The following is a 91,090-nucleotide window of genomic DNA, read 5'->3' as shown; positions in this document are numbered from 1 at the left end:
CTGGCCATCCTCACCACCATCGGCCTCATTTATAAGCTCGGTGCTGAGCTGGCGACTGCCGGTATCGGTTATGTGATCGTCGGCCTGCTGATCGGCGGCACCGCCGGTTCGATCATGGCCAAGCGCGTCGAAATGACCAAAATGCCGGAACTGGTCGCGTTCATGCACAGCATGATCGGCCTGGCGGCAGTGTTCATCGCCATTGCGGCGGTGGTCGAGCCGCAATCGCTGGGCATCGTTAAACACCTGGGCGACGCCATTCCAGCGGGCAACCGTCTGGAGCTGTTCCTCGGCGCGGCGATCGGTGCAATCACCTTCTCCGGTTCGGTGATTGCGTTCGGCAAGCTCTCGGGCAAGTACAAGTTCCGCCTGTTTCAGGGCGCACCGGTACAGTTTGCCGGTCAGCACAAGCTGAACGCGGTACTCGGTCTGGCGACACTGGTGCTGGGCGTGACCTTCATGCTCACCGGCAACCTCGCCGCGTTCGCGCTGATGCTGGCGTTGGCGTTCGTGATGGGCGTGCTGATCATCATCCCGATCGGCGGCGCGGACATGCCGGTGGTGGTGTCGATGCTCAACAGTTACTCGGGCTGGGCGGCGGCGGGTATCGGCTTCTCGCTGAACAACTCGATGCTGATCATCGCCGGCTCGCTGGTGGGTTCGAGCGGCGCGATCCTCTCGTACATCATGTGCAAGGCGATGAACCGTTCCTTCTTTAATGTACTGCTCGGCGGTTTCGGCAACACGGCCGACGCAGGACCTGCCGGTGCGAAAGAAGCCCGTCCGGTGAAATCCGGTTCGGCTGACGACGCAACCTTCCTGCTGACCAACGCCGACACCGTGATCATCGTCCCGGGTTACGGTCTGGCAGTGGCCCGCGCGCAGCACGCCTTGAAAGAACTGACCGAGAAACTGACCCACCGTGGCGTGACCGTGAAGTACGCGATTCACCCGGTGGCCGGTCGTATGCCGGGCCACATGAACGTCCTGCTCGCCGAGGCCGAAGTGCCTTACGACCAGGTATTCGAGATGGAAGACATCAACTCCGAGTTCGGCCAGGCCGACGTGGTGCTGGTGCTCGGCGCCAACGACGTGGTCAACCCGGCCGCAAAGAACGATCCGAAATCGCCGATTGCCGGCATGCCGATTCTCGAAGCGTTCAAGGCCAAGACCATCATCGTCAACAAGCGCTCGATGGCCAGCGGTTATGCCGGTCTGGACAACGAACTGTTCTACCTGGACAAGACCATGATGGTGTTCGGCGACGCCAAGAAAGTCATCGAAGATATGGTCAAGGCGGTCGAGTAAGTCGAGCATCACGAAGCACCACACGTGCCGATTGATAAGAAAAGGCTATCGTCGCCAATCATAAATCGGGATTTGACCCTATCAGAAGGGTAGGGGAATATCTAAATCATGTACGGGCTAGACACGGTCTATTGAGTACTCATAAGTACTTGTCGTTTTGCAGAATGCTTTCAATGGTTGCTGGACTTGAACTTTAGTTCGCGGTGCTGGCGATATTATTAATGGCGAGGTTGATGACATGAATAATTATAATGGTCGCGTAGTGATTGTAACTGGTGGTGGCTCCGGGATGGGCCGTGCCATGGTGCACGAATTTACAGCTCGCGGTGCCAACGTGGCAGTGCTGGATATCAACCCGAAACGCGCAGTGGAAACCATTTCCGAACTGGCTCAACCTGAGCTCGCCTTTGCCCACGAAGTTGATGTGAGTGACCCCAAAAGTGTCCAGTCAGCGGTTGATGCTGTTATCCAGCGCTGGGGCCATATTGATTTGCTGTGCAACAACGCGGGCATTCTGGATGGTCATGCGACTGCGCATGAAGTCAGCTTGGAAGAATGGAACAAAGTAATTGCCGTCAATTTGACTGGCCCGTTTCTGATGGCGCGGGCCGTTATCCCGCAAATGCTTAAGCAAGGCAAAGGGGCCATTATCAACACCTCGTCGACATCTGGCTTCAGTGCGGCTGGCGGCGGTACTGCGTACACCGCCTCCAAGCACGGCGTTATCGGTCTGACTCGTCAACTGACGTTCGAGTACGGGGCGCGTGGCATTCGCGTTAACACGATCTGTCCGGGTGCTACTGCGACTCCCCTGGCCTTGGCGGACCCGGTTACCGCAGGCTCTCCAGATATGGAGGCAGCCATCAAGAAATTCCCGGCCCAACGTTGGTGCCAGCCAAGCGAAATAGCCAAACTTGCTGCCTTCCTCGGCGGTGATGAAGCCGACTTCGTCCATGGCAGCGAATACGTGATGGATGGTGGTTGGCTGGCCGCGGCGCGCGATCCCTTCTGATCACGGCTGTGTAGCCATTAACTTCAATCTTTCTGTGCAAAGGTAACGGAAAAATGTTTAGTGCTCGTGAGTGGCCGGACAGTGGTGTTGAAGGATTCAAGCGGGGTTTTGAAACAGTGGACGGCACCCGTATTCATTATGTGAGCGGTGGTGTCGAGAACGGTCAAGTGATGGTACTGGTGTGTGGTTTTCCGCAAAGCTGGTATGCCTGGCGCAAGGTGCTGCCTCTGCTGGGCAAGCACTACCGGGTAATTGCGCCGGATCTTCCAGGTCAGGGTGATTCGGATCGACCGTCCAGTTGTGATACCGGCAACGTGTCGCGCCTGCTGAGAAAATTTCTGACTCAGGTGGGTGTCGAAAAGCACTCGTTGGTGGTTCACGACATTGGTGCCTGGGTGGGTTACCCGTATTGTGCTCAATTCGGTGACAGTGTCACTGGACTGGCCATTCTGGACACGGGCATTCCCGGAATCAGTTTGCCAGACAATCTTCCGTGGGCATCCGACGCTGCCTGGCGGACTTGGCATGTTGCGTTCCACAATATTCCGGACCTCCCGGAAGAGTTGCTGGAAGGCCGTGAACACATCTACTTGAGGTGGTATCTGCAACGTAAAGCGGCAAATCCTCAGATCTTCACCGAGGAAGATTTTGCCGAGTATCTACGTGCGTTCCGACTGAATGGATGGAAGGGCGGTCTCGCGTATTATCGCGCTACCACGCAGTCGGCTGAACAAAATCGTGAGTTTGCCAAAACTTTACTGAAGATGCCTGTGCTGGCCGTTCGCGCAGACCAAGGGTCGATGCCTGATCTTGTCAGCGAGCTAAAGAAAGTTGCGGCCAATGTATCGGGCACCATGGTGAAAAGCGGTCATTACATTCCAGAGGAACAACCCAACGGTCTAGTTGATGAACTGCTGAAGTTTTTTTCCAATGTGAAGTGATATCGATGGTATGACCTGCAACGCCCGGGCCTGTTCTCGGGCGTTGTTGTCTTGATGCCCGGTTTACAGCGCGTAGAACAAAGAGAGCCGTCATGTCGGAATTGAATCCGCTTAATGTTACGTATGCAGATGACCCTCGTGTGTTGATTGAGCAATCAGCAGAAGATTATTCGAGGCATGTGGTGCCGTTGTCGGCGAGAACAAATCGCTGGAGCCTGGCGATGGCCTCCTGGTCTGTGCTCAGCGCGATGTTCTACTTGTACATCAGTGTGGCAGTCGCTCAGTCCGTGGGTAGCAAGAACGCGATTGTGGGGATCGTGCTCTCGGCACTGTTCTATGGCGGCATTAACTATGTGATATCGCAACGCTCGATCAAAAATGGACTGACCGTCGCATTGCTGTCGCGCGGGATTTTCGGTGGCGCAGGTGCAATCATTTCTTCGTTGTTGTTTGCGGTGACGGCGACGTATTACGCGGTGTTTGAGGGGTCAATCATCGCGGTCGCGTTCCAGCAGTATTTCGCACCCGAGAGCGACATGCGATGGTGGTACCTGCTAGCGGTGCTGTATGCATTGCCTTTGGTGATGGGCAGTGTCCAGGTTTGGCTCGACAAGCTCAACGGTGCACTGCTGCCCCTGTATATCGTTGGCCTGGTGCTGGTTATTTTCATGGCCGGCAACAAATATGGGTTCACCACCTCGTTCCTGTCCATTCCAGCCTCTAGCGATTCGGTGGTTCCCGGATGGATGTGGGCGTTCATTGTGTACATGGGCATTTGCGTCAACATGATGGTCACGGCCGAGTTTTCGCGGTTCGGAAAGCCGGCTGATGCAAAGTTTCATGGCCTGATTACCTTTGGCCCGGTGTTCTACCTTGCGCTATTCGTAATGAATGGGTTAGCGGGCGTATTCATCATGGATACTGTTTTCCCTGGCCTGAAAGCCAGTGAGCGCGGTATCGCTGAAGCCATTTTGAATGCCTCCGGTTTTTTGGGCCTGATCTTCATTCTGATCAGTCAGACGCGCATCAATACGGCTAACTACTATGTGGCCTCGCTGAACTTCGCTGGGTTTGCTGCTCGTGGCTTGCGACTTTACTGGCCACGCTGGGTGTGGGTGCTGTTTGTGGGTTGCTGCGTTTATCTGCTGATGCTCACCAACGTGTTCAGCTATTTGCTCAAAGCCTTGGCATGGCAGGGCGTCGCGGTTACTGCTTGGGTTGCGATTCTTATGACTCACTACGCACTCAACCGTGATGCGAAACATGGTCTGGAGTTTCGTCCGGGTAGGGTCAAGGCTGTCATGCCTGGCGCATGGGCGATGGTCATTTCAACGGTCGTGGGTATCACAATCGTTGAAGGCGGGACCAAAGGTAGTTGGTATGTGGAAACCGCGCCCATTCTGATTTCGGGTCTGGCTGCGTTCAGCTACTGGATAATTACCAAATTTGTCGACGGTGGATTGATTTCCCGTTCCTCCGATCCGCGGGACGAAGTTTTCGATGTGTGGCGAGCACACATCGAGTGTCATGTGTGTAATCGATCGTACAGCGCTATTGAGATGGACCGCGATCCCTCGGCCGGACAACAGGCGATATGCGCAGGTTGCGCCGAGGGTAACTATGTCTTCCTCCAATCGGCGCGCCAGGAGGGCAGCAGTGTGCGTGCTTCTCCTGCGCAGGCCAACTAAAGGCGGGGGAGCCGTGGAGGCGCAGAGGATGCTGGGAATACCTTGACCGAACAATGCGTGCTTTGCACTCAACATGAATGAACATGTTGAGTGCTTTTTTTGCTTAACATGAGGTAATTAGTTTGGTTTTTTTTCGAAACAAGCGCTTCCTCGTTGAGTTCGCCTTGATCGTAGGTGTTTTCTCGTTCTGCACTGGCGAGTTTGCAATGATGGGTCTTATTTCAACGTTGTCGTCCGCTTTTCAGAAGCCAGAAACGAGCGTAGCCCATCTGATCAGTGCATACGCGATTGGGGTCGTTGTGGGTGCCCCTTTCATGGTGTTTGTAGGGGTTTATCTAAAAAAGCGAAAACTTATTCTGGTTTTATTGGGGTTATATGTCTGTGCAAATGCCTTGAGTTTAATGGCTCCAAACTATGAGACGCTTTTATTGTCCAGGCTATTGGCCGGCTTCCCGCATGCAGCCTATTTTGGTGTCGCCGCAATGGTGGCGGCTTCTATGGCACCATTCAATAAGCGAGGCAAGGCGGTTAGTAGGATACTACTGGGAGTAACGGCAGCAATATTGATTGGTGCACCGGGCGCGACTTACCTAGGTCAAGTTTTCGGCTGGCGTTCGGTTTTTGCCGGCATCACTATTTTCAGTTTGACGAGTTTGATTCTTCTTTATCACAATGCACCTGAAGTTGAGGATGAGCGGCGACTAAATGTCAAGGATGAATTGATGCCTTTCACTCGCCTGCAGATATGGCTTGCCCTTGCAATTGGTGCGTTTGGTTTCTGCGGGATGTTTGGTGCCTACAGTTACCTTGCTCCAATTATCTTGAATGTTACCAAGCTGGACGCTAGTTGGATCGCGCCCATGCTGGTTTTGTTTGGTGTCGGTACGATGATTGGAAATTTTGCAGGTGGCTGGCTTTATGATCGTATCAAGTTTGCCGCTGTAAAATATATTATGTTATTTAGTTTTGTTGCCTTGTTCGCGTTTCCAGTTCTGTCCCAGACGCTAATGGGAATCTCACTTGCCACCGTGTCACTTGGATGCATGGTCGCATTGGCGCCTGCACTACAGATGCGACTGATGGATATCAGTAAGCATGGACAGTCACTCGTTGCAGCTTCCAACCATGCCGCGTTAAACCTTGCAAACGCGCTCGGCCCTTGGTTGGGGGGACTCGCGATTAATGCTGGCTTGGGGTGGACATCGACAGGTTATGTAGGCGCCAGCATGGCGTTTGTAGGATGTTTAATCTACTGGCTGTCTGAGCGCTTAGAAAGCAAGGCAGAATAAAATTTGGTTGACGGATGCTCTGCTTTTTCTGAGCAATGCCCTAGATGATCGATGTGGATGTAGAGATAAATATTTCATCTCTTTTATGGGGGGCGATATTTCCGGAGAACTCTGTCGCAATCAATCCTGTACTGCGAGCGACGATATTGACAATTTGCCGATCGGTGAGGCTGTTAGTAGGTTCGGAAGTATATGAAGTCAACCGAACCCATCTGGCATCCTCGATTTCCACGGTATCTAATATGTTGATCGCTTGCGTCAGCGCTTTCATTTTACAGATGAAATGCAGATTGGATTTTCCGAGCTGATGAGTATGCATTGTAGTGAATCCAACTATGGATAAGAATACCGATTCTATTCCGGTTTCTTCCAGTACCTCACGCTGGATCGAGTGCTGAATGTGTTCACCCGATTCTACATAGCCGCCCGGCAATTTGAATCCAGTTGTTCCTCGCTCTTTTACCAGGAGTATTTCGTTCGCTTCATTCAGAACAATAGCGGCTGCACCAATTGTGTGGGTCGGAATGAAGGGTACAAAAGTACTTTTTGAAGATTGACGAATCAACGTCAACTCTTGATGAAGGCAACTGTGAAAGGTGAAACCGGCGCTGACAAATAACGGGATTATCTCAGACTGCAGAATAGGAAGTGAGATCCAGCAAAGGGACTTTTTGTGAGCGTCGAGATACATTAACAGATCTGCAATCTCAGCTTTTAGTTCCTCCGCGGAGGGGGGTAATGAAGAAGGATCAATGGTCACGCCATTGAAATTATCCAGCTCAAATTTCATAATTGGCTTCCATGAGCAAACTAACGGAACCTCAAAAAATGTCTGTCAAGCTATATGAGTGTTCGTCGCTGTGTTTGGCTGTGATGGGTAGAAATTAATGTTTTTCAATGTATGTTCATTTTGTTCGCTTGTAAAGGTCGTTTTATGATTTTTGTCCAACGCTTTGCTGAGGTGTAAGGGTTGATACAAACTTGATTGTAGGCGTTGGAGGTGTAATTGATAATGACGAAAACAGATCCGTAGCGTCGTAGTGTTGATGTTCCATGGTTGGTGTGGTTTTTGCATTTAATGTCGAAACCGCTAACGCTAGAATAGAGGCTATTATGCATTCACTCAATTCGATGGCAGGTATCAGGAAATATCGTATCCATGACGAAATCCCGATCACTTTGAGCAGCGAGGATGCGTCATTAGAGGTTGTTTCAGTGAGGGGGGAGGAGGGCGAAAAGTTAAACGAAAAAAGGACTTTATTGTCTTTTTTTGTGAGAGTTCGCGCTATTTTGATACGTGTCGTGTCTCATTTTTTTAGTTGATTGCGATCGTGCGACAGCCAAGACGTAAAAAATAATGCTTAGTGTTTCAACGATCAACTTCAAGCCACTGAGTGATATCAAGAAATTGATACTATCCAGCTTGGAGGACTAACGATCCTGCTGGATTCGCTGGATTCTAACGATAATTCGTTAAGGTAACCCATTGGCGTATTTGGATCTTTCGCACGCCACCACTCTTAAGTCCTAGCGCTGCTGCTTGGCAATCTCCTGGTTGCGCAGGATGAACCGTTGCAGCTTGCCGCTGGGTGTCTTCGGCAGCTCATTGACGAACTCGATTTCGCGTGGATAGGCATGAGCCGCGAGACGCTGGCGGACGTGTAGCCGCAGTGTTTCGGCCAGTTTCGGGCCAGGTAGATATTGCTTGTTCAGTACTACGAAAGCCTTGATCACCTCTGTCCGCTGCGGGTTAGGCTTGCCGATCACGGCGGCCTCAATCACAGCAGGATGCTCCACCAGCGCGCTTTCAACGTCAAACGGCCCTACCCGATAACCGGAGGTGGTGATCACGTCGTCGTTACGACCTACGAAGCTAATGCTCCCATCGTCATTGAGTTCTGCAGTATCCCCGCTCAAGTAATAACGACCCACGAAGGCCTTCGTCGGCATGCCGAAGTAACCAGCGAACCAGTACTGCGGCGAGCGCTCGCGATCAACTGCCAATGCACCAGGCTGGCCAGCCGGCAATTCCTGCTGCTGCTCATCAAGCACTACAATTCGGTGACCAAGAATGGCGTAGCCAGCAGAGCCTTCACGTACAGGGTGGCTCAGACCATGATGGTTGCAAAGCACCATGCCCAGCTCGGTCTGTCCATAGTGGTCGTGGATGACTACGCCTAAGTGCTCGGCGAACCAGCGGATGACTTGGGGATTGAGTGGCTCTCCGGCGCTGCTGATTACGCGCAACCGACCCCTGATGCTATCGGCGAATTGCGTACCCGTCGAGATAAGTGACGTGAAGGCCGTCGGGGAGCCGGCGAGGTTAGTGATTGCATATTTGTTGATTACCCAACAGGTGCTATCGACCGAAAATGGGCCATCGTAGAACAACGTCGCGTGACCTAAAGCCAGTGGCCCGGTGACCGAGTAATAGAGGCCATAGGCCCAGCCGGGATCAGCGAGGTTCCAAAAGCGATCGTCCGCCCGCAACTCTACTGCATCATGCATGTATCCCTTGAAAGCCAAAATGGCCCGCAATGGAACCTCTAGGGGCTTGGCTGGCCCGGTGGTCCCGGAAGTGCACATGAGAAGAAATGGGGGCTTGGCCGTCCTGAAGCAGCGGCTCGCAGTCGTTGCTCTGGCGTTGGAGGGTACTCCAAAAATCATAATCGCCGAGGTCCTGTTGAGCGGCTTCCACTGTGATCACAATGGGGCAGTTGGTGACTTCGTTCAGTTTGGGCCGGTTGTGCGCATCGGTAACAACCCAGCGCGCACCAGAGCAGTCCAGCCGCTGCTCAATCGCCTTAGGGCCGAACGCGATAAATAGCGGTTGGTACACCGCTCCTACCCGCCAGGTTCCCAAGATCGTGATCAGTAGCTCGAATGTTCGCGGTAAAAGCCCGGCGACCCGGTCACCCGGTTGCACGCCTTGCTCACGGAGGAAATTGCCAAATCGGGCAGCCTGATCCTGTAGTTCGCGAAAGGTATGGTGCGAGGCTCGGCCATCCTGTGCTTCATAGTACAAGGCCACATCTTGGCCATCGGCATGTCGGTCACAGCACTCCACACAGGCGTTTAAACCGTCCAGACTACCGTGCAGGTCTTGCTCGGCGGTTTGCAGGTAATTGAATTCGCTTGCGGCGATATGATAGTGACGCATCCCGACATCCTATAGTTGGTTATTGGAGTCATCTGGAACCGATGATCGCTCTGATTTTCTTGCGCAGCAATGTTCTGAACGCTCAGTGCGCGTGAATAGTTTGGCGAGTAACGCTAAACACGGATCATGGCCATTCAAACTTGCAGTGGGATTAAACTTCTGGATGAGCACTCTTCAAGTGCGAGTGTGCGCTGAATGATCAACCAGGAACAGATTTCCACCGCGGGTGGGTTTCGTGTTGCCGTAGGCGATGTCGTAAGTCGGCTTCATGTCGTGCGCATTTTTAATGCGGTAGGCACCTTAATCGGCTTTTCCATAGAGTCGGCCTGTAGCGTGCTTCATTAGTTCCTACCATCCATAAAATCAATTCAAGTTATACAGCTAACCGGGAAGTTTAAAATTACGCGACTCGATAATCTCAGAGAACATTCATTGATCTGGCTTTAGCCACAGCTTGAGCTCTTCGCCTTACTCCCAGCTTGCCGCAGATCCGCTGTATATGACTTTTCACCGTAAACACCGAGATGTACAACCGTTGCCCAATTTCTGCATTCGATAGACACGCTTCGACCAAACGTAAGACTTCTATTTCTCGATCCGAAAGCACGCCGTACTGTTTATCCCTCTCCACCGAGGAGCAGAGGTCTGGACAAGTTCGCTCAAGGTTTTCCATTGGCAATCGGTGTTGCATTGGCTTGGAGGCTTCAAGCCCTTTTAGAAGCCATAACTTCGCTTCCTCTTTATCGCCGGCTTTATAGATGATAAGTGCAAGTTTAAATGTCAAGTCTGTGGCGCTGGTGAGATACCCCTGAGAATAGGCTCTCGTGATGACAGCTTGAAGTTTACTGATGGCCTTTGGGTAGTCGGACACTCCTGCTTCAGCTGCCAGTCCTTCACATTCAAGCAGTAGCTCCATGGTGGACAATGGCTGGGTACATTGCCCCGACGCATGATGTTGCTGGATGCGCTCAAGCAAAGGTATCGCTCGGCCGGGCTCGCCGCGACGGATCAGAACTTTGGCTTGTGCTAATTCCAAACAGGCCAAGTAGCTTGGGGGGGCCATTTTCCTTTCGCTCAATAATCTGGCTGCTTTATCAACCAGGCTAGATGCCTTGCCGACCTCATCGTCCAGCAACGCCAGGTCTGCTAACGCCAGAAGAGCTTGATAGGCGGCCGGTTCCAATGCGTTATTCATTACGCGAAAGCTGATCCAGAACTGTTCCTCTGCCAACGCTATTTTTCCAAGGCGCATCTGTATCTGGCCAAGCTTGAGATGAGTACGGCCAACCCACCCCCGCTCAGAGAAAATGGTATTGGAGATGAGCAGGAGATTACGTTCGAGCATCGACTCTGCTTGAGTCAACTGTCCTCGTACCATCATTACGTCAGCTTGGTAGTTATCCACGATCACGGCGGGCAGATCGCTATCTAGCAGCTTCAAGAACTGCCGTGCAGACGCTAGAAGGTTGTCAGCAACCTCGAGCTGACCCGCAAACAATGCATGGTTTATTAGAGTGGAGCGACAAAGTAACTGTAGCGCCCAGTCTTGGACTGGAAGGACTTCAATGGCTTCTCGGCAGTGTAGCTGAGCGTTCGAAAGATCTCCCGATGCATGGGCTAGAAGCCCTAGCAGCGCTTGGGTCCGACTGAATGTGCGTAGTTGCAGCTCAGCGCTTGCAGCCGGTAGAAATTTGCTGAGGCTCTCCAGGCAAACCGTGGCTTTCTCTACTTGAAAGGTTGCGCCAAATGCAAAAGCACTGAGCAGCACCAGATCACTGCTGCTGTGGGTAAGGCTCGCGGGCAAATCGTTGAACCATTCAAAAACTTGTGTGGACTGGAATCCGTGTAGCAGGCGTCTATCGGCTAGCCGTTCGAGCAATTTGGTCGCTCGATGATGTACGCCAGCGGCCAGGGCATGGTCGATCGCGAAGCGGTATTGCTCTTGATCTTCCAGCCAGTTACAGGCTTGCAAGTGAATGAGCCGGGCGTCTCCTGCACTCAACTCTCTCGCCAAAATGGAGGCTGCGGTAGGCATTAGCCGAAACCAGCCTGGATGTTCGGCGATCGGGTAGAGGAAAGCGCCTTGGCTTTCTAACTCCCTAAACCATGCATGGCTGTCATCAAGTTCGAGGAGGTGCGAGCAAAGTGCGTCATTGAAAGCTGAAGCGACGGCCAGAATAGTCAACTGCCTCCGAAGTTTGTCGGGCAGTGTTTCGAGCAGCTCTATCTCAATGTAATCGCGTAGTAACGACTCGAACTGGTAATTATTGCTCAGATGGGTACGCTGGCTTGGCTGTGCGGCGAGCCAGATCGACGCTGCAGCAAACCAGCCCTGGGTGTCGCGGAAGGTACTTTCGAAAGCTTTGGTATCGCTTTCTTCGCCCAGCAGAATGCTCAGTTCACCTTGGGTAATGGTGAGATCAAGACCGGTTATTTCAAGTAGCTCATCAGCAATTAGCAATTTCGCCAAGTTGATACCAATCCGCCGCCTGGTTGCGACCCACCATTGAACAGCATTGTTGGGCAAATTCAGCAGTCGTCCTAACAAGGCGTCCAGCTCTGGTGTGGGCCGATGCGGATAGTCATCGAGCATGATCCATACAGAACTTGAAACCTCCATCAAGGTTTTGGTCACGAGCGCTTCGCTGGCTGTCTCGGGTGCACTCTCGGTAAAGGCCGCAAGGATGTTCTGAAGGAAACCTTCGTTACTCAGCGCTGCCCCGTGCATGGAAATCCAGATAGTTCGCCCAGTGGTCCTGGCCCGTGCACAGTCCGCCATCAAGGTGGTTTTGCCGCTACCGGCAGCGGCACAGAGCAAGCGCAGTCTGACATCCCGAGAGAGCACCTTGTTCATTAGTGATGTGCGGAGGATGTGGCTTCTTGGTTTTCGTGGCAGTTGGGGAAGACTGAAGTCTGGGGGAGGGGATGCTGGAATCATGGGTTTGCTCATCTCATAGGAGTGAAGCCTGTCTGCTTTTTCGGCTTTTAGTATGGGGCCAGTCCTCCTGGTGCGTCACTAGCCACAAAGCACTAACGAGAATCTAAAAAGAACTACGGTAACGCTTATATCTCCTAAGAAGTAGAAAAAAACAATATTTATCAGTTGGTTAATAGTCGCAAATTAATTTGGTCCTTTGGGGGTAATGCGATCAAGTATACCTGAGACTTAGTGTTTAACCTGATCGTGAGTCCGATCAGCGCTGTAGGCTCACGCTGTTGAATCGCGTCTGCAATAACTATTCCTGCCGCCCGCAAGCAGGTATGGGTTGCGCTCAATAATAAAAACAAGTGAGACATAGGATGCAAAACACACCCAAGTTAAGCCGAGCCGTTCGTGCGACGGTTCCTGAGATCTCCCCGCCCAGCCTGACTCTTGGTGCATTGGCTCTATGCCTGGCTCCATGTGGATCAGTATTCGCTTTTCAATTTGACGGCGAAACAGTGTCTGGCTCGCTCGACACCACTGTCTCTTACGGCACCACTTACCGAATGCAGGCTCCTTCAAAGAAGCTGATTGCTCGTTCCAATGGCGGAAGTGTCGATAATGGCCCCCTCGTTTATGACGACGGCAATCTGAACTTTCGAAAGGGAGACCTTGTATCCGAGGTGGCCAAGGTTGTGTCTGATTTGGATCTGCGATTTCAGGAGGATTACGGTGTCTTTTTACGTGGTCGCGCATTCTATGATTTCGAACTGAAAGATGACTCGCGTCGTCAACGTGAACTTAGTGATGATGGCGAAGATCTTGCCGGCTCGAGTGCCGAACTGCTTGATGCGTTCGTGTATGGCTCTTGGAAGCTTGGGGATCGCCTGTTTTCGGCTCGCTTGGGCCGACAAGTGATCAACTGGGGAGAGTCGATATTCGCCCAAGGCGGTATTTCAGCGACCAATCCCTATGATGTCGGGGCCCTTCGTGCACCTGGGTCTGAAATCAAGGAGGCCTTTCTGCCGACCCTTATGGGATCGTTTTCCTTTGAGTTGAACGAGAGCATGACTGTTGAGGGCTACTGGCAGCCGGGCTCCTCTTGGAAAGCTTCGAAGCTGGACGCTTGCGGAACCTTTTTTTCAACCACTGATGTGATCGGGGATGATGATTGCGATTATCTGCCCGTCGCGGCTATCCAGGAGTCGGTTACCGGTTTGCTGGGACGCCCCACGGCGTTCGACAGCCCAGACGAAGTGCGAGCCTATCTCAATGGCGTACCTTCCGGTATGAGGCCTCTCGCAGAGTCCCTGCTGATGAGTACCTTTGTTCCGCGCTCGCACGATGTCAAGCCAGACGGTGATGCTCAATATGGTTTAGGCCTGCGCTGGACGGCTCAAGAGCTGAACCAAACGGACTTCGGTCTTTATTACCTTCGCTATAGCACGCAGACGCCGGTAGTCAGTGCCAAAGCGGGCGCCATCCTAGCCGTACCCGGTGTCGGCCCCATCCCGTTTGCCAATCGAGCAACCTACTTCGCCGAGTACATTGGCAAGCGTGATCTCTATGGCTTCAGCTTCAATACGACAATTAATGGTGGCCCGCTGGAGGGCTTGGCGGTCGCCGGAGAACTGAGTTATCGCCCCGATTCGATTGTCAGCAAGTACACCTCGCGAGCTGTGATCTCTCCGGCTGTTGTGGGTGGCTTATCCCAAGGGACCTACATCCCCGGCTATGTCGAAAGGGGCCGGGCGCAAGTAACACTCTCCGCGATCTATCTGCTGCCGAGTGGCGTATTGCGAGCGGACTCAGGAAGCATCGTTGCCGAAGTAAGTGCCAACCGAATTTATGGAAGTTTGCCCGCGCAGACGTTCGATAACCCTGACCTTCCAGGTGGTATGACCAACAGCTCCTGGGGCACGACTACCACAGGCTCCCTGACCTACGACGATATTTTCGGCCAATTCACCGTTTCTCCTGGTGTGAGCGTTTACGCCGGCATCAACGGGCGTAACGGCGCCAATAACAAAGGCGAGCGTGCCTACACCGCGAAAGTAGATGCCACCTACAAAGAAGTCATTGGTGCTGGCATCAGCTACACGGCGTTCAATGGCGGTGGTCGTTACAACCGCGACCGTGATTTTCTGAGTTTCAATGTTAAGTACAGTTTCTGAGGTGCAGTTATGAATGCGTTCTATAAGACTCAAGTTGTTGCTGCACTCGCGTTGATCTTCTGTGGCCATGTGTTTGCGGCTTCAGATGTTGCACGCTTGGGCCGGGATCTCACACCGATCGGTGCAGAAAAAGCTGGTAATGCCGATGGCTCGATTCCTGCCTGGAATGGTGGTCTGACAATGAACAAAAATGCCTTCGATTTGGCGAAGGGCTACAAAGACCCCTATGAGGCGGACAAGCCACTACTGACGATCACCGCAGCCAACTCGGCGAGCTACAAGGACAAAATCAGTGACGGACAGTTGGCCATGCTGCGCCGACACCCCGATACCTGGAAGATGAACGTCTATCCTACCCGTAGGTCCGCATCCTTCCCGCAATTCGTGTACGACGCAGTGAAGGTGAATGCCGAACACACCAAGCTGACAACGGATGGCAACGGCGTATCGGAAGTAAAGGTGGCTACGCCTTTCCCGCTACCGAAGTCCGGCCTGGAAGTGATTTGGAACCATTTGCTGCGCTACCGTGGAAATGCGGTACAGCGAACCAATGCCGGGGCCAACATTCAGGCGGGGGGGAGCTATACCCTCAACAAAAACCGCGATCTCTATCTCTACAATCGGGACTTTCGTGACGACGGCTCAACTGAAGGGAATATGCTCTTTTATTACCTTCAGGAGACGCTGGCCCCACCGCGCGATGCCGGTGTAGTACGGCTGATTCAAGATACCGTGAACCAAACTGTCTCCCCGCGGCAGTCCTGGGTGTACACACCGGGCCAGCGTCGCGTTCGGCGATCTCCTACTGTCGGCTATGACACTCCCACCGCAGGCGGTCTGATGACGGTGGATGACGTAGACATGTTCAACGGTGCTCCGGATCGTTTCACTTGGGAGATCGTGGGCAAGAAAGAGATGTATGTCCCATACAACAGCTACCGGTTTGCCTCTCGCACCAACACATACAAGGACATTATCCAGACGGCACACGTCAATCCGGATCTGACTCGCTATGAGTTGCACCGCGTGTGGCACGTGCGGGCCAAGTTGAAGCCGGGGATGCGCCACGTTTACTCCCAGCGCGACTTTTACTTCGATGAAGACTCCTACCAGATACTGGTAGCTGAAAGCCGCGATAGCCGAGGTGAGCTGTGGCGTCTCGCCGAGACCTACACCATAAATTATTACGACCATCAAATTGTGTGGTCCGCAGGTGAAGCGCAGTACGACCTCATCTCTGGACGCTACACGATCAATGCCCTTGCGCAGGAAGAAACGCCCGTCAACTTCGACGTAAAGCCCGATCTGAATGAGTTTACTCCGGCCCGTCTGAGGCAGGCCGGTGTGCGTTGACGCACTTCTTTGTCACTCAACTTCAATAGTACCGGGGGAATTCAATAATGCTTCGTCGGCAGTTACTGACAAACACATGCGTTTTACTGGGAGGGATTACCGCCAGCGGGTTGGTAAGTGCGTTGACGGGAGGTGATAAGCCACTCCTCACTTTCCCGCTCACGTCGCACCAGGCCCAGCTTTGCCTGGTGTTATCAGACCTCGTCATTCCCCGCACCGACACACCCGGTGCAGTGGATGCGGGCGTTCCCAATTTCATCGAGAGTCTGGTGTCCGATTGGTACACCCATCGAGAGCGAACGATCTTCCTTGATGGGCTCACTGAGCTCGATAAGTACTGTCTGAAAGAGTTTGGTAGCGACTTCCTGAACTCCACGTCGGCGCAACAGGCGGTCAGCCTGCAAGACGCCGAAACCATCGCGCAGGCATACGCGAAGGCGCATCCGAAACCGGTTACCCCCGCCACTTTGATGGGTAAGGGAGATATCGATCAAGAGGCACCCTTCTTCACCAAGCTTAAGGAGTTAGTAGTGGTTGGCTACTACACCTCCGAAACTGCTTCCAGCACGGAAATGCAGTACTTGCCTGTTCCAGGCAGATACGACGGTGAGGCAACCCTGCAAGCGAGTGGTGGGCGCCAGTACATCTGGTGATTTCCCAGCCGCAGCGCGTAATGCGCTGCGCTCGGCAGCTATTTAATGGTGAGTTATGCAGACTGATTTTGATGCAATTGTCATAGGCTCAGGGATCACTGGCGGCTGGGCCGCAAAGGAACTCTGCGAGAAAGGTTTAAAAGTTCTTGTGCTGGAGCGCGGGAGGGAAATCAAGCATGACATCGACTACAAGGGCATGTTTCAACCGCCATGGAAGATCCCTTTCGGCGGCAAGCCCCTACGTGACCTTTACGACTCTGAATATCCTGTCCAAAGTAAAATTTACGCTTTTGACGAAACCACCCGCCACTTCTTCAATAACGACAAAGCCAATCCTTACGCGTTTAACCCAGAGAAGCCGTTTGTATGGATTCGTGGCGGTGTGCTAGGTGGCAAGTCGTTGGTATGGGGGAGGCATGTCTATCGTTACAGCGATCTGGATTTTGGAGCCAACAAGAAAGATGGGCATGGCTGCGATTGGCCCATTCGCTATGCCGATATCAAGGACTGGTACAGCTACGTAGAAAAGTTCATCGGTGTGAGCGGGCAGAAGGAAGGTTTGCCGCAGCTTCCGGATGGGGAGTTCCAACCCCCGATGGAAATGAACCATGTCGAGAAAGTTTTCGCAAACAAGGTTAGGGAAACCTTCGGCGATTCGCGCTGTGTGACCATGGGGCGAATGGCCATTCAGACCCAACCGCAAAACAATCGAGGTGCTTGTACCTACTGCTACAAATGTGAGCGTGGCTGCACCTTCAAGGCATATTTTAATAGCATTGTCTCGACGTTGCCGGCGGCCAAGGCCACGGGCAACCTGACGCTACGTTGCGATAGCGTAGTCGAGAGTATCGACTACGATCCCACAACCAATCGTGCTTCAGCTGTACGAGTGATTGATGCCAATACTCGTCAAAAGCTGAGGTTCACATCAAAGATGGTATTCCTCTGCGGCTCGACTATCGGCAGTACGCAGATCCTGCTCAACTCCAAGAGTGAGTCTTTCCCCAATGGCCTGGGTAACACCAGCGGGGTATTGGGACGTTACTTGATGGATCACACCTACGGTAATGGCGCACTCGGGGTGATGCCTGGCTATTTGGACAAGTACCCCTACGGCTATCGTCCCAACCAGATCTACATCCCGCGCTTCAAAAATCTCAGGGAAAACGATCAGCCCTATCTACGTGGCTATGGTTACCAGGCAGCGGCTCAACGTCTGGGCTGGAACTCCAAGTTCTCGATGGTTCCGGGGATCGGAGCGAAGTTTAAGGAGGCCATGAAAGGACCGGGCCCTTGGATTATGTATGTAGCGGGATTTGGTGAGGTTCTTCCGAACCATGAAAACCACATGTTCCTGCATCCGACGAAAAAAGATTCGTACGGCATTCCATTGGCGTGCTTCGACTACGTCTATAGAGAAAACGAGAAGGCGATGATTACGGATATCGTTTCCGAGGCGCACCAGATGCTGGCAGCGGCGGGGGCGGTGATGATCCAGGATTTCTCCGGCACGCCTCCTGGCGCAAGCGTCCATGAAATGGGGACGGCACGTATGGGGCACAACCGCGAGGACTCGTTCCTCAATCGATGGAATCAGAGTCACGAGGTGCCAAACCTGTTCGTGACGGACGGTTCCTGCATGACCTCTGCCTCATGCGTGAATCCTTCGCTCACTTTGATGGCGCTCACCGTCAGGGCCGTGGATCACGCCGTCACCGAATATCAGTCAGGTCGCATCTAACCAGGAAGCTCGGTGTACATATGAAAATGATTCGTCGCTTGTCGCTCATCCTGCTTCTTTTCGTGATATGCCTTGGCGCCTTTGTCTATTTCTTCCTGCGTTCGCAGGGGATGTTTCGCGAGCCGGAATATGATCAAGATCGTCCTACTGATGTGAAGGTCAAGATGCCAGCAGTCCTGGTGTTCGACAAAACCAATGGCTTCATTCACAAGGATGCGATACCTGCTGCAAATGAGATGCTCAGCCAGTTGGCGAAGAAGAATGGCTGGTCTCTCTACCACACCGATAATGCAGCTGTGCACAATCCGGACGACCTGAGCAAATTTCAGACAGTGATCTGGAACAACGTATCCGGGGACGTACTGACCGAGCCGCAACGTCAAGCTTTAAAAACCTACCTGAGCAATGGTGGGGGGTTTGTAGCATTGCATGCCTCAGGTGGAGATCCCAAGTACGCTTGGGATTGGTATGTAAAGGATCTCATTAAGGCTCAGTTTAAAGGGCATCCGCTGTTCCCGCAGAAGCAATCCGGCACGCTGGTTGTCGACTCTCCTGACGACCCGATAGTTGCCCACCTGCCATCCAGATGGGTGATGGATGATGAGTGGTATTCGTTCGACACAAGTCCACGTCCAAGGGTGGAGGTGCTGCTAAGCATCGACGAAACAAGTTATTCGCCGAAGATGGCCGGTACCGATATCAGTATGGGTATCGACCATCCGATGATTTGGAAGCACTGTCTCGGAAACGGGCGAGCGTTTTACTCTGCGTTGGGGCACTACGCTGAAACATATCGAGACGTGAATTATTCACGTTTGGTAGAGCAGGCGATCATTTGGGCAAGCGGCAAGAGTGGCGCTCCTTGCAAAGCATCAGTTGCAAATTAACGAACACTCTGACATTGGGTTGGGTTTTTGATGGTCGATAAAGTCAAAGTTGAAAAGCGGGGCCGTGTTTTGTGCATCGGGTTCAATCGCCCTGAAAAAATGAACGCGATGGACATTGATCTCTACATCGAGCTGGCTGTGGCTTACGGCATCCTGAATACTGACCCAACACTGCGCTGCGGCGTGCTGTATGGCGAAGGGAAAAACTTCACCGCTGGCTTGGAACTGAAGCAGTGGGCCGGTCAGTTCGCTAAGGGGGGCTTTCCCGAGCTTCCAGCAGGCGCCTGTGATCCTTTTGGCCTGAATCAGTCACGCCGGGTAAGCAAGCCGATTGTCGTGGCCGCCCATGGAATCTGCTACACACTTGCGCTGGAGTTGATGCTGGCTGCTGATATCAGGGTTGCTGCTGACAATTGTCGCTTCGGCCAGATCGAAGTGCAGAGAGGTCTCTATGCCGTAGGCGGCGCAACGGTTCGATTCGTCCAGAACATCGGCTGGGGGAATACGATGCGTTACCTACTGACCGGCGACGAATTTGACGCAAATGAAGCCCATCGTATGGGGTTGGTGCAGGCTGTATGCCCTGCTGGCCAGCAATTCGAAGCGGCGATGCAAATTGCAGAACGAATAGCCCGGCAGGCTCCACTGGGCGTCGCGGCGACCCTCGGAAGTGCCCGTTTAGCGATTAATCAAGGTGAGCAAGTTGCGATGGATCAGTTGATTCCGGATCTATTGCCGATCCTTGCGAGCGGCGATTTCAAAGAGGGAGTCAATTCCTTCCTGGAACGTAGGGCTGCGAATTTCACTGGATTCTGAAAACCCTGACCTCAGAGTGGGGGCGTCAAGTGTAAGCGGTCGTGAGTAGTGTTTCTCGCCTGTAACTAAGAAAGCTAACTTGAAGGGTAATGGAAACGTTGTGTCAGAAGTCTGAGTCGGGGAGGTTAGTTCCTCTTTTTTGGGCACACCTCGATAGCGTCAGGTGGACGCGCTATCGAGGTGTGGCAACGAGGTTGTATTTTCCCCCGGCGCGACTGGCTAGCTCTCGGTCGCCGCTAGGGACGCAGACCGTGGTCTGAACAATGCTGAAAAGTAGCCAAAAGCGAACATGCCGACAATAATTAGTTGCAGCCATATACCTGAACCCGGCTCGCCTCCAGTTAGGTAGTGGAAGTTAACCGTGGTCAGAAGTGTAAAGCTTAGAATTCCGGCGACGGCCAGTAACGGGCAAACAGTGGTCCTGAAGCTGAATTCTTTGCGGCGAAGGAAAAAATATAGAACCGCGATGCTTGTCAGCGACATCAGGATTAGCATGGCATACGTGCCAACTCCGCCGACCTGGGCGTAGAGGAGGCTGGGGTCTGATTTGATGAAAGCCAGGGTTGCCAGCGCCCAGCCTAAGGTACAACTGAGACTGGCGACATAAGGTGACATGTGTTTAGGATGGATTTTACCGAACTTATGCGAGATCGCTCCATTGCGGCTCAGCGAGTAAATATATCTCGCCAGCGCATTATGCGCCGAGAGCAGGCACGCGATGGCGGAAATGATTAGAATCCCTCTGGTTATGTCGACGCTGGTTTTACCCATGTAGGTCGCCATAGCGTTCATAAACAGGTTAGCCGTGTCCTTGTTGGCGGCTTCCATAACATTGTCTACGCCATAAGCCGTTATGGTCATCCACGCACTGAATGCGTAGAAACAACCGATGAAAAGGACGGCTGCATAGGTTACGAATGGAATGGTTTTTTTCGGATTTTTTACTTCGTCCCGATAAACTGCGGTAGATTCAAAGCCGATGAAGATAATGATCGAATACAGAAAGGCAACTGTGAAGTTGCCGTCGAGGAAGTGGCTGGGCGAGAGTGGTTCTACAGAAAAGTTCTGGCCATTGTTAGAGAATGGCACGATTAAATTAAAAATCAGTACGACGGCAATCTCTGCGAACATAGTAAGAGTCAATATCTTTGCCGAAAGGTCAATGCGCAGGTAGGACAAAAAGCCGGTTATCATAAATGAAAGCATGCTGCCTACGTACCAGGGAACACCGCTGATGCCAAAGACTTCGGATAGAAAGCTGGAAAACACTGGCCCTATCAACGCAACGGTGCAGAACCCCAGCGTGAAATAAGCAAAGACCGCAACAAATGCCGTACCATTGCCTATTTTTATGCCACAAGCTTCGGCCACATAAGCGTAGAACGCGCCAGGCTTAGTCACATGCTCTGACATGGCCACGAAACCAATACTGAAGCTCAGCATCAATACGGTTGCTGCCAAAATCAATAGCGGTGCGCCAATCCCTCCTCCTTGAATAACGAATGGAATCAAGCTGCTTACCGAAGTTACGGGAGCTGCGAATGCCAGAACGGAGCAGAGTAATTCCCAGCCGGATATTTTACCTTTGAGAGCTTGTGTGCCCGGAGCATAAGTGAGCTCAGGGGAGATTATATATGTCGCACGCGAGGGCTTAAATGCCCCGTCTAAGTCGTTCATTGACATCACCTGGTTATAGACGTTGAGCGGCAGTGTCGGCATGCGAGAGATAATTCGCTAAATAATAATAGTTGTATAAGCGCTCCACCATGCCGTCCTACGACTATCCATGATCTATCAGTGATGCACATCAACCTAAGGTATGAGGCAGTGCGAAATCAGATCTGTAGCGTCCTGTACTTAAAGGGGGGGGCGGTGGCGCACACACGACCTCCTCAACCCTTAGCTAACGTACACCCATTAACAATGAAATTACCTTGCCCCTGCTATCGACCTGGAGCTTTTCGAAAATGTGCAGGACGTGGGTTTTAGTGGTCGGTAGCTCCATGCCGAGCCGCGTTGCGATAGACTTGTTGGATTCTCCCGACACTATGAGCTCCACCACCGCCCGTTCTTTAGGCGTTAGTTTGTAGCGAGACTCAAGCTCCGCGTTCATGTTAATAAGTCTGACCGAGGGTAGAATAGAAAATGCATATTGCAGGTATTTGTGCACTTCCTTTAAATCGCAAGCCCCCATGTTGTTTTCTCTACTGCTTTCTTGGTGCAGCAGTGCGGCCGAAGCCACAGGAATTCCGCCTGCACAGAAAAGCAGATCCATTTCTTCTCGAATTTTATATTTACGGAGAAAAGGATAATACTGTTCTAGCAAATTTTCGTCGTGTTTCTCTCGGGCATTCGATAGGGTCGCAAAGTGTGTTGCTGTTTCGATCAGTAGGTCGGCACGAAGCGGATCGGCGTGATAGTAGCGGTCATAATATTCAGTGATCATTTCCTCATCTGCGCCCAATTGAAAATGAGGTGGTTTGCTTCGGCTGTCGTGATACCACGTGAACACAACGGCCGAGCATCCCGTGGTTTTTTTCAAGAATTTGACCGTGTTTTGCGCGTACTCTCGGCATCGTGTACTAAGCTCGGCGTTATGCATCAGGGGTACCTCGTATTGCATTGCACGAAATTAAAGCGCCAGGGGGTATATCTGCCATCTGATGGTGCAGTGCCTGCCCATTGAAGCGATTCTTACAGCGCTATAACGCTACTCAGCATGATGCGTGCCGTCTTTGTACCGAATGATGTGGTGCGAACTCATCCTTAAGATGGATGTGCATTTTGTTATGTTGCGATAGCTTGATTGGAAGTCTTCTATCTGACTTTATGAATCCCTAAGTTTTAATCTGGAGGATATATGTCTCTTATTCACCTGCCTTCCAATTGCTCGATTGATGAAGTTATCGCCTGCTTGGATGCTGAAGGTTACTGCATTATCGATAACGCTGTGAGTGACGCGGTTATAGATGCCGTCAACGATCAAATTCAACCATACCTGGATCGCACTCCTGAAGGTGAGAACAATGCCGTAGGTACGCTTACTCGCCGTTGCGGTGCGGTACCTGCCCGCTCTACTGCATCTCACGCTATGGTTATGCACCCAACCGTGCTAGGAGCGACTAGAAAGTTCTTGGGTAGAAATGCATCTGCGGTGCAGCTTAACCTGACCCAAGTCATATGCATTGATCCGGGTCAGAAAGCTCAGTTTCTTCATCGTGATGAAGGGGCCTGGGATTGGTATGATCATTTTCCTGTAAACTTCCATATTGAAGTAAGTACCATCTGGGCGATGGATGATTTCACCGAGGAAAATGGCGCAACACGCGTTATCCCCGGGAGTCATAAACATAACTTGCTTCCTCTGACTTTTTCTCAGGCTGACACTTTCGCAGCTGAGATGAAAAAGGGATCAGTGCTCGTTTATACCGGCAAAACCATTCATGGCGGCGGTGAGAACAAGTCGCAAGCTAGCCGCCGTGCTCTGAATATTGATTACTGTGTGGGTTGGGTCAGGCAGGAAGAAAATCAGTACCTGTCAATTCCCTTGGAGGTGGCGAAAAACTTCACGCCGGAACTCCAGCGTCTTATCGGTTATGAAATGGGTGGGGCAAGCGTCGGCTATGTCCGGGAGTACGAGGATCCCCGTGTGGCGCTCTACCCCGAGCAGCCGTTTGGTCAAAAATTCTTTATGGAGTTACTGGAGAAAAGCTCACATTTCTCCAACATTGGACGTAGTGTTTACGATTATGTGAAAAAGTAGTTGATTGCCGGTATTAACTAGCTAGGCCCGGATACATAGGGCCTGGACGGCTTAATTTTCAGGGACGCTGCCTCACACTGTTTGTGCGCCTGTGGCTGAAATACGGACACAGTCAAAAGATTAGTCTTCGGCAAAGCGGTGAGCGTCCCTTATGAGTGCGCTGAGCTTGGGCTGCAGGTTCCGAGATTGCCTGACGGTCCGGGCGGCCCACTTGCCAAATTTCCGCATTTATACTGCCCTCATTGCCAGCTCTGGCGGTGTAACATACAAATTATCCGAACGATCGTTTGGTAGTGTAATAGCGATCAACTGTCGTTCGACTAACCCCATTTGAATCCTCTCATGCTGGCAAGGCGCAATGTAACGATGCCCTTTCCGGACTTTATCGTAATGGCCGCAATTCAATGTTGAGGCCGCTAGGGCTGTGACGTGATATGTTAAAAACGATTGTTAGCAAGAGGGTTTTAGTTGAATTGGCTTTGATGGCTGGGGTCTTTTCCCTCTGCACTGGTGAATTTGCCATGATGGGACTTCTCTCAAGCTTTTCAGCGGCTTTCTCCATACCTGAAACTCAAGCAGCCAATCTTATTAGTGCCTATGCCATCGGTGTGGTGATCGGCGCTCCCATCATGGTGTTTGTCGGGGTGTATCTGAGCAAGCGGAACCTTATAGTGTTCCTGTTGGGCGTATACACGGTCGCAAATGCACTCAGTTTTTTCTCTACGAACTATGAACTGCTTCTATTTTCCCGTGTAATGGCGGGCTTTCCGCATGCTGCGTACTTTGGAGTGGCCGCTGTGTTGGCTGCCTCGAACGCGCCGTTCAATAAAAGGGGCAAGGCGGTAAGCCGAGTTTTAATGGGCGTCACCGCAGCAATTCTTCTGGGCGCGCCAGGTGCAACCTACATTGGTCAGGAGCTGGGCTGGCGGTGGATTTTTGCCGGGATCAGCTTTGCCAGTCTAATTGGTCTTTTCTTATTACATCGTTATGCGCCAGATATGAGCAAGGAGCCGCCCCTTAATGTAAAGCACGAACTGGCTTCTTTTGCTAATCCGCAAGTGTGGTTGACACTGGGTATTGCAGCAATTGGGTTTTCGGGCATGTTTGGAGTGTACAGCTATCTAGCACCCATCATATTGAATGTTACGCGGCTTGAAGATTATTGGATCGCACCAATGCTGATTTTTTTTGGTGTGGGTACGCTGGTAGGGAATTACGCCGGTGGATGGCTATACGACCGCTTCAAGTTCGCTTCTGTTAAGATAATTTTAACTTTCAGTCTCATAACTTTATTGGTATTCCCGCTGCTTGCCGGCTCAAAGATTGGTGTGGCTGTTGCGACTATGGCGCTCGGATGTATGATAGGTCTATGTCCGGCGCTGCAGATGCGGCTTATGGATGTCTCCAAACATGGCCAACAATTAGTCGCAGCAAGCAACCATGCTGCGCTGAATGCTGCTAACGCACTTGGGCCTTGGCTAGGTGGTATGGCTATCACTGCCGGATTTGGCTGGACCTCTCCAGCGATAATCGGAGCTGCTATGGCGTTATGCGCAAGCTTTTTATACTGGACTGCCAAGCGCTTGAGTTGACAGTTTGCCTGGCGCTCCAGCGGCTCAATCAGCCCCTTCAGATGGGGCTGATAGAGTATGGGGTTATTACGTGCCCCGCCCGGTGCTTTCAAACGGTAACTAATGCGCGCAGGCGCCCTAAAGTCCACGCTCATCAGAGTAGGGGCCCTCGATGGCCAACGGTATGAATTTCCCGGCGCAGTCTGGGATTTGGCTGGAAAGCTCTTCAGTGAGTCTGGCGTAATGGACGCCCACGTGCAGATGATTGGCCGGTGGTCAACGCTGTATCAGCGCTTTAGTGATTGGTGCAATCTCGGGTATTCGGCCAGAGGCTGAAGCGACTTCATATCGGATTGAGCGCGCAAGGGTTAATCGATCTGGGAGCCTGGCTGACTGGCTCCACAGCGGTGCGCGCAATTCGGAGCTCTTCTGGCGCTGGAAAAAGGGCGCTGATGAGTCACCACGCGTTCGGACTTATCTGAAGCGTCCTGACGACCAAGATCCACATCCGCTGTTATGCCAATGGCATATCGCTAAGCTTTCTATTGTCAGGAGGGCAAGCCAGCGGTATCGCCTATGCGCAGCCGGTGCGGGATAAGGCTTACATCGTTAGTGTGCGCGGTCATCCCGCAAATGCTTCGATGGTTGCTGTCTGACTAGGGCTGTGACGCCGAGGTCCAGGGTTATTACTGTGACCCTTACCGAATGCAGTCGGTGATCCCGCTGCGTGGCATGAAGCGCAAACCGAAACCGGGTCTGCCCAGGCTGTTTGATCATACCAAGTACCGGTAACAGCACATGTTTGGCCGGTTGAAGGAAGATCGCTGCATCGTTACGCGCTTCGACAAACTCGCGAAAAATTATGCGCGGATGGTTTCACTGGATTGTGCCATGCGGTGTTTTAAACAGTACTTTTCGTACCAAACCTAGGCTTTGTGATATACGGTTTTGGGTGTTGTCAGGATGTGCGTTGTCAGAACGAGCGCATAGTCAATGGCCTGATTAAGGTGAGCTTCTGAACCATCCCAGTGCCACCAACTTCCAATGCTGTCCAGCGTCTTTCGAACTACTCGCGCGTCCTGAGTACAGTTAGCGTGTCCTAAGTCGCGTGCGACAGCACAGTACATCTGATCGCAAAACTCTTCCCAGTCATTAACTTCTCGTCGTAATTCCGGATCCAGTGAGCTATTTACTTTGTCAGTAGCAATCAGTATGTCCCAAAGATCGTTCTCAGGTTGAGACAGCTGTTGCGTGACATGAAATGCAACTAGGGATGCCCAGTACTCCTCAGCGCATGTGCAGCCATGCAGTGCCTGGCGTAGACTTTTTGAGAAGTTGTTGTAGTGTCGATGAAGTGCCGCGGATACTATTTCATCCCGGCCGCCTGGGAAGTGAGAATATATTGTAGGAGGTTTGACGCCCGCTGCTGATGCGAGTGTGCGCATCGACACATTAGCGATGCCTTCACTCGTCGCAACTCGCAGGAAAGAGTTCAGAATGATCTGCTTACTTTTAGTTAGGCTGCCCCAATCGAATGTGCCGATGTATTTGTCAAGCATGGAAATCATGCTATTAACATTGTCAAGCTTGGTCATGGCGGCTGCTACCTGTTTCAGCGATGGGCCGAATGGTACACAAGGGGAGTATATGATTCCACCAAAACCTGATTGACTAGCCCTGAGTTAACCAGGAGAGCCTGAGGCGACTCCCTGGTAAACCTAAGTCAGTGATGAGTGCGCCCAAGTCGCTCATACGTGCCTGGACGTGCAAGTTTATAATAGAATGCCAACGCAATACCCAAGATCATAATTGCCCCCAGGCTGTATAGCATCCATGTACGTTGTCCGGGTTCACCGCCAACCAACAGTTCAAAGTTTTTCTCAACGAGGTAAACAAGGCCCGTAAAAAAGATAGTTGAAATGGTCGGGGCAACCAGAGACTTTAATACACTGGCGTTTTGGCTACGGCCTCTCTTGAAGTACCAGGAGAGCGCAGATAAGTTGACAAGCGTGAGTAGGATTATTATGCCGGCGGTGCCAACCCCAGACAGTTGGCCGTACAGCAGGTCAGGTTTAACCTGCAATACAATAAAAGGTAGCATCACGGATAATACTAGTAGCGACACGGCTAGCGAAGCGATGTAAGGTGAAGAGTGATTGGCATGTACTTTGCGAAGCACGGAAGGCAGCGCACCGTCTGTGCCCAAGTTATAGAGATATCGGGAAAGTACGTTATGTATGGACAGGATGCATGCAAACGAGGAGGTCAATATCAATGCTGAAATAAAAACATGAAATTTTCCGCTTACGTATTTACCGAATGCATCATTAAACATATTGGCTGGGGAGTTAGCTGCTACCTCTTGGATGCTAGTCCCATAAGCTATGATCATTGCATATGCGCAGAATGTGTAAATTACGCCAATAAAGATAATTGCGCCGTAGGTGGCCATTGGAATCGTTTTGTCTGGCATTCGCACTTCGTCTCTGAACAGCGCAGTCGCCTCAAACCCCATGAAAAACGAAACTACGAACAGCATGGCAAACGGCAGGTTTACCGAATCCTTTGTCAGCTCTGAGGGCGACAAGGGGGAGGCCGCGGTCACCGAGCTGTCGCCACTGTTGGACAGTACTCCCAAAGCGAAAATAATGCATATTATGATTTCCGCGACCATGACCCAAGTTAGAATCTTGGCGGAAAGCTCTATATGGAGATAACCCATGATGGCGACGGCAAACCAGCAAAGTAGAGCGTAGACGTACCAAGGATATGAGGTTCCGGAAATCTCTTTATGTAGATCTGCCCCGGATACACCGAAGTATGCGGCCACGCCGGTTAGAATCAGAAAGTACGATACAGCGGCCATCAGTCCTGAGCCAAGACCTGCAGGCTTTCCAAGTCCATAGCTTATGAAGGAATAAAAATCTCCCGGGCGTTTGACTTCAGCGTTGAGTGTCACATATCCAATCCCGAAGATTAGAATCATTGCTGTAACGAAAATGAACGCGAGCGGACTGCCCACCCCCCCGAACATGAGTGCGACAGGAATGTATCCTGATACCGTGGTCAAGGGGGCTGAAAAAGCCAGAACTGTGAGAGCTAAGCTGAATGCTCCCATCTCACCGGCGAGCTTTTTGTGTTTGGAAGGTGCATCGATTTGCAAAGCCTTTGCCTGCGCTGTTGTCGTCATTGCTATCTCCTGGGATATCTATTGATTCGATTCTGTTTGGCGGGCAGAGATATACAATTAAAGATATTTTTATAATAAGTTTTGGTGAATTTCGTTATACAGGTACTTCGTAATTATTTTCAGTTTGGCGAAAGTGGTCCTAACCCCATTAAGGAAAAACGCCTTCCGAAAACCATAGTTCTCTCTTTATTCAGGTTGTATCAGTCGCGAATTCAGGGGTTAGGGGGAGGGGCACCCTTATTTGAAGATGAGTGGCAGCGTAATGTAGTTACGGATTCGGTCGTCGTTCATCGTGACTGGTTCTTCGGCCAATTCGATCCGTTTGAATCGCTGGGCGATTACGTCCAGAGAGGCCTGGACCTCGGCACGGCTGATCACCTGCCCAGCGCAAGCGTGTACGCCCACGCCGAACGAGACGTGCTGGCTCGCTTCTTGCGGTCGGGTATGATCGAATTGGTTAGGACGTTTGAATACAGTCTCGTCTCTGTTTGCGGCTGCGGTCATGAAGCGTATGCAGGAGCCCGCCGGAATCGTGACGCCCCGGATCTCGATATCCTCTGTCGGATAACGAGTGAACGACTGCTCCGGTGGGTTCAGACGTATGAATTCGTTGATCATGGCTTGGCGAACCTCCGGATTTTCCCGGTAAAGTTCAAATAAGTGCGGCTCGCGAGCAAAGTGTTCAAGAATAGACGCAAGCAGGTACGCCGGGTTCGGTGCGCCCGAGAAGTAAAAAAGTACCAGCGTCTGCAGGACCTCATTATATGTCATGTCGCCACTGGCCTCGAGAGTCAACATGGCATCAAGCAGACCATTACCTGGATTTTCGCGCTTTTCGTTGATCATTGCCTTGCATTTAGCGAATAACCATTCAAAGCCGTCCCGAGCGCGGTCTTTGTCGGCCTGAGTTGCTGCTGGGGTTTGCATGCCAACGATTTTCAAAGAGTTCAGCGTCGCGAGCTCGATTTCATCTTCGATAACGCCGAGTACACGGCACATAGTTATATGAGTGGGGACGACACAAATATGGTGGTGCGCTTCAATATAGCCATCGGGCTCTATCCGGTTTAGAGCTTCTTCGGTCACGCTGATAGTGTGTTTGACCCACTCTGCCACCAGTTTGGGTGTGAACCATTTGTTGGTGTGTCGCCGAGTAGTCGTGTGCTTGGGAGGATCATAAAACAAGATCGTATCCAAAAACACATGCCAGTTATGAGGTTTCACCCAGTCAGGTTCAACCATGCTCATAGCAGGGTGTTTTACGTACTTTATGTAGTCTTCATACCGCGAAATGATGTAGGTGTGTTCGTTTTCCTGGTACAGCGGGTAATCTCGCTGCAGTCGGGCGTACCAAGGATAGGGGTTTCGGCGAAAGTCGGGATGCGACCACGGTAGAATGTCATGTGTAATATTCATGCTTTATGCCCACTTACACTGTTGGATGTAATTGTGTCAATCCATGTGGTTGCTGCTAGAGTCAGCGACTTACCCATGGCGGCATCGTGCATACCGGTTTCACCCAATTGGGTGGCGCCAAGCGCTATCAACTTTCGCGACACAATGTTGATCGCATTATTGAAGTTGTTATAAGTGCTGTCACCGAGGCCAAATGCCGAAAACGTGATACCACTTAAATTTGGAGCATTTGAGTCAAGTTCGGAATAGAACGGCGCCGTAGTCTCCGGTAACTCACCTTCGCCATAGGTAGAGGTTACAATTACCAGGTGCGGAATTTTAGAAAGCTCCGTCACGTTCAGATTTTCAAGCGATTTAACATCTGTCTTAATCCCGCGAGCGTCAAGATTCGCTGCTATATCATCCGCAGCCATCTCTGCGTTCCCGCTCTCAGTGCCATAGGCAACGAGTACATCAAACATGGTCTCACCTTTCCTGTTAGTTAATTGGTTGAGTCAGGATATTTGCTTTTTTGTTAACTCATGGCGTGCTGGCCATGTGCGATTCTGAGCATCATCAAAAGATCCGGCACCTTTTGTCGGCAACGCGAAGATTTGGCTGAAGCTTGCTCGTAATGATCAATGCGCTTCCATCCTTCATAAGTTACGTGGTTAACGGGTAGATCACGTACTACGGATGCAAGACCGAGTTTCACTGCTTTGATTTTTCCGCTTTCAAAGTCTTCGATGATCTGAGTTGTTACTGCTTTTGCGTCTTTACGATTTTCCGCCACGGTGCCGTTGGCGCCTCTGCGGAGCCACCCAACTCTATAAATCGAGTCACCTTCAAAATTTTCCTGGGGAATTATTTGATTAGATTCAGCACTGTTAGTAAAACCAATCGCCGTAATGATTGAGTCGAAAATCCGGGATGATTCTGAATCGGTGTTTTTACTGTGACTGATCAGTTCCGTGCCGAAGCCCTCTACGTAAGAAATCGACTGAGGTACTTCGTTGAAGATAAATTTCAGGCTGACCTGCGCTTCGGTCTCAGCTTTGTCTGCGGCTTGCGCCTTTCTCAGCATTTGGGCGATGGTACCCACGTCGGTCTCTCGTAGCCCCTTCACGCTGACATTCACGTTAGGTAGAGCAATCAATTCGGCCATCATTGAGTCGTCGCACTTCGCTTCGTCTGCACTTGAGCGACTGATGAGCGTGATGTTGCTGACGCCCGCGGTATCTATTTTTGTTCGAATCTCATCAGAAATGTCTGATCCCGCCAATGCATCATCGGTTTTCGCGATCATCCGTAACGCGTCGATGGCTACGTTCCCGCTGCCAATCACTGCGATATGTTTTCCTAAGCGCCTGATTTCGCCATTCGCGTCCACTGGCAGGTTCGCTTCAGGATGTCCGTTAAGCGCTTTTAAAAGCGCGCCGGCACCAATTATTTGAGCCGCAGGAGCCAAGGGTATGCTCAGGGTGGCGTCATAATTGAGCCCAGTTGCCAACACCACTACATCGTAAGCGTCGGTTAGCTTCACGAAGGAGATATCCCTACCGACAGCTACGTTGCCGCGAAACTCGATGGTTTCTTTTTCTAACAAGCGCTCGAATTGTTGTGTAACAGCCTTGCTACCCTGGTGATCTGCTGCCACTCCGTAGCGGACAAGCCCATACGGAACCGGAAGTGCTTCAAAAATTGTGATCTGCGACTCGGGCCATTTCTTGTTAAGGAATTGGGTGACGTAGCAGCCAGAGGGGCCGCTTCCCACGATTGCTATGGTTGGAAATTTGGTAGGCATCAGCATTCTCGTTCGGGCTGCAGGGTGCGGTGGTACCGAGGCTCAGCAATTGGTTTTGGCTATCCGTACGAACGGTCGTTCGGTTTTATCAGTCAAGCAATGTGTATGCCAACTTGTGGAGAGCCTTTTTACGGGGGCTGCGCGATAAAATGTCTGGATTAGTGCACCGTAAGAAAGCATCGCGCTGCCATGCGCTCTTCTAACGTGCCTGTCTCAATTACGGAAACTTCAAGTGTTCGCACTTCGCCTGTTGGGTTTCCCTGAGTTTTGCCCAGCATCGACCCTGACTGGAGCGTTTCCTTGGTTGCTGACGCGACGGGATCGGAGATTGGCTGGAGGGCGCGAACACCTCCGGCAGCTTCCTTTACCTGCGAACTCGGCCCGCGATGCGATCGCCGGGGCTGATTGGCGGGATATTACGGACGCGGGGGTGAGGCGTTGATGTAGAAAGGATTGATGCCGGGGGGGAGGGGGGATGCCAGCCAGGCACCTGCGTGGGCGTGGTGATGACCGGGATTACGCGGGGTATTGCCGTGCTCACCTGGGAGCTGTCACCCATCCAGTTCCAGGCCGATATGGAAATCCTGCTTGGGTTCATGTTCATCTGGAATATGGTGGGCGTGCGGGTGATTGTTCCGGCGCTGGGGCATTTTCTGCTCAGGCTCAAGTCACTGCTGAGGAATGCATGAGGCCGGGTTGGCTGGGTCCGGAGCAACGTGACGGCTACGGCGACGGTCTTTGCTGCAGAGCGGCGACCCTGGATCAGGTCGGATCGCTCGCTCGGAGGTTTGCTGCGTTTGATCAGCCTGCCGATTGCAGCTTTCGTTGCGGCTTACCCAACACTGTGGCCCGGGTCATGCCTATTTTGATTGCTGCGTTGGCGGCTTCGCGGCCTTTTTCCAGGAAATGCGCACTGAAGATCGCACGATGGTGATCGGTCTCCTGAAAGTGATGCGGGGTCAGCGACACGGAAAGAATCGGCACGCGGGTATCCAGGCCAACGCGCATCAAACCATCAATGACTGTCTGCGCGACGTAGTCGTGTCGATAGATACCGCCATCCACCACGAGGGCTGCTGCGATCACCGCCGCGTACCGGCCGGTCAATGCAAGCTCTTGAGCCATCAGTGGCAGTTCGAAAGCGCCAGGCACCTCGAACACATCGATTTGATCCGGACAGATGTTTTCGTAGAACCCCTCCAGCGCCCGGTTCACGATATCGCTGTGCCAGCCCGCTTTGATGAATGCGTATCGATTGGCGACCATGTTGTTACCTCATCTTGTTTTTCTGGTTTCCCCTGCGCGTAATGGCCAAGGTCAAATCATGTTGTCAGGCGCTGTTCTCAGGTCGTGATGCCTTATCGAATCAGTCACTTGTTGGTTCACAGTGTGAAGCGTTGATCAGGCGATCTCTGCACAGGTGCGGTAACGGCGCTGGTGCCAGACCAGGCATTCCGATGGAGTCTCTGGCGTTATCACGATATCGGCGATGGAGCCGATGAGAATGGTGTGGGAGAAACCATCGATGGAGCGCTCCAGCCTGCAATCGAACGCGATTAGCGCGCTGCCCAGCAGGGGCGCGCCGGTGACGCGTTGTATCCATTCGGAACTGGCGAAGCGATCTACGCCGCGCTGTGTGAACAGTGTGGCGAAGTCGGCTTGATCAGGTTTGAGTACGTTAACGCCGAAGGTGCCCCGTGACAGCAGTTCATCATGGGCACTGGCGTTTTTATTCACGCATACGATCAGCGACGGCGGCTCAGCCGAGAGACTGCACAGCGCCGAAACGGTAAGACCCATGCGGTTTTCCCCTTCACCTGTCGTTACCAGCGAAACCGGGCCTGGCAGAATCGACATGGCATGCAGGAACAGGGTTTTATCGACCCCTGAGTTGGAATGGCTAGCACTTTGTATCTCTGACATTTCTCTATCTCCGCAGGCTTGGCACGGGTGTGCATTTTGTTCGCGCCGAGGCGCTGTCTAGCTGTCATGAAAATCACATGATCAAAACTGGCGGCGCGTTGTTGTATGGCCGCCAGCGGGTCCAGGGTTCGGGATTCATCTCTGCCCCTCTCGACCCAATGGTTCATCGTTACCAGGGGGCCGCGTTGCCTCTGATCTCAGGTTCTCTCACAAACGGATAGTCAAACTGTCCCAACTTGAGCCAACGAGGGTTGTAGCGCGCGGGGAGTATTTAGTGACTCAAGATGGGACAGTTTTGCGCTGTCGTGATCCCCGAGACTTGGCTGAGCACGTTATTACGCTGCCATGTTCCTGGAGGTTTGCCCGGGGATGACGGGCCTTTGGGCGCAGAAGCATCTGGCAGCGTTGCAAGTGCGTCCAGACAAAAAAACAAGACGGAATCAAATGCCATGAAGAATGCGGTTTATGCATTTATCAAAGCGGGCGCACGCGAGGAATTTGTTCAGCGGGCCTTCGATGGGTTCAGCGAGAAAGTTCCCATGGAACGGATTGATTCATTTGTCGTGTCCGACCTGTTCGCAGTTCCCAATGTGGCGATGGACCTGGCCAGAACGGGCGATTACAAGGTGGTTGTCGCCGCAGGTTACGTCGAGGAAGACCCCGCGTGGCAACACAGCCATTTTCTTTCTCAGTCCGTGACCAACGGCTTGATGAGGGTAGGGCTGGATACCGGCGTGCTGGTGTTATCGATACTCGCGTGTCCCAAGGTTGCTCCCGAGAATGCGCAACAGCATCAGGTCATGCTCGAACATTTCCATGCTAAGGGGCGGCAAGCGGCTGATGCAGTGCTGCAAATCAGCAAGTTGAAGGCTTCTCTACCCGCTCTCAGACAGTTTCTTGAACGGTTGTGGCCTGTCTAGAAAGGTCTTTGAGGTGGTTGCTCATCAATCCGTCCGGCTGTCGTCATCGGGAAAAACATGTCTCTCAATACTGGCTCTATTCGCGTCAAAATTGTTGTATTGGCCGGCTTGTGCCTGCTCGGCATAGTTGCTGTGGTGGTGGCCATGAATATCCACTTTTCCAGCGTGAATAATTCGCTGGTTGCCCAAGCCAGCGAGCGGACGATGATCCACGCCGCCAAGACCTTGCTTCAGGCCAAGGCGTCTGAACAGACGGCCATGTTGGGCAGTTATTTTCGTCAGAGCCAGATACTGTTGACGTCGCTCGCCGATCAAGTCACCGCCCAGAGTGAAGGGTGGAAGCGACACGGCGGTAATCCCGCAGTATTGCGTGAGTTGCTCAACGATAGCGTGAAAAAGCTGTATGAACGCAACACTGCACTCGGCTTGCAAGGGCTGTGGATCGTCTTCGAGCCAGATTCACTGGATGGTCAGGATGCTGTTTTCGTGGGAGATGCAACTCACAGCGGAAACGACAGCGGGCGCTTCACCGCTCAATGGAGTCGCTACGGCGGGAGTTCGGTGAATTCGACTATTGCAGAAGCGGATCTGGTGAAAACCGACCTGAATGCCAGTGGTGTTCCCTACAACAACTGGTTCGTTTGTCCGAAAACGACGCGGCAGCTATGCGTGCAATCGCCCTATAACGATACCGTCAACGGTGAAAAGGCACTGCTGACGTCGATATCGATGCCCGTCATCGTCAATGGCGTTGTGGTGGCCGTCGTCGGGGTCGACCTATCGCTGGCGGCGCTGCAAGCCGGGGTACATAAGAGTGCTGCGAGTCTGTTTGGGGGGCAGAGCTACATCATTGTGACATCCGCCGATGGCGTCGTTGCGGCGGACAGCGTCGATCCCGCGGCCATTGGTGCACATTTGCCGCCCGAGATGGGCGGCATGGTGCAGGATCTGGCAAAAGATGGCGCCGCGGTGCTCGAGAGCGAGGATGAGATTCGTGCGACGATCCCTTTGAATGTGGCAGAAGGTGTAATGCCTTGGAATGTGCTCCTGGGCGTGCCCCGACAGGTGCTGCTCGAAGACACGCTCGCGGTGCAGCGGCAACTGAACGACGCGCAGGCTCGGGGGGTGACCAATACGGTACTGGTTGGCTTCGTTGCGGCTTTGATTGGACTGACGCTGATGTGGTTGATGGCCTCTGGTGTGATTCGTCCAATCAACTCGGTGGCACAGATGCTTCAGGAAATTGCCACCGGTGATGGCGATCTGACGCGTCGCCTGAATTACGTCAAGCGAGATGAGCTCGGTGAGCTGGCGAGCGGGTTCAATCGTTTTCTGGACAAATTGCAACCCACCGTCGCCCGGATCAAGCAAAGCATTGTTGAGATCCGAACTGCCGCCGACCAGTCTTCGACAGTCGCCCGTGAAACAAGCGAAGGCATGCAAGTCCAGTTTCGGGAAATCGACCAGGTCGCTACCGCATCGAATGAAATGAGCGCCACCGCGCTGGACGTTGCCACCAATGCGTCAAGTGCAGCGACTGCCGCCCAGGTCGCGGATAATGAGGCTCAGGATGGGATGGCGATCATCCGTCACAGTACGTCTGAGGTTACCAACCTGTGTGAAGAGATAAGCCGCGTGGTGGTCCAGGTTGAGGCACTGGCGGTCAGCAGCGAGCAGATTGGCTCGGTGCTGGATGTCATCCGGGGCATTGCGGAGCAGACAAATTTGCTGGCATTGAACGCAGCCATCGAAGCGGCGAGGGCAGGTGACAGTGGGCGTGGGTTCGCTGTGGTGGCCGATGAGGTGAGGGCTCTCGCACGACGTACTCAGGACTCAGTCGAAGAAATCCGTCACGTCGTTGAGCAGATCCAGGACCGTACTCGTGGCGTCGTTACCCTGATGCACAACAGTCACAGCAAGACCCAGGACAATGCGCAAAGTATTCACAAGGCACTCAAGGCCCTGGATCGTATCGGTGAAGCAGTCTCTGTCATCACTAGCATGAACCTGCAAATTGCGAGCGCCGCCGAAGAGCAGGGCGCGGTTGCTGAAGAGGTCAACCGCAACGTCGCCAACATCCGCGGTGTGACGGAATCCTTGACCCGTCAGGCGAGCCAGTCGGCGCAGATCACCGGTCAGTTGAATGTGTTGACGGTCGAGCAGATGCGGTTGATGGATCACTTCAAGGTCTGAGTGCAGCCAACGCTTGCCGCTGGGCATAGACGTCTGTACCTAAATGACACAGTCGGCATTCTCGACAGGGCGCTAAGGTGGCGCAAGTAACACTGCTGGGGCGTGAGCCCATTAATAACAACGGAGAGCGTCATGAATAGAGTTTTGGGCAAAGTGACAATTATTACCGGTGCAGCGCGTGGTCAAGGCGAAGCTCACACGCGGTTGTTCGCTTCCGAAGGCGCAAAGGTATTGATGACCGATGTGCTCGATGCCCCCGGTTCGGCGGTGGCGCAAGAACTGCGTGATGCCGGCTACGATGTTCATTATCTCCACATGGATGTGACGTCCGAGGCTGACTGGATCGCTGTCGTCAAAGAGGCCGAAGCGCGTTGGGGACGGGTAGATATTCTGCTGAACAATGCCGGCATCGTTGGTTCCATGAAAGGAGCCCACGAAGAAGAACTCAGCGCCTGGACCAAACTGACGGCGATCAATCAGCAGGGGGTTTTCCTCGGCATCAAGCACGCTGTGCCGGCCATGCAACGTGCCGGTGGCGGCTCCATCGTCAACGTTTGCTCCATCAACGGCCAGGTGGGCGGAGCGGGCTCTTTTTCCTATCAGGCCTCCAAGGGCGCCGTGCGCATGATGACTAAAGCGGCTGCAATGCAATATGTGAAGGACAACATTCGCGTCAATTCGATTTGCCCGGGTCTGGTGATGACTCCGATGGCAGAAGAAGAGGGTGTCGAATCCAATGATGCCTTCGCAGCCGCTACGCCTATGGGCCGAGGTGCGCGTCCAGAGGAAGTCAGTTACGGCGTGCTGTACCTGGCCTGTGATGAAGCGAGCTACGTGACGGGTACCGAGCTGTACATCGACGGCGGCTATACCGCTCAGTAATAGAGACAAACCGGCCTTGGGTGGTCTGGCATCACAATTGCTCATGGATCACTTCACCCGCTTCTCGGGTTCAGCGTCCGCCAACAGCCACTCGTTTCATCCCCAACGGATACTTGCGAAGGGTTCTGACGAATAGCGCCAGCGGACGTTTAACTCAACCGAGACAGAGGAGTATTCATCAGGAACTTGAGGGGGGGCGGTGCACCCTTGAGGTCTGCACCAAGCGTAAAGCCAGTCTGCACTGCCTTGCTTGCCTCTCAAGGGCGGAGAATTGACATGAACCCTAAAATGACTAACAAGCGGCACGAAGTTGCCGCAGGTTCACTTACTAAATCTGCCATCATCACGCTCAGAGAAAAATTCCTGTGTGACCCCCTGCATACCGATTTGTCCACGCTGCGCCCGGTCATCGCAAGATCGTGGCAACGCAGCGCGCTATGTCAGGTCAGCCCTGCTCAAAAAACCATGGAACTGGTCGCCAAGCCGCACCTGGATGACAGGATTTTACAAACGGCGCGGCCGATTTTAGACGAACTTGAACGCTTGTGTGTGGAATCACAAGGCATCGTGACCCTGACCGATTCAATGGGGACTATCGCTGATTTTCGCGGCGATCCGATGATGGTCAAGCGTGCCGAGAAGTCTTTCCCGATTCTGGGGGGCTGCATGTCTGAAGATCAGATCGGCACGAACTCGGAGGGCACGGCGATCGAGGAGGGTGGTGCCGTCCAGGTTTGGGGCGCCGAGCACTTCAATGACGCACTGCAGGATATGTATTGCACCTCGGTTCCGATCCGCGACCCGCTGCGGCGCTCTATTCGCGGCGTCCTGAGCCTTGCGTTTCCCGAGCGACTCGTGATCGGCATGGACCCACGTTCGATTCTGCTGATCCTTCAGGGGGCAGCATCCCAGATCAACAGTGCATTGGCCGCCAGCCTGGCTGCGCGTGAACAGTTGCTGTTGTCTGAATATCTGCGTGAAGTGCGCAAGCGGGGCACCGATGCGGTGATCGCCATGGACGGCAAGACCACCATCGCCAGCCGCAGTGCGATGCAGATGCTCGATCAGAGTGACTATGCAGTGTTGGCAGGTTATGCCCAGGAGATTCAGCATTGCAGCGAGCCTATCGAGCGCGAGATCAGTTGCGGTCCGGAAAAAACGCTGCACCTGCAAGCCCGGCCTGTCGACCGTGGTGACGGAGAGGCGGGTGCCGTCATGCGTTTGCGCAAGTCTGAAGCGTGCATCTCCCGCACTCAGACTCTTCGGATCACGGGGCGCAAGGATCAATTCGAGCAACTGATTGGTAACAGTTCACCCTTCAAGCGGGCCATCGAGGGCGCCGCGACCGCCGCGGCCAGGGGGATCTCGGCCTACATCGTCGGTGAGGCCGGTACCGGCAAGCTGTTGTTGGCCGATGCCTTGGCCGGTCGAGTGGGAGGGCCTACCCGTACACATCAATGCGCTGCATTGTCCTTGGGCAATCCGCTGGACATCCAGCAAGTTTCCGATGACCTGGCTAACGGTGGCACGGTGGTTTTTCATCGCGTAGACAGTTTGCCGACGCTGTTCAGGGACCAACTGACGTTATTGCTTTCGGGGCTGGATCAACCCAGGGTGTTCATGACGTTTGCCACCGTGACTGACGATATGCTCCCGTTGATTTCCAGTATGCAGGGCATTGAAATTCAGATGCCTTCATTGCGTATTCGCCGCGATGACATCCCGTTGCTGGTCGACCATTTCCTCAATGCGTTGCCTCAACCACGTCGTGTTTCGTCACGCCTGCTTGAGGTACTGGCGGGGGCCGAGTGGCCCGGTAACGTTCGGCAACTCAAGGAGGTCGTCGAGGCAGCGGCACTCAGAGCGACAGGGGCTGAGGTCAGGCTGGACGATCTGGCAGAAGTGCATCGTCGCGCGCTGGCGCGGATCCGGCTCAGTCGCTTGCAAAGAGCAGAGCTGGAGCAAATTCGAGAGGCACTGATCGAGGCGGGCGGGAATCGGCTACGGGCTGCCGCGATACTTCGGATAGGGCGTTCGACACTGTATCGCAAGATAGACTCATACACCGTACGAGGCTTTGAGATCGAAGTACGTTGCTGAAGGTTTCATCAACACAATGCAAAGAGCCCCGGCGCAAGTCCGGGGCTCTTTTCATCAAGCATTAGCGTACTACGTTGAGCAGACGCCCCACTTCGCTGATCTCTACCTCAACCACGTCGCCGGCCTTCAGCCAGAATGGCGGAGTGCGTTTGCTACCGATGCCTTCAGGTGTGCCCGTCGCAATGATGTCGCCAGGGGATAGTTCGAGAAAGCTTGAAATAAACGAAACCACGTCAGCGACCGAGAAGATCTGATAGCTGGTGTTGGAGGATTGCATCACCTTGCCGTTGACTCGAGTCTGAATATCCAGCGCTTGCGGGTTGCTGATTTCGTTCAGGGTCACCAGGGCCGGGCCACAAGGTGTCGAACCGTCGATCGCCTTGCCTGGCGTCCATTGCGTGCCGCGCAGCTGCAGGTCGCGAGCGGAGGTGTCGTTCAGCACGGTCAAGCCGGCCACATAATCAAGTGCCTCTTCCGGTTTTACATGGCGGCATGGCTTACCGATCACCACGGCCAGTTCACCTTCGAAGTCCAGGTTCGGGGTGAGGCTTGTGCAGGCGATATCATCTGTAGCGCCGATCAGCGAGGTATTGAATTTGCAAAAAATGTCGGGCGCGGTCGGTAGTTTTCGACCGGTTTCAGCCACGTGATCGCGGTAGTTCAGGCCTACACACAAGACTTTGCTCGAATCATGAATAGGTGGGCCCAGGCGCAGCTTGCCGATTTGGCCAACCGCAGCTTCCGGGGTGGCCCTGGCCGATTTGACAATGCGCTCTTCCAGAACCGCCAGCTTGCCCTGCCACTGGGTCAACAGTTGGCGGTTGGTAAGCTGTGCGGGGGCGTCTTCGCCCATGGCGGTGAGCAATCGTTTGGTGTCAAACACGTGCTCGTCAATCAGGATGCCAGGCTGCAGCTTGCCTTGGCTTTCGTAATTTACCAGCTTCATTTTTTTACCTTGATAAGTGAAGTGCTGTGGCGAGGTTCGTGCTCGGAGCATTGGCGTGATTTGCCTGCGTACCGAGCAAAAGGGGAGTGATACAGGCAACGAGGAGTGCAAGCACCCCTCGACGCGGTTATCAGTCGTTGATGCCTGCGGGGCGCTTCAAGTCCGCAAGCTTCTCGGTTTTGTGCACGATGCCCTTGATGCGAGGCAGTACTTCGGTGCCCAGCAGTTCGAAGTGACGACGGTATTTTTCACGCTGATCGAGGTAGTCGAACGAGAAGTGGATCAGGGTGCCGAAGCCACCGGATGCATCCAGATCACGTTGCAGTTTTTTCACGATGGTGTCCGGAGAACCGACAAGCCACTTCTCGCGCGCCAGGTATTCAATGTCGATGTCATTCGCTGTCACTTTACCTAGCTCTGGAACCATCACTGGCAGGAACCCGCCGCGCTCGTAGCCTGGCAGCAGCCATTCGCGATATGCCTGCCCCATCGCACCGTTGACGGCCATGTCGATCGCTTCTTCGTCGGTGTCGGCTACCAGAATGTTATGGGCGATTCGCCATTGGTTTCGGTCAGCGACCTTGCCGGCCGCTTCCGCACCTTGCATGTAGCGGTACCAGTGGCCGGCCAGGTATTCGCGGCCCACGTTAAAGCTCATCGGCAGATAGCCGTTGCGGCCAGCCTCGGTCAGCGTCTTCGAATTCGGGCTCAGGCCTGCCATCGCCAGTGGTGGGTGCGGTTTCTGAAAGGGTTCAAAGAATGGCCCCTGCTGAATTTCGTCGTACTCGGGAACTTCGAATTGCCAGTATTTGCCTTCGTACTTGAATGGCCCTTTTTTCTCCCAAATTGCACGCATGATATCTACGGCTTCAGCCATTTTCTCGGGCGGGTTGGTGTTGCCGTGTATCTTGTGGTCGGAAGGGTAAGCGCCCGCGCCCAGACCGACGATCAGACGGCCCTGGGACATGTGGTCCAATTGCATCAGCCGGTGAGCCAGGGCAACCGGGTTGTGGTGCGCCGGCACGTTGGCGCCGGTGGCGAGCTTGATCTGCTTGGTTTGCGCCAGCGCTGCCGCAAGGTAAAGCTCAGGCGAACAGACGGGCTCCCAGCGCATGGTGCTGTGCTCGGCTACCCACACTTCGGATAAACCAAACTCATCTGCCCAACGAATGACTTGCATGTCCCATTCGTAGCCATCTTTCAGGCTGGTCTGTGGTGCGCGAAATGGCACCATGAAGAGACCGATATCCATAAAAACCTCCAGCTTATCGTGAGTTACAACGTGATTGAGCTTGCGCGGGCACCCGCTCGACGTTGAACGAGGCGCAGGTCGCCCGGGCCTTTTTTGCGGGCTCAGGTGTTATCGAGGATTAGTTATTGGCGACGAAGCTGATGGCATCCGTCAGGCGATCCGCCAGGTCTCTCACCACCGCTTGAGTCATCGGTGAAGAAAGCGAGATCAGGTTGGCCGTGGAGAGCAGCACGCCACGGTCGTACGCTGCCCACCACAGTTTGTGTTGTAGCTCGGTCGTATACGCGATTCCCGTCTTGGGGAATGGGCGGAACAACGAGCCTTTACCGCGAACCTCCCAACCCAGTGCGTCTACGCGATCCGCAATGGCCAGACGGGCTTCATCGCCCAATGCGTTCATTGAGTCGATGACGTCGGATGTCAGCAGACGCAGTGACTCTGCGCCGGCCGCCATGCTCACTGGATTCCCGGAAAAGGTCCCGGCCTGTGGAAGCGGGCTCGGGCCGGTCGGGTCAAGGTGGCGCATCAACTCTTCGCGGCCGGCGAATGCACCTACCGGGAAGCCACCACCAATCAGCTTGCCGGTGGTGAGCAGGTCGGGGGTAATGCCATATTCGGTACAGGCGCCGTTAAAGCCAAGGCGCAAGCTGATGACTTCATCGATGATCAATACCACGCCGTAGCGCGAGGCCAGGGCGCGGGCACCCTTGATGAACTCCGGTGTGGCGGCGATCAATCCGGCGCGGTTGGGGAGTACGTCGATGATGATTGCCGCGAAGTAATCCGGTCTTGCAGCCACGGCGTCTTCGAGGGCTGCAAGGTCGTTGAAAGCGACCAGCGTGACATCGTTGGAAACGCCCGCCGGAACGCCTCGGCGACTTTGCGGGCCGCCTGTGCACAGTGCCAGTTCGGAGGAACCGTGGTACCCGTTCTGCATCATGATGACGCCATCACGCCCGGTTACACCACGTGCCACACGCACGGCAGTCATGACCGCTTCAGTGCCGGAGTTGGTGTAGCGAACTTGATCCAGGCCCGGCAGACGCGCCAGCAATAACTCCGCGTGTTCCCATTCCTGCTTGTTCGGAATACCCCAGCAACTGCCGTTCTTGATCACCCGGCTGGCCGCCTCGACCAGCGCGGGGTGGGCGTTGCCGTGGATCAGGGTTGTGAAGTTGTTGTTGGCATCGATTAGTTCGCGACCACGATCATCCCATACCTTGTACCCATCGCCGCGAACGGCGTAGGGGGTGGGGGCACCCAGATAGTAGGTGGAGCGGCCAAAGCCGCCGGGCAGAAGGGGGAAACCCTTTGAGCCATGACGAAGTTGTGGATCCTGGTTGAGGCTGTGGTTGTCGTTATTGCTTGCCATGATAGTCCGCCCGTCTCCTGAGAAGAATGACCTAAGTGGTCGACATCGTGGGGCTAGACTAACTTCGGCTTAAAACGTCTAACTGTGCCGACTTGGGACAAGGTGCGATCAGTGGCGAGGCGGTGTGCGTCGTTTGGTATTCATTAAAGAATGACAGTTGCGGTTATCTCTTTGCAGTGATGTTCAATAGGCAGGAAGACTTGAACAAGCATGCTGCAAGAGGGGATTTGGAAAAAATATATATTTAACAAATGGTTATGCTTGTGTCTCAGGTTGGGACAGTTGAGGCGGGGCTTTGTGGGTAGCCTTGATTGCCAAGTGAACACTCGACCGAGTGTCCATTCCTTTGGTACGAGGATGATGATGACTACCGCCAACCATGAATTTTTCGCCAACGCCGTTGCGGCTCAACGCGCCAAGCCGCCTACGATAGTTCCGCATGTGATCGCGGGTAAAAAGTACTTCGACGGTGCGCTGCTCAAGCGTGAAGACCCAAGCTTTCCCTCAGTGATTGTTTCCGGTTGCCATGACGCCCCGGCCGAGCTGGTTCACTTGGCAGTCGAGAAGAGCCGCGAAGCGCAACGCGAATGGGTCAAGGTTCCGCTGAAGGAGCGTATTGCACGCGTCACCAAGGCGCTGGATTACGTTGCTGGCAAGATCGACGATTGGACTGTTCGCGTAGCGGTGGAAATCGGTAAAACCCGCGCCGGCGCCCGTGCCGAAGCCACGGAAGTGCTGGAAATTCTAAAATTCTATACTGAATACGCGGGCCGTCCGGGTGCCTTTGAGGATGAGCGGGAGGCAGATCCCTCGGGGTTCGCTAATGCCTCCGTGCTTCGTCCATACGGTGTGTTTGGGTTTATTACGCCGTTCAACTATCCGATCGTGCAGGCGTCCGGGCCTACTATTGCCGCTATCATCGCCGGCAATGGCATGGTGATCAAAGCGACCCATGATGGCCCGTGGTCTTGTCACGCCGTCTATGAAATGTGTGAGGCGATGGACCTGCCCGTAGGCCTGGTCAATATCATCCACGGCGCCGACGAACCGGGGCGTGTGCTGGTTGCGAGCAATGTCGATGGCATGTCCTTCACGGGTTCCGTGGCTGTGGGCCAGGAGATCATTCGACAGTTCAACAGCGGCCCTTATCCACGCCCGGTAATCGCCGAAATGGGCGGCAAGAATCCTGTGATTGTCACTGACACCGCTGATCTGGAAATGGCGGCTGACGGCATCGTGTTCTCGGCCTTCGACCTGGTAGGGCAAAAGTGCAGTGCACTTTCCCGTGTAATTGCGACACCCAAGGCCTACGAGCGCCTGGTTGAACTGGTCGCCGAGCGACGTCAGAAAGTGGTGATTGCCGAGCCAGCTGTAAAAGACAGTTTCGGCGGTCCACTGGTCAACCCGCGCGCCGTCCAGCGTTTCAAGCGGGTTGTCGAGCAGGCTAAAGCTGGCGGCTATCGCGTTGACGGTGGCCAGGTGCTGGAACAAGAAGGTTACTTTGTAGAGGCCACGGTAATCTCGGGCATGCCCGCTGAACATGAACTGGCGGTTACCGAGTACTTCCTGCCGCTGGTTTCTATCAGCAAAGTCGACAGTTTCGAGGATGCTTTGATCGCGGCAAACGCGACGTCGATGGGCCTTACCGCGGGCATCTATACCGGTGATGTGGAAGAGGCGCGTACGTTCCTGCGCGAAATCGAAGCGGGTTGCGTGGACGTTAATGTGCCAGGACACGCGACCACAGGATGGTGGCCAGGTCCGCAAACGTTCGGCGGTTGGAAAGCCAGTGGCTCCACAGGTAAACAGGCGCTTGGCAAATGGTATGTGCAGCAATTTGCACGCCAGCAAAGCCGTAAAACGGTGAAAGACCTGGCAAGTTTGCTCTCAGAGTGAAAACCGAGCCTTAAATCTGATGCTGTGCGTGCTTTCAAAGTTTCAGGTTTGACACGTCATGAGCCGCCAATTGCGGCTCATGACGTAAAACAAAAATCAGCCATATCTTGGAATGTTCCACGAAGTCTTGCCCGTATTTCTCCTGCCTATAAATTTTTTACATTATAAAAATGCCAACAGGAAAATCAAAAATGAACGCTGTACAAGACCGTTTGAAAGTCGCTTCAGGCGACGCACAAGAAGCTGCATCCGGTTACAAACTCAAGGGCAACATGGGAACACTCGATCTCATGTTCACCGTACTCGCTTTTTCGGCACCGCTGGGTGTTGTTTGCGGGTTTCTATCGTTCAACATCAGTTTTGGTATCGGTGTACCTATCGCGTTCCTGGGTGTCACGGTATTGATGATCATGTTTGCGACGGGCTTCACCAACATGACCCGGAGGGTCCCACGGCCGGGGGCTTTTTATACTTACATAACTGAAGGCCTGGGACGTCCCTTGGGGCTGGGTGGCTCTTTCCTCGCACTTGTGACCTATGGCTTCAACATTATCGCTGCACTGGTATTCGCTGGCGTTGCCGTAAACAACCTGATTGCCAGCTTCGTTCCCACCGCTGCGATCTCCTGGTGGGTATGGTCGATGGCCATGTTGTTGGTCGTCTGGGCTATGAGTTACTTCAACGTGGAGTTTTCCGCCAAAGTGCTGTCGGCACTTCTAGTCCTTGAAATCATTGCAATCGTTATCTTCGACGTCGCCGTGATTTCCAACGGCGGACCTGAAGGCTATGCATTGGAACCGTGGAATCCGGCGAGCCTGGTGACACCCAAGCTGGGTTTGCTGCTGTTATTCAGCGTTGGTCTGTTCAACGGTTTTGAAGCCACGGCCATCTATCGGGACGAGGTTCGGGACCCGCTCAAAACCATCCCGCGCGCGACCTATCTGGCGATCATTTTTCTAGGCGTTTTCTATGCCATTTCGTCCTACGGACTGATCCTGGCGTCTGGGGTCAGTAATGCTGTCGCGGCAGCTCAGGCCAATCCAGCGGCGATGATGCCTGATGCAGTCTTGAAGTACGTAGGCGTGTTTGCCAATCAGGTTGTCAACGTACTAATCGTCACCAGTATGTTTGCCTCCACCCTCGCGTTGCAGAACATTCTTTCGCGCTACACCCACTCGCTGAGTGTGGACGGGGTTCTGCCGCAATATTTTGCCTCTGTTCACCCTAAACACGGTTCTCCCTATCGTTCGGCAATGGCCGTTGGGGCTGCGGGGCTGCTGGCATTGCTGGCGTTGATCGCGACGGGGGGCAAGGACCTTGCGCTGTATGGCGCGGCCGCGGGAATCGCGTTCTACGGAATGTTGTTGCTGCTGTTCATGACGTCGATTGCTGTCTTGGTATTTTTCAAAAGGGACCCTCAGGGGGGGACAAAGTGGAAGATCTTCTATGCCCCCTTGATAGCTGCTATCGGTGTAGGCGTCGTTCTGGTCACTGCGTCGATGAACATTGAACTGTTGATCGATGCTCCGCCAGCTGTGATGTGGGGGCTGGTCGGTTTGACCTATCTGTCCATCATCGTCGGCATTGCGCTTGCCTTTTATCTCAAACGTCGCGGCTCTGTCATTTATGACCGTATAGGCCGTCGAATCGACTGACTTAAACGGGCCTTGTCCGCGTAACGGCGAGGCTCCTTTCGAACTCTGAAAAACAAGGATTAGAGCGATGCATTCTGCTATTTCCAACGGGACTCTTTTGATTGCTCCGCACCAGTTTCCGCACCTTGAGCGTGAGCAGGCATTAGCTGACCAATTCGGTCTTGAACTGGTGGCTGCCGCTGACCAACAAGCGTTCACCGACGGGATGACGAACGCCGTTATCGTCATGGTGACGCCTTATGGCAAGGTGAACGAAACCGAGTTTTCGCGCATGACGCGATGCAAGGCGGTCGTTCGCTACGGCATGGGTTACGACAACATCGACGTCAAGACTGCAAAAAACCTCAACATTCCGGTGTCGATCGTTCCGGACGCCTCTTCTGAGGAAGTGGCCGCGCATGCGCTTGCGATGGGCATCGCACTGGCTCGCCGTTTGCCTCAAGGCCAGGCCTCGATCGAGAGAGGTGGTTGGGCGGGCACGATTGCCTATGACACGCCCAAGTTTGCCAACATGGACGTGGGTATTGTCGGCATGGGCCGGATTGGTCGTCTGACGGCCGGCTGGTGGGCGGCGCTGGGGACTCGTGTGAAAGCCTACGATCCTTTCGCCACATTCGACAACGTGACTCAAGCTTCGCTCGACGAAGTGCTCGAGCAGTCGGACGTGGTTTCACTGCACCTTCCCCTTAACGCCGACACCCGTAACATGATCAACGCTGCTGTGCTCAAGCGCATGCGCAAAGGCTCGGTGATCGTAAATGTATCCCGAGGTGGGCTGATCGACGAGCCAGCGCTCGCCGAAGCGCTGCATGAGGGCCACATCGCCGGTGCGGCTCTGGACGTGTTCGCCAAGGAACCGTTACCGGCGGATAACGCCTTACGCAATGCTCCCAATGTGATTCTGACCCCGCATATCGCCTGGCGCTCGAACACTTCCCTAGGCGCGCTGCAAGACGGTGCAGTAGAGCGTGCCCGCCGCGCGTTGGCCGGCGAAGCGCTGCCTGATGTAGTGAGTTAATCGACTGTCTGGGGTAGGCGTGACTCAGCGCAAACTCTGGTGAAGGTACGTAAAGACTGCGAGCCTCAAGTAGCCGGGGCGCGTCGGGTGCCCGGGTGACGTATCTGAGGTGGCAGCTTTTTACTGTCAGGATCGTGGCGTCTAGTCAGGCAACGGTGAAAGGCTGTTTTATCGCGGGGGGCCAGCTAGTGATGTGAGTGAACCCCACCCTGCAATGCTTGGATTTATCGCATATATCTGTGACTCACCTTTTGCATAGGTAAACTTTCGTAGCTGCATCTATGAAGGTTGCCTATGCTTTTTTTTGCGGTGGCTGTGCGAGGGCAGGGTTGGAAAGACCACTCATTCGGGACTGACTGAATCGCCCCTGCTTTCGAAGCTAGATACAAGTGACAGGATTTCGATTCTGTTAATCACGGCGGACGGGAATCGACTCAGATGTAACGCTCAGCAATGCCTACGCATCGATGAGTCCGGCCTATGAAGACGGCAGTGATCAGATGGCAGCGATCCACGTCTCGCATACTCAGCATGCCTGGTGGTTACTTTTTTTTGCTACCAGATAAGCCTCGGCCATCTTTTTGACGGCGGGTTCGATATCGTTCGTCCTGACTCCTCCATAACCCAGAACATAACCTTTAATTGAATGCGGCAGTTGGTGATAGAGACTTATGTCGCGCAGATATATGCCTCTCGTTCTGGCTTCTGCTGTCATTTTGGCAAGGTCGATGTTGGAGGTGAACTGTATGGTCAGGTGCAGTCCGGTGTGACCGGTTGAAACCGTTATGGTGTCACCAAAGTGTTCGTTCAACGCACGTTTCAGTTCGCGCTGACGCTCAGCGTAAATGCCCCGCATTCTTCTGATATGGGTCGCGAAATAGCCCTCGCCGATGAAGTCGGCCATGGCGGCCTGAAGTCCAAGCTGGCCTGGGCGGTACAGCTGAGTCAGACCACTGGCGAAGGCGTCGGCGAGTGCTTCGGGCACCACCAGATAACTCATTCGCAATCCTGGGTACATCACCTTGCTAAAGGTGCCCAGATAGATGACCCGCTCATGCTCATCCAGTCCCTGCAGAGAGGGTAGAGGGCTGGAGTCATAACGGAACTCGCTGTCGTAGTCGTCTTCAATAATCCAGAAGTTATGTTCCCTGGCCAACTCAATCAACAGTCGGCGCCGATGCAAGCCCATCGAGCCCCCCATCGGGTATTGGTGTGACGGTGTCGTGAAGAGTAATTTTGGCAGGTCTTCAGGCTTGGTTTTCTGAAAAGGAAAGAGCTGAGCAGCGACACCATCCTCATCGATCGGAACAGGCACTACTCTCAGGCTTGCCGCTTTCCAAATAAGTGCCGTGCTCCAGTTGCAGGGCTCCTCGATCAGTGCGACGTCGCCCGTGTCGGCCAGCATATGCGCGCACAAGTCCAGGGACTGATTCGTTCCCATCGTGATCAGGATCTGGTGCGGGCTGCATTTTACTGAACGCGATATCTGCAAGTACTCCGCCAGGGCCTGACGCAAAGGCAGATACCCCCCGTCGCTGCTGTAGCCGGTCAGCGCCGAGAAGGGCTTCTTGGCGTATCGATTCTGCATGCGTTGCCAGATATGGAAGGGGAAGTTGGTGGTGTCGGCAACGCCCGGGACGAATGCCCCTTCATGCTCTGTCGCCCCGTGAGTCCCACCCACCAGTTCGACCGCCCGGCGTGACAGTCCTGGTCTGTCATCAGGCGCTGAAAGCTGCGTTGCCATCTGTGCCCGGCTGACGGCGGGGTGAATATTGGCCACGAAACTACCGCTGCCATGAGTGCTGACGATGTATCCCTCGGCGCCCAGTTTGTCGTAGGCCAGGGTGACGGTCATGCGTGAGACCTTCAACTCCTTGGCCAGCGCGCGGGTGGCAGGCAGGCGATGACCCGGGGCCAGCCGCGCGTCAAGGATCGCTTGCTGTACCACTTTGTAGATTTGCCGTTGCAGCGATATTCCGCTGCTTTCTTTGAGCGTGGCGAGAATCAGGTCAGACAGTAGATTGGGGTCAAAAGTGGACATAACAACTAGTTCCGATTGGACATAGGGGCTCAGTCCATACTGTCATAGTTTGTCTGTAACGAGGAGCGCAGCCGGGTCGTGACGCGCTGGTTGCCCTGCCACAGTTTTTACAGACGAGCGTGAGAGTAACTATGAGCACTACACAAGAGTTCGTGATTGATCTGTTGATCGACGGCAAGCTGGTTCGCGGCGAAGGCCACGCAGAAACGCTGCTGAACCCGGCCACTGGTCGAGTTCTGGGAGAAGTGCCGGAAGCCAGCCTTGAACAGATTGATCAAGCGGTGGCAGCCGCTCGCAAGGCGTTCCCGGCCTGGTCGCAGTTGCCCCCAGGAAAACGCTCGGCGCTGTTGCTGAAAATTGCCGATCGAATCGAACAGGAAGGCGCCGCTTTTGCCCAAATCGAATCGTTGAACGTGGGCAAGCCCTACGAGCGCATGCTTGAGGATGAGATCCCGGGCGTGGTCGACAACATTCGCTTTTTTGCTGGCGCGGCGCGTTGCCTGACCGGGCTGGCGGCCGGTGAATACGCAGCCAACCATACGAGCATCATTCGTCGTGACCCGGTTGGCGTGGTCGGGGCCATTGCTCCCTGGAACTTCCCATTGGCCATGGCCACCTGGAAGATTTTCGCGCCGATTGCCGTGGGTAATACCGTGGTGATGAAGCCGTCGGAAAACACCCCGCTCACCGCATTGAAACTGGGCAGTATCCTTGCCGAGATGCTGCCACCTGGTGTGGTCAATATCGTCACCGGACGCGGGCAAACGGTCGGTCAGGCCCTGGGTGAGCACCCGGACATCAACATGATGTCCATCACTGGTGATGTCACCACCGGCCAGAAAGTCCTGCAAGCGGCGACCGGCAATCTCAAACGCACCCATCTCGAGCTGGGCGGCAAGGCACCGGTGATCGTGATGGCCGACGCGGACCTGGAGGCGGTGGTTTCCACCGTACGCTCGGCTGGCTTCTACAACGCCGGTCAGGATTGCTGCGCCGCTTGCCGAATCTACGTGCATGAAAGCGTCCACGACACCCTCGTCGCGGCCCTCAAGGAGGCCGTGTGCTCAATCAAGCTCGGGCCCACCGACCAGGCCGGTACAGAGCTCGGTCCGCTGATCAGCGCCCGACAGCGTGAACGCGTTGCGGGTTTTGTCGACCGTGCGAAGGATCAGTCGCATATCCAGGTCATCACGGGTGGCAAGCATGTGGCGGGTGATGGTTTCTACTACGAGCCGACCCTCGTTGTCGGAGCCTTGCAAACCGACGAAATCGTCCAGCGTGAAGTGTTTGGCCCCGTGGTTTCGGTGACCTCCTTCCAGGACGTCGATCAGGTCATCGGCTGGGCAAATGATAGCCGCTATGGCTTGGCTTCATCAGTCTGGACCCGTGATGCCAAGACCGCTGCCAAGGTCAGCGCTCGCCTGCAATACGGCACCACTTGGGTCAATCAACACTTCACCCTCCTGAGCGAAATGCCTCATGGCGGTATGAAGATGTCCGGTTATGGCAAGGATCAGTCGATCTACTGCCTGGAAGACTACACGGTCGTTCGTCACGTCATGATGAACTTCGAATGATATGACGCCCCGCTCCGGCGGGGGTACTCCCGGTATTCGAGATTCGGGACTCTTGTGGACGCACTGCAGAGCGATCTGTTTATCAGGTCGCGGCTTGAGAGTGCTTCGAAAACGGGTCCTGAATAGCATTAGGCAGCATATCCAATGACGATTAACGGTCTTTCGCTATCACTGAGCAATATGACGACCGCTGTCGAAGAGACGCCTTTGGCGGAAGTCGAAGCGCTTGTTCTGGGCCGGTATGGCATGAGTGTCCGATGCACGCGAATCAGTTGTGAGCGTGACGAGCTGTTCCATGTTTTTTCAGTCGACGGCTTGCAGTACATCCTGCGGATGTCGAACCCTGCAGATGATCACGCGACCATCGATATGCAGATTCAAGCGCTGGCCTGGCTTGCCGAACGCGCACCGCATATTCCGGTTCCACTGTTGATTGCGTCGCTCAACGGTGAAACGTCCTTTGCGGTGAAAGTGGGTGACAACCCGAGACGAATTATCTGGATGACTTCGTTTCTGGAAGGCTTGGCGTTGCCAAAAAGTGTCAGCTCGCAAGCCCAGTTGCGCAACATCGGCATCAGTCTGGCCGAGCTTGGGTTAGCGCTACGTGGCTTCAACCACCCAGGGGCTGATCGAGCCCTGGCGTGGGACATTCAGCAAGCGGCAGCTTGCCGGGAGATGCTGCCATCAACGCAGCATGCCGATGGCGATAAACCCTGGAACCTGGTTCGAGCAGGCTTCGATTATTTCGACGACGTCGTCTACCACCGACTCATTGAAATGCGCAGCCAGGTGGTTCATGCCGACTTCAATCCACACAACATCCTGATGGATGAGGGGCGCCATGATGAAGTCTCGGGCATCCTCGATTTTGGCGACATGGTGGCGACCCAGCTGATCAACGACATCGCCATTGCCGCCAGTTATCACACCGACGGCGACCGCCCGTTGAGCAAGGTGGCCGAGATGCTCGGGGCGTATCACCGGGTGTTGCCGCTGCTGGTGGCGGAAGTGGACCTGCTTTACGACCTGATTATCACGCGTCTGTGTACGGCGATCACGATCACCGAGTTTCGGGCACGTCTATATCCCACAAACCGTCATTACATCCTCAAGAACACGGGCGTTGCCTGGGACGGGCTCCAGCGATTGGCGCAAGTCAGTCGAGCGGATGCCCAATCCATTCTTCGTAAAGCATGCAACCTGGAGTGAAATAATGAATCGCCCATTGATGATCAACTCGTTCGATCCTGCTCAGGCTCATGGCCTGGATCCGGTGATCGAACAATTGCTCAAACGCCGCGCAAAAGTACTGGGCCCGTCCTACAAGTTGTTCTATGAAAAGCCTGTGCACTTCGTCCGCGCGGAAGGCGTGTGGATGTACGACTCGCATGACACGCCTTACCTGGATGTGTACAACAACGTGCCTTCGGTAGGGCACTGCCATCCGCATGTCGTGGAGGCGGTTTCCAAACAGATGGCACTGCTCAATACCCATACCCGCTATCTGTACGACACTGTACTGACCTACGCCGAAAAGCTGATCGCTACCTTTCCCAAGGAATTGGCGAACGTCATGTTTACGTGCACCGGCAGTGAGTCATCGGACCTTGCGGTACGAATCGCGCGTTGCCATACCGGTAACACCGGCATCATCGTCACTGAAAATGCCTACCACGGCATCACCGCCGCGATTGCCGAGATGTCTCCGTCTTTGGGTGAAGGTGTGGCGTTGGGCAGCATGGTGCGCCTGGTTCCTGCACCGGACGCGTATCGTGCGGGGGATAAGGATGTCGGCGACGCATTTGCCGAGTCGGTTGAAGCGGCGATTGCTGACATGCTGCGTCACGGCATCCGCCCGGCGGCGCTGGTGACGGATACCATCTTCTCCAGTGATGGCGTCTTCTCTGACCCGCGTGGTTTTCTGGTCAAGGCCGTCGAGGCGGTTCGTCGTGCTGGAGGCCTGTTTATCGCTGACGAAGTTCAGCCTGGTTTCGCGCGTACCGGCGATGAGTTCTGGGGCTTCCAGCGTCACGGCGTCGTACCTGACCTGGTGATCATGGGCAAGCCCATGGGCAATGGCCTTCCCATCGGTGGGGTAGTGGCGAAACCGGAGTTGCTGACGCGTTTTGCTACGACCGCACGTTACTTCAATACCTTTGGCGGCAACCCGGTTTCTACCGCTGCGGCGATGGCGGTGCTGGAAGTGATCGAGGGCGAAAACCTGCAAAAAAACTCTCTGGTGGTCGGTGATCTGTTGCGCGCCGGCCTGCGTGAGCTGGCCAAGGAATATCCGGTGATCGGTGATGTTCGGGGGGCGGGTCTGTTCATCGGTGCCGAGTTCGTCAAGGACCCGCTTACCAAAGAACCGCACGAGGAACTGGCCATGCAAGTGGTCAACAAGTTACGTGACCATAACGTGTTGATCAGCGCTTCCAGTCCGTTGGGCAATGTGCTGAAGATCCGCCCTCCGTTGCCATTCACCGCTGACAACGCCGCCTACTTCCTCGACATTCTGGCCGACGTCATGGCTGAACTGGGCAAAACCACCGGTGTGAGAGGTTGATGATGAAAACCTATTCCATGCTGATCTACTTCACTGGCAAGGCCGAAGCCATCGGCCACGCCACCGGTGTCGTACGGTCCCGTGCCCAGGGTCTGATTCTTGCGCTTGATCCACTGTCGGATGTGCAGGGCGAAGGGGCGTTGCAGGTGCCGACCGGGGTCGCGCACTTCGATACGGTGGTGACCGTGCGGGGTGAGCAAAGTTGGGAAACCGGTCGCGTCGACTTCCCCGGAATCGACAGCTACCTGGATGTCGAAACGGTCATGCCAGGCCAGTTCAGTGTGCAGGCAAGCGGCTACAGCACCGGTTCGATCGCCTGGCGCGTGATTCGCGGTGGTGGCCGATTCGAAGGCGCGACCGGCATTGTGACGGGTAATTTTGTCGGTCACCCGGATGACACCTTCACTGATCACCAGTTGTTCAAGTTGGTGCTGCCGGCCTGAGTCGCTGGCCGTGCAGGCGGCCTGTTCACCGTGCAGGTGGGCAGGCATTCGATTTCACATTCAGATGGAATGACGCCGTGAGTAAGCATAACGATCTTGATGCCCTGATCATCGGTGCCGGCCATAACGGGCTGGTGTGTGCAAATTATCTCGCCAGGGCAGGCCTCAAGGTATTGGTGTTGGAGGCCAGGCCGATTGTGGGTGGCGCCTGTACCAGTGAAGAACTGATACCGGGCGCTATTTTCTCTTCTTGTTCGTACATTCAGATGATGTTTCGACAGGAAGTGGTCGACGATCTGGAACTGAAAAAATACGGCCTGGAGTCGGTGGCTCCGGGCTTGCAGGAAATGGCGCTATGGGACGACGGCGATCGTGTGATGTTCTGGCAGGAGATCGACAAGACCCTGCGTTCGATCGAAGATCACAATAAGGCCGATGGCGCCAACTTCATGCGTTTCGCGACGCGGCTCAAGCGTTTCGGCGAGCTGACGCATGAGATCCAGCTCGGCGACCCGCCGACCCGGCAACGCTTGAAAGCGATCTTTGACGACGCCGGTGAAAGCGCGCTGTACGACGCGTTCATGACGGCTTCGGCCGAGGATCTGCTGAAGGACTACATAGAATCCGATCGTCTTCGTGGCTTCATGATGTTCATGGGGCTGGTCTCCACGTGGGGAAGTCCAACCACGCCAGGCACGGCTTATGTCTATGGCTATCACGCGTTGGGAGAGTTTGAAGGTCAGTTCGGTCGTTATGGCCTGCCGAAAGGCGGGATGGGCATGATCAGCGAATCACTGGTCAGTGCCTTGCAAGCATTTGGTGGCAGGGTTGAAACGAGTGCGCCCATCCAACAGGTGTTGATTGAAGAGGGGAAGGCAGTGGGGGTTTTGCTGGCCTCGGGCGAGCAGCTTCGCGCGCCGCTGGTCATTTCCGGTGCAGACCCAACTCGCTCTTTGGTGGGGTTGTTACCCGAAGGGACGTTGCCAGAGGCGGTGGCAGCCGATGCCAAAGCGATTGATCAGCGCGGCTCCATGGCGCGTATTCACCTGTTGGTGGACGCGCTGCCGGATTATGTCGGCTTTCCGGCCGGCAAGCTGGGCCCCCAACATCAGGGTTTGAACATTCTCGGCCCGTCTCCCGCCCTGTATGAAATGGCCTGGCAAGCACAGCAGCGTGGGGAGTTTCCGGATGACATGGTGGTCGAGGCGCTGATTCCCTCTGTGACCCACCCGGGGCTGGTGAGCCAGCCAGGTACTCATACGCTCTCGTTGGGGGTGCAGCAATTGCCCTTTGACCTGGCCCATGGAGATTGGGACACACGCAAGGACGAGTGGGCTGACAAGGTGCTGGAGATCTATTTCCGCTATGCACCGAACATGCGCAATCACATCCTCGCTCGCCACGTGATCACCCCACTGGATCTGCATCGCGACTATCACATCACCCGTGGAAACATCTTTCACCAGTCCATGATCGGCCTGGACAACCTCTTCGACAATCGCCCCATCAAAGCGGCGGCGCATTACCGGACGCCGATTCCCGGTTATTACCTTTGTGGTTCCGGCAGCCATCCCGGCGGCGGTGTCAGTGGCATGCCCGGGCACAACGCGGCGCAACGCATCCTTGCCGACCTGGCTGGGCAAACCGATACGGCAGCGGGGCGCAAGGTGCTCAAGGTGGATAACGGGCTGATCGGCAGTTTGTTGAAAACGGATGTCGGGCAACGCCTCGGTTATCAGGTCGCCAGGTCGCGCATCTTTCGAAGTCTGACCGAACGCCTGAGCAAGTGACAGCGATTGCGTACGAGGTGCCTTTTTCTTGATGGAAAGGCAGGCATGACCGAATAGGTGGATCACTCATGAAACTTCCAATCTTTACGCCAGGCTCCAACGCTGGCGGTCGTCGCAAGATGTTCGTCAATGGTCAATGGATCAGCGCCTTTGCCTGGTTCCCGGTGCGTTCTCCCGCGACCGGGGAAATCATCGCCGAGCTTCCGAGCGCCGGTATTGAAGAGGCGATGTTGGCTGCCGATGCCGCCAGTGCCGCATTCCAGACCTGGCGTCACACAACCGCTCATCATCGGTGCGCACTGCTGCGTGCCTGGTACAACGCCGTCATCGAACACACCGAGGGCATTGCCCGTACCATCACCATGGAAATGGGCAAGCCGATTCAGGAAGCCCGTGGAGAAGTCGTTTACGCCGCTTCGTTTATCGACTGGTTTGCCGAAGAAGGGCGGCGTGTCGGCGGCGAAAGCATGCCGAGCCAACATGGCAACAAACGGCTGGCGACCCTGCAACAGCCGGTTGGGCCTGTGTATGCCATTACACCGTGGAATTTTCCTGCGGCGATGATCACCCGCAAGCTGGCGCCGGCGCTGGCAGTGGGGTGTACGGCCATTGTCAAACCTCCCGTGCAAGCACCGCTCACAGCACTGTATTTCGCCAAACTGTGGGAAGAAGTAGGGGGCCCTCCCGGAACCTTGCAGGTGATTACCACCACGGATCCGCGGACGGTGTCTCAGGTGATGTTCGATGACCCGCGTATTCGCAAACTCACCTTTACCGGTAGCACTGAGGTGGGCAAGCGTCTGTACGAGCAATCGGCCAAGACATTGAAAAGGATGTCTCTGGAATTGGGGGGGCATGCGCCGTTCATCATTTTTGAAGATGCCGATCTGGACGCGGCCGTGGATGAGGTCGTGGCTTGCAAATTCCGCAATGCCGGACAGACCTGTGTATGCACCAATCGCATCTATGTCCATCGCTCGATCGCCAGTCAGTTCGCCGAAAAACTCGCTGTTGCGGTCAATCGGCTCCAGGTGGGCGACCCATTGCTAGAGTCCACCCGGATAGGCCCGTTGGTGGATGAACATGCACGCGATAAAGCACTCAGCCATATCGCCGATGCGGTGGCCCAAGGTGCTCGAATCATCGCCGGAGGTGTGCGGATGGAAGGCTTCTATGTTCAACCGACCGTGCTCCAGGACGTGACTGCAACGATGTTGATCATGCAGGAGGAAACCTTCGGTCCGGTGGCGCCGCTGATTACGTTCGACAGTGAAGCTGAAGTGGTGGCGGCAGCCAATGCATCGCCGTACGGCTTGGCAGCCTATCTGTGGACTAGGAACCTGACCCGAGCGCAACTGGTGGCTGAAGCGTTGGAATACGGAATGATCGGCGTCAACGATGGAGCGCCATCGACCGCACAAGCGCCGTTCGGTGGCAATAAGGACAGCGGACTGGGCAGGGAAGGTGGTCACTGGGGACTTCAAGAGTACCTCGACGTGAAGTTCATATCGACCAAACTTGAACGTTGTACTTTGGAGTCATAAATACACGTCTTACATGAGAAACGTCTGTTCTAAAGTATTTGATTTGGGCGCGAACAGTCTGGAGAGATCTTTGGGTTTTCGCGGTACAGGGATATGACGGATCTACGAATAAAGTCTGCATCGATTCATCAATAATAAGGACACTTGTTACTTCGAAAAAACCAGAAAGTGCCGAGGTGTATATAGGCACGCTGCCGAGTATTGCTTGTTTAACGACTGCCTCGCTTTACCGAAATAAAAAACTCACTACCTACAGGGTTTTAGCGATGTCATACGAATATAGTAATAAACCAGCTACGCTGGACTTAGCGGGATCAATACCGGGAAAGACCATGAACCCAAGTTCTGATAGCCGAGACCTCGAGCGAAACAGTATCGGCATCATGGGTATCGTGTTCTTTGTGATAGCCGCCGCGGCGCCACTGACGGTGGTTGTCGCGTTGTTCCCTGTGATCATTGGCTCTGGAAATGGCATCGGCATTGCCGGTGCGTTTGTGGCGGTCGCCCTGGTGCTGTTGCTGTTCGCCGTGGGTTACGTGGCGATGAGTAAACACATCACCAACGCCGGGGCGTTCTACGCCTACATCACCAAAGGCATCGGCCGGCCCATGGGACTGGGCTCTGCCTCTTTGGCAATTTTTTCCTATAACGCGATTCAACTGGGTCTGTACGGAGGTATCGGCTATTACCTCAATGAGTTGCTCGGCAAGCAACTCAACCTCCATCTGCCGTGGTGGGTGTACTCCTTCACCGCCATGGCGATGTGCCTGTGGCTGGGGTTACGGCGTTTGCATGCAGGCGCCGTGGTATTGGCGGTCCTGCTCACGCTGGAGACCGTAATTATCCTGATACTGGACCTGGGCATTTTGTTTGGCGATCACTCGGTGCCGGTGAGCCAGTTTTCGTTTGAACCATTCAGTCCGTCGGCGACATTCTCAGGCGCAATCGGTGTCGCTCTGATGTTCGCCCATGCATCGTTCATCGGGTTCGAGGGCACTGCCATTTATGGTGAGGAAGCGCGCGACCCCAAACGCACGGTGCCGATAGCGACCTATATCGCGGTGATATTCATGGGCGTGTTTTACGCGTTGACAGCCTGGTTGATCATCAATGCAATCGGTACAACCGAAGCAGTGACGGTGGCCAAGGACCAATCGGGCAATCTGATTTTCTGGGTCAGCGATAAGATCCTCGGTGGCTGGGCGACGGAGTTGTTTCAAGTGCTGGTCATTACCAGTCTGTTTGCTGCCATCGTAACGTTCCACAGCAACGTGGCCCGTTACCTCTACTCATTGGGGCGCCAGGGGTTACTCAGCCAGAAACTGGGCTCGACTCACCCCGTGCAAAAGTCACCCCATGTGGCGTGCTACGTGCAAACCGCAATGGTTGCGGTGGTGGTCGCGATATTCGCAGTGCTGGGGCTGAATCCCTACGACACGCTCTTCACCTGGTTCACCGGAGTAGGTGCTGCAGGGATCATCACCATCCAGTGCATCGCCAGCATTGCGATCTTCGTGTTCTTCCGTCGTTCCACGGTGGACAAACGGTTGTGGCATACCTTTGTCGCGCCGCTGTTAAGCGTCGCGGGTCTTCTGCCGTTTCTTTATTTTGCCCTGACTAGCTTCGATGTCTTGCTGGGCGTACAAGGCGCACTTGAGGTGTTCTTCATGGCGCTGTTGTTTGGTTCGTTTGTGTTGGGTTTCCTGGGCGCATTGTACTTGAGTGTCCGGTCACCCGAGAAATATTCACGGTTGGAGTCTTCGTTAGGCGATCAAGTCTGACAACTCGCAGGCCTGTCTTTGCCGCTGCTGCGATAGGCGCAGTAGCGGCTGAACTAATGATGATGAACGTAAAGTTTTTCATCGCGCTTTGTCATTGCTTAAGTCGATTTAATTCATAGCTATTGCTGTTTGATAATCTAAAGAGGACGTGTGATGAGCAAGACGTTTCGAATTGCCGCGATTGCCGGCGACGGCATCGGGCTCGAAGTGATGCCTGAGGGTATTAAAGTTGTGCGAAAGGCTGCTGCCAAGTACGGCATTGAACTTGAGTTTCAAAGTTTTGAGTGGGCCAGTTGCGATTATTATCTTGCCTGCGGCAAGATGATGCCCGACGACTGGTTTGAGCAGCTGAAAGGTTACGATGCTATTTACTTTGGTGCTGTTGGTTGGCCGGATAAAGTGCCGGATCATATTTCCCTTTGGGGGTCATTATTAAAGTTTCGCAGGGAGTTCGATCAATACGCGAACATACGCCCGGTGAAGCTGTTCCCTGGCGTGCCATGCCCACTGGCCAATCGCAAGCCGGGCGATATCGATTTCATCGTAGTCCGGGAAAATACCGAAGGTGAGTATTCCTCGGTGGGGGGACGGGTCTTCGAAGGGACGGAGCACGAGTTCGTGCTGCAGGAATCAGTGTTCACTCGGCGAGGTGTCGACCGCATCCTCAAATATGCCTTCGACCTCGCCCAGACCCGATCACGCAAATATGTGACCGCCGCTACCAAGTCAAATGGCATGGCAATCAGCATGCCGTACTGGGATGAACGCGTTGCGGCGATGGCGGACAACTACCCCGAGATCAAATGGGACAAGCAACATATCGACATCCTGTGTGCCCGCTTTGTCTTGCATCCAGATCGCTTTGATGTGGTGGTGGCGTCCAACCTGTTTGGCGACATCCTCTCTGACCTCGGCCCGGCCTGCACGGGCACCATTGGTATTGCGCCTTCGGCCAACCTCAATCCGGAGCGCAAATTTCCTTCGCTGTTCGAACCCGTCCACGGCTCGGCACCGGACATCTTCGGCAAGAACATTGCCAACCCTGTTGCCATGATTTGGTCGGGTGCGTTGATGCTTGATTTCCTGGGTGATGGCCCAGAGTTCCGTGCTGCTCACGATGCAATCATGCAAGCCATTGAGACGGTTATTGCTCATGGCCCGAAGACGCGTGATTTGGGTGGGCAGGGTTCTACCCAAGAGGTAGGCCAAGCGATCGCTGACGCTCTTTAACTTCGCCAGTTTAGCTAGTGGCGGTGCTTTCTTCGTTGGGCCGTCACTGGCGTTTTGTTTAGGCGTTATCTCGCAGCGTGTGGGAGTCAACCAGCAGGACCTTGGATTCGCTCTGTCAAATAGTTGGTCGTACCGTTTCCAGTGAAAACTCACGAAGGCAATATACAGATTTGACGAACTCATGGAATCAAATACGCTTGAGTCCCATATATCTTGGCTGAGGAAGGCAATTGCCCCTCATGGAATAGAGATTAATTCTATACGCAGACTTGGATGCGGGATGCATCAATCCCCGGATCAGACCGATTAGTCATAGGAGACTCAGTATTGGGTATAAATTGCTCTTCTCCAGCCATATCTTGAAAAAAGGCCAGGCTGGACGACCAATCCATCATGATCGCAGGCTGAGCGATACAAAACGAGCTGCCATAGGTAATCTGCGCAGTGCTGAATGCGCGTCTGTGTGCTTATGAACGCCCGGCCGCGCCAGTTCGGTCGGCCTTAGCTCATCGAAAGATTGAAGAGCGCTAAATTGTTGAATGGGCAGGCCGTCGACATGAGGTCAATTGATGGAAAAATCGCATAATGGGATGCTGTAGTAATGATGAGATTGGCAAATATTGGTTTGATTGTTCTGGCTTTCACTGGGCTAGTCGGTTGTGACTCCGCGACCCAACCAATGGTCAAGGAGCGTTATTTTGACAGCGTGTCGACTGCCAAGCCGCTTGAGGCGAAGTACACTGGGTTAGGGGAGTTCACGGTCGCATCGAGAACCTTCAGTAGTGGTGAGGAGAAGTTCCCGAGCTATAAAATCTGGTATCCAGCGGAAATGGAACAGAAGAACAAGGCCTATCCTCTTGTGATCATGGCCAACGGCACCGGTGTTACGTATCCCAGGTATGAGCCAATCTTTGAACACCTAGCTTCTTGGGGATTCATCGTCGCTGGAAATGACGATGAATGGAGCGCACTCGGATCCTCCTCAGCCAAAGAACTGGATTTTATTCTTGCTCAAAGTAAAGATCCTTCCAGCCTTTTCTACCGCAAAGTAGACGTTCAAAAGATAGGCATTGCCGGACACTCGCAAGGTGGGGCGGGCGCGATCCACGCAGTAACGGACTTTCCAAACGGTTCAAATTATCGAGTACTTTACAGCGCCAGTGCCGTCTCACTATCGATGATTGAATCATGGAAGATCGACAAGAGGTGGAAATATGATGTCGGCAAGATTCGGATTCCTTACATGATGGTCGCGGGAACTGGGGATATTGATGCCAAGACAATTGCACCGCTGGCGTCCCTCGGAAAGAATTTCGACGACTTGACCGGAAACGCGATCGCCGTGATGGCACGACGCAGAGGTGTAGATCATGGCAATACGCTTGATCACGCTGATGGCTACATGACGGCTTGGTTTAGATTCCTGTTACTCGGTGATATGGAGGCCAAGGGGGTTTTCTCAGGTGTCGAGCCGGAGATTCTTCAAAACAAGGGGAATTGGCAGGATGTTAAGATCAAGGGCGAGCAATCGCGACCTTGATCCAAGCGCTGTCAACGCGGCATCGCGACGTAGCTCAGGCGCTCAGCGGACTATCGCCGCGATACCGCGTTTGAAAGACAAGTTGGCTCGCCTCAGATGTACAAAGGCGCGCGACAGAGCCCTAATCGATCCACATTTCCGCAGATGGGCTGGCTCCGTACTTACTGGCACTGGCGGGAAACGTCTTGACCCAAACTGTCACCCAAAGCAAACGAGGCCCGAAGGTGCCTAAACCCGAGGAGTGGCTGGAAGCCAAAGCAGTGCATGCCCATGTGTCGACGGATCGGGTGATCAAGACCGCTAAAGTGAAAAAAACCTTGAAAGAGCTGGGCTATGGATTGGAAGATCGACATTTGCTAGAGCGATTGCAATCTGTGCCGACATCGCAAATGAATAAAAGGACGGGTCTACTTCAAGACAATTATTTTTGAGACCAATTCAGCACTATTTTTTGCCTTCAGCTTTTTCATAAGCCGTCCACGGTGAACTTCGACAGTGCGATGTGAAATGTCGAATTTACGACCAATCTCTTTGCATGTGAGCCCATTGACGATGTGAACGGCGATCTCCCGCTCTCTAGGCGTGAGGTTGACGGTCGCTCGGACAGCTTGATCAATTCGTTCAAAATGCCAAACCATGAGATGAAAAGGGTCTTCTGGCGTCAACGTGTACCCCTTAGCCCTTGCCCAAAAAACCTCACCGCTTTGATGCTGCATAAAGCGTTCATCTGAGTACGCACCATTCTTGGCATGCCTTAACCAATTCAGGCTGCGATCACCAATAATCTTAAAGTCCGCCTTAGACGGGTAAAGCTTGAGTAGATGCTCATCGAGCAGCTCCTCTCGCTTGAATCCAAAGAGAGTCGCGAATGCATCATTGAGCTCCAGTATGCGCCTATCGCCCGTAATCACCTGGGGCGCAGGAGAAACCTGGAAAGCAAGACGTTCGAGGTCTTGTAGCTGCTGGCGTGTTGGGTCAGTCATCGTTCTCCACCTTGAAATAGGTGCTCGTCCAGGCTTTACCGATCCTTAGGTTACCAATCCCCGTACGTAGTTGCACGAATAGCGAAAGCTGTCGGCCTTGCGGCAATCTAGGTGCTCCTTACCAAACGAAACTAGGGAAACGTCATGGCGAGCATGAGATACCGACATCTGTAGGCCGATATCACGTATCACAGATATACCGGGGTGTTTCGTAATTGTCATATAGGATTATATGAATGGTCGTTATCAAAAATATTGCGATGGTTTGATAGTTGAATGCCTGTCATGTCTCTGTAAGAGAATGTCAGTTTTCTAATTAATAATGAGTTAGAAAAGGTCGAGAGCGAAAATAAAACATACCATCACCATGAGTTTCGCTGGAGGCATGCTCGTGCCGGGTGCGACAGCTTTTCGTCCGCTGAGAAACGCCTGGAGTTGCTAACGCTAAAAAAGAAGAGGTTGCGCGGTAATAAGTCTCCTTGCTTGATGAGGAACGATCGGCACTTTCCATTAAAAATAAAAAGAGGAATCCTCAGATGCATAATGATAGCCTTGCATGCCATAGAAGAAGAGCCTTTATCGGTGCGACCTCCGGCCATCTTATTGAATGGTATGACTACGGTGTATACGGATTCTTAGCCGTCTACATCGGACATGCGTTCTTTGTCTCAGATGATCCAACGACAAGCTTGCTCAGCAGCTTTGCTGCATTCGCTCTCAGTTTTTTTATACGACCACTTGGAGGACTGTTCTTTGGCCCCCTAGCTGACAAAATAGGCCGTCGTCGGACGTTAGTCACCGTCCTCATTATGATGTCAGGTTCAACGTTTCTGATGGGGCTTCTTCCTAGCTACGCGTCGATTGGTATCGCTGCGCCCATTCTCCTTGTGCTCATCCGCTGTATGCAGGGTTTCTCTGCAGGGGGGGAAATCGGAACGATCACAAGCTACATTTCTGAGTATGCAGGCCCAGGAAGACGCGGTTTTTCAACTTGCTGGTTAATGGTAACCGCTGTGCTCGGCCTCGTTCTGGGTGGCGTAGTCGCTAACGGACTTACTTGGATTCTCGGCGCCGAGCACATGCAGAATTGGGCGTGGCGCTTACCTTTTTTAGTCGCGGGCCCAATGGGTTTGGTCTCGATGTACATCCGCCTCAAATTGGAGGACAGTCCCGAATTCATAGCTATTCAAAGTAGAGGTGAGACCTCCAAAGCTCCACTGCGAGAAGTGTGGTTATGGAAGCGAGCTGTCACGTTGGTTTTTTTCATTATTTCGCTTCATAGTTCAATATTTTATCTGGTGCTCACCTTTTCATCGACCTACATGTCTCGCATATTGAAGTTTGACGCGGTAACGACTCTTCTTCTGGTTTTCATCGCAAGCATTTCTGCTGCGTTTGTCATGCCGTTTGGTGGGATGTTCACTGACCGATATGGACGCAAACCATTTCTTCTGATTGTTGGCTGTGCGGCGACCGTGGCGATGTACTGGCTATTTAATGCCGCTGAAGGTGCGACGCCAGGTTCGTTCTTTTTGCCTTTGATGGTGGTCGCAATTTTATTCGGACTGTATGCATCCTCAACCTACGCAACAATGAGTGAGCTTCTTCCTACGCGTATCCGTTCCACTGGCATTGCGGTTGCTTACAATATTCCAGTAGCCTTGTTTGGTGGGAGCGCTCCATTTATCTCTACTTGGTTAATTCAAAAGACTGGAGATATATCGTCGCCGTGGTACTTCTATGTGAGTACTGGAGTAGTTTCGATTGTGGCCCTGTTGATTTTACGCAAAGAAGATTTTGTAGCGGTATCAAGCTTCTCCCAGATGACCGCTTCCGATAGTGAGCGCGCTGTTTCTATTGGTCGTCAGATTCAGCGATAGTCCAGCCAATAGTCAGATTTAAGAACTATGATGGTTGGCGCATTAAAATAATTAAGAAGCATAGCCTGAGGTGTGTTGTATGAACTTTGAAAATAAAACTGCTTTTGTAACTGGCGGCGGTTCGGGCATTGGCGAAGCTGCTGCGGTTGCGTTGGCGGCAAGAGGTGCTCACGTAGTAGTGGCTGATCTGAACCTAGAGAACGCAACTAAAGTCGCCAACTCCATTTTGAAGCAAGGTGGCAACGCCATTGCTGTATCGATTGATGTGTCGGATGCAAACTCCGTTGATTTCGCGTTCAATACTGCTGAGGAATGGTATGGAGACACGACACACCTCCTAGTCAACAGCGCTGGCATTCTGGGCATTCACGCGTTCATCGACTATCCGGTGGAGCTTTTCAACAAGGTAATGGCTGTAAACGTCACGGGTACTTTTTTGTGCTCGCAGCGTGCCGGCAAAAGCATGTTAAAGGCTGGATATGGTCGTATCGTCAACGTTGCGTCGGTGAGCGCCGTACGTGCCGGGATTGGGCGTACAGCCTATGGCACTTCTAAAGCAGCTATGGTTGGGCTCACCAAACAGCTTTCAATGGAGCTAGGCCCTCATGGCGTTACAGCGAACGCCATTGCCCCAGGCCCGGTTCTCACCCCCTTGACTGAGGCGAGCTATACACCCGAGACGATTGAGGCGTACACCTCAATGATCCCTGCACGCCGCCTGGGTGTACTTGACGATATGAGCGCGACAATTCTTTTTCTTCTATCTGAAGGTGCAGCATACATCAACGGCGCATATTTGCCGGTGGATGGAGGGTACCTCGCTAGCGGTGTAAGCAAGACAGGGAAGTTGAGTTAACTAACTTTGTTTCCAGGCTCTTAATGGGCCTGGGATCAGTTGAATATAAAAAGTCTGATCTAAATAATAATAAATCTAATCAGGTGTGAAATATACTATGTCTGTGCTTATTGCTTTGGCAGCGTTAGGTTTCCTCATGTTCATGGCCTACCGGGGCCACAGTGTCATACTGGTAGCTCCAGTGGCGGCCCTCGGCGCTGTTTTTTTTGTCGATCCGTCATCTGTCGCCCCCATCTTCTCAGGTGTGTTTCTTGAAAAGATGGCGACATTTCTAAAGCTGTATCTGCCGGTATTTCTACTTGGTGCTGTATTTGGGAAGGTTATTGAAATATCTGGATTCTCAGAGGCAATTGTAGCTGCAGCAATCCGCTATTTTGGTCGTTCTAAGGTTAACTTTATCGTTGTTGCTGCGTGCGCGCTGATGACTTACGGTGGCGTTTCCGTGTTCGTTGTGGTCTTTGCTGTATATCCGTTTGCAGCAGAACTTTATCGTCAAAATAATATCCCCAAGCGTCTGATGCCAGGTGCGCTGGCCTTGGGCTCGTTCTCATTTACTATGGATGCTCTTCCCGGTACGCCTCAAATCCAGAACATAATTCCAACGACTTTTTTTAATACAACTTCCTGGGCTGCTCCAATACTAGGTGTATCGGGATCCATATTTGTATTGATTGTAGGTTTGATGTATTTGGAGTGGCGACGCAAATCGGCCATGGTCGCCGGTGAAAGTTATGGTGAGGGGCATACTAATGAGCCTGAACGTGTCGAGTCCGTAAAACTACCTAATCCCATTCTGGCGTTGACTTCTTTGCTGGTAGTGGGAGTTGTTAATTACTGTCTTACCCTCTACATTCCGACTTGGTATAGCGCTCTTTACTCGATAAATCCAGATATTTTTCCAGGGTTGCCAGCGATTGTTACTGGTAAAACTTCTAGCACCGCCGCCATTTGGGCAGTGCAGGGGGCGCTACTTTGCGGCATCTTATTTGTGGTCGCTGTTGCATTTAGGCAAGTCCGCGAGCGCTTTGTAGCGAGCGCAAAGCACGCTGTTTCTGGCGCTTCTATGGCAGCGCTCAATACAGCGTCTGAATACGGCTTCGGTAGCGTCGTTGCCATTCTGCCTGGTTTCCTCGTGGTTAGTAGTGCGCTCCAATACCTCCCCGACCCGTTAATAAAGGCTGCTGTTTCAGTAAGTACTCTGGCAGGGATCACAGGATCTGCATCCGGAGGGCTGAGCATTGCACTTGCCGCAATGGGCGATCAAATTATTGCAGCGGCTAATGCTGCAAATATCCCGCTTGAAGTTATGCATCGCGTTGTATCGATGGCAAGCGGCGGTATGGATACTCTACCTCACAATGGTGCGGTGATCACATTGCTTGCCGTCACTGGGCTCACCCATAGACAGGCCTACAAGGAGATATTTGGAATAACCATTATCAAGACTATTGCAGTGTTCTTTGTGATTGCGATGTTCTATACCACTGGGCTCATTTGAATTGAGTACTACTGTAGGCGGTATCATTTTTTGTTAATGACTGCAGTAGTAGACATTTGAAAGGCTTTTTAGTCGAAATTTTAATGGCGTATTTCGTAGTTGATTTAACTGCGGATATTCTCGCGTGAATATTGCCTGATAAAGTAAGGAGAAAAGAGATGAAAACTGAATTAAAAGTCCCACTGGAACTCCCGGAATCTGTTGCCGAGCTCGCAAAAAAACTAACATATGTCACGCCGCAAAGCGCCCCGTTCGTTCCTGGTCGTCGTGCTTTCTTCAAGTATCGCGATCTTGGTTTAACTGATGCGACCGCCGGTGTAGCGAGGGCACAGGTCACCTGCGCAACTGATGTGATGGAGCAGACTGGATGGCATTATCATATCTGCGATGTTCATTTCATTTATGCTCTCCGGGGCTGGATTGAACTTCAGTTTGAAGACGGGAGAACTATTCGCGTTGAAACTGGCGAGTCGCTATTTATTCCGCCAGGTCTTAAACACAATGAAACGGCTATCTCATCGGATCTTGAGCTTTTTGAAATGTCAGTGCCCGCAAAAATGGGAACAGTAGCCTGCGAACGGCCAAGCCACTTGCCGGCGAGTTTCTAGTCTGCCACCAAACAATCCAGATAGGGGAGGGCGGGACTTGAATGGTTTCGCCTTATATAAGTACTCAGATGAACTTATTTTGAAAGGGATTTAAAATGAATAAGAAGGGTTACCTTTTAGCGGAGCTTACGATCACCGATCCAAGTGTCTTTTACGAGGATTACATGACCAAGGTGAAGCCTATACTGAAGAAGTTCGAAGCAAAATTCTTAGTTGCAACTGACTCGCCTGAAGTGATTGAAGGTGAGCGCGTTGTGCCACGTGTGATTTTTCTCGAGTTTTCGTCTGTCGAGAAGGCTCGGGAATTTTATTACTCTCCAGAGTATGAGGATATCATCGATTTCAGATTTAAATCCTCATCAGCACACCTGTACATTCTTGATGGACTCCCCGGGTAGCAACTCCGATTGCTCAAGCGGTTGGATTCCAGACTGCCTACAACTAACAACGGAATTTTCCAGGGCTGCTACTTCGGGAATTGGTCGGAAGTCGGAGACTTATTAATCGATGGATAGGAATATTTAAACCCCCTCTGTACCCGGTAGAGGGAAAACGCACTGCAATGTCATTACATGAAACGCAGCCGGGCGGTTCATACCTCGCACAAAACAAAAACAAGGTGCCAGTGATGTCTTATTTTTCTCAAAAAGTCGTGTCTCTCTGCTCGTCTTTGATGGTTGCTCCCTTCGCTTCCGCAAATTTTGTCGATGACTTCAAGGGTAGCCTTGAACTTAGAAATTTTTATTATAATCGAGATTTTCGTAATGAAGGAGCAACTCAGTCCAAGCGTGATGAATGGGCGCAAGGTTTCATCGTAAATCTTCAGTCGGGTTTTACAGATGGGGCGGTGGGTTTGGGTGTTGATGCCCTCGGGTTGCTTGGCGTGAAGTTGGATTCGAGCTCGGATAGAACCGGATCTGGCTTGCTTGCTTTCGATTCCGATCGCAATGTTGAGGATGAGTACGGCAAGTTTGTTGCCACAGCAAAAGCGCGATTAGGGAAAACGGAAATGAGGCTAGGCGGTGTAAATCCCCTTATGCCCTTACTCTGGAGCAATAATAGCAGGCTCTTGCCACAAGTTTTTCGTGGTGGCCTACTAACCGTCAAGGACATTGACAGGCTCACGGTGACAGCGATACGCATCAATGCTGTCAAACAAAGAAATTCAACTGATTTTGAATCTCTTACCGCCACTGGGTATGCTCCTGTTGAGGCGGATCACTATAATTACCTGGCCTTCGACTTTAAACCAACAAATAATTTAGCACTGAGTTTGCATGCGGCTGAGCTTGAGGATCTTTACCGTACATATTTTGCCGGTATAAAAACTACGCAGCCATTCCTTGACGGGAATCTAATAGCAGATGTACGACTTTTTGATTCAGGGGAAAGCGGGTCAAATAAGCTTGGCAACGTTGATAATCGGACGTTAAGTAGCTATTTCGCTTACAACCTACTGGGACATACCTTCGGTGGCGGTTTTCAGAAGGCGTGGGGCGATACGCCATTCGCATTCGTCAATGGTACTGATTCTTACCTCTTCGGTGAGTCGTTGGTAAGTACATTTACCGCACCAAATGAGCGAGTTTGGTTTGCTCGTTATGACTATGATTTCGCGGCGTCAGGGCTGCCTGGCCTATTGTTTACAACCAAGTATGTCAAAGGGGACGATATAGATCCCGAGCTACTGACGACCCGACAAGCTGCTGCTCTGCGCCGGACCGGGGATCAGGGAAAAGAATGGGAGCGGGTGACCGATATTTCATACGCTATCCAAAGTGGGCCTGCCAAGGGCTTAGCGTTCCAATGGCGTAACTCGACGAACCGCTCAACTTATGCAGATAGTGCTAACGAAAATCGCTTCATCATGCGCTACACCTTCAATTTTTGAGTAACCTTCGTAGGGGCCGAACGCGTTCTTGCGTCGGCCTCTTAAACAGACGACGCCTTCACTTGCAATTCCGTTCCGCAAACAGGTCATAAAGGCCGTGCAATCGCAGCACAGCTCCGAACTCGCAATTTCCTAAAGCTGATCTTTTCCCGACTTTCTGAAAATTGCTGTTTTTGGTATAGCGTTAGAGGACTAATCATCTGGAGACTGCCGATGTCTAAGCTTGCTGAATTCCGTCAGCTCGAATAACACCTCGCAGAGCAGCTCCATGTTCTCGAATCCTTGAAAGGCGACGCTGGCCTCAAGAAGGAACTCGAATTTGAAACCAGGCTGCGTGCGCTACTCGCCGAGTACGGTTACAGCCTGCCGAACGTGGTCAGCCTGCTTGATCCACAATCTGGCCGCCGTCGTGCTCCAACCGTTGAGTCCAGAGCCGGCTTCCGGAAGCCACGCCAAGTTAAGGTCTACAGGAACCCTCACACTGGTGAGCTCATCGAAACCAAAGGTGGGAATCACAAAGGCCTGAAAGAGTGGAAAGCCGAATACGGCGCTGCCACTGTCGAGACTTGGCTGACAAAGTGAGTTTGGTTTGAGTACAAAAAGGCCCTTCGAGGCGTGCTCAAGCAGTAGGTCTTACCCGAACCAGCGTGGTGACGAACGCATCGTCTATCATCTCGGAAAGGTACTCTATGAAGATCGTCGTGTAGATGACGCCCTGTCAGCAGAGGCCGTCAGTACGCTTGGTGAACTGGCAGTTGTCGAGTTGACAGGTGTTTTTGGATATTACGCGTTGGTGGCGATGACACTAAACGTCTTTGCCGTGCAGTGTAATCGAGATGCGCCGCTCCCGTTTTCCGAGTCCTGGCTCTTGCTGACGTAGCAATCTCAGCGTCACTCATTTTCTACGCCGTCGTGTTAACGCGCCGCAATGCGATAGAACGGATTGCGCAGTGGTCGCTGGCACCATCCCTGGTGAAAGCGAAGGGGGCATCTACTTACTGCGCGAGGAATCCGCCGTCGACCACAAATTCGGCTCCTGTCGCAAAGCGCGACTCGTCTGAAGCCAAAAAGAGCGCCATGTTGGCGATATCGATTGCTTCGCCCAGGAAGCCGATTGGATGCAGCTTGGCCAAACGCTCCAGCTCAACTGGGTCATTTCCAACCATTGGCGTCACGATGTATCCAGGGTGAATGCTGTTGACCCGAATCTTGTAGCCACTTCGGCCAGCATGCAATGCAGCTGATTTGGTGAGGTTACGGATTGCGCCTTTACCTGCGCAATATGCTGCGTATTCCGGATGGCCAACAATGCCTTCGATGGACGACAGATTGATAATCGATCCTCCATTTTTCCGAAGGTTCTTGAAAGCATGTTTCACGCCGAAGAAGGTGCCATTGAGGTTGACTGAAAGCTCCTTGTTCCAGTCGTCAAAGCTCATGGTTTCGACATTGCCGGGTACCGCGATGCCAGCGCTGTTTATGACGACGTTCACGAAACCAAACTTTGATACTCCGGCCTGAAACGCTGAAATCCATTGGCTCTCATCCCGAACATCCAAGCGGGCAAATATTGCCTCACCACCTGCAGCCTGGATGGCTTGCACAACTGAACTGGCCTTTGCCTCATCGATGTCACAGATGACAATTTTGGCGCCTTCTTCTGCAAATCGTATGGCGCTGGCTGCACCAATGCCTGATGACGCCCCGGAAATCAACGCAACTTTGCCTTCTAGTCTTTTCATTCTGGTGCCCCTCAACGATATGAATTGTTGAGGAGACGCTATTCGCAGTTCGCCAACTTTGCCTAGCCAGTATCGGCAACGGATGCAGTGGGCAGGAAACGACTACGGTGCCATGTCGGCTTGCCGATTATGGATAAAGGAATGCTCATTCGCCTTGTATAAAAGCTTCACGAACACCTGAAGTTTTCCGGAGAGCAAAATGAGTAGCAAAAAAGCGTTGGTCACTCTGCCTGGCAGCGCGAGCATCGACGACATCCTTGAGTGCCTGGAGCGCGATGGTGGGTGCATTGTTAAAAACATGCTCAAGCAAGAGACCATCGACGGACTATGGGCTGATTTGGCTGACGTGCTGGACGTTGCTCCTAATGGCGACGGTTCTTTCGTTGGGCGCAAAACAAGGCGCATATCAGGGCTGTTTTCCCGGTCACTGCACATGCAAGAACTCATCACTCAGCCACAGTTGTACGGCGCGGCAGAGAAGCATCTGTGCAAGCCTTTCAAATACTGGCTCGACGGTGTTCAGCACGTGTCCATCCCAGCGCTGCAAATGTCATTGACCCAGGCAATCATGATCATGCCTGGTGAAGGAGCACAGCCGCTGCATCGGGATGATATTGCGCACCACCGCCGTCACCCTGGCCCTGACAGTCAGATCCAGGTGTTGTATGCACTGAGCGAATACACCGAGGTAAATGGTGCGACGCGAGTTATTCCAGGTAGCCACAAATGGGATGACGATCGTGCGCCAACCTACGAGGAATCCGTACCGGCTGAGATGAATGTTGGTGACGGCTTGATCTACCTCGGATCGACTTACCACAGTGGTGGCAGAAACACGACGGTGGACAAACCACGTACTGCGATCGCCACTACCTTGGTTTTGGGGTACTTGCGTCAAGAGGAAAACCAATACATCGCTGTGCCTCGTGAGCGTGTTCGTGAGTTCCCCGAGCGTGTTCAGCGCCTGTTGGGCTGGAGCACGAACCCACCGTTCTGCGGATGGATCGAGATGCGCGATCCCAATTATCTGGTTGCTCCAGATGCCGCTTTGAATACCACCGCCGAAGATATCCTTTAACGCACATTAACGGGCGGCGACGCTTGGAGAACCAACGATGCGCAGTGACATCAGCTTCGAAACTACCGATGGCGTGACGCTCCGAGGGTGGCTGTACACTCCTGAAGGACAGGCAAAGCATCAGTATCCGGCCATCGTCATGGCCCACGGTTTTACTGCAGTAAAAGAGCAGTACCTGGATAAGTACGGTGAAGTGTTTTCGCAAAATGGTTTTGCCGTATTGATCTACGACAACCGTAATTTTGGATCGAGTGATGGTCTGCCTCGGCAGGAAGTTGACCCCGTCCTTCAGATCCGCGATTACCGAGACGCCATTACGTTCGCGTGTAAGCTTGAGCAGATCGACAGTCAGCGGATCGGCATTTGGGGGTCGAGCTACAGCGGTGGACATGTTTTACAGGTAGCAGCTTTTGATCGCCGGGTGAAATGTGTAGCGGCACAGGTGCCTGATATAAGCGGGTCGATGGATGTGCGCCTTGCCATTCGCCCTGATTTGCTGCCTGCAGTCATAGATGCATTTGAGGTAGACCGGGCTGATCGCTATGCGGGGAAGGCCCCTATGATGCTCGAAGTCGTTAACGAAGACCCAACAAGTGATTGTGCTCTTCCGGGGCAGGATTCCTACGACTTCTTCGTTCACAGCGGACGAACCATCGCTCCTGCTTGGCGTAACGAGGTAACGCTCAAGAGCGTTGAGATGCTGAATGAATATGAACCAGGATCTGTTATTGATCGCATAAGCCCGACTCCGCTGCTGATGCTTGTGGCCAAGCGCGATACGTTGACGGTCACGGGTTTGGCTCTCAAAGCATACGAGCAGGCGCTTCAGCCGAAGGCTTTGGTTCTGCTTGAGGGCGGTCACTTCGATCCTTACATCAAATACTTTGAAGCTTCGAGTAAGGCAGCGACGGACTGGTTTTTACAGCATCTGTAGATTTGCTTGCAAAGACAAAAGCCTCTGAAATCTCGGGGGCTTTTTTCTTCAATTTCCTTGGCGGTCAGATTGAATCTTCCATGATGCTGCGAGGGGGCTCTGCGTTCGGAAAGTCAGGCAGCTTATCCGAAGTTTGCAACTCAAGGGTGCCAACTGGTCATCCCGCGCACTGGCGACTTTGGTTAGGGTTAAGATGAAGACGAATGCTCGAATCGTTCCCACCTGGAATGGGTCACCAACGCTACAAAAGGAGCGGCCACGGCGTGCTACTAGGGTATGAAGAAAGTGAAGCTGGGGACGTCAGCCCCTACAGTCGTGCGGGTAAGCGGCTAAAAAAAATCGAAGAGATCAATGATGCCGCTGCCGTTATCTTTGTGCGGGATGGCTACGCGCAATTCTCTGCCCGAAAGGTTGCCAAGGAGTTGGGCATTAGCCTCAACAACCTTCAGCACTATTGTGGCAATACGGAAAATCTTTGCCGGCAAATGATCAAGGCCAAGCTTGGTCACTTCGTAGAGGCCGTGAATCACCTGGTCGAGAATGCCTGCGCCGCGACACCGATTGAGCGATTGGCAGTTGCCATTCGGGAAAACTCATCAGCGACATTTGATACAGAAACTGGAAAGTTCTTTTTTCAAATGGGCGCTTTGGCCAGCCACGATGAGTCGGTCAAGGATTTAATGGTCAGTCAGTACAACCAATTCCTTACCGGCTTCTGTCAGTTGATCACTGAAATCAATCCAGCGTTACCAGCGGACAAAGTCCGCACATACGCTGCTCTGATCGCGACACAGATTGAGGGAAATTTTTTCTACCAGGATCAGTTGAGCCCAACGTCGGGGCTCCGCGAACAGATGGTCGAAACCGCGATCTCATTTTGGACTGCCACTTTGACGCGCTCACCAGCAGATGACTCTGCTTAGCCAGGTAAGTGCGCCCTCGCATAAGAGGGCGCAAAGGTGAACAGATCAGACTTTGAAATGGCCTACTTTTTCTTCGAGAGTCTTCGCCAACTGATCAAGGTGCATACTGACGGTTTCCAATTCTTGACCGTTCACGGCCAATCTCTGGGTGAAGTCCCTGATGTTGCTGACGTTTGCACTGACTTCATCAGCCACGTTGCTTTGTTCCTCTGTAGCCGTCGCGATCTGTAGGGTCATGTCATTTATCCTTCCGACCCCCATGCTCATCTGTTGAAGGGCATCCCCGACCCTGGCGAATTCCTCAACCGTCGTGCCTGTCAGTGAGTGGCTTTCGCTCATTGCAGTGACCACATTAGAGGTGTTCTGTTGAAGAGCTTCAATGACTAGCTGGCTCTCTGCTACCGAATCCTGGGTGCGCCGAGCTAGCGTTCGAACTTCGTCTGCGACAACCGCAAATCCTCGACCGGCTTCGCCAGCGCGAGCGGCTTCGATGGCGGCATTCAATGCGAGTAGGTTTGTCTGTTCGGCGATCCCCCGAATGACCTCCAGAACGGAACTGATCTTTGTACTGCTGTCGGCGAGCGCCCTGACTTGGGACATGTTCTGACTCATGCCATTGGACAGTTTATGAATTGTCTGGCTTGCGCTGACAATGATTCGGTCAGCTTGTGATCCCGCGTCATTACTATCCTGCGCGGCATCGGCGGCAGATGCGGTATTCCTGGCCACTTCCTGCGCAGTCGCCGCCATTTCGGTAGACGCTGTAGCGACCTGATCGACCTCATTGGCTTGGGCGTTCAATTTGGCACGAGATTCTTGTGCTATCGCGGACGCGTGCGTTGCAGCCTCACGAGTTTTCTGGGCAGTGGCTTGGATCTCTCTAATCAGAGGATGCAGTTTTTCCAGGAAGCGATTAAACCATCCTGAAAGCTCACCAAGTTCGTCAGGTCGGCGGTAGTTGATCCGCTTGGTCAGGTCGCCGTCACCGCTCGCGATTTCCTTGATCATGAGCGTGATCACACTCAATGGTTGAAGCGATTTGTGGATGATCACCGCGCTTAACAAAAGGCCTAATGTTCCGAGCAACGCACCGAACATAATACTTTGCCACATACCTGAACGGCGTCGTGTATCGAGCTGGTCTGCCAGCTTGTCAGCAGGTGCCATCAATGTAGCCCATGGAACGTCGATCTTTACGGCCCAAGGCGCTGACTCGCCAATAGGAGAGAAGGGCAGTAGCAACTGAAAATTGTCGCGTTCGCGAGCCGCTGATATCCCAGAGGCAAATGTTCGAGCCTGAAGCTGCGCTCCATTTTCAGGCCACACCTCAGATGCAAATTTTCCAGCTGATTTCGCCGAGGCGCTGTTCGCAGCGACTACGCCCAAGTTGCTCACGATGCTCACCGTCGAATGTCCGCCGTAAATATCTCGGGAGAGCTTTTCGCTTTGCTCCTGAAGATCATTCAGACTCAAATCGACCACCAGCACACCGACATACTTGCCCTTTTCCAAGTAGGGAACTGCAAGCGATACGAGACCTTCGGTTTGGCCATTCAGTGTGTCGAAGTAAGGGGCAGTTATGCAGGGCTTAAGCGTACTTTTCGAGCAGCTGTACCAATAATTCATCGGTTGGCCGCTAGCATTCGATTGATCGCCGTTGATGGTTTTTTCGTCTAATGCTGCTAATTCGAAGGTGCTGCTGCCGTAACGAGAGTAGTAGGTTGAGAAACGGCCAATTTCGTTTGAACCGAACTCTGTCTTGCCTTTGAATCCTTCATCCTCCCCACCTGCTTGATTGGGTTCAAAAGCCACGTATAGCCCCAAGAAAGCCGGGTTGGCCGCAACTGCCTGATGAATGCTTTTGACCATGTCTCGTCGCAGGTTCCCGGCGCTGATCCGACCCTCCGCAAACTGATCTCGAAGCGTACCTACCTGCAGAGCTACCTGCTGAGCTAATAGCTTGGCATCGCTGAATTTTTTCTCTATACGAGCTTGTTGGGCTTTCCCGTTGCCGATGAGCTGATCGCGAGCTGCGACTTCCAATAGAACACTGCTCTGTGTTCGGATTTCATCTGAAGACACTTTTCCCTGGAAGACGTTAAGGGCAACGACGCTCGCCAGTGTTGTCACTAAGCATAGTCCTGCCAAGGCTGGCATCCTGAACTTTATTGAATACATCGATAGCATTAGCAACGCCTCTGTTGGGCGCAGTGAGCTGCGCACACTGCATAAAAAAGGGCGCCTGGAAGACGCCCTGAGGGAAACGAGATGTTGGACTCAGCTTGGGCTGGGCCTCATTGCCGGAAACGGAACTGGCAGCTAAAGGCTGACCTTCATTGCTCCAGGTGCAGGCTGTGGGTCGAGTGTCGGACGGCTGGTGATAGCCGTTCCTTTGGTGTAGTTACCTTTTCCCATCGGAGCCACAATGAGTCGCACGGCCAAGTAGTACGAAGCTCCAGATATGGCGATTACTGGAATGGAGGCGCCCAGGTAACGAAACCATTGATGCATCGCAACCGTGACGGGGTCATACAGCGCCAGGTAGCCAATCACCGCCACGATGCTGATCACTACCGCTGTCCAGTTCACGCCACCCCAGTAGGCGTAGTTGCTGTTGCGAGTCGCGAAAAGACTGGGAGCATCGAGTTGCTCGCGTCTCAGGATGAAGTAATCAACAAGCGTGATCCCGGAGATACCCACAAACATCACGCCGTTGTACGACAGCCAACTCATAACCTTGGACAGCAACCATTCGGTCTCAAAGGCGAAGTACACCCCAGGCAGCAGGAGGAGTGCGAGAAGCAGTTCCCATTTTAATCTCGCGAAGAATTTGACCTGCTGAATTGAAACCCCCGCCAGGTAGATCATCACAACCATCGTGGCAACGTTTGCCGTCAGAACGATGGTCATCACGATTGAGCCGAATACTGGCCCGCCAACTGCGATCATCCAGATCGTTGGGTCGTAAGTGCCTGCGCTGATGGCTGCAAGGGCTGCAACGGTGGAGACAACCGCCGCTCCGAGGATACCCACACCAATGATTGATGGGCCCATCACATGATTTTTGCTTTTTACCAGGCGGGTAAGACCACCCATGACTGGCCACCAAGTCATGGCGTTGGAGACGCCAAACTCAACGGCAAGTGCCAGGCCCTGTACGGGATCATGCGACAGCATCTGATCTGGGGCCACTTGGTTGTGCCACAGGTTTTCGAGCCCGAATTTATGCACCAGGATGCCAAACATCACCAAGGTGATCAGCATGTGCAGCGGCCCGATAAAACCGTTGAGACGTTCAAAAAACTTCGGCCCTTTACATGCAATAAACCACACAAGGAACAATGTCGCCAACGCAACGCCAATCACCAGGTGCTCATGTGAATCGCCAGTCACCTGGCTTCCTGTGACGGTGGCGGCGACGTTCGCTGCTCCCCTGGCTGTCAATGCTTCAACTACGTAAGACCAGCCGATCAAGGTTGCAAGCAAGCCAAATAGGGGAACGATGATCCCTCTGTAACCGAAAGAAGCTTTGGCGGTATCAATAGGGTCGGTACCGTATTTGTAGCTGGGCACTCCCGAAGCGAGCGAGACCAATGCCATGCCGATGATGAGGCCGATCACATACCCCATCACTCCGAGCCGCCAATCACCTACATACGGTAGATAACTGCCGATGAGGAATGCCCATGTGGCCGCACTGAATGCGCAACAAGTCCAGAGAAATGAGCCGTAGGTTTTGTACACCCGGTTACCCGACAGAACTGGCAACCGACCCGCGAGGGCTTCTTGTTCGACGCTATGTGAAGTGCTCATGCGTTTGCTCCTACAGCCAGCAAGGTACCGATCCAGAGAACAGCACCCAAGAGAATCCATATAGAGGCTTCTCGAACGAGCGACGCAGCGCTACTCCAGCATTCGGAGGAGGTGTGCTCGGGCTGGTTCATGGCCTCCAATTGCTTCAACAGATCCGTGTTCAAGCTTTCGCTTGTACTCATCATTCCTGTGCCGTGTTCAACGTCAGCTTTGCTCATGTCGTTGCTCTCTGGACGAGTTCTTACGATGCCGTCCGCTTTGGCTGTTTTAGAAAATTATTATGGCAGCGGTAGTAAGTGTTGCTGGACGCTTAGTTGTTGCTTCCCTTCGACGGTCAGTAAAACTGTCCAATTGCGCCCTGTATTCAGCCTACGCTTGGCAGCTGTTACCTCGTATCCATTTTTGGCAATCCATTACGAGATTTCCTCCTGTCGGCAACCTCCCTGCGGTTTGCCGATATTGGCTATGGCTACGCCCTTCCTTAACGCAAAGTTGCGGGCTCAGCCTCAAAAAATATGGATTACAGCCATGAGCAAAGAAATGAACATTGTCGTTGTTTCTGGAGCTGGTTCTGGAATCGGCCAAGCGACCGCCGTCCACTTTGCAAAGAATAATTTCTGTGTGATCGGCTGCGACCTTTCGCAATCTGGCTTGGAAGAAACGGCCCAAAAGGTCGGCTCTGGCAGCTTTCATGCCCGGGTCGTGGATGTCTCTCAAGAGGACGAGGTGCGTGGGCTATTTGAGTTCGCCAGATCCTTCGACGTTGCGCTTCATGCCGTGATCCCTTGCGCGGGGGTTGCTCGCACAGGACTGGTTCATGATTTGGCGAGGGAAGACTGGGAGTTCATGCTAGGAGTAAACCTCACTGGTACCTGGCTAATGTCGAAGTATTCGATGCCGATTTTTATGGAACAGAAAACGGGCGCTTTCGTTGCCGTAGGATCCGACGCTTCAGTGCGTGGTGCATCGGGATATGCGGCTTACTGTGCATCTAAACACGGTGTACTGGGACTTGTACGTTGCCTGGCGCTGGACTATGGGCCTTGGGGAGTACGTAGTAATGCAGTATGTCCAGGCTTCGTACAGACTCGGATGATGGACAGCTTATTTGCGGAGGCGAGTGACCCTGAAGCCGAGATGAAGTCTTACGCCAAAGAGGTACCTTTGGGTAGATTTGCCCAGCCTGCCGAGGTGGCGAAGGTCATCTATCACCTGGCTTCCGAAGAAGCCGGTTACACGAATGGGATCGTTTATTCTCTGGATGGAGGAGCGACTGCTGGGCATTTTGGCTAGTCAAGTTTCGCGGGCATTTGGGTCGTTTCTTCTCGGATCTGTGGTTGAGAAGTGAGTAAATTCGCACCAGTCTGGGTCATCCGACCCAATAAAATGCAAAGTCGGTATCACTTCACAAAAGGCGCAAAAGCCCAAAGCGGCTTACGTCTTTCACTACTCGGCCTGTAGCGCGTGTTTTAGACACCTCTCTGCGCATACGCGGGGAATAAGAATGACTTTGATGGGGGGCGGCATGGAGCTTGCTTAGAGACATAGGTCACCTAAGTTAAGCGAGATTCATGATGGCCATGCACGCACCTCAGAACGACACCAGGTTTCGGTTTATGGAGTCGCATGATGCGTTTGAGCACGCGGGTGGCCTGAACGAATGGGACGACAATCGTTACCATCAGCTTGAGAAGAAAGCTCACTTCCATGGTGCTATCGCGAGCCATTCCATTGCCGGAAAAGTGCAGGTTACTCGCGAGACAATGGACAGTCCCTGTGTCGAGCAAATATGTCATGTTCCGCTTGATTCGATAGTCATCGTTAACGTGCGATCCGAGGAGGATGTGCTTCTCAATGGCAGGTACGTTAACGCCGACACCTTTCACATTTCATCTGGGCGCTCTTTCCATGCGGTAGCAAAAGCGCCTATCGAAGCATTGATGCTTACTGTCAGTAAGGCAGCTTTTCTCGAAACATTCAAAACTGAAGCTTTCCTGAATATCGAGTCGAAGCCATTCGAGCGATTTATTCAGCCCTCCACCGACACTCAGATCGATTTCGAGTTGAACCTGAAATCTCATCTGAGTAACGTCTGTGCAGGAATCGGGCAAGCCCCATTCAGTTCAAACCTGGATAAGGTTTTTAGCTGCGTCCAAGAAATTCTGGATTTTGAAAGTTCTACTCGGTTCGTCGTTCCTCCTTCGACAAGGACATACATTGTCGAAAAGAGCTGCGAATTTTTCGCTCGCCATGTCCAGGATGAAGACATTGGAGTGCTAGACCTGTGTAACCATCTGAGGATCAGCCGTAGAACGCTTCAGTACAGTTTCGAAGATGTATTGGGCATGACTCCGCTGAACTATGTAAGGTCAGTACGACTGAACACCGCTCGGAAACTGCTGATGTCCTCACCGCAAGAAACAATTCAAGGCGCCGCGCTTGATGCTGGTTTCAGTCATCTGGGTAGATTTTCAAAATACTATCAGGAGTTTTTCGGAGAGCTGCCATCTCAGACTGTGAGCAGATTGGGCGCGCACCGACGTCATCATTAACAGTCCTCAAATGTAAAAAGCCGGCTCTTTCGGAGCCGGCTTTTTATTGCCCAATCTTTAACCTTTTACTCCGGCCACCAGATATTGCGAGTTGAAGCCCAAGGCACCGTGACCGGCATCCTGAGCAATCTTGAGATCATCCGCGAGTGCTGAGATATGACTGGCCCGCAATCCGCTTGCCTTCAGTGCATCGCGCCACTGAACGACGGCATCTAGATACACGTCCACAGTCGCCTGGATTGTGCTGAAATCGTTGGCCTCGATCTCCTTGATGCTCTTTTGCACCTTATAGCGCAGTAGATCCAGCATCTTGTCAGCGAACTCTGAAAGTTGGCTCGCACTGACGCCCTGAGTCTTGGCATACGCCGCTGCCTCGAGGAAGCCGGCCAGGCCCACTGCGTAAAAGCTGCCCGTCATCGCAGCATCAACGATAGGTGGCACTGTCAGGTCTTCACCGGTGTAAATCGTGCCTTGTGGCGCCATCGGCTTGACGGTTTCTGCAATCTCGTCCCATACGGCTGGATCACATGCGTATTGAATCGCCGTATAAGGGCCGCCAATCAGGTCAGGGTACGAAGAGATAGCCGCGTTGATAAAGATCCCACCGCGACTTTCTACGAGACCACGGAAGCGTTGCCCGTCTTCCGGCATAGAAGTACTGAGATTGGCCACGAAGCGACCGGCCAGATCAAGCGACGTGATATTGCTTTCGATAAGCGATGCACCACCAGCGGCGCTGCTGATAATCATGATGGTCAGCTCGCTTCCATGTACCGCTTCCACGAAGGAAGGGGCAAGCGTCGCACCTTTTTCCACCAAAGGTTTAGTGGCTTCAGGACGACCATCCCAAACTGTGACTTTTCGTCCTGCAGCAAGCAGTGTGCGGGCGAGGCCGGAACCCATCAAACCAGTGCCGATTACCGTTATTGTTTTAGCCATCTTCTTATTCCTCATAGGGGCGAGGAGCGCTCGCCGGGTTATCTACAACCCGAACGCTAAGCTCTGAACCTCCAAGTAAATAGCCATTTTCGGCAACTCTCCTTGTTTGCTCCTCTGCCTGGAATCAGGTGCACCTGTTGCCAATTCTGGATAGGACGAACTGAACCCCAGATGTAGCTTGTGCCCACCGATACCCACAATCCGTGAGGCCTGAAATGAACCAGATCCAGAAACCACAAGACGCTTATGTGCAGGTTGACCAAGTGGAGTGGCAGGACTTTCCAGCTCAGTTTCATACCGGTGGCGTGAAGTGGAAATTACTTCATGTGTCACCTGAGTTTGGTATTTGGACAGTAATGTTTTACTGCCCGAATGGCTCGATCCTGCTGCCGCATATCCATCACGGCCCGGCAGAAGGCTATGTCTTCGACGGTATTCTTGAGTTGCGTGGCGGGCCAGAAAATGGTGGTGCGTTGTGTATCAAGCACGGTTTTCTGTATGAAGCCACCGGCGCCGAGCACGAAGAAACCAAGATGCTCGCCGACACTACCTTCATCCTTCAAATGGTTGGCCCAATCACCTGGAAAACCGCCGACGGTAAAGACGTTAATCAAACCTGGTCTACCGCCCAAGATTTATGGGAACAGCAAACTGCTGCCTGAATGCCAGCCATTTGGCTAAAACGTCTGGAGTGCACACGATGAGTATTTTATTTGTATTAACCTCCCACGCGACATTCGGTGACACAGGAAGGGAAACCGGGCTGTGGCTTGAAGAGTTTCTAACGCCTTATTACAGCTTTGTTGATGCCGGTCTCCCGGTTCGCCTTTGCTCGCCACTGGGAGGCAATGTTCCTGTAGATCCTGCTTCGGTAGATGCACTGAAGGGCAATCCTCTTTACCAGCGCTATAAGTCTGATGCCATTCTGGCAGAGCGCATGAACAGCACCGCCAAGCTGTCATCTGTATCGGCATCGGATATAACCGCGCTTGTTTATCCGGGTGGCCATGGCCCCCTGTGGGACTTGCGCGATAACCCCCATTCTGTAGCGCTGATTGAATCGTTGATTTCCTCAGGCAAGCCTGTTGCCACGATCTGCCATGCGGGATGCGCATTGCTCGATGCTCGAAAAAGCGATGGGCGCCCCTTGGTCGAAGGTGTTCAGGTGACTGCATTCAGTGACAGTGAGGAAGCTGCGGTAGGCCTGGAAAAGGCAGTTCCTTATCTCGTCGAAACTGACATGAAAGCGCTTGGTGCGGTGTACTCGAAGTCGGGTGATTGGGAAAGTCATGTTGTCGTCTCCGGATCCTTGATCACTGGCCAGAATCCAGCTTCTTCTCTGGGCGTAGCCGAAGCAGTTATCAAACGTTTGAAAGCCTGAATTTCACGTCAGATTGTCACCTTTAACTTTATAAAAATATCAAGGGATACCGACTGTCATGAGCTTCGTAAAAACGAAAGAAGAGCTTCAGGAAATTCAACGAATTCTCTCTGAAGGGCGTTGCACAATTGAAGCCGTATCGATTGAGTTCGAGACGACTTTCGAATTCTTGCGGTCGGTGCTACCTCCTTGTTTTGATCTGCCTGAAACACCTACTGCCATAGCCAGCATTTCACGTTGGCAGAGTGAGCTATGTGGCGAGTTTGACTGCGGAATCATTTCGCTCAAATGCCGATACAAAGAACTCGAAGGCACCACGATGCTCGTATTGATTGTGAGCGGGGATATGCCAGTCACGATCGGTCGTGAGATGTGGGGGGAGGCAAAGAAAACGGGCATCGCTCAAGTCTACATGGATGGTCATGAAGCCTACGGTTTCTGCGAGCGCAACGGCGTACGGTTGATCGAAATTGAAGCGGAGTTTGGGGATGACCAAGGCCCTTCAAGAAGTGAGAGTTATGATTTTGAAATCAAGGCGGTGCCTCATTCCACAGGCTTTGGTCTTCAACACGATCCAATTCTGAATTGTATGAAAAACCAGGAAAACCTACGAGTAAAGCGTGAAGGCAAGGGAACTCTGAGGCTCAGTGGGACAGCGCTGGATCCGCTTCACACCATTCCAGTCGTATCGGTTGGATCGGCTTATTACACCGAAGGCGAGTCGAGTTGGACTGTACCGCGCTTGGAAGTACTGCCAGACCCCGATGCGTACCTACCTTTTATTTACGGGCAAAAATTTGACGATTTCCGTTTGTTCCGTAAGCCGGCCCGGTTCCAAAGGCTGAACAAATAATACGGAGTCAGAGTGTTCAAAGTAGCGACGCCCCTGTCACTCGTTTCGCTCAGGCGGTGGTACCAGACGCTGCGTAAAATTGAGCAGATACATCCAGCATGGCGGTGTTTTTAGGCACCCGAAAAGGGCCCCCTTCGAGGGCCCTTTTGTTCATGGACTTTGAAGTACGCATTGCGTGAATCCCCTCTACGTTCAATTAGGCCCAGCCCGCAGATTGGCCATACTGCAAGAGAAACTCACCTCTTCCCCGGTAGCAATCGCGCCGTCCCAACCGATGTGTAGTCACACTGAATTCCCGCAGAGCAGGGGAGTTCATCGGTACTGTGTCGTCCGATAATTTTGGGGCAGGCGCGAGTGCCGCAAGATTTCTTCAGGCAAGAGGGTGCACACAGGTAGCCTGTTTGGCCGGGAGAGGCAGCGTGCCCTCAGAATGAGCGGCAGAAAGGCTTTTTCGAGAAGCGCCGCGCCTCGGGTTGAGCTCGCCGCTGTGCAGTGTTGCCGGGTTCAGCTATGAAGAGGGCTATCAAGGGACACTGGCCATGCGCAATGCCGAGGTCATTCCGGACGAGGTTTCTGCGTCAAATACTTGGTGGCTTTTGGCTTCCGGGTCGACCACTGAAAATCATGCGCTGCGGTTAACCAGCTTAAGAGGTGCGGCACTGCGCTGTTGAGCCAGGTATCGAGTGCAACAAACCCGTAGAAATGAGGAGAAGTTCACCACCTCATCGCGAGCTTTGGTGATCTCCTCATAGAGATTGGTGATTAACTGGTTGGTGGTCAGGCCTTCCCCAGCTGCCATCTCTGTGAGGATGTCCCAAAACTGGTTTTCCAGTCGCAGAGTCGTGATCACGCCGTGTATGCGCAACGAGCGTGACCGAGACTCATACAGTATTGGATCGGCTTTAACATACAGCTCGCACATTTTGAGGCCCTACCCGGTAAAAGCTGGATTATTTCCCTCTTTAGGCAAAGAGAGGTAATAGGCCAATACTACACTTGGCGTTCCAGCCCGGGTTTTAGTGTTGCCTCTTCCCAACAGACTCATTTCGACATCCAGGCAATGACCGCTGCCAAGTCTTCCGGGCTGCAATCCATGCACAGCCCACGAGGTGGCATAACGTTCAGCCCCTCGGTGACGTTTTTGAGCAGTACGTCCGGGCCCTTGTCCAGGCGAGGTTTCCAGGCGGCTTGATCACCCTTTTTGGGAGCTATAGGCAGTTGTCCGTTGTGACACATGACGCATGACCGATTGAAGACTGCCTCCGGCTCTTGAGCCGCATGGGCACTCGATATCACGAGTAGAAAGGCAGCTGCCAGAATCTTGTTCATCGTTGATCTCACCAATTGTTTTTATTTTCGACGCTACCGCTCGGACCATCACTGCCTATTCGTAATCAATGAGTGTGGAGGGTAGTCAACAGGTCGGAGAGGCATACTTGTTGACGGTCTAAAAGCCGTTTTTCCATTCACGCAACGATTGCAAACACTCGACTGGCGTTTCAATGCTCGCTTGCGCATGGTTTTGCGATGCAGCCCGAACAGCCGGCACAGACGTTCGTAGAAACGGATTGGTGGCCTTTTCCAAGCCGATCGTCGAGGGTAGGGTGCATGCCCCCCGAGCCCGTGTTGACTCCACCTCCACCAAACGAGCGGCTATCTGTTTGTTATCGGGCTCTACAGCCTGAGCGAAGTGCAGGTTCCCCAAGGTATATTCATGCGCGCAGTAGACGCGCGTGGTGTCGGGCAATGCCGCCAGGCGCTCCAGGGAGTCAAGCATCTGCTCGGCGGTTCCCTCAAATAGTCGGCCACATCCAGCAGCGAATAGTGTGTCGCCACTGAACAGGGTTAGTTCATCCGGCAGGAAAAAGGCAACATGATCCAAGGTGTGTCCTGGTACGGCCATGACCCGCACGGTACGTCCGAGCACCTTGACCTGATCACTGTCGCCCACGACCAGGTTCAGACCCGGAATTGACGCCTGTGCCGGCCCGATCACTCTGACGTTGTACTGTTGCTTGAGCTCATCAATACCGCCGACATGGTCATGATGATGATGTGTGATCAACACATCGCCAAGCGTCCACTGCGGATGCTCGTTCAACCAGTCGATGACAGGCTGAGCATCCCCAGGATCAACGACTGCGCAGTGCTTCTGATCCGGGTTGAGCAGTAGCCAGATGTAGTTGTCGGTGAAAGCCCTCAACTCGAGGACTTCCAGGCCGCCTGTTTTTTGCGCCTTCATGCTGCCTTGGCCTTGAGCGCTTCGGCAATATAGTCGGCTTGTCGAATGGCCAGGCTTACGATTGTCAGAGTCGGATTTTCCGCGCCACTGGTGGTGAACTGGCTCCCGTCCGAGATGAACAGGTTAGGCACCTCATGGCACTGTCCATGTTTATTGCAGACACCGTCCGCCTCTCTAAGACTCATGCGACACGTGCCCATGTTATGGGTGGAAGGGTAAGGCGGAACCCGGTGCGTCTTGAGCGCGCCAACTGCTTCGTATACCGCGCTGCCTTGTTTGAAGGCGTGTTCACGCATGGCAATGTCATTGGGATGGTCGTCGTAGTGAACGTTGGCCACTGGTATCCCGAAACGGTCCTTGGTGTTATCGCTCAATGTGATGCGATTGCTCTCACGAGGCATGTCTTCACCCACCAGCCACATGCCGGCAAGGTGAGTGTAATTGTCCATGACTCGGGTGAAATCCTTGCCCCAGGCACCAGGATTGAAAAATGCCGCCATGAACGATGGCCCAAGTGAGATGGTTTCCATTTCGTAGCCGCCGACAAAGCCGCGGTCAGGATTGAAATGCACCTCGTCACTGATCAGCCCCGCCATGATCGTGCCTCGGTAGAAATGCACAGGATCGCTGAATTCGGCGAAAACAGATCCGGTGGTGTGCCGCATGTAATGTTTGCCGACCATGCCTGATCCGTTGGCCAGTCCGTGCGGAAATAATGTGCTGGATGAGTTCAAGAGTAATCTGGGGGTTTCAATTGCGTTGCCCGCTATTGCGATGATGCGGCCTTTCTGCCGGTGCAATTGACCCTTTGCATCGGCGTATACAACAGAGCTGGCACGTCCTTTGGCATCATGTTCGATGCGAACCGCATGGGCTTGCGTTCGCAGTTCAAGCTTGCCAGTCGCTTCGGCGGCGGGAATCTCAGTGTAGAGCGTTGACCACTTCGCCCCCATTTTGCAGCCCTGAAAGCAAAACCCTAGCTGCATGCATTGCGCGCGTCCTGCACGGGCGCGGCTGTTGATGGCCATGCGTCCAGTCGAGCAATGTTTGTAACCGAGCTTCATTGCACCGTTGTACATCACTTGGAAGTTATTGTTGCCAGGCAGTCCAGGAATGTCGTTGGTGCGAGTGACGCCCATCTTGTCCTCGGCACGGGTGTAATAGGGCTCCAGCTCAGACAAGGTCAATGGCCAGTCCAGCAGGTTGGCGCCTTTTACTTCGCCGTAAGTCTCTCGTGCCCGAAACTCGTGTTCTTGTAAGCGGATGCTGGCTCCGGCCCAATGAGTGGTGGTGCCACCCACCGTTTTGCAGATCCACGCGGGTAGATTGGGAAAGTCCTTGGCTATCTGCCAAGTGCCCGACGTGGTGCGGGTATCACCCCAGGACAGCTGTTGAAACGAAGGCCATTCATCATTGATGAAGGTTGCTGAGGATTGACGCTCACCCGCTTCGAGAAGAACGACCGGTACACCCTTTTGGCACAACTCGTTGGCGAGGGTCCCGCCACCAGCACCGGAACCGATGATTACTACTACGGAATCATCGTCAAAACTGTAGGTTGTCATGCTCGTTACTCCTCAAGAAAAAGCGCTGGGACTGGCTTCTGCTGGAGCGGCAGGCAGCCACTTCAGATCATTGAAGCCACGCATCAGATATCCGCCTTTAGGAAAGGAGGCGCCTTCGTAACCGAAATGCTGGTAAGCCAGCTCATTGCTGTATAGCGAATTGACCGAGGTGCTTCTGATCAAAGCGAAAAAGTCGGAGTGTTGAATGTCTTCAAGCAGGGTGACTTGTCTGGTTTCATCGAGACTTGACCAATTACCGCCCGCCAGTCGATCCAGGTCGGACAGACCTTGATCAAGCAAGGGGAGCACGGAGGGATCGGTGGATGCACGCTCGTCGAGCGCCTTTACGGCAAAGGCGTAGACAGCGTCTTCCATACGGTCATGGGGGTAGATACGGCGGATCACCAGCAGTAACTTCGCCGCGACATCGCTGCTCAGGGTATTCATCTCCATCGCCCATGAGCGGCTGGGAGCCAGCAGGGCGATGGGGCCGGAGCCGAATATCAGCGTGCCAAGCAACAACCCACCGCTTCCTTGCAGAAAACGGCGACGGTTGATCTTTACGTCTTGCATGAAATGTCTCCTTTTTATTTTTATAAGGAATGACAGCGTCACGGTCGAATCGTGGAGGGTGATCTAACGGGAAAGGTAAGAACGGGTTACTACATCAGACCAATCCAATCAGGCGTTTGCTTTAAGAAATCATTCGCGTTGCAAAGTAAAACCATCTTGAGGATTCTGAGCTGGCAGGTGCCCAGGCCATCGATATTTCGTTGCTCGAATTTCTTTATTGGTAGTGACCACCCCGCTGCAATACTTCGATTTTGTAACCATCGGGATCCTGAATAAAAAAGAATCGTGCGAGCAAAACGCCGTCTCTTTTAAATTCCTTGATGGGGGCCGGTGACAAATTCAGATCCAGCAGCCGATTGAACTGCTGGTCCAAATCCTCAACGACAAAGGCAGCATGACCGTAGCCGGTGCCATGGGTGTACTCGTTTTGCCCCTTGTTCCAGGTCAGTTCGATTTCTGCACCGCTCTCGAAATCTCGCAAATAGACCAGGGAAAAATCGTCGAAGTCCAGGCGATGAGTTTCTTTCAGTCCAAACACTTCCTGATAGAACTTCATGGATTGGTCGAGGTTGCCCACGCGAATCATGGTGTGAATAAATTTTGCCATTCCATCTACCTGAGTTTTTTCGTCATTCTTGGAGTTTGGGTCAAGCACATTCGACTTCATGATGAGGCGAACATGGCCGGGGTGGGTAATAGAGGGTTACTACGTTTTTATAGGGGCACAGAATTTCCGCGCCCATTGAAAATGATCACGAGTGGAACTGGGAAATACGGCTGATGTAAGTTTGGATATAGGCGTCCAGCTTGCCTATGGAGGCTCGCTCAAGCATCTTGCTGATGCAGCCTTGAGGTGACGCTCAGCGCCTCCAGATCCGACTGTTCGTGGCCGACCAGCCCCTTGAAGTATTCGGCGTGTTGTTTGCTCTGAAAAAGGCCGAACCGCGCCAGGCTCGAATTTCGTTTTCGCAGCGTCGCACAGCACCTGTGCCGAAGGCGTCAGCTCGTCATCGAATCGCCGCGTATGCGGAATTATCGGATTTACAGCTTCACTAAACCTGCATGCAGGCTCACAGATCCTCCGACGAAGTAGGGCAGGGCAATGACTCATCTCAATGGAAACAAGTCCATTTGGGACTCTGGTTTGAGTGGGCGAACGCCATCGTACTTTTCGCCGGCAGGTAGCGCTGCATAGTCGGCAGTCATTTTCTGAAAGCGTTGGTGTCATTCTTGACGTTCAGTGGAGGAGAGGAGCCGGGTTCTCTCCACCTGGTAATCACTGGGTATAAGCTTATCTATTTCGACCAACTCGGCTGGATTTCCGTCGACACAGCAGTGTTCGCCATAGCTGGCGTTTCTGCGCCCATCCAGACATCTGAACGATATCCGAAAAAAGACTGATGGCCTGACGAGTAGCACCTCGAGCTATCACGGGACGCATCAGGCTCCGTAAGTCATCTCCACTGACTCTCGCGACCCTTTTTTATATTTTTAGGTGTTTTTACCCCTACAAAACGATTGGCTTTCGACAACCGGCATGTCGGTGAAAAAGTGAGAGTTTGAATCGATCAGTCTTTCGCTTGGCTCTGGGACTTGAGTCGATCGAGTATCACCTTACCCACATCCAGCGCTGAACCAGGGTTTTGACCGGTCACCAGTTCGCGGTCGATGACGACATGGCTGGTCCACGGTGAAGAGTTGCTGCTGTATACGCCGCCGGCTTGTTCCAGTGCCGTTTGTGGATAGAACTTCATGACGCCTCCCTTCAATAATCCCTTGGCCAACTCTTCTTCCTGATTGCTTATGACCGTGAACTTGTAGCCGGCGTAGGTCCAGTCCGAGCTCGTAGCCTGGGTGCCGGTTTCGAGTTGGCGAGTGAAGGCGGTGGGGTTGGACAGCGTCGACAGCAGAGCAATCGGTCCATGGCAAACGAGGGCGGTTGTCTTGCTGTGCGCATGGAAATTATTCAGCAGTTTTCCGAGTTCGACGCTGTGCAGTAGATCCTGCATCGGTGCATGGCCACCAGGTATATAGACAGCATCGAAGTGCTCGTAGCCGATCTGTTCGACCCGCGACAGGCTAATGACCGGTGACTCACCCGGCGAGGTGATCTTGAGGTGCTCCAGGAGCGCCTTGTACTCCTGCAGTGCCGCAACGTCATCGTTGAAATACATCTTGTCGGCGGACGATTTGTCCAAAGTCGGCGCCTTGCCTGTAGGCGTCGCAAAGGTCACCGAGTGCCCGGCATCGAGCATCAGTTTTACCGGTTGCATCAATTCGTTCAGGTAAAAGCCGGTTGCAAAGACTTTGTTGTCCTTGAGGTCTAGGTGGTCTGAATCTGATAGCACGATCAGTACGTTGCTGGCCTGGGCGTTGAAGGCCGCGGTGAAAATGGTCATTGCAAGGGCGAGTCGGGTGATAGGGCGCATGGTATTTCCGAGCAGT

At 53.2% G+C, this 91,090-nt stretch carries 72 protein-coding genes and 5 pseudogenes; 47 read left to right on the top strand and 30 right to left on the bottom strand.

The genetic code is table 11. The annotated features are described in order from the left end of the window. The 5 genes from BW33_RS25375 to BW33_RS25355 all read left to right on the top strand — a co-directional run. The coding region (locus tag BW33_RS25375; RefSeq protein ID WP_047602018.1) for an NAD(P)(+) transhydrogenase (Re/Si-specific) subunit beta at positions 1–1,308 on the top strand (1,308 nt) is incomplete at its 5' end. A 238-nt stretch (positions 1,309–1,546) separates the two neighbouring features. Then, positions 1,547–2,320, top strand: a complete 774-nt coding sequence (locus BW33_RS25370) for an SDR family NAD(P)-dependent oxidoreductase (protein WP_047602017.1) — start codon at positions 1,547–1,549, stop codon at positions 2,318–2,320. A 53-nt stretch (positions 2,321–2,373) separates the two neighbouring features. Next, entirely contained in the window at positions 2,374–3,261 is an 888-nt protein-coding gene (locus tag BW33_RS25365) for an alpha/beta fold hydrolase (RefSeq protein ID WP_047602015.1), read from the top strand. Between the two features lie 92 nt (positions 3,262–3,353). Beyond that, positions 3,354–4,949, top strand: a complete 1,596-nt coding sequence (locus BW33_RS25360) for a purine-cytosine permease family protein (protein WP_047602014.1) — start codon at positions 3,354–3,356, stop codon at positions 4,947–4,949. A 206-nt stretch (positions 4,950–5,155) separates the two neighbouring features. Then, the gene (locus BW33_RS25355) at positions 5,156–6,238 is read left to right on the top strand and encodes an MFS transporter (protein WP_081794266.1); all 1,083 of its coding nucleotides are present in this window, start codon (positions 5,156–5,158) and stop codon (positions 6,236–6,238) included. A 40-nt stretch (positions 6,239–6,278) separates the two neighbouring features. Here BW33_RS25355 and BW33_RS25350 read toward each other — a convergent pair whose 3' ends face one another. From BW33_RS25350 to BW33_RS25340, 3 genes and pseudogenes are all read right to left on the bottom strand, one after another. Continuing rightward, positions 6,279–7,028, bottom strand: a complete 750-nt coding sequence (locus tag BW33_RS25350; RefSeq protein ID WP_047602010.1) for an NUDIX hydrolase — start codon at positions 7,026–7,028, stop codon at positions 6,279–6,281. A gap of 737 nt (positions 7,029–7,765) precedes the next feature. After that, a pseudogene (locus tag BW33_RS25345) lies at positions 7,766–9,398 on the bottom strand (AMP-binding protein). Between the two features lie 418 nt (positions 9,399–9,816). Then, on the bottom strand, positions 9,817–12,126 hold the full coding sequence (locus BW33_RS25340) for a LuxR C-terminal-related transcriptional regulator (protein ID WP_052032763.1): 2,310 nt from the start codon (positions 12,124–12,126) through the stop codon (positions 9,817–9,819). Between the two features lie 572 nt (positions 12,127–12,698). Here BW33_RS25340 and BW33_RS25335 point away from each other — a divergent pair. The 6 genes from BW33_RS25335 to BW33_RS25310 are packed head-to-tail and all read left to right on the top strand — an operon-like array spanning position 12,699 to position 19,945. Then, a complete protein-coding gene (locus BW33_RS25335; RefSeq protein WP_081794262.1) occupies positions 12,699–14,495 on the top strand; it encodes a DUF1302 domain-containing protein in 1,797 nt (598 codons plus the stop codon). Between the two features lie 9 nt (positions 14,496–14,504). After that, positions 14,505–15,848, top strand: a complete 1,344-nt coding sequence (locus BW33_RS25330) for a DUF1329 domain-containing protein (protein WP_047602006.1) — start codon at positions 14,505–14,507, stop codon at positions 15,846–15,848. 47 nt (positions 15,849–15,895) lie between these two features. Continuing rightward, the gene (locus tag BW33_RS25325) at positions 15,896–16,501 is read left to right on the top strand and encodes a gluconate 2-dehydrogenase subunit 3 family protein (RefSeq protein ID WP_047602004.1); all 606 of its coding nucleotides are present in this window, start codon (positions 15,896–15,898) and stop codon (positions 16,499–16,501) included. Positions 16,502–16,556: 55 nt separating this feature from the next. Next, positions 16,557–18,242 (top strand): GMC oxidoreductase, encoded by a 1,686-nt coding sequence (locus BW33_RS25320; protein WP_047602002.1) that lies wholly within the window; start codon positions 16,557–16,559, stop codon positions 18,240–18,242. 20 nt (positions 18,243–18,262) lie between these two features. After that, positions 18,263–19,129, top strand: a complete 867-nt coding sequence (locus BW33_RS25315) for a ThuA domain-containing protein (RefSeq protein WP_052032761.1) — start codon at positions 18,263–18,265, stop codon at positions 19,127–19,129. 30 nt (positions 19,130–19,159) lie between these two features. Next, positions 19,160–19,945, top strand: a complete 786-nt coding sequence (locus tag BW33_RS25310; protein WP_047602000.1) for a crotonase/enoyl-CoA hydratase family protein — start codon at positions 19,160–19,162, stop codon at positions 19,943–19,945. 219 nt (positions 19,946–20,164) lie between these two features. Here BW33_RS25310 and BW33_RS25305 read toward each other — a convergent pair whose 3' ends face one another. Together BW33_RS25305 and BW33_RS25300 are read right to left on the bottom strand one after the other, a co-directional pair. Beyond that, positions 20,165–21,622, bottom strand: a complete 1,458-nt coding sequence (locus tag BW33_RS25305; protein WP_052032760.1) for an APC family permease — start codon at positions 21,620–21,622, stop codon at positions 20,165–20,167. Positions 21,623–21,848: 226 nt separating this feature from the next. Beyond that, the gene (locus tag BW33_RS25300; RefSeq protein ID WP_160168826.1) at positions 21,849–22,547 is read right to left on the bottom strand and encodes a helix-turn-helix transcriptional regulator; all 699 of its coding nucleotides are present in this window, start codon (positions 22,545–22,547) and stop codon (positions 21,849–21,851) included. A gap of 258 nt (positions 22,548–22,805) precedes the next feature. Between BW33_RS25300 and BW33_RS25295 the strand changes: the two genes are divergently transcribed. The 3 genes and pseudogenes from BW33_RS25295 (at position 22,806) to BW33_RS30055 (ending at position 26,209) form a co-directional block, all read left to right on the top strand. Further along, positions 22,806–23,708, top strand: a complete 903-nt coding sequence (locus BW33_RS25295; protein ID WP_052032759.1) for a phytanoyl-CoA dioxygenase family protein — start codon at positions 22,806–22,808, stop codon at positions 23,706–23,708. Between the two features lie 434 nt (positions 23,709–24,142). Continuing rightward, positions 24,143–25,300: an MFS transporter gene (locus BW33_RS25290; RefSeq protein ID WP_047601996.1), complete on the top strand. Its 1,158-nt coding sequence runs from the start codon at positions 24,143–24,145 to the stop codon at positions 25,298–25,300. A gap of 102 nt (positions 25,301–25,402) precedes the next feature. Beyond that, positions 25,403–26,209: pseudogene (locus BW33_RS30055) on the top strand (IS5/IS1182 family transposase). On the opposite strand, the gene BW33_RS25280 reads toward BW33_RS30055, so the two are convergent. The 5 genes from BW33_RS25280 to BW33_RS25260 all read right to left on the bottom strand — a co-directional run bounded on the left by BW33_RS25280 (position 26,206) and on the right by BW33_RS25260 (position 31,668). After that, complete coding sequence (locus BW33_RS25280) at positions 26,206–26,874, bottom strand: TetR/AcrR family transcriptional regulator (RefSeq protein ID WP_052032758.1); 669 nt, start codon at positions 26,872–26,874, stop codon at positions 26,206–26,208. The pseudogene BW33_RS30055 and the gene BW33_RS25280 sit on opposite strands and share 4 nt — an antisense overlap. A gap of 128 nt (positions 26,875–27,002) precedes the next feature. After that, positions 27,003–28,469: an APC family permease gene (locus BW33_RS25275; protein ID WP_052032757.1), complete on the bottom strand. Its 1,467-nt coding sequence runs from the start codon at positions 28,467–28,469 to the stop codon at positions 27,003–27,005. Between the two features lie 237 nt (positions 28,470–28,706). Next, positions 28,707–29,885: a cytochrome P450 gene (locus tag BW33_RS25270; protein ID WP_047601994.1), complete on the bottom strand. Its 1,179-nt coding sequence runs from the start codon at positions 29,883–29,885 to the stop codon at positions 28,707–28,709. Then, positions 29,882–30,346 (bottom strand): flavodoxin domain-containing protein, encoded by a 465-nt coding sequence (locus BW33_RS25265; RefSeq protein WP_047601992.1) that lies wholly within the window; start codon positions 30,344–30,346, stop codon positions 29,882–29,884. The genes BW33_RS25270 and BW33_RS25265 overlap by 4 nt, the downstream gene beginning before the upstream one ends. A 53-nt stretch (positions 30,347–30,399) precedes the next feature. After that, positions 30,400–31,668: an FAD-dependent oxidoreductase gene (locus BW33_RS25260; protein WP_047601991.1), complete on the bottom strand. Its 1,269-nt coding sequence runs from the start codon at positions 31,666–31,668 to the stop codon at positions 30,400–30,402. Positions 31,669–32,168: 500 nt separating this feature from the next. On the opposite strand from BW33_RS25260, the pseudogene BW33_RS25255 reads away from it, so the two are divergent. Further along, positions 32,169–32,357: pseudogene (locus BW33_RS25255) on the top strand (hypothetical protein); the annotation flags it as partial. Positions 32,358–32,469: 112 nt separating this feature from the next. On the opposite strand, the gene BW33_RS25250 reads toward BW33_RS25255, so the two are convergent. Both BW33_RS25250 and BW33_RS25245 read right to left on the bottom strand, forming a co-directional pair. Continuing rightward, positions 32,470–32,934 carry a 6,7-dimethyl-8-ribityllumazine synthase gene (locus BW33_RS25250; RefSeq protein ID WP_052032756.1) on the bottom strand — a complete coding sequence of 155 codons (465 nt, stop codon included), beginning with the start codon at positions 32,932–32,934 and terminating at the stop codon, positions 32,470–32,472. 135 nt (positions 32,935–33,069) lie between these two features. Further along, a complete protein-coding gene (locus BW33_RS25245) occupies positions 33,070–33,591 on the bottom strand; it encodes a flavin reductase family protein (protein ID WP_201771637.1) in 522 nt (173 codons plus the stop codon). Positions 33,592–34,040: 449 nt separating this feature from the next. On the opposite strand from BW33_RS25245, the gene BW33_RS25240 reads away from it, so the two are divergent. From BW33_RS25240 to BW33_RS25225, 4 genes are all read left to right on the top strand, one after another. Beyond that, positions 34,041–34,511: a 6,7-dimethyl-8-ribityllumazine synthase gene (locus tag BW33_RS25240; RefSeq protein WP_047601988.1), complete on the top strand. Its 471-nt coding sequence runs from the start codon at positions 34,041–34,043 to the stop codon at positions 34,509–34,511. Positions 34,512–34,568: 57 nt separating this feature from the next. Next, positions 34,569–36,704 (top strand): methyl-accepting chemotaxis protein, encoded by a 2,136-nt coding sequence (locus tag BW33_RS25235; protein ID WP_047601987.1) that lies wholly within the window; start codon positions 34,569–34,571, stop codon positions 36,702–36,704. A 132-nt stretch (positions 36,705–36,836) separates the two neighbouring features. Further along, positions 36,837–37,586: an SDR family NAD(P)-dependent oxidoreductase gene (locus BW33_RS25230; protein WP_047601985.1), complete on the top strand. Its 750-nt coding sequence runs from the start codon at positions 36,837–36,839 to the stop codon at positions 37,584–37,586. A gap of 276 nt (positions 37,587–37,862) precedes the next feature. Continuing rightward, positions 37,863–39,686, top strand: coding sequence for a sigma-54-dependent Fis family transcriptional regulator (locus BW33_RS25225; protein WP_081794258.1), 1,824 nt, complete (start codon positions 37,863–37,865; stop codon positions 39,684–39,686). A gap of 61 nt (positions 39,687–39,747) precedes the next feature. On the opposite strand, the gene BW33_RS25220 is transcribed toward BW33_RS25225, so the two are convergent. The 3 genes from BW33_RS25220 to BW33_RS25210 form a co-directional block, all read right to left on the bottom strand. Continuing rightward, on the bottom strand, positions 39,748–40,632 hold the full coding sequence (locus tag BW33_RS25220) for a fumarylacetoacetate hydrolase family protein (RefSeq protein WP_047601983.1): 885 nt from the start codon (positions 40,630–40,632) through the stop codon (positions 39,748–39,750). A 130-nt stretch (positions 40,633–40,762) separates the two neighbouring features. Next, the gene (locus BW33_RS25215) at positions 40,763–41,884 is read right to left on the bottom strand and encodes an LLM class flavin-dependent oxidoreductase (RefSeq protein ID WP_047601982.1); all 1,122 of its coding nucleotides are present in this window, start codon (positions 41,882–41,884) and stop codon (positions 40,763–40,765) included. Between the two features lie 118 nt (positions 41,885–42,002). Beyond that, complete coding sequence (locus BW33_RS25210; RefSeq protein WP_047601981.1) at positions 42,003–43,256, bottom strand: aspartate aminotransferase family protein; 1,254 nt, start codon at positions 43,254–43,256, stop codon at positions 42,003–42,005. A gap of 363 nt (positions 43,257–43,619) precedes the next feature. Between BW33_RS25210 and BW33_RS25205 the strand changes: the two genes are divergently transcribed. The 3 genes from BW33_RS25205 to BW33_RS25195 all read left to right on the top strand — a co-directional run bounded on the left by BW33_RS25205 (position 43,620) and on the right by BW33_RS25195 (position 47,825). Continuing rightward, positions 43,620–45,152 carry an aldehyde dehydrogenase family protein gene (locus BW33_RS25205; RefSeq protein ID WP_052032755.1) on the top strand — a complete coding sequence of 511 codons (1,533 nt, stop codon included), beginning with the start codon at positions 43,620–43,622 and terminating at the stop codon, positions 45,150–45,152. Positions 45,153–45,343: 191 nt separating this feature from the next. Beyond that, on the top strand, positions 45,344–46,807 hold the full coding sequence (locus BW33_RS25200; RefSeq protein WP_047601979.1) for an APC family permease: 1,464 nt from the start codon (positions 45,344–45,346) through the stop codon (positions 46,805–46,807). Positions 46,808–46,874: 67 nt separating this feature from the next. Continuing rightward, complete coding sequence (locus tag BW33_RS25195; RefSeq protein WP_047601978.1) at positions 46,875–47,825, top strand: C-terminal binding protein; 951 nt, start codon at positions 46,875–46,877, stop codon at positions 47,823–47,825. A 526-nt stretch (positions 47,826–48,351) separates the two neighbouring features. Here the strand turns inward: BW33_RS25195 and pdxR are convergent. Then, positions 48,352–49,866 (bottom strand): MocR-like pyridoxine biosynthesis transcription factor PdxR, encoded by a 1,515-nt coding sequence (gene pdxR / locus BW33_RS25190; protein ID WP_047601977.1) that lies wholly within the window; start codon positions 49,864–49,866, stop codon positions 48,352–48,354. 131 nt (positions 49,867–49,997) lie between these two features. On the opposite strand from pdxR, the gene BW33_RS25185 reads away from it, so the two are divergent. The 10 genes from BW33_RS25185 to BW33_RS29735 all read left to right on the top strand — a co-directional run bounded on the left by BW33_RS25185 (position 49,998) and on the right by BW33_RS29735 (position 62,765). After that, positions 49,998–51,443, top strand: coding sequence for a gamma-aminobutyraldehyde dehydrogenase (locus BW33_RS25185; protein ID WP_052032754.1), 1,446 nt, complete (start codon positions 49,998–50,000; stop codon positions 51,441–51,443). Between the two features lie 144 nt (positions 51,444–51,587). Next, entirely contained in the window at positions 51,588–52,652 is a 1,065-nt protein-coding gene (locus BW33_RS25180) for a phosphotransferase (protein ID WP_047601976.1), read from the top strand. 4 nt (positions 52,653–52,656) lie between these two features. Then, complete coding sequence (locus BW33_RS25175) at positions 52,657–54,006, top strand: aspartate aminotransferase family protein (RefSeq protein ID WP_047601975.1); 1,350 nt, start codon at positions 52,657–52,659, stop codon at positions 54,004–54,006. 2 nt (positions 54,007–54,008) lie between these two features. Beyond that, positions 54,009–54,449: a hypothetical protein gene (locus tag BW33_RS25170; RefSeq protein ID WP_047602042.1), complete on the top strand. Its 441-nt coding sequence runs from the start codon at positions 54,009–54,011 to the stop codon at positions 54,447–54,449. Positions 54,450–54,526: 77 nt separating this feature from the next. Beyond that, complete coding sequence (locus BW33_RS25165) at positions 54,527–56,239, top strand: phytoene desaturase family protein (RefSeq protein WP_047601974.1); 1,713 nt, start codon at positions 54,527–54,529, stop codon at positions 56,237–56,239. A gap of 68 nt (positions 56,240–56,307) precedes the next feature. Further along, on the top strand, positions 56,308–57,783 hold the full coding sequence (locus BW33_RS25160) for an NAD-dependent succinate-semialdehyde dehydrogenase (protein WP_201771636.1): 1,476 nt from the start codon (positions 56,308–56,310) through the stop codon (positions 57,781–57,783). Between the two features lie 332 nt (positions 57,784–58,115). Further along, entirely contained in the window at positions 58,116–59,564 is a 1,449-nt protein-coding gene (locus tag BW33_RS25155) for an APC family permease (protein WP_047601972.1), read from the top strand. 153 nt (positions 59,565–59,717) lie between these two features. Further along, positions 59,718–60,794, top strand: a complete 1,077-nt coding sequence (locus tag BW33_RS25150) for a tartrate dehydrogenase (protein ID WP_047601970.1) — start codon at positions 59,718–59,720, stop codon at positions 60,792–60,794. A 601-nt stretch (positions 60,795–61,395) separates the two neighbouring features. Then, positions 61,396–62,334 carry a poly(ethylene terephthalate) hydrolase family protein gene (locus BW33_RS25145; RefSeq protein WP_047601968.1) on the top strand — a complete coding sequence of 313 codons (939 nt, stop codon included), beginning with the start codon at positions 61,396–61,398 and terminating at the stop codon, positions 62,332–62,334. A gap of 185 nt (positions 62,335–62,519) precedes the next feature. Then, positions 62,520–62,765: a hypothetical protein gene (locus tag BW33_RS29735; protein ID WP_152546158.1), complete on the top strand. Its 246-nt coding sequence runs from the start codon at positions 62,520–62,522 to the stop codon at positions 62,763–62,765. Here the strand turns inward: BW33_RS29735 and BW33_RS25140 are convergent. After that, positions 62,742–63,317 carry a LuxR C-terminal-related transcriptional regulator gene (locus tag BW33_RS25140; RefSeq protein ID WP_047601967.1) on the bottom strand — a complete coding sequence of 192 codons (576 nt, stop codon included), beginning with the start codon at positions 63,315–63,317 and terminating at the stop codon, positions 62,742–62,744. The two genes, BW33_RS29735 and BW33_RS25140, sit on opposite strands and share 24 nt — an antisense overlap. A gap of 536 nt (positions 63,318–63,853) precedes the next feature. Between BW33_RS25140 and BW33_RS25135 the strand changes: the two genes are divergently transcribed. From BW33_RS25135 to BW33_RS25105, 7 genes and pseudogenes are all read left to right on the top strand, one after another. Beyond that, on the top strand, positions 63,854–65,197 hold the full coding sequence (locus BW33_RS25135) for an MFS transporter (protein ID WP_047601965.1): 1,344 nt from the start codon (positions 63,854–63,856) through the stop codon (positions 65,195–65,197). 79 nt (positions 65,198–65,276) lie between these two features. Then, a complete protein-coding gene (locus BW33_RS25130) occupies positions 65,277–66,053 on the top strand; it encodes an SDR family NAD(P)-dependent oxidoreductase (RefSeq protein ID WP_047601963.1) in 777 nt (258 codons plus the stop codon). A gap of 97 nt (positions 66,054–66,150) precedes the next feature. Continuing rightward, on the top strand, positions 66,151–67,551 hold the full coding sequence (locus tag BW33_RS25125; RefSeq protein ID WP_047601961.1) for a GntP family permease: 1,401 nt from the start codon (positions 66,151–66,153) through the stop codon (positions 67,549–67,551). 158 nt (positions 67,552–67,709) lie between these two features. Continuing rightward, positions 67,710–68,159 (top strand): cupin domain-containing protein, encoded by a 450-nt coding sequence (locus BW33_RS25120; protein ID WP_052032750.1) that lies wholly within the window; start codon positions 67,710–67,712, stop codon positions 68,157–68,159. A gap of 95 nt (positions 68,160–68,254) precedes the next feature. Next, positions 68,255–68,557, top strand: coding sequence for a DUF1330 domain-containing protein (locus tag BW33_RS25115; protein WP_047601959.1), 303 nt, complete (start codon positions 68,255–68,257; stop codon positions 68,555–68,557). A gap of 230 nt (positions 68,558–68,787) precedes the next feature. Next, positions 68,788–70,050: an OprD family porin gene (locus tag BW33_RS25110; RefSeq protein WP_047601957.1), complete on the top strand. Its 1,263-nt coding sequence runs from the start codon at positions 68,788–68,790 to the stop codon at positions 70,048–70,050. Between the two features lie 213 nt (positions 70,051–70,263). Continuing rightward, positions 70,264–70,632: pseudogene (locus tag BW33_RS25105) on the top strand (histone-like nucleoid-structuring protein, MvaT/MvaU family). Positions 70,633–71,045: 413 nt separating this feature from the next. Here the strand turns inward: BW33_RS25105 and BW33_RS25100 are convergent. Further along, positions 71,046–71,792, bottom strand: coding sequence for an SDR family oxidoreductase (locus BW33_RS25100; protein ID WP_047601954.1), 747 nt, complete (start codon positions 71,790–71,792; stop codon positions 71,046–71,048). 199 nt (positions 71,793–71,991) lie between these two features. Between BW33_RS25100 and BW33_RS25095 the strand changes: the two genes are divergently transcribed. The 3 genes from BW33_RS25095 to BW33_RS25085 all read left to right on the top strand — a co-directional run bounded on the left by BW33_RS25095 (position 71,992) and on the right by BW33_RS25085 (position 74,727). Further along, positions 71,992–72,870 (top strand): phytanoyl-CoA dioxygenase family protein, encoded by an 879-nt coding sequence (locus BW33_RS25095; RefSeq protein ID WP_052032749.1) that lies wholly within the window; start codon positions 71,992–71,994, stop codon positions 72,868–72,870. A 37-nt stretch (positions 72,871–72,907) separates the two neighbouring features. After that, positions 72,908–73,804 carry an alpha/beta hydrolase gene (locus BW33_RS25090; RefSeq protein ID WP_047601952.1) on the top strand — a complete coding sequence of 299 codons (897 nt, stop codon included), beginning with the start codon at positions 72,908–72,910 and terminating at the stop codon, positions 73,802–73,804. 203 nt (positions 73,805–74,007) lie between these two features. After that, positions 74,008–74,727 carry a TetR/AcrR family transcriptional regulator gene (locus BW33_RS25085; protein ID WP_047601951.1) on the top strand — a complete coding sequence of 240 codons (720 nt, stop codon included), beginning with the start codon at positions 74,008–74,010 and terminating at the stop codon, positions 74,725–74,727. A gap of 45 nt (positions 74,728–74,772) precedes the next feature. Here BW33_RS25085 and BW33_RS30595 read toward each other — a convergent pair whose 3' ends face one another. The 4 genes and pseudogenes from BW33_RS30595 to BW33_RS29915 all read right to left on the bottom strand — a co-directional run bounded on the left by BW33_RS30595 (position 74,773) and on the right by BW33_RS29915 (position 78,758). Next, positions 74,773–75,528: a methyl-accepting chemotaxis protein gene (locus BW33_RS30595; protein WP_442965419.1), complete on the bottom strand. Its 756-nt coding sequence runs from the start codon at positions 75,526–75,528 to the stop codon at positions 74,773–74,775. A 102-nt stretch (positions 75,529–75,630) separates the two neighbouring features. After that, positions 75,631–76,596, bottom strand: a pseudogene (locus BW33_RS30590) (PDC sensor domain-containing protein); the annotation flags it as partial. Between the two features lie 450 nt (positions 76,597–77,046). Then, complete coding sequence (locus tag BW33_RS25075; protein WP_236645240.1) at positions 77,047–78,540, bottom strand: cytosine permease; 1,494 nt, start codon at positions 78,538–78,540, stop codon at positions 77,047–77,049. Next, positions 78,537–78,758: a hypothetical protein gene (locus BW33_RS29915; protein ID WP_046061863.1), complete on the bottom strand. Its 222-nt coding sequence runs from the start codon at positions 78,756–78,758 to the stop codon at positions 78,537–78,539. Before BW33_RS29915 ends, BW33_RS25075 begins: the two co-directional genes overlap by 4 nt. A gap of 310 nt (positions 78,759–79,068) precedes the next feature. Between BW33_RS29915 and BW33_RS25065 the strand changes: the two genes are divergently transcribed. Beyond that, a complete protein-coding gene (locus BW33_RS25065) occupies positions 79,069–79,833 on the top strand; it encodes an SDR family NAD(P)-dependent oxidoreductase (protein ID WP_047601947.1) in 765 nt (254 codons plus the stop codon). Positions 79,834–80,114: 281 nt separating this feature from the next. Next, the gene (locus BW33_RS25060; RefSeq protein ID WP_047601946.1) at positions 80,115–81,092 is read left to right on the top strand and encodes a helix-turn-helix domain-containing protein; all 978 of its coding nucleotides are present in this window, start codon (positions 80,115–80,117) and stop codon (positions 81,090–81,092) included. Positions 81,093–81,149: 57 nt separating this feature from the next. Here BW33_RS25060 and BW33_RS25055 read toward each other — a convergent pair whose 3' ends face one another. After that, positions 81,150–82,031: an NAD(P)-binding domain-containing protein gene (locus tag BW33_RS25055; protein ID WP_047601945.1), complete on the bottom strand. Its 882-nt coding sequence runs from the start codon at positions 82,029–82,031 to the stop codon at positions 81,150–81,152. Between the two features lie 215 nt (positions 82,032–82,246). On the opposite strand from BW33_RS25055, the gene BW33_RS25050 reads away from it, so the two are divergent. The 3 genes from BW33_RS25050 to BW33_RS25040 are packed head-to-tail and all read left to right on the top strand — an operon-like array spanning position 82,247 to position 84,265. Then, positions 82,247–82,693: a cupin domain-containing protein gene (locus BW33_RS25050; RefSeq protein ID WP_047601943.1), complete on the top strand. Its 447-nt coding sequence runs from the start codon at positions 82,247–82,249 to the stop codon at positions 82,691–82,693. 38 nt (positions 82,694–82,731) lie between these two features. Further along, positions 82,732–83,412, top strand: coding sequence for a type 1 glutamine amidotransferase domain-containing protein (locus BW33_RS25045; RefSeq protein WP_047601941.1), 681 nt, complete (start codon positions 82,732–82,734; stop codon positions 83,410–83,412). Between the two features lie 58 nt (positions 83,413–83,470). After that, positions 83,471–84,265: an acetoacetate decarboxylase family protein gene (locus BW33_RS25040; RefSeq protein ID WP_047601940.1), complete on the top strand. Its 795-nt coding sequence runs from the start codon at positions 83,471–83,473 to the stop codon at positions 84,263–84,265. A gap of 622 nt (positions 84,266–84,887) precedes the next feature. Here the strand turns inward: BW33_RS25040 and BW33_RS25035 are convergent. The 7 genes from BW33_RS25035 to BW33_RS25005 form a co-directional block, all read right to left on the bottom strand. Beyond that, on the bottom strand, positions 84,888–85,187 hold the full coding sequence (locus BW33_RS25035; RefSeq protein WP_047601938.1) for a ribbon-helix-helix domain-containing protein: 300 nt from the start codon (positions 85,185–85,187) through the stop codon (positions 84,888–84,890). 119 nt (positions 85,188–85,306) lie between these two features. After that, a complete protein-coding gene (locus tag BW33_RS25030; RefSeq protein ID WP_047601937.1) occupies positions 85,307–85,594 on the bottom strand; it encodes a c-type cytochrome in 288 nt (95 codons plus the stop codon). 118 nt (positions 85,595–85,712) lie between these two features. Further along, positions 85,713–86,507, bottom strand: a complete 795-nt coding sequence (gloB, locus tag BW33_RS25025; RefSeq protein ID WP_047601936.1) for a hydroxyacylglutathione hydrolase — start codon at positions 86,505–86,507, stop codon at positions 85,713–85,715. Then, on the bottom strand, positions 86,504–88,072 hold the full coding sequence (locus BW33_RS25020) for a GMC family oxidoreductase (protein WP_047601935.1): 1,569 nt from the start codon (positions 88,070–88,072) through the stop codon (positions 86,504–86,506). Before BW33_RS25020 ends, gloB begins: the two co-directional genes overlap by 4 nt. A 12-nt stretch (positions 88,073–88,084) precedes the next feature. Next, positions 88,085–88,645 carry a tat (twin-arginine translocation) pathway signal sequence gene (locus tag BW33_RS25015; RefSeq protein WP_047601934.1) on the bottom strand — a complete coding sequence of 187 codons (561 nt, stop codon included), beginning with the start codon at positions 88,643–88,645 and terminating at the stop codon, positions 88,085–88,087. Between the two features lie 214 nt (positions 88,646–88,859). After that, positions 88,860–89,252 (bottom strand): VOC family protein, encoded by a 393-nt coding sequence (locus BW33_RS25010; protein ID WP_047601933.1) that lies wholly within the window; start codon positions 89,250–89,252, stop codon positions 88,860–88,862. Positions 89,253–90,213: 961 nt separating this feature from the next. Then, positions 90,214–91,074, bottom strand: a complete 861-nt coding sequence (locus BW33_RS25005) for a type 1 glutamine amidotransferase domain-containing protein (protein WP_047601931.1) — start codon at positions 91,072–91,074, stop codon at positions 90,214–90,216. Positions 91,075–91,090 lie beyond the last annotated feature (16 nt).

The organism is Pseudomonas sp. RIT288 (assembly GCF_000631985.1).
Taxonomy (GTDB): domain Bacteria; phylum Pseudomonadota; class Gammaproteobacteria; order Pseudomonadales; family Pseudomonadaceae; genus Aquipseudomonas.
The sequence above is the reverse complement of the archived record's forward strand: the minus strand, read 5'-3'. Positions and strand labels throughout refer to the sequence as shown.

Excerpts from the sequence above, each read along its gene's own strand:
- BW33_RS25370 (WP_047602017.1), top strand. The coding sequence starts at position 1,547 with ATGAATAATTATAATGGTCGCGTAGTGATTGTAACTGGTGGTGGCTCC.
- BW33_RS25365 (WP_047602015.1), top strand. The coding sequence starts at position 2,374 with ATGTTTAGTGCTCGTGAGTGGCCGGACAGTGGTGTTGAAGGATTCAAG.
- BW33_RS25360 (WP_047602014.1), top strand. The coding sequence starts at position 3,354 with ATGTCGGAATTGAATCCGCTTAATGTTACGTATGCAGATGACCCTCGT.
- BW33_RS25355 (WP_081794266.1), top strand. The coding sequence starts at position 5,156 with ATGATGGGTCTTATTTCAACGTTGTCGTCCGCTTTTCAGAAGCCAGAA.
- BW33_RS25350 (WP_047602010.1), bottom strand. The coding sequence starts at position 7,028 with ATGAAATTTGAGCTGGATAATTTCAATGGCGTGACCATTGATCCTTCT.
- BW33_RS25340 (WP_052032763.1), bottom strand. The coding sequence starts at position 12,126 with ATGCACGGGGCAGCGCTGAGTAACGAAGGTTTCCTTCAGAACATCCTT.
- BW33_RS25335 (WP_081794262.1), top strand. The coding sequence starts at position 12,699 with ATGCAAAACACACCCAAGTTAAGCCGAGCCGTTCGTGCGACGGTTCCT.
- BW33_RS25330 (WP_047602006.1), top strand. The coding sequence starts at position 14,505 with ATGAATGCGTTCTATAAGACTCAAGTTGTTGCTGCACTCGCGTTGATC.
- BW33_RS25325 (WP_047602004.1), top strand. The coding sequence starts at position 15,896 with ATGCTTCGTCGGCAGTTACTGACAAACACATGCGTTTTACTGGGAGGG.
- BW33_RS25320 (WP_047602002.1), top strand. The coding sequence starts at position 16,557 with ATGCAGACTGATTTTGATGCAATTGTCATAGGCTCAGGGATCACTGGC.
- BW33_RS25315 (WP_052032761.1), top strand. The coding sequence starts at position 18,263 with ATGAAAATGATTCGTCGCTTGTCGCTCATCCTGCTTCTTTTCGTGATA.
- BW33_RS25310 (WP_047602000.1), top strand. The coding sequence starts at position 19,160 with ATGGTCGATAAAGTCAAAGTTGAAAAGCGGGGCCGTGTTTTGTGCATC.
- BW33_RS25305 (WP_052032760.1), bottom strand. The coding sequence starts at position 21,622 with ATGAACGACTTAGACGGGGCATTTAAGCCCTCGCGTGCGACATATATA.
- BW33_RS25300 (WP_160168826.1), bottom strand. The coding sequence starts at position 22,547 with ATGCATAACGCCGAGCTTAGTACACGATGCCGAGAGTACGCGCAAAAC.
- BW33_RS25295 (WP_052032759.1), top strand. The coding sequence starts at position 22,806 with ATGTCTCTTATTCACCTGCCTTCCAATTGCTCGATTGATGAAGTTATC.
- BW33_RS25290 (WP_047601996.1), top strand. The coding sequence starts at position 24,143 with ATGTTAAAAACGATTGTTAGCAAGAGGGTTTTAGTTGAATTGGCTTTG.
- BW33_RS25280 (WP_052032758.1), bottom strand. The coding sequence starts at position 26,874 with ATGACCAAGCTTGACAATGTTAATAGCATGATTTCCATGCTTGACAAA.
- BW33_RS25275 (WP_052032757.1), bottom strand. The coding sequence starts at position 28,469 with ATGACGACAACAGCGCAGGCAAAGGCTTTGCAAATCGATGCACCTTCC.
- BW33_RS25270 (WP_047601994.1), bottom strand. The coding sequence starts at position 29,885 with ATGAATATTACACATGACATTCTACCGTGGTCGCATCCCGACTTTCGC.
- BW33_RS25265 (WP_047601992.1), bottom strand. The coding sequence starts at position 30,346 with ATGTTTGATGTACTCGTTGCCTATGGCACTGAGAGCGGGAACGCAGAG.
- BW33_RS25260 (WP_047601991.1), bottom strand. The coding sequence starts at position 31,668 with ATGCCTACCAAATTTCCAACCATAGCAATCGTGGGAAGCGGCCCCTCT.
- BW33_RS25250 (WP_052032756.1), bottom strand. The coding sequence starts at position 32,934 with ATGGTCGCCAATCGATACGCATTCATCAAAGCGGGCTGGCACAGCGAT.
- BW33_RS25245 (WP_201771637.1), bottom strand. The coding sequence starts at position 33,591 with ATGTCAGAGATACAAAGTGCTAGCCATTCCAACTCAGGGGTCGATAAA.
- BW33_RS25240 (WP_047601988.1), top strand. The coding sequence starts at position 34,041 with ATGAAGAATGCGGTTTATGCATTTATCAAAGCGGGCGCACGCGAGGAA.
- BW33_RS25235 (WP_047601987.1), top strand. The coding sequence starts at position 34,569 with ATGTCTCTCAATACTGGCTCTATTCGCGTCAAAATTGTTGTATTGGCC.
- BW33_RS25230 (WP_047601985.1), top strand. The coding sequence starts at position 36,837 with ATGAATAGAGTTTTGGGCAAAGTGACAATTATTACCGGTGCAGCGCGT.
- BW33_RS25225 (WP_081794258.1), top strand. The coding sequence starts at position 37,863 with ATGAACCCTAAAATGACTAACAAGCGGCACGAAGTTGCCGCAGGTTCA.
- BW33_RS25220 (WP_047601983.1), bottom strand. The coding sequence starts at position 40,632 with ATGAAGCTGGTAAATTACGAAAGCCAAGGCAAGCTGCAGCCTGGCATC.
- BW33_RS25215 (WP_047601982.1), bottom strand. The coding sequence starts at position 41,884 with ATGGATATCGGTCTCTTCATGGTGCCATTTCGCGCACCACAGACCAGC.
- BW33_RS25210 (WP_047601981.1), bottom strand. The coding sequence starts at position 43,256 with ATGGCAAGCAATAACGACAACCACAGCCTCAACCAGGATCCACAACTT.
- BW33_RS25205 (WP_052032755.1), top strand. The coding sequence starts at position 43,620 with ATGACTACCGCCAACCATGAATTTTTCGCCAACGCCGTTGCGGCTCAA.
- BW33_RS25200 (WP_047601979.1), top strand. The coding sequence starts at position 45,344 with ATGAACGCTGTACAAGACCGTTTGAAAGTCGCTTCAGGCGACGCACAA.
- BW33_RS25195 (WP_047601978.1), top strand. The coding sequence starts at position 46,875 with ATGCATTCTGCTATTTCCAACGGGACTCTTTTGATTGCTCCGCACCAG.
- pdxR (WP_047601977.1), bottom strand. The coding sequence starts at position 49,866 with ATGTCCACTTTTGACCCCAATCTACTGTCTGACCTGATTCTCGCCACG.
- BW33_RS25185 (WP_052032754.1), top strand. The coding sequence starts at position 49,998 with ATGAGCACTACACAAGAGTTCGTGATTGATCTGTTGATCGACGGCAAG.
- BW33_RS25180 (WP_047601976.1), top strand. The coding sequence starts at position 51,588 with ATGACGATTAACGGTCTTTCGCTATCACTGAGCAATATGACGACCGCT.
- BW33_RS25175 (WP_047601975.1), top strand. The coding sequence starts at position 52,657 with ATGAATCGCCCATTGATGATCAACTCGTTCGATCCTGCTCAGGCTCAT.
- BW33_RS25170 (WP_047602042.1), top strand. The coding sequence starts at position 54,009 with ATGAAAACCTATTCCATGCTGATCTACTTCACTGGCAAGGCCGAAGCC.
- BW33_RS25160 (WP_201771636.1), top strand. The coding sequence starts at position 56,308 with ATGAAACTTCCAATCTTTACGCCAGGCTCCAACGCTGGCGGTCGTCGC.
- BW33_RS25155 (WP_047601972.1), top strand. The coding sequence starts at position 58,116 with ATGAACCCAAGTTCTGATAGCCGAGACCTCGAGCGAAACAGTATCGGC.
- BW33_RS25150 (WP_047601970.1), top strand. The coding sequence starts at position 59,718 with ATGAGCAAGACGTTTCGAATTGCCGCGATTGCCGGCGACGGCATCGGG.
- BW33_RS25145 (WP_047601968.1), top strand. The coding sequence starts at position 61,396 with ATGATGAGATTGGCAAATATTGGTTTGATTGTTCTGGCTTTCACTGGG.
- BW33_RS25140 (WP_047601967.1), bottom strand. The coding sequence starts at position 63,317 with ATGACTGACCCAACACGCCAGCAGCTACAAGACCTCGAACGTCTTGCT.
- BW33_RS25135 (WP_047601965.1), top strand. The coding sequence starts at position 63,854 with ATGCATAATGATAGCCTTGCATGCCATAGAAGAAGAGCCTTTATCGGT.
- BW33_RS25130 (WP_047601963.1), top strand. The coding sequence starts at position 65,277 with ATGAACTTTGAAAATAAAACTGCTTTTGTAACTGGCGGCGGTTCGGGC.
- BW33_RS25125 (WP_047601961.1), top strand. The coding sequence starts at position 66,151 with ATGTCTGTGCTTATTGCTTTGGCAGCGTTAGGTTTCCTCATGTTCATG.
- BW33_RS25120 (WP_052032750.1), top strand. The coding sequence starts at position 67,710 with ATGAAAACTGAATTAAAAGTCCCACTGGAACTCCCGGAATCTGTTGCC.
- BW33_RS25115 (WP_047601959.1), top strand. The coding sequence starts at position 68,255 with ATGAATAAGAAGGGTTACCTTTTAGCGGAGCTTACGATCACCGATCCA.
- BW33_RS25110 (WP_047601957.1), top strand. The coding sequence starts at position 68,788 with ATGTCTTATTTTTCTCAAAAAGTCGTGTCTCTCTGCTCGTCTTTGATG.
- BW33_RS25100 (WP_047601954.1), bottom strand. The coding sequence starts at position 71,792 with ATGAAAAGACTAGAAGGCAAAGTTGCGTTGATTTCCGGGGCGTCATCA.
- BW33_RS25095 (WP_052032749.1), top strand. The coding sequence starts at position 71,992 with ATGAGTAGCAAAAAAGCGTTGGTCACTCTGCCTGGCAGCGCGAGCATC.
- BW33_RS25090 (WP_047601952.1), top strand. The coding sequence starts at position 72,908 with ATGCGCAGTGACATCAGCTTCGAAACTACCGATGGCGTGACGCTCCGA.
- BW33_RS25085 (WP_047601951.1), top strand. The coding sequence starts at position 74,008 with ATGCTCGAATCGTTCCCACCTGGAATGGGTCACCAACGCTACAAAAGG.
- BW33_RS25075 (WP_236645240.1), bottom strand. The coding sequence starts at position 78,540 with ATGAGCACTTCACATAGCGTCGAACAAGAAGCCCTCGCGGGTCGGTTG.
- BW33_RS29915 (WP_046061863.1), bottom strand. The coding sequence starts at position 78,758 with ATGAGCAAAGCTGACGTTGAACACGGCACAGGAATGATGAGTACAAGC.
- BW33_RS25065 (WP_047601947.1), top strand. The coding sequence starts at position 79,069 with ATGAGCAAAGAAATGAACATTGTCGTTGTTTCTGGAGCTGGTTCTGGA.
- BW33_RS25060 (WP_047601946.1), top strand. The coding sequence starts at position 80,115 with ATGGCCATGCACGCACCTCAGAACGACACCAGGTTTCGGTTTATGGAG.
- BW33_RS25055 (WP_047601945.1), bottom strand. The coding sequence starts at position 82,031 with ATGGCTAAAACAATAACGGTAATCGGCACTGGTTTGATGGGTTCCGGC.
- BW33_RS25050 (WP_047601943.1), top strand. The coding sequence starts at position 82,247 with ATGAACCAGATCCAGAAACCACAAGACGCTTATGTGCAGGTTGACCAA.
- BW33_RS25045 (WP_047601941.1), top strand. The coding sequence starts at position 82,732 with ATGAGTATTTTATTTGTATTAACCTCCCACGCGACATTCGGTGACACA.
- BW33_RS25040 (WP_047601940.1), top strand. The coding sequence starts at position 83,471 with ATGAGCTTCGTAAAAACGAAAGAAGAGCTTCAGGAAATTCAACGAATT.
- BW33_RS25035 (WP_047601938.1), bottom strand. The coding sequence starts at position 85,187 with ATGTGCGAGCTGTATGTTAAAGCCGATCCAATACTGTATGAGTCTCGG.
- BW33_RS25030 (WP_047601937.1), bottom strand. The coding sequence starts at position 85,594 with ATGAACAAGATTCTGGCAGCTGCCTTTCTACTCGTGATATCGAGTGCC.
- gloB (WP_047601936.1), bottom strand. The coding sequence starts at position 86,507 with ATGAAGGCGCAAAAAACAGGCGGCCTGGAAGTCCTCGAGTTGAGGGCT.
- BW33_RS25020 (WP_047601935.1), bottom strand. The coding sequence starts at position 88,072 with ATGACAACCTACAGTTTTGACGATGATTCCGTAGTAGTAATCATCGGT.
- BW33_RS25015 (WP_047601934.1), bottom strand. The coding sequence starts at position 88,645 with ATGCAAGACGTAAAGATCAACCGTCGCCGTTTTCTGCAAGGAAGCGGT.
- BW33_RS25010 (WP_047601933.1), bottom strand. The coding sequence starts at position 89,252 with ATGGCAAAATTTATTCACACCATGATTCGCGTGGGCAACCTCGACCAA.
- BW33_RS25005 (WP_047601931.1), bottom strand. The coding sequence starts at position 91,074 with ATGCGCCCTATCACCCGACTCGCCCTTGCAATGACCATTTTCACCGCG.